Below are 110,960 nucleotides of genomic sequence, written 5' to 3' on the forward strand. Positions count from 1 at the left end.
AGCTCATCTGGGGGTAGAAGTTGAGCCGGGTCTCGTAGCGCCCGTCGGCCCCCCAGCCGTCCCGGCTGATCGAGCGCACCTCGATGGGGGCCAAAGCGGCGAAGCGATTGGCCTCCTCGCGGGCGGTGAGGGAGAGGAGGCGGATCTCAAGCCCCCGGGTCTGCCAGGCCTCGCCCACCTGCAGGGTCTTCTGCTCGGTGTAGCGGTAGGTTTGGCTGAAGGCAATGGCCAGGGCAGCCAGGGCCACCCCGAGGTGCACGATGTGCGAGCCAAAGCGGCGCCGCTGGGTGGCGGCGAGCTCAAAGAAGGCCCGGCTGGGCGGCAGGCCGAGGGCCCTGGCCCGCTCCCGCACCCCCTGGGCCACCATGAGCCCCACCGCGGTCAGGTTGTAGGCGAAGAGCCCTATCGCCAGCGACACCCCCAAGGACAGCCCCAGCCCCAGCCCGATCAGGAAGCCGGTGGCCAGGGCGATGAGCATGGCCGCGAGGTTCCGCACGACCTCCCCTCGGGTGTGCCGCCAGGGGAGCACCGGACCTATGCCCATCAGAAGCAGCATGAAGACACCCAGGGGCACCGAGACCTGGTTGAAGAAGGGAGCCCCCACCGAGACCTTGGCCCCGCTGGCGAGCTCTACCACCAAAGGCCACAGCGTGCCCACCACCACCACAAAGGCGAAGGTGCCGAAGAAAAGCGCCCCGGCCAGCAGCGCCCCCTCCCGGCTTTGCCAGCGCACCTCGCCGGCCTCGCGGATCTCGCGCGAGACCCGGGCCAGCAGGCCCAGCCCCAGCGCCATCACCCCCAGCAAAAAGGCCAGGAACCAGGCCCCCACCGGGCCGCTGGCGAAGGCGTGGACCGACTGGATTACCCCCGAGCGGGTCAGGAAGGTGCCGAAGACCGTGGCGGCGAAGGCCAGGGTGATGAAGGCAAAGTTCCAGCCCTTGAAAAGCCCCTTGCGCTCCTGTACCTGGGCGGTGTGGAGGAAGGCCGTGGCCAAAAGCCAGGGGATGAGGGAGGCGTTTTCCACCGGGTCCCAGGCCCAGTAGCCGCCCCAGCCCAGGATCTCGTAGCTCCACCACTTGCCGGTGAAGATGGCCGCGGTCAGGAAGCCCCAGGCCACCAGGGTCCACCAGCGGGTCTCGAAGATCCAGCTCTGGTAGCGCCGGGCCAGCATGGCCGCCACCGCATAGGCGAAGGGCACCGAGAGGCCCACAAAGCCCAGGTACATCAGCACCGGGTGCACCGCCATCATCCAGTGGTTCTGGAGCAAGGGGTTGGTGCCAAGCCCTTCGGGCGGGGGATTGGGCACGGCGTCGAAGGGGTGGGCCACGAAGACCATCACCGCGAAGAAGAAGACCTGGACCGCAAAAAGGGTGCCCAGGGCAAAGGGAGCCCGCCACACGTCAAGGCTGCGGCCCACCCGCAGGCTCACCAGCCAGGTGTAGAGGGTTTGCAGCAGAGCCCAGAGCAAGATGGAGCCCTCGAGGGCCGCCCAGGGCGTGACCAGCTTGACCCAAAGGGGGTTGACCGAGGCGCTGTGGTTGGCCACGTAGGAGACGCTGAAGTCGTTGGTGAGGATGGCCCACTCCAGCGCAGCAAAGCTCAGGGCCGCCGCCAGCAGGCTGAGGAGGGAGGTGCGCTGGGCTGCGCGCAGGTAGCGCCCGTCCTGCAAGAAGTGGGCCAGCGCCGATAGGCCAAGCCCCAGCAGGGAGAAAAGCAAGGCGGCGACCAGCGCGATTCCACCAAGGAAGCCTGGGGTCATCGGGTCTCCTCAATCAGCTTGCGCACCTGCTCCGGGGTCCAGCCCTCCTTGGGGGGCTGGTAGGACTCAGAGTGCTTTACCAACAGGTTCTGGCTGACGAAAACGCCCTCCTGGAAGCGGCCCTCCACCACCACCCCGCGGTTCTCACCGAAGAGGGCCGGGGGGGTAGCCCCCGAGGAGCGCACCGGGATGTCCTTCACCCCGTCCGTGACCACAAAGCGCAGCTCCAGGGTCTGGGGGTTGTAGTCGAGCGAACCTTCCTTGACCAAACCCCCAAGCCGCAAGGAGCGGTTCTGGTAGCGCTCGGCCTGCTGGAAGTACTCGCTGGGGGTGATGAAGTAGACCAGGTTCTGCCCCAACCCCCCGAAGACCAGGTAGGCCAGGGCCCCCACGATGACCCCTAGACCGACGATGTATTTGGCCTTCATCCTCACCTCTTGTTCTGGTAGCGCCAGATGAGATAGCCCAGGTAGCCGAAAACCGCGATGTAGACCGCCGCGTAGGTCCAGACCACAAAGGGGTTGGCGGGATTCCACAAGGGGTTTTCCACTGCTAGACCTCCTCCCGGGCAGCTTCGCGCGCTGCGATGATGCTGCGGAAGCGTACCAGGCCCACAAAAAGCAGGGTCAGGGCCGCCAGGTTGACCAGCATGGGCACCAGGATGCTGGCGTCCACCATAATCTTGCCGGTGGTGAGGTCGATGGACTGAGTCTGGTGGAGGCTGCGCCACCACTTTACCGACATGTAGCTGATGGGCACGTTGATGGAGCCCAGGATGGCCACCCCCGCGGCGGCCTTGGCGCGAAGCTCAGGGTCCTCGATGGCCCCCCGCACCACCACGTAGCCCACGTAGATGGCGAAGAGGATGGCGGTGGTGGTGAGCCGGGGCTCCCAGTCCCAGTACACCCCCCAGGTGGGTTTGGCCCAGAGCATCCCGGAGAGCAGGGCCAGGGCCATGAAGATGAGGCCCACCTCCACGGTGGCGGCGGCCACCCGGTCGAAGTGGGCCCTGCGCCGTACCAGATAGGCCACCGAGTAGAAAAGCGCAGCGAAGCTGGCCAGGTAGGCCATCCAGGCGGTGGGCACGTGCATGTGGAAGATACGGGCCACATACCCCTGGCTTTGGTCGGGCGGGGAGGACATGGCCATGAAAAAGCCCACCACCACCCCCAGCGTTCCCAGGGCCAGGATGGCCAGGGTCAGGCTATCCAGGCGGCTACTTAGGTTCGCGCTAAGCTGCATCTTGTTTCCCCCTTACGCTATTCTGACCGAAGCGGCGCCATCTGCCGTATATCAGATTACATCCAGCCTACTCCCAGCTTGGGGTTACCCCGGGTGGGTAATCCAGTATAGCCAAGAGTTATATGGGTCGTCGCCCTCGCTAGCCCTCGAGGACATGCGGGAATAGCATGGCAGCAGCCGTCACGTAGATGGCGTCGAAAACCAGAAGCAGCCTCAGCCAGTCCAAGACCTCGCCTACCGGGACGCCTTCTGCCAGGCTCTGGGTAAAGCGCATCGCGGCGAGCACCACGGGAATCACCAAAGGAAATACCAAAAGGGGCAGCAGCACCTCCCGCCCCCGCAGGCGGGCCAGCATGGCGGCGTAAAAAGTGGTGATGGCGGCGTAGCCAAGGGAGCCCAGCAGCAAAACCAGGACATACCAGCCCCACGGTTGAAGCGGCAGGTGGAAAAGCCCTCCGGCCAGCACGAGCAGGACCAGGCCTACCCCCAGCAGCAGGACGAGCTGGAAGAGGAGCTTGCCGAAGTAGATCCACTCCCGGCTGCCCGGCAGCAAAAGGAGGTCGTCGAGGGTGCTGTCCTCGACCTCGAGGCCGAAAGCCCGCCCGGCCAGGAGACTGCCGGCAAAGGCCAGCGCCACCCAAAGCACCCCCGGGGCGGCCTTGCGCAGCTCCTGCGGCGCTGGGCCGAAGGCCAGGGCCAGCACGAAGAGCATTACCACCAGGAAAAAGACCACGGAGAAGAGGCCGGTGCGCCCCCTGAACTCCAGGACCAGATCGCGCCAGGCCAGCCACAGGATTCGCTGCACAGGGAAAGCCTAGCGGCTGGCGGGTCAAAAATAAAGGCACTACAGCGCCACCACCCGGTCGGCCCGGTCCAGCCAGGCGGGGTCGTGGGTGGCGAGGACCACCCCGCCCCGGGCCCGGGCCGAGGCCACCAGCCCTTCCAGCAGGGCCTGCCCCTCGGCGTCCAGGGCGGTCTCGGGTTCGTCCAGCAGCCATATATCGGGGTTTTGCAGCCAAAGCCGGGCCAGGGCCAGCCGCTTGCGCATGCCGCTGCTGTAGCTGTGCACCGGTTTATGGGGGGGGAGGCCGACCTGCTGCAGGGCCGCTTGCACCTCGGCCAGGTTCACCCGCTGTCCGGCCAGCCGGAGGGCGTAGACCAGGTTTTCCTGGCCACTGAAGTGCCGGTAGAAGGCCGGGGGATGGCTCAGGAACCCCACCCGTCCCCGCACTTCAATCTCGCCCTGGGTGGGGCGCACCAGCCCAGCCAGCAGCCGCAGAAGGGTGGTCTTGCCTGCCCCATTGGGCCCGGTCAGGGCCACCACCTCGCGAGGGGCCAGGTGGAAGTCCAGCCGGCGCAGGACCCAGTCCCGCCCGTAGCGCTTGGAGACCCCCTGTGCCTCGATGAGCATCCGCTTCATCATAGAGGGGCTTCGCAACTTCTGCACAGGGTCTGGCTATGATTAGCCCGAGCATGTCGCAGAGCCCTCTGGAGCAGCGAGACTGGCATCTGCGCTCCATTCTTGAGGCCATACCCGACGACCTGATGCTGGTGGACCAGGAGGGCCATATCCGCGAGTACAAGGCTGGGAAGAGCCCCCACCACCTGCCGATGGACCGCTTCTTGGGCTCCACTTTGGCGGAGCTTCTGGCTGAGCAGGCAGAAGCGCTGATGGAGGTGGTGCGCCGGCGGTTGCCGCCCGAGCAGGCTCCGGTGGTACAGGTGGCCCTGGAGGAGCGCGAGTTTGAGGTTCGGGTGGTGCCGATGAACGAGGGCATGGCTTTGCTGCTTTTTCGCGATATCACCGCCGAGCGCCAGGCCGAGCGGCTCAAGGCCGAGTTCCTGGCAGCGGTCTCGCACGAGCTCAAAACCCCTCTGGCCACCATTTTGGGCTTCAGCGAACTTTTGCTGTACCACCGCCACACCCCCGAGGAGGCCCGGGAGTTTCTGGAGAACATCCACCACAGCAGCCTGCGGCTTCGCGATATGGTCAACAACCTTCTGGACACCTCCCGGCTGGAAGCGGGCCACTTCAGCCTGAGCTGCCAGCCCACCGATCTTCACGTGGTTCTGCTCCAGACCGCCCGCAGCTTCTCTGGGGTGGCCCGGCTGGGGCAGATCGATTTCCGCTGGGAGCTGGAGCCGCTGCCCATCCTCGAGGTCGACCCTGAGCGGGTGGCCCAGGTGGTGGGCAACCTGCTATCCAACGCCTTCAAGTTTTGCCCCAGGGGAGGAACCATCTGGCTGCGGGCCCGGGCCCATAGCGGCGTGCTGATTGAGGTCGAGGACACGGGCCCGGGGATTCCCCTGGAGGAGCAAGGCCAGCTATTTCGCCGCTTTGGCCGCACCCCCAGCGCTGTTGCCCGGGGGGTTGCGGGCACGGGGCTCGGCCTTTACATCTCCAGGGCCATCGTGGAGGCCCACCACGGGCGTATCTGGCTGGAGTCGGAGGAGGGCCGGGGGGCTAAGTTCAGCGTGTGGCTGCCGCTTTGAGAGTGGTGTAGGCTTGGGGCATGCTCCGGCTGGAGGGTCTTCGCAAGACCTACCCTGGCTTCTCCCTTCTGGTTTGGCTCGAGGTAGGTGCCGAAGAGACCCTGGCTCTTCTGGGCCCCTCAGGCAGCGGGAAGACCACCCTTTTGCGCTTGGTGGCCGGGCTGGAGACCCCAGAGGCGGGGGAGATCTGGCTGGGGGATACCCCCCTGGGCCCGCTACCCCCCGAGGCCCGGCGGGTGGGGCTCGTGTTCCAAGACTACGCGCTGTTTCCCCACCTGAGCGTCTACGAGAACATCGCCTTTGGCCTGCGCGAGGCCCGCTGGCCTGCCCAGCGCATCCGGGAGCGGGTGGCCGAGCTCTTAGAGTGGGTGCGGCTGGAGGCCCACGCCCAAAAGCGCCCCCACCAGCTCTCCGGGGGCGAGCGCCAGCGGGTGGCCCTGGCCCGGGCGCTGGCGGCCGAGCCTCGGGTCTTGCTGTTGGACGAACCGCTAGGGGCGTTGGATTTGAAGCTCAGGCAGGAGCTTCTTTGGGAGTTGAGGGCCCTTTTGCGCCGGGTGCGGGTGCCGGCGCTGGTGGTCACCCACGACCAGGCCGAGGCCTTCGCCCTGGCCGACCGGGTGGCGATTCTGCGGGAGGGGCGCCTGGTGCAGCAGGGCACCCCGGAGGCCCTGTACCGCCGCCCCAAAGACGCCTGGGTGGCCCGCTTCCTGGGGCAGCGGAACCTGCTCTCGCCCGAGGCCAGCCGGCAGGTGGGGCTGCCAGAGCGGTTTCACCTGGTGCCCCCAGAGGCCATCGTGTTGGGCCGTGGGGAAGAGGCACGGGTGCAGGAACGGCTCTTCAAGGGGCCTACGGTGGCCCTGGAGTTCCTGTGGCGTGGCCAGCGGCTCTACTGGGAGGGGCCGGAGCAGGGGCTTTACCCGGGGGACCGGGTTTTGCTCTGGGTGGACTGGTCGCGGGTGGTGGGGCTGGAGGAGGGCCCCGGTTTGCCGGTCTCAACGGAGTGAGGATGCGCTCATTTGTAGTTCTGCTCGGCGGGGTGCTGACCCCCACCCCCAGGGTTTGGGCCCAGGTAGCCGCCAGCCGGGTGATTGCCGCCGATGGGGGGATGGCCCATGCCCAGACGTTAGGGCTGGAGCCAGAGCTTTGGGTAGGGGATTTCGACTCGGCCAGCCCGGCCTTGCAGCAGGCCTTTGCCCACGTGCCCCGCGAGGTGCACCCGGTGGACAAGGACCAGACCGATGGTGAGCTGGCGGTGCAGGCGGCGCTGGCCCGGGGGGCCGAGCGGCTGGTGCTGGTGGGGGCCTTGGGGGGTCAGACCGACCAGGCCCTGGCCCATCTCTTGCTCGGCATTCGGCTGGCGCAGGAGGGGGTGTCCGTGCTGCTCACCTCGGGTTTGGAGGAGGCCCACCCCCTGGTGCCGGGCAGGCTGCGCCTCCACCTGCCGCCTGGCAGCCGGTTGAGTTTACTGCCGCTCGGGGGGCTGGGCGGCCTTTCCATCCGGGGGGTGCGCTGGCCCCTGGAAGCGGCGCAGGTGCCCCTGGGCAGCACCCGCACCCTCTCCAACCTGGCCACCGGTTCGGTGGAGCTCGAGCTCGCCTCGGGCTATGGGGTGCTGCTGGCCTACCCTACGGTTGGCGGGTGAGGCTTTGGTATATTCAGGTATGGACGCCCGGGGATGGGTGCTCAAGGCGGTGGAGGCCCTTCGCTTTGCCAGCGAGAAGGAAATTGCCCGCTGGCTGGATGAGGAGGGGGAGAGCTTTTCCCGGCACGAGCTACAGCGCACCCTGCAGCAGCTGCTGCAGGAGGGAGTGCTCGAGCTCAAAAACGACCTCTTTCGCCTCAAGCGCAAGGATGGGGGGGGCCAGGCCTTTGAGCGCCTCTTCCGCGACTAGTTATCTGACCTTCTCATGAAAAAAGCGGGATAAGTTCGAGTGGTGCGCATCCTGGTGCTTTGTACCCACAACTCGGCCCGCAGCCAGATGGCCGAGGGGTGGCTGCGCCACTGGGCCCGGGCCCAGGGTTTGGAGGCAGAGGTTTTTTCGGCAGGGACCGAGAAAACCTTTGTGAAGCCGGAGGCCGTCGAGGTGATGGCCGAGGTGGGCATCGACCTGCGCGGCCATACCTCCAAAACCCTCTACGAGCTGCCCGACCCTTGGAACTTCGACATAGTCCTCACGGTCTGCGACACGGCCGCAGAGCAGTGCCCATCGTACCCGGCCAAAACGCGAAGGCTTCACGTTGCCTTCCCCGACCCCACGGGCAAGGGGCTGGCCGAGTGGCGCCGGGTGCGGGACGCTTTGGGGCAGGTAAGCGCTCATCTGGTGCGGGCCCTGCGGGAAGGGCGGGTGCCCAGCGAGGAGGAGCTGGCGGGCGCGCTAGGCAGGGTGGGCTAGAGGGGCCCTATGGGGCGTAAGCTTTCGGTTCTCTTCCTGTGCAGCCACAACTCGGCCCGCAGCCAGATGGCTGAGGCTCTTCTGCGCCGAATCGGCGGCGATCGCTTCGATGTCTACAGCGCCGGTTTGCACCCCAGCGAGATCCACCCTCTCACCCGCCGGGTGCTGGCCGAGGTGGGCCTGGATATGGAGAGGCAGCACGCCAAGAGCCTCATGACCTACTGGGGGGAAAGTACAACTTCACCTACCTGATCGTCGTCTGCGACCGGGCAGAGCAGGAGTGCCCCTTGTTTCCCTTCAGCACCTACCGGCTCTACTGGCCCTTCCCTGACCCCAGCCGGGCGGAGGGCAGCGAGAGCGACCGGCTGGAGGTCTTCCGCCAGGTGCGTGACCAGATTGCCGAGCGGCTACAAGGCTAGGTCCGCGAGCTGGAGGCCAAGGGCCTTATTCCCCGGAGCACAAGCACCTGAGGTGGCATACTGGGGGCATGCGTATCTGGCTGGTGGGCATTTTGCTCCTGGGGGCTCCTGTCTGGGCCTCGAGCCTCCTCCTTACGGGGGCGCGCCACGAATACCAGCGCTTCAATAACTGCGGACCTGCCACCCTGGCCATGGCCCTGAGCTACTGGGGCTCTTCGCTGACCCAGCAGCAGATTGCCCCGGTGCTCAAGCCCAACAAAAGCGACAAAAACGTGAGCCCTGAGGAGATGGCGCGCTACGCCCGGGGGCTGGGCTTCGGGGTGCACCTTGGGGTGGGGGGAGACCTGGCGCTGCTGCGGCAGCTTTTGCGCGGTGGTTTTCCCGTCATCGTCGAGACCTGGTTCGTGACCGAGCATGGGGGGATGGGCCATTACCGGCTTTTGGTGGGGTATGACGATGCCCAGGGGTTCTTCCATGCTCTGGACAGCTACCTAGGCCCTAGGGTAAGGCTGCCTTACGCCGAGCTGGACCGGCTTTGGCAGGTCTTCAACCGCACCTATCTGGTGGTCTATCCAAAACACCGGCGGCTCGAGCTGGGTCCCAGGGCTTCGGCAGAGGCCGAGCTGGGGTTGGCCCTGCGGCGGGCCCGCCAGGAGATAGCCCAGAACCCCCTCGACCCCTTCGCCTGGTTCAACCTGGGCAGCAGCCTGCTGCAGCGGGGCGAGCCCTGGGCGGCAGCCCAGGCTTTCGATCGTTCGCGGCAGCTTCCGTTCGACCAAAGCCTTGACCCCCGCCGTCCCTCCGGCGTGCCCCATGGTTGGCCCTGGCGGATGCTCTGGTACCAGTTTGGCCCTTACGCGGCTTACTACCAGACCGGACGCTACCCGGAGGTGATCAAACTGGCCAGCGATGTGCTGGCCAGGGCCCCTGACCACGAGGAGAGCTACTACTGGCGTGCCATGGCGCGGAAGGCCCTGGGCGACGGGGCTGGGGCCCGGGCCGACCTGCAGGCCGCGCTGCGCTTCAGGCCCGGCTACCCCGAGGCCCTGCGGGCCCTGCAGGCTTTTTAGCTGGAAGCTTGCGCAGATGCGAACGGTTACCATTCTCAAAAACTATATATTCCGACTGGAATACTTGACATTAGGGCCGCAGCCCCATAGACTCCACCCTGGAGTCGGCAACGACTTTGGAGGTGTGAAGCATGGGATTGCAGAGACTTCTGGTTGCGGCGGTGGTGCTCGCTGTTGGTCTGGTGGCGGCTCAACAACAAACCCTAACCGTCTACAGCGGCCGGGGCCAGGGGCTGGTGGAGCCCTTGGTCCGGCAGTTTGAGGCCGAGACCGGCATCAAGGTCAACGTGCGCTACGGCCGCGATGCCGAGATTCTGGCTGCTTTGCAAGAAGAAGGCAGCCGCAGCCCGGCCGATGTCTTCTGGGCCAACACCGCTGGGGCCCTGGGGGCTGCTTCTGAGCGGGGGCTTTTCATTCCGCTGGCCAGCTCGCTTACCCAGCGGGCCACTGCCTTTGTTCCGGCCAGCCGGCAGTGGGTGCCCCTGACGGTGCGGCTCAGGGTGCTGGCCTACAACCCGGCCCGGGTCAAGCCAGAGGACCTACCCAAAAGCATCCTGGACCTGCCCAAGCTCACCCAGTACAGGGGCCGCATCGGCTGGACCCCTACCTACAGCAGCTTCCAGGACATGGTTGCGGCCATGGTGGTGCAGTTCGGCGAGGCCCGCACCCGCCAGTGGCTGGCCGAGATGAAGGCCCTGGAGCCCAAGGCCTACCCCTCCAACCCGGCCATGATGGAGGCTATTCGTGCGGGGGAGATCGACCTGGGTTCCACCAACCACTACTACATCCAGCGCTTTGTGCGGGCGGGCCAGCAGATAGGCACCTACTACTTTGCCGACGGGGACGCGGGCAACCTGGCGCTGGTCACGGGGGCCGGCATCCTCAGGACCAGCAGGAACGTCTCCACCGCCAACCGCTTTTTGCTCTGGCTGCTTTCGCCCAAGGCCCAGCAGTTCTTTGCCAGCGAGATCATCGAGTACCCCGTGGCGCGGGGGGTGGTATTGAGCAGCAGCCTGCTGCCTTTGAACCAGGCAGTGGCCAAGAGCCCCAGGGTGGATTTTGAAAAGCTTCCCTTGGAGACGGCGCTGCGGCTTTTGCGCGAGGCAGGCCTGCTGTAGGGCCGCTTCCCTTCCCGGCGCACCTGGGTGCGCCGGTTTTTCATGTGCCCCCATGCCAGCCCACAGCACAGGTGGCCCCAGCCAGGAAGGCTAGACTGTATAAGGCATGGATGCCGCAACTTTCACCCGCCAGTTTGCCGAGCAGACCATGAAGCAGTTTGGCCTCAGGGAGGAGGACGTCAAGCTCTTTACTTTTGTGCCGGAGCCCGACTAGGACCAGGACGAGATCGAGCAGGTCAAAGAGCAGGTGCGCCAGCACCTCGGCCTCGGGGGTGTGCTGGCTCTGGAGGACGCCATGCGGAAGCCCAAGAGGCACCCGAAGGCCTCGCAGGGCATCTTCTTCCTCAAGAACGGGGAAAGCCTTATCGCAGAGCAGAATCTCCCTATGTGGGCATAGAAGGCGGGGCGGGCAACCTGTCGGGGTGCTCCCTCATCCCCATTTCAGCCTGCTGGGCCTGGTGAATCCTATGGTGCTGGGGGTAGGGAGTGCCGTCTTCTGCCAGGGGCGCCTGGTGCTGCCATCGGGCCGGCCCTAGAGCTAGCCGATCAGTCCTCGAGCAGCCCCACGAAGCTCTGGGGGTCGGGGTCTATGCGCAGCCGCGCCCCGCGCACAGGGGGCAGGTTCTCCATCAGGGCCTGGATGCGGGCTTCCGAGCTTTTGAGCAAGAGGTGAAACACGTACTGGCCCCGCAGGCGGGCCACGGGGGCTGGGGCCGGGCCCAGGAGCTCGCCCGGCTCGGCTTTAGGTTTGAGCGCTGCAGCAAGCTGGAGGATGGCGTCGCGGGCCACGGGCTCCTTGGGGTGGGCCACCTCGAGCTTCACCATCCGGCAGGCTGGGGGGTAGCCCAAACTTTGGCGCAGGGCCAGCTCGCGGGCCATGAAGCTCTGCGGGTCGGCTTGCTCGAGGGCCTGGTGGGCGGGGTGCGCAGGCTCGAAGGTCTGCAGGGCCAGCAAAGGGCGGCGCCTGGGGTGCAGGTCGGCAAGCTGCCACAAGAGCCGGTGGTAGCGCTCGGCGGCGCGAAAGTCGGACTCGAGGATGAACCCGTCGGCATAGGGCAGGAGCACCAGGGCCAGCTCAGGCAAAACCGGCCCCCGCAAAATCGCTGTGGTGCCCACCAGCACGCCCGGCTCGCCCGCCAGAAGCTTGGTCAGGTCGTCCCTGGCCTCGGCGGTGTAGCGGTAGCGGGGCAGGGCGGGGAGCTGCTGGGCCAGGGCTTCCAGGAGCCACTCCACCCCGGGCCCTTTGTGCTCGAATAGGTCCGAGCGGCAGCGGGGGCATAGCTGGGGGGCCGGTTCTTCATGGCCGCACTGGTGGCAACGCAGGACGCCAACCCGCCCGCCCTTGTGGTAGCGCAAGGGCAGGGCGCAGTTGGGGCACATGGCCTTCCAGTCGCAGTCTTTGCAGCGCAGCACCGCGCTGTAGCCCCGCCTGGCCGAGAGCACGATGGCCTGGCGCTTTTTCTCCTCCACCTGCCGCAGAAGGGCTACTGCCGCCCCCGTAAAGGGCCAGCCCCGCTCCCGGCGCAGGTCCAGCAGGTGCGGGCGGGGCCGGGGAGGAGGCAGGCTTATGGCTGGGGCGCCCCAGACCTCGGTGCTGTTCACGCCTGAGCAGTAGTGCAGGGGTATGCCCAGGCCCTCGGCCCGCAGCCGGGCCAGCCTTGGCACGAAGGCCCTCGAGCCCCCCGGCAGCTTGTAGGCCTCCGAGGCCTCCTCCACCACCACCATGCGGGTGAATCCGCCCGGCAGCAAAAGGCCCTGGTAGGTGGCCAGCACCAGCCTGGGCGACCCCTGGCCAAGGGCCGCCCAGAGGCTGCGGCGTTCTTCCGGCTTCATCTCGCCATGGAAGACCCAGGCCCCAGGGAAGTGCTCCTGGAAGCGCCTGAGCAAGGCCACCTCAGGGAAGAGCACCAGGGCCTTTTCCCCCTGCACCAGCCAGGCCAGGGCCCGGATGCGCTCCCCAAGCCGCCCGCCCTCGAGCCGGACCGGCCGGTGCGGCAGGGGGAGGGGGTCTGGCGGCGGGCCGGGGGTGGGCTTGGGGGCGGGGCTGGCCTCCACCCAGCCGATGCATCCCTCTTCTAAGAGCCTGCGCACCACTGCTAGCCCCACCCCTGCGGCGCGGGCCAGTGCGGTCAGGCTTTCCGCCTGGCCCAGCTCGCAAAGGGCCTGCCAGGCGGCCTGGGCCCGCTTGCCAAGGGCTTCGGTTGGGGCTCGCAGCGCCTTCAGCACGCGCCGCCGCCGCGCCTCGCCCACCTCCTCCTGCAGCACCCCCCCCTCGCGCAGGAAGTCCAGCAGCCTGGGGTCGAAGCCGCGGGCCTCCTGCCAGCCTTCGGCCAGGGCCTCCAGACCTCTGGGCAGCACCGCGGGATCGGCTTCTGGGTGAAGGCGCACCCGGTGGTGGAGGGGGGGCTCGAGGAAGGGCAGCAGGTCGGCGAGCAGGGTGCCAATAGGGCAGAAGCTGTCGCGGGCTGCGGCCTCCAGGAAGTCCACCTCGGCCTGGCCCAGCCAGGGGGCTTCGTCCAGGTAGGCCACCGCCTCCCTCAGGGCGAAGCTTTTGCCCTGGGCTTCCTCGCTGCCCACCACCAGTCCTACCCGCAGCGCCCCCCGCCAGGGCACCACCACCCGCCGCCCCAGCCCCTCCGCTTCCCGGGCTCCGTGGGGGGGCAGGTAGGACATGGGCGCCAGGGGCAGGGGCAGGGCCACCCGGAGAACCCGCATCTTAGTCAGCGGCCACCTTCAAGCGCTGGCCAATCTCGGGGATGCGGGCCAGGAAGACGCCGGTGGGGCTGTTCGTGCGGGCCACCTCCTCCGGGGTGCCCTCGGCCACAATCTCACCGCCCCGCGCCCCCCCCTCCGGGCCCAGGTCGATGACCCAGTCGGCGGTCTTGACCACGTCCATGTTGTGCTCAATCACCACCACGGTGTTGCCCCCCTCCACCAGCCGGTGCAGCACGGCCAGGAGCTTGGCCACGTCATCGAAGTGGAGGCCGGTGGTGGGCTCGTCCAGGATGTAGAGGGTGCGCCCGGTGGAGCGGCGGCCCAGCTCGGTAGCCAGCTTGATGCGCTGGGCCTCCCCGCCCGAGAGGGTGGGGGAGGGCTGGCCCAGCTTCATGTAGCCTAGGCCCACGTCCAGCATGAGCTGGAGCTTGCGGGCGATGCTGGGAATGTTTTGGAAGAATTCCAGCGCTTCTTCTACTGTCATGTCCAGCACGTCGGCAATGTTCCTGCCCCTGAGCTTGACCTCCAGCGTCTCCTTGTTGTAACGCTTCCCCTTGCAGACCTCGCACTGCACGTAGATGTCGGGCAGGAAGAGCATTTCTATCTTCTTGGTGCCATCCCCGCCGCAGGCCTCGCACCGCCCCCCCTTTACGTTGAAGCTGAAGCGACCGGCCTCGTAGCCGCGCTTGCGGGCTTCGGGGGTCTTGGCGAAGAGCTCGCGGATCTCGTCGAAGATACCGGTGTAGGTGGCGGGGTTGGAGCGAGGGGTGCGGCCGATGGGCGACTGGTCGATTTCAATCACCTTGTCTAGGTGCTCCAGGCCCTCCAGGCCGTCGAAACGGCCGGGAATGGTCTTGGCCCGCATCAGCTCGCGGGCCAGCGCAGCATAGAGCACATCGTGCACCAGGGTGCTCTTGCCCGAGCCCGAGGGCCCGGTGATGGCCACGAACTTGCCCAGGGGGATGCGCAGGGTGACCCCCTTCAGGTTGTGCTCCCGCGCGCCCTTGAGCACCAGCCACTTGCCGTTGCCCTTGCGGCGGGCCTGGGGCACCGGGATGCGCATGCTGCCCCGCAGGTAGGCCCCGGTAAGGCTTTGGGGATGGGCCATTATCGCCTCCAGAGGGCCCTGGGCCACCACCTCTCCTCCGTGCACCCCGGCCCCAGGCCCCATGTCCACGATCCAGTCGGCCTCGCGCATGGTCTCCTCGTCGTGCTCCACCACTATGAGGGTGTTCCCCAGGTCGCGCAGCTTTTTGAGGGTGGCCAGGAGGCGCTGGTTGTCGCGGGGGTGAAGGCCGATGGAGGGTTCGTCCAGCACGTAGAGCACCCCGGTGAGGCCCGAGCCCACCTGGGTGGCCAGCCGGATGCGCTGCGCCTCGCCCCCGGAGAGGGTGTTGGCCGCCCGGTCGAGGGTCAGGTAGTCCAGGCCCACGTCCTCCAGAAAGCCCAGCCGGCTTAAAATCTCGCGCCAGATGGGGGCCGCCACCTGCATCTGGAAGGCGCTCAGGCTGCGGCGCTCCACGGGCTCGGCCAGCCCCTCCAGGCGGATGCGGTAGCCTCCCAGCTCCGCCTCCACCTCGCCCAGGCGGTTCTCGGCCAGGGCCAGGAAGAAGCGCTTGGCCTCCCGCACCGGCATGGCCGAGACCTCGGCGATGTTGAAGGCCCCCACCCGCACCGAGAGCACCTCGCGCTTGTAGCGGGTTCCCCCGCAGCTCGGGCAGGCCTTGAGGGTCATGTAGGCCTCCAGCGCCTCGCGCAGGCCCTCGGACTCGGTCTCGCGGTAGCGCTGCTCGAGCCAGGGGATGACCCCCTCGTAGCTGGTGGTGAAGCGCAGGGTCTCGCGCCCGCCCCGCCGAAAGACCACCTCGAAGGGCTCGGGCAGGCCGTAGAGCACCGCCCGTTGGGCCTCTGGGGAAAGGGTTTTGAAGGGGGCCCGCATGTCGAAGCCCAGGTGCTCTGAGAGGGCCCTGAGCCGGTCCCACAGGTAGCCCTTGCCGTTCTCGCGGCCCTTGCTCCAGGGAAGGATGGCCCCCTCGGCCAGCGAGAGCTCGGGGTTCACGACGAGCTCAGGGTCAAAGACCTGGTTGTAGCCCAGGCCCGAGCAGTCCGGGCAGGCCCCGTAGGGGGCGTTGAAGGAGAAGAGGCGGGGCTCCAGCTCCTCCAGCACGCTCCCGTGCTCGGGGCAGGCGAACTTCTCGGAGAAAAGCTCTTCCTCCCCTGTATCGGGGTACAGCACGCGCATCAGCCCCTCGCCCCGAAGCAGCGCCAGCTCCACCGACTCGGCGATGCGGGGGCGTTCCTCCGGCCTCAGGACCACCCGGTCTACCACCAGGTCGATGTCGTGCTTCTCGTACTTTTCCAGCCTGAGGCCCAGGGCCTCTTCCAGGGTGTAGATCACCCCGTCCACCCGCACCCGGGCGTAGCCCTCCTTTTGGAGCTGCTGGAACTCCTTGCGGTACTCCCCCTTGCGCCCCCGCACCAGCGGGGCCATCAGGATGGCCCGGGTGCCCTCGGGCCGGCGGAAGAGCCGGTCGGTGATTTCCGAGGCCGACTGGCGTTCGATGGGCCTTCCGCAGTGGGGGCAGTAGGCGGTGCCCACGCGGGCGAAGAGGAGCCGCAAGTAGTCGTGGACCTCGGTCACGGTGCCCACGGTGGACCGGGGGTTGTGGCTGGTGGTTTTCTGGTCGATGGAGATGGCCGGGGAGAGCCCTTCGATGCTCTCCACCTCGGGTTTTTCCATCACCCCCAGGAACTGGCGGGCATAGGAGGAGAGCGACTCCACATACCGCCGCTGCCCCTCGGCGTAGATGGTATCGAAGGCCAGCGTGCTCTTGCCCGAGCCCGAGACCCCGGTGATCACGATGAACTTCCCCCGGGGCAGCTCGAGCGAGATGTTCTTCAGGTTGTGCTCCCTAGCCCCCCGAACGACGATGCGGTCCATCGGCGCACTATAACACCTGGTTGCAGCTTATGTAAATAACATACACCATGAGGCGGGAAAGGTGTAGAATACTCACTTTGCCCTGCAGGGCCCGCGCCGGCTTCTATATGTCATCCTTGGCCAGGTCGTTGAAGCGCACGTGGTGGGGGTGGAACTGGAGCTCCACCGTGCCGGTGGGGCCGTTGCGCTGTTTGCCCACGATAATTTCGGCAATCCCGGCTTTTTCGGAGTGGGGGTTGTAGTAGTCGTCGCGGTAGATGAACATCACCAGGTCCGCATCCTGCTCGATCGAACCGCTTTCCCTGAGGTCTGAAAGCATGGGCCTTTTGTTGGGGCGCGACTCCACCGCGCGGGAAAGCTGCGAGAGGGCGATGACCGGGATGTTCAGCTCACGGGCCAGCCCCTTCAGGCCCCGGGAGATCTGGGCGATCTCCTGCTGGCGGTTTTCCCCCCCGTTTTTTTGGGCGGGGCCCGACATGAGCTGCAGGTAGTCGATGACCACCAGGCCCAGCCGCTGCTGGGCGTGTAGGCGGCGGGCCCGGGCCCTGAGCTCCATCAGGGTGAGCTCGGAGGAGTCATCGATCAGGATGGGGGCCTCGGCGATGCGGCCGGCCACGTCCACCAGGCGGGAGAAGTCGCGGTCGGTGAGCTGGCCCTGGCGCAGGCGGTTCATGTCGATGCGGGCCTCGGAGCAGAGCATCCGGGTCACGAGCTGCACGGCGGGCATCTCCAGGGAGAAGATAGCCACCCCGGTTTTCTCCCGCAGGGCCACGTGTTGGGCAATGGTCAGGGCGAAGGCGGTCTTGCCCATGCTGGGCCGCGCGGCGATGATGTTGAGCGAGCCGGGGGCAAGGCTGCCTATGAGGGCGTCGAGGTCGCGAAAGCCGCTTTTGACCCCATCGGGCTGGCCCTTGTTGTCGTGAATCTGCTGGATACGCTCGAAGGTCTCGTGGACCAGCTCCCGCATGGTGCGAAACTCGACGTGGGCCCCCTGTTGGGAGACCTCGAGCACCTTGCGCCCGGCCGCATCGAGGATTTCTTCCAGGCTCCCTTCCTCCTCGTATGCGAGCCGCATGGCCTCCCCAGCCGCGGCAATCAGCCGGCGCAGGGTCCACTTCTCGGCCACGATGCGCCCGTAGTAGTCGGCGTAGGCCGCCGTGGGGGTGTTTTCAGAGAGGCCGATTAGGTAGGACACCCCGCCCACGCTCTCCAGCTCCCCCGCCTGGCGCAGGGCCTCGGCGACCGTGACCAGGTCAACCGGCTGCCCCCGGGTCCGCAGGTCCACCATGGCCGCCCAAATTTTGCGGTGGCCCTCCTTGTAGAAGGCCTCAGCAGTGACGTAGCCTTCGAGTCGGTCCAGCACCTCGCTGTCGAGCAGGACCGAGCCCAGGAGGCTGGCCTCGGCGTCCAGGTTGTGGGGGGGCACCCGGCCCTCGAGGGAGGTGGTCATAGCAAGCACCCACTTTAGACAAAGGGGGGGGCTTTGGGAAGCCGCCTAACCGGCACAGGCGCGGAGGGCCTGGTAGACCCGGCGATGCTGGGTGGCCACAAACAGGAACTCGTGGTTTTCGGTGTGGCTTACCCGCCCCACCTTCTCCCCCCGAGGGTTGTAGATGCCGATGCGGGCCCCCACGTAGCGCCTGTAGGGCCTCGAGAGCCGGACCACGAAGCCCCAATCGGCCAGCATGGCCTCGATCTCTTGGGCCTGGAAGAAACCCTCGTCGTTGAAGGAAAGCAGGAGATGAGGGGCTTTGATGGAGGCGAGCAGGCGCTCTAGGGCTCCCCGGGCCTCTTTTCTGGAGTTGAAGGGGCTTTTGCGGCTCTGGACGTCGCTGCGTTTTCTGGCCACACCGTAGGTCCTCGGCCGGTCGAAGCGCACCAGGGTTTCCCAAACGTGGTAGTTGCCCAAATAGGCGTGCTGGTTGTAGGGCGGGTCCAGGTAGAAGAGGTCGGCCGAGAGCCCCTCGGCCAGCGCCAGCGCGTCGGCCTGGTGGGCCTCCCCCGCGCCGGGAAGCAGAGGGGGGTAGGCCAGGCAGAGGTCGCGGTGGGCCCGGGGGGCCCAGCGCTTCAGGTAGGCCATCTGAATCCCGGTGGTGGAGTCCACCCTGTCGGCGGCCAGCAAGAGGCTGGTGAGCAGGATGGCCCTGAGCCTGGGGTCTTCGTAGGCCTCGATGGCCGTTCGGATGGCCTCTATGCGGGCCCCGTTCTTGGGGTGGAAGTACCGGGCCTCGTGGCAGTAGACCTGGGTGAACCAGCCAGGCTGGGGTTTCAGGGCCATCAGCCGGGCCAGGATGGGGGCCAGGGCCTGGGGGGGGTAGGCCCGGGCGTCGGCCTCTATCAGGGCCTGGGCCAGCACGTAGGCGTAGGTGGCGTGATCGTTGGCGATGACGTAGAAGCCCCGGGCCTTGAGGGCATGGCCCACCCGGGCGCTGCCGGAAAAGAGGTCGACGGCGCGCCGTAGGGGGGTGATGGCGTGGATTTTTTCGATGGTCCCAAGAATCCAGGGCAGAAGGGCCCGCTTAGAGCCGATGTACTTAATCATGGGCGCGTGGGCCTCGAGGCCCATTTTCCAGGTTTCGGGGGGAAAAGCAATCCCTTTGTACCCCCGCTTACCCGTTGGGCTGGCCTTCCGGGCTAGCTTGAAAGCATGTTCGGCGCTTTTTTCAAGCCCAAGAACCCGCGGGTACCCCCAGGCCAGATTCTCACCGAGAAGTTCCCGGTCCTCACCTACGGCCCCGTTCCCGACCTCAAGCCTGAGGAGGTGAGGCTCGAGCTCACCGGGTTGGTGGAAGAGTCCAGGGTCCTGGGCTGGTCCGACCTCATGGCCCTGCCCCAGACCGAGCAGGTGGCCGATTTTCACTGCGTGACCCGCTGGAGCAGGCTGGATGTCCGCTGGGGCGGGGTGCGGGTTCTAGACCTGATGCCGTTGGTGCGCCTTTCCCCTGAGGTGCAGCACGTGTTGGTCTACTGCTACGGCGGCTATACCACCAACCTGCCGCTGGAGGATTTCCTGCGCCCGGAGAACCTGCTGGCCCACACCCTCTTCGACCGGCCCCTGCCGCGCGAGCACGGGGGGCCCTTGCGGCTGGTGGTGCCCCATCTTTACGCCTGGAAGAGCGCCAAATGGGTGCGGGGCTTCCGCTTTCTAGCCCAGGAAGAGCTGGGCTTTTGGGAGCAGAACGGCTACCACCGCCGGGGCGACCCCTGGAAGGAGGAGCGCTTCAGCGAGGCAGGCTGAGGGCTTGTGGAGTATACAATGCCTGCGTGGAATGGTTGGCCTTGCTGCTGGCTTATCTGTTTGGCGCCATCCCGGCAGGGGCCTGGGTGGCCCGCCACCGCGGGGTGGATATACAGAAGGTGGGCTCGGGCAACATCGGGGCCACCAACGTGCTGCGCACCCTGGGCGCGGGCCCAGCGCTGCTGGTAGCGGCCTTTGACGTTCTTAAGGGGGGGATTGCGGTCTGGGTGGCCCGGGGGCTGGGCCTGGAAGGGCCCTGGCTGGGGGGGGTAGCTGTGGCCGCGGTGCTGGGCCACAACTACTCGGTCTTCCTGCGCTTTACGGGGGGTAAGGGGGTGGCCACCAGCTTTGGCACCCTGCTTTTTCTGGACCTCATGGTCGCCCTTCTCACCCTGCCGGTGGGGATGCTGACCATGCTGCTTACCCGCTTCGTTTCGGCCGGCAGCATGGTGGGGGGCCTGACCGCGGTGGTGGTGAGCGTTGCCCTGGGCCGCCCCCTTTGGCTCGTGCTGACCCTGGCAGGGCTGGCCGCGCTTATCTTTTGGACCCACCGCGAGAACATCCGGCGTCTTCAGCAGGGGCAGGAGCGCCGGCTGGGGGAAAAGGGTTAGGGGGTTTTTCCCACCTCACTGGCAGGCGGGCCCACCAGATAGACCGCCCGCCAGGGGCGAAAGTTGGAGTGCAGCTCGTGGGTTTCCACCTGGCCATCGGGGCGGGTGATGGTGCGGGTGATGCGGGTGCGGAAGCCGTCCACCGCCCAGTCCACCTGCTTGACCTCCCCCGGGGATAGGCTCTGGTCCACGATGTACTGCGGCGGGGGGTGAGGGGTGCGCTCTAGGATGGTGGGAGGGGAGACCACCACCACCCGGCCGTCGGGAACGCCGTAGAGCTGCACGGTGAGGCTCGAGCGGGTGTAGCGGGTACGCACCACCAGCGGGCCTGGGGTGTCGTTCCGAGCCCGCAGGTTGAGGTAGGGCTGGTAGACCGCCGCGTCGTAGCCCACGATGGGGTCGTACCAGCGCACCCGGTAGGCGTGGTGGTGGCGTTCCAGGATGGGCAGCCCGGCCTGGTAGAGGGCGCGGAAGGCGGTGGTGGAGACCTGGCAGACCCCGCCCCCCACCCCCTTGACCGTGCGCCCCCCAGAGATGACCAGGGCCTCCTTGAAGCCGTTTTCCAGGCTGATGGACCCCACCGCCCGGTTGAAGTCGAAGACCTCCCCGGGCAGCACGATGTAACCGTCGAGGTTGCGCGCTGCCGCGTGGATGTTGGCGATGCGCTCAGGGCTCGAGCCAGCATAGGTGGTGGTGGCCTCGGCCAGCAGGGTGAGGGCTTCGGGCCGGGGCAGGTCGGCGGCCCGCACCTGCGCCCGTTTGGGCACCGCCTTGAGCCGCAGCTCGGTAAGGTCGGGGCGCAGGAGCAGCGCCTCGAGCCGCCGCAGGCTTTCCGGCTGGTTGAGCTTGAAGCCGTTCTGTTCGGGTTGAATCCTCAGCTCCCCCTTGGGCCCCGCCACATAGCGCGCGTCAATCGGGAGACGGTCGTGGCGGGCGGCGAACTGGGCTATCAGCTCGGCCAGCTTTTTTCGGTCGGGTCGAAGCTCCTCGCCCACCTGGAGCAGCGCGGCCACCTCGGCTGGGGAAAGAAGGCGGCGGTAGGATTCCCCCCCTGGGGTTTCGTAGACCAGGGCGACCGGCCGCAAAAGCTCGTTGGCCCGGGCCGCCACCCCTTCCAGCATCCCTGCGGTCAGGCGGGGGGGGAGGGGTTGGGGAAAGAACTCGAGGACTTGCACCTCGGGGTGGCGCAGGTAGGTTTCCAGCGCGGCCTGGATATCGAGCCTGACCCCTACCACCTCCCGCTCCACCTCGAAGCGCCCGTTTCTGTAGACCACCCGCGCGTCGCGGGGCGGGCGCTCGAGGCGGCGGGCAATGGACCTGAGCTGCTGTTCCACGGCGGCGGCCTCCAGATGGGCCACCAGGGGAATCTGGACCTGTCCCCGCAGCGCGGCGATGCGCTCGGCCAGGCGGCTGCGCCCCACCGCAAAGGCCCGCTCAGCGGTGGCCCGGGGGTCGGGCCGCCAGCCCAGGGTGTCGGCGGAGACCTCGAGCTGCGCTGCACCGGCCTTCAGGGTGAGGCGGGGTGGGGGCTGGTTTGCGCTCGCCGCGGCGATGCGCGCTGTGGCCTCCTCCAGGGTCAGGCCGCCTACCGGCACCCCTGCGGCCACCACCCCGGGGTAGATGCGCTCCAGGTGGTAGCGCTCAAAGGCTGCCCACCCCAGCACCAGCCCGGTGAACACGGCAGAGCCTACCAGCGCTGCGCGCCTCATCAGGGCTTGAGTATAGCCGCTGGGGTTGGGGGCCGCGTGAAAGTTTGCTCATAACTTCATAAGCGGTGCTCTCGACCGTGCTGCCCGAAGCGGGCCCGCAGCGCCTGGAGCCGCTCGCGCACCCGCGCCTCCCAGCCTTCCCCAGCGGCTTCGTAGAGGACCAGCTCCAGCCCTTCGGGTAGGTAGCGCTGGGCAAAGCTGCCCTCGGGGTCCTCGTGGTAGTAGGCGTAGCCCAGGCGGCGCAGGAGGGGGGTGGGGGCGTTGCGCAGGTGAGGAGGTACGGGGGCCTCGGGGTGCTCCAAGGCGGCCTGCTCGGCCTTTTGCCAGGCTACGTAGACGCTATTGGACTTGGGGGCCAGGGCCAGATAGACCACCAGTTCAGCCAAGACCAGTTCCCCTTCAGGACTTCCTAAAAGCTCATAAGCCTCCTTGGCAGCCACCGCCAGCCGCAGCGCCAGGGGGTCGGCCAGGCCGATGTCCTCCGCCGCCATCCGCACCAGCCGACGGGCCAGGTAAAGGGGGTCGGCCCCTCCCTTCAGCATCCGGGCCAGATAGTACAGGGCCGCGTCCACATGGCTGCCTCGCACCGACTTGTGCAGGGCCGAGATGAGGTCGTAGAAGGCCTGGCCCCCCTTGTCGAAGGCCAGGGTACCGCGGCCTATGGCCTCCTTCGCGCTTTGCCAATCTACCTGCCCCCTGCCCAGGCTGGCGGCCAGCTCGAGGGTCGAAAGCGCCCGCCGGGCATCGCCCTGGGCAGCCTCGGCGATGAGATGGAGGGCCTCCGGTTCGGCCTGGGCCCGCAGGCCCTCGGGGTGGGCCAGGGCCCTCTCCAGGAGTTGATAGATGGCCGTTTGGTCCAGGGGATTCAGCGTGTACACCCGGGCCCTGGAGCGCAAAGCAGGGGTCAGCTCGAAGGAGGGGTTTTCGGTGGTGGCGCCGATTAGGGTCAAAAGCCCCGACTCCAGATGAGGTAAAAGCGCGTCCTGCTGGGCTTTGTTGAAGCGGTGAATCTCGTCTAGGAAAAGCACCAGCCCTCCCTGGGCCTCGGCCTGGGCCACCGCTTCCCGGACCTCCCTGACCCCCGCGTTCACCGCCGAGAGGGCCCGCACGGGTTTTCCGACCCCTTCGGTCAGCAGGCGGGCCAGGGTGGTTTTGCCGCTTCCCGGCGGCCCCCATAGGATGAGGGAAGCCAACCGGCGCTCTTCCAGCATCCGGCGCAGGGGCCGGCCTGGGCCGGTCAGGTGCTCCTGGCCCACCACTTCCTCCAACTTTCGTGGCCGCATCCGCTCGGCCAAAGGGGATACGCTCACAACATAATGGTACCACGGCCCCGGGGTTCATTCTTGACCCGGCGAAGGGAGGTTGGCCTTTATGCTGGTACCCATGGGGTTGTCCCTTTTGCCCTGGGTGCTGGTTTTGCTGGGGTTATCGCCTCTTTGGCTTTTTCCGCGCCAAGGTAGCCTCTACCCTGGGGTGCTCTTCCTGCTGGCTGCTCTGCTGCTGGCGGCCACGGCCAGCCTTTACGCCCGGACCTCCTTGGGCCCCAGGCTGCGCCTGCTTTGGGTGCTGGGGCTTTCCAGCATGGGCACCCTGATGGCCCTTCTGGCGGCCCAGGACCTGGCCCAGGCCCCCGAGGGGGTGGCGGTGGCGGCCGCAGGGGTGGGCCTGCTGGGGACCAGTTTGTTTTTGCTGGGCCTCTTCTTCCTGGGGCAAGAAGCGCTGCTCCTGCTTCCCAGGCCGGCCTCCTCAGGGGTTCTGCCTGGGGGGGCCTTGCAGGGTTTGGCGCCGAGCCTGGAGGCGCTGGCGGCGGTGCGGCCGGTCACCCTCCTTTTGCTTCACACCTCGCCCGAGCAGCCAGGGGACGAGCTGCTGCGGCTTCTGCGCCAACCGGACATGGTCTTCGAGCTAAAACCAGGCCAGTTTTTACTGGTTCTCCAGGGCAGCGGCCCGGAGGGGGCCCAGTCGGCTTTTCGTCGCATCCGGCAGAGCCTGGCCATCCGGGCCTATGCGGTGCTTCCCCTAAAGGGCGTGAGCCTCCAGCAGGCCCTGCGGCAGCTCGAGGGGGAGCTGCAGCACTACTACCTAACCCAGCATTAGGCCATCGCCAGGCCCAGCCGCTCCTCAAAGGCCCGCTCGAGGCCCCCCACCCCCAGCACCTCCCCCAGGGCCCGGAAGAAGGCCCTGTAGGGCTCAGGCCGCGCGCCCTCGCCCATCAGGCCCAGCCGGAGCACCTGGCCTGCGGTGGGGCCGATGCCCCCGGCCACCGAGACCCCCCGGGTGTAGAGCCCCTTGCGGATCTCTGCCTCGCTCCAGCCCTGGGGCGGGCGCACCACCAGCACCGTCGGCAGCCGGGCTTCCGGGGCGGCGTAGGCGCTGAAGCCCAGCTCCTGAAGCAGGGAGAGCACCACCCGGTGCATCCGCGCTGCGCGTTGCTGCCGCTGCTCGAGCCCTTCCTCTAAAGCCAGCCGCAGGGCCTCTTCCAAAGCGTAGTGCAAAAGCACCGGTGAGGTGCAGAAATACCCCTCCTGTTCCCAGTAGACGGCTACCCGGGAGAGGTCAGAGTACCAGCCCCGCACCTGCCCCAAGCACTCCCGGCCCCGCTGGGAAAGGGCAAAGGGGGCCAGGCCGGGCGGGGCCGAGAGGCACTTCTGGCTGCCGGTAAAGGCATAGTCTACCCCCAGCCTTTGCATGGAGAGAGGCACCATGCCGGCGGTGGTCACCGCGTCCAGCATGAACAAGGCCCCGTGGGCATGTACCAAAGGCGCAATCGCCTCCACCGGGTTCAGGACCCCGGTGCTGGTCTCGCCGTGCACCAGGGCCACCAGCTTGTAGGCTCGGGCCTTCAGAGCCTGCTCCACCGCTGCGGGGTCGATGGGCTGCCCCGGCTCGGCCCGTAGCACCCGGTAGTCCAGCCGGTAGGCGTGGGCGATTTCCACCATCCGCTCGCCAAAGGTGCCGTTGACCAGGAGCAGCACCGGGTCGCCCTCGTCGGCCAGGTTGGTGAGGCCTGCTTCCATCGCCAGGCTGCCCGAGCCCGGGAGGGCCGCGAGCAGGGCGCCCTCACCTGGGTCAAAGAGACGGTCCAGGTGGGCGCGGATGCGTCGGTTGGTGGCCAGGACCTCGGGGTCCAGGTGGCCGCGCATCTCCTTGCCGAGCGCCGCCTGGACCCGGGGGTGGATGGGGGTGGGGCCGGGGGTTAGAAGCACCATGGGTTCCTCCAAAAAAACAACGCCCGCCGAGCAAACCCTCGCGGCCTCTTCCCAAGGGAAGAGCGCCGTCAGAGGGTAGCTCGAGCGGGTTGCATCTGGCCTAGACTATACCTGGCCCGGCGGGGTTTGTCAAAGCGGAGGGCGTGTCTAGCAACACACGAATAATACTTAAGCCTGCTAGACTAAACTTCGATGAACGACTACTACGCCGTCCTAGGGGTGAGCCGGGAGGCCAGTGCCGAGGAGATCAAGCGGGCCTACCGCAAGCTGGCCCTCAAGTACCATCCGGATAGGAACCCGGGCGATAAGGAGGCCGAGGAACGCTTCAAGCAGATTAACGAGGCCTATGCGGTTCTCTCTGACCCCGAGAAGCGGGCCCACTACGACCGCTACGGCACCGCTGGGCCTGGGGGGGGTGGGACCAACCTGGGCGACCTCTTCGACCTGTTCGAGCAGGTCTTTGGCTTCCGTACCCCGTCCGGGCGTGCCCCAAGGGGGGAGGACCTCGAGGTAAGCCTGGAGCTGGAGCTCGCCGACCTGCTGGAGGACTGCGAGAAGGAGCTTCAGTACGAGCGGTTGGTGCCCTGCGAGGCTTGCCGGGGCCAGGGAGGGCGGCGCCAGGCCTGTCGAAGCTGCGGGGGGCGGGGGGTACTGGAGCAGGTCCAGCGCACTTTTTTCGGCAGCATGGTGGCCCAGGTACCCTGCGGAACCTGCCGTGGGCAGGGCTATGTGCTGGCCGAGAGCTGCGCGACCTGCCGGGGCCGGGGCCGGGTGCGGCGCAAAGAGCGCATCTCGGTTGCCGTTCCCGCCGGCATCGAGGAAAACCAGCTTCTGCGGGTACCGGGGTATGGCAACCTGGGGCCTGGGGGGCCGGGGGACCTATTCGTTCGGCCAAAGGTTCGCCCCCACCCCCAGCTCAGGCGCCAGGGGGCCGACCTGATCTACGAGCTCCGGCTGGGGCTGGCCCAGGCTGCCCTGGGGGTCCGGGTGCAGGTGCCGGGCCTGAGGGGAGAGGTGCCGCTGGAGGTACCCCCGGGCACTGGTGAGGGCGAGGTCTTCGAGCTGGAAGGCGAGGGGTTGCCCCGCCCGGGGAGCCGCCAGCGGGGTAGGCTGCGGGTGGTCACCCGGTTAGAGGTGCCCCGGAATCTCTCCAAAAAAGCCCGCGACCTGCTGCGGCAGTACGCCCAGGAGGTGGGGGAGGAGGTGGCCCCGGAGGGCTGGTGGGAGCGGGTCAAGCGAGTGTTCAGGGGCTAGTTCAGCCCTTGCTCAGGAAAACCCACTAGACTCTGCTCGTGAAAAGCGTGCTGCGAGTTTTTTGGCTGGGCCTCTTTGTGGGCGGGGCTTTCGCGCAAAGGCCGGTGGATATCGTCTTCTGGCACACCCTGGACCCGCCTGGACGGGAGGTGCTGGAAAGGGTTGTGGCCGATTTTAACCGCAGCCAGCGCGACTACCGGGTGGTGGCCCAGTATGTGGGCGACCTGCGCGAAGGAGGGGTGAAGCTCATCTCGGCCTTGCGGGCAGGGAATGCGCCCCAGCTTTACTACGGTGAGGTTTCCTTTGTGGGCCGGGCGGTGCAGGAGAACCTGGCCCTGCCGCTGGACGAGTACTTAGGGGGATTGCCGGCCGACTTCTATGCGAGCCTCATGGAGACCGGGCGCTTCCGGGGCCGCACCTATGCCCTGCCGGTGGAGCTGCATCTGCCGGTGCTCTTTTACAACGCCGACCAGCTCGCAGCCCGCCGCCTGGCCCCCCCCGAGACCTGGGAGGCCCTGGCCCGGGTGGCCCAGCAGCTCACCACCCGCTCGGCCAGGGGGTTCGTGGTGGTCAGCGACGTCTACAGTTTCAGCACGGTGGTGATGGCCCGGGGAGGGCAGTTGGTGCGCGAGGGCCGGCCCAACTTCACCGACCCAAAGGTGGTGGAGAGCCTGGAGTACCTGCAGGGCCTGGTGCGGGGAGGGGCCGCGGTGAGCCGCAACATCGCCGAGGCCCAGTTCGCCATGGTGGACTTCGTGCGCACCCGGGTTTTCATGGGCATCGCCCCCATCACCCTCTGGCCCGTGCTGGAAAGCCGCACCCCCATTCCCTTTCGCCTTGGGGTGGCGCCGGTGCCCCAAAGCCCTGGAGGCCGGCTGCCCCTGGCTGGGGGCAACCTGATGGTGCTCCGGGGGGCCAGCGAGGCCCAGGCCCGGGGGGCGGTGGCCTTCTGGCGCTACTGGATGGAGCCGGCGATTCTGGCCGACTGGGTCCGGACTACCTACGCCCTGCCCCTGCGGCGGGCGGTGGAGCCCCTGCTGGGGGACTTCTACCGCCAAGACCCGCGCCGGCGGGTGGTGCTGGCGGGCCTCGAGCAGGCCCAGACCTGGACCCAGGACCCCGAGATGACCCTTTGGTACGCTCCGCTGGAGGAGGCGCTGGAGCGGGTGCTCAAGGGAAACGCCGCGCCCCGGCTGGCGCTGGAGGAGGCCCAGCGCAAGGCCCTGGCGCTGGAGCGGCGCTAGGACTCGTGCTGCCGGTACCAGCGGGCAATGGCCGAGGCAGCGGCCCAGGTCAGGAGGGCGGCGGTCAGCACGTACCCCATCTGTTCGCCCGAAAGGGGGACCAGGCCCAGCAGCAGCCGGCCCTGGGGCAGCGCGAAGGCCAGGCCCACCAGGGCCACCCCCGCGGCGATGCTCAGGTCCAGCCAGCGGTTGGGTAGCGGCAGGAGGTGCAGGCTCCTCGCGGGGTAGGCGAAGATGAGCTGGGCGAGGGACTCGTACAGGAAAACCGCGCTGCGCACGGCCTCCGGGCCCAGGCCTCGCAGGTGCAGAAGGACCAGCAGGCCTGCGCCTAGAAGCGCCTTGATCGCCCCACTAATCAAAATGAAGGTCAGCGAGGGGCGGTCCAGCAGGGGGGCCTTGGGGTCGCGGGGCCGCTGGCGCATTACCCCAGGGTTGCGGTCGACCCCCAGGGCCAGGGCGGGGGGGCCGTCGGCTAGGATGTTGATCCACAAAAGCTGCACCGCGGTAAGGGGGAGGAAGAAGGCCCCTGTCGTCTCGCGCAGGCCTAAACCCACTGCGGCCAGAAGGCCTAGGAGCACCAGCAGCACCAGGGCCACGTTGGTGGAGAAGAGGAAGCGGATGAACTTCTGGATGTTCTCGTATATGCTGCGGCCCTCCTCGATGGCCGTCACAATGGTGGCGAAGTTATCGTCCAGCAGCACCAGATCGGCCACCTCGCGGCTTACCTCCGAGCCCCGCTGGCCCATGGCCACCCCCACATCGGCTCGTTTGAGGGCGGGCGCATCGTTCACCCCATCCCCGGTCATGGCCACCACCTCACCCTGGGCCTTCAAAGCTTCCACCAGGCGCAGCTTGTGCTCCGGGCGCACCCGGGCGAAGACGCTGACCTCGCGCAAGACCTTGGCCAGCGCCTCCGCTCCGAGGGGCTCCAGCTCCTCGCCGGTGAGCACCCGTTCGCTTGGGATGCCTACCTGGCGAGCGATGGCCTGGGCGGTGGCGGGGTGGTCGCCCGTTACCATCAAGACCCGGATGCCTGCGGCCTGGGCTGCCTGGATGGCCCCGGGTACCTCGGGCCGCGGAGGGTCCCAGAACAGGGCCAGCCCGGCGAATTGGAGGCCCTCCTCCCGCTCCCCCTCGCCCCAGGCCAGCCCCAGCACCCGGTAGCCCTCGGCGGCGTAGGCCAGGGCCTTTTCCTGCCACAGTTGGCGCTCCGTTGGGCTCAGGCTGGCGCGCTCCAGCAGCACCTCGGGTGCCCCCTTGAGGTAGCTCACCAGGCCCCTCTCCTCCCGCACGGTTATCCGGAGGAAGCGATGGCGGCTGTCGAAGGGCCGTTCGCTGTGGCGGGGCACGGCGCGCAGGGCTTCGGGGTTCACCCCCTGGCTGCGCAGGTAGGCCAGCAGGGCCAGATCCATGGGGTCGCCGGCTTGGTGGTCGGCCTCGTTGGCCAAGGCGCAGACCCGATAGGCGGCCTGGAGGTTGGGGCTATCGATGGCCCGCACTTCCATGCGGTTTTCCGTGAGGGTACCGGTCTTGTCGGTGGCGATGACCGTGACCGAGCCCAGCGCCTCCACCGCAGCGAGCCGGCGCACCACCGCCTTGCGCCGGGCCATCCGCTCTACCCCAAGCGATAGGGTGAGGGTAAGGACCGCGGGCAGGCCCTCGGGGACGGCGGCCACCGCCAGGGCCACCGCGAACAGGAGCACCTCACCCAGCCGGTGCCAGCCCTCAAAGACCACGCCCCCCAGCGCCACCAGAAAGGCCACCCCCAGCACTGCCCGGGCCACCTGGTGCCCGAACTGCCGCAGGCGGCGCTCCAGGGGGGTGGGGTCGGCCCGTACCGTGCCCAGCATCACCGCCAACCGGCCCAAGGCGCTGTGTGCGCCAGTGCGCACCACCTGGGCCAGGGCTTTGCCCCGCGTCAGCAGGGTGCCGGCGTAAAGCTCGTGGCCCACTTCCTTTTCCACGGGCAAGCTTTCCCCGGTGAGGACCGATTCGTCTACCGCCGGGTGTCCTTCCAAAAGCTCGGCATCGGCGGGGATGCGGTCGCCGGCCTCGAGCCGGATGACATCCCCAGGCACCAGCCGGTCGCTGGCCACCTGCTGCCAGCGTCCTTCCCGCCGCACCCAGATGCGCGGCACGGCCAGGGCCTCGAGCCGGCGCAGGGCGGCCTCTGACCGGCTCTCCTGCCAAAGGCCAAGCCCCGCGTTGAAAAGCAGGATAAGGCCGATGGCGATGGACTCGAAGGGCAGGCCATGGCCGCCTTCCAGGCCCCAAAGCGCCAGGTCCACCCCTAAAGCGAAGAGCAGGATGTAGATGAGGGGGCTCTTGAACTGCCGCAAAAATCGGTGCAGAAAGCTTTCGGGCGACTTCTCGGGCAGCCGGTTGGGGCCGTGGATTTCCAGCCGTCGCTTGGCTTCTGCCTCGCTCAGGCCCGGCGGTAGGGTTCGCACGGGCCCAGGGTAGCGGCCTAGCCAAGGGACAGGTGCCCCTGTGGTATGCTCGGGCCGGGCTGCCATGAAAGGCCTGGTCTGGCTTTTGCTGCTTGGCTTTACCTGGGCTTGGGCCCAAGGCCCAGAAGGGCTCGAGGCCCGCGTGCTGTCCCTCATCAACCAAGCCCGGGCCAAGGGGGTGGCCTGCCGGGGGGGCGGGGGCGGGTACAGCCTGCCCCCCCTGCGCCCCAACTCCACCCTGGCCCAGGTGGCCCGGGGCCATGCCCGAGACATGGCCCGCCACGGCTTTGTGTCCCACTATTTTCAGGGGGTGGGCCCCCGGCTGCGGGTGGCCCGGGCCGGGTACCGCTACCTGCGGATGTCCGAGATCATATTCAAAGGCCGCAGCGGCGACCCTGCGAGGGCGGTGCGCTGGTGGCTGCGCTCGCCCACGCATTGCCGCGCGATTATGAACCCCTACTACACCGAGGCCGGCGCGGGGTTTCGTGGCAACGCCTGGGTGGTGGTGCTGGCCCAGCCCCGCTAGGGTTTTTGGGCCAGCCGCAGGATGAGGAGCATGCCCAGGCTTTGGAGCAGGGGGAACGACATCAGGGTAAGGGCCCCGGGCCACAGGGCGAAAAGCCCGATGGGCACCACTGTGGCCACGGTGCTGATCCACATGAGCTCGGTGCGCTGGCGTTCCCGTAGCAGCCGGTAGACGATGTAGTTGTTGAGAAAGGCAAAGGCCAAAAGCAAGATCCAGGCCAGCACCAGGGTGTTCATGCCCTGCATTCTACGATGCTGGCCTTGACAGGCCCCGCTGGCTTTTCTACCATGCGTTGGGCTGAAGCCCCCCTGAAGGAGGTGAACGACCATGGAAGAGCCTGGTAGTTCTTACCCGTTCCCGGTGGGGGGCTCGCGGCTTCGTTCGTCCTGAGCACCCCAAAAAACGGCGGTAGACATTGGGCACGGCCTATTCGACCCCCCAGGCTTTTCACGGGGGGCGCTGGAGGTGTGTTGTGGAACACGAGTTCAAGACCCTAATTGCTCAGAAGGACCTAGGCCGGCTTAAGGCCCTCCTAGCTGCCCAGCCCGACGAGCGGGTTGTGGAGGAGCTGCGCAGCCTCGACCCCCCGGCGCGGGTGGTGGTCTTTCGCCTTCTAGACAAGGAGAAGGCCCTGCGGGTCTTCGAGGAGCTGGACCGCCCCGAGCAGTCCGAGCTGGTGCGGGCTATGGAGGACCCCGAAATCCTGGGCCTTCTTACCGAGCTCGACCCCGAGGAGCAGACCCAGCTTTTGGAGGAGCTGCCGGCCAAGGTGGTCAAGCGCCTTCTGCAGGAGCTCTCTCCCGAGGCCCGCGCGCAGGTGAGCTTTTTGCTGGGTTTTCCCGAAGGCAGCGCGGCCCGGCTGATGGACCCTTACTACCTGGCCCTGCCCCAGGAGACTCCCGCCGAGGCAGCGCTGGAGCGGGCCCGGACCTCCGACCTCGAGCCCGACGACCTGGAGGTTATCTTCGTACTGGGGCCAGGGCGGGTGTACGAGGGGTACGTCCCGATTGCCCGCCTGCTCAAGGCCCCCCCGGGGACCCCCTTGGGCCAGCTCGCCGAGGGAAAGGGGGTCTGGGTCTCGGCCTATGCCCCGGAGGCCCAGGCAGCTGAGCTGTTTTTGAGCGAGGGGCTCAAACTGCTGCCGGTGCTGGACCGGGAGGACCGGATGCTGGGGGTCATCCATGCCGGGCGTGCCTTCGAGCTTTTGCAGGAGCAGGAGGCCAAGCGGGTGGTGCGCTTCGGAGGGACTTTGGCCCTGCCACCCCAGGGGGCCGATATCGACATCGTCAAGGACCCTTTCCGCCGGCTCTTCCTGGGGCGCTTTGTCTGGCTGGCGCTGCTTACGGTGTTCGGCGTTTTCACCTCCACCTTCGTGGCTGCCCAGGAGGAGATGCTCTCGGCGGCCATCATCCTGGCGGCCTTTGTGGCCCCTATCATCGATATGGGGGGCAACACCGGCAGCCAGACCGCCACTTTGGTCATCCGCTCCATGGCCCTGGGCCAGGTGCGTCTGCGCTGGCGGGACTTCCTGTTCGTGCTAAAGCGCGACGTGCCCGTGGCCCTGGCCTTGGGTCTCGCCATTGCCCTGCTCGAGGCCCTCCTGGCCTTTTTCTCCAAGGGGGTGGGGGCGGAGATCCTTTGGGTGGTGGGGCTGGCCATGCTGACCGTGACCATGCTGGGGAGCCTGGTGGGCATCGTGCTGCCCTTCTTGGCCAAGCGCTTGGGGGCCGATCCGGCCACCCTGAGCGCGCCCGTAATCACCTCGGTGATGGACCTTCTGGGGGTGGCGGTCTACTTCGGCTACGCCTACATCTTCCTGGGGCATCTGTTGCGCTAGGAGGTGGTCATGGACCTGGGAGAGTTCATGCTGCGGGTTCTCGTTGCCTTGCTGCTGGGGGCCTTTATTGGGGTAGAGCGCCAGCGGCGGCAAAGCCTGGCGGGCATGCGCACCAACGCCCTGGTCTCGGTGGGGGCGGCGCTTTTCGTGAGCATCTCGGCCATGGTGGAGGTGAACGGCGTTCTTGATCCCACCCGGATTGCCGCCCAGGTGGTCTCGGGCATTGGGTTTTTAGGGGCCGGGGTGATTTTGCGGGAGGGCCTGAACGTGCGGGGTCTGAACACCGCGGCCACGCTTTGGGGGGCGGCCGCGGTGGGGTCGCTGGCGGGCTCGGGCTTCCTGCCCCAGGCCGCGCTCGGCGCCTTAGCGGTGCTTTTCATCAACCTGGTGGTGCGGGGCCTGGCCCGCTATTTCGAGGCAAAGGAACGCAATGGGGGGGGCGAGACCGAGGTGACCTACAGCCTACAGGCGGTTTGCCGCTCGGAGGACGAGACCCGGGTGCGGCTTCTTCTGCTGCAAAACCTGGTTGGAAGCCCCCTGCGCCTCAGATTGCTGGAGACCAGCGACCTCGACACGCCGGGGCGGCTGCAGCTCCGGGCCGAGCTGGTGAGCCTGGGGCGGCAGGAGCGCAGCCTGGAGGAGGTGGTGGGACGCCTCAGCCTCGAGCCCGGCGTGAGCGCGGTACGCTGGAGGGTGCTGGGCGAGGTTGAAACCTAGTCTGCGAGGGCCTGGAGCATGGCCTCCACGCTGGTCAGCTTGACCCTGGGGCGGCCCTGGGCCTGGCCCTGGGCGCACTCGAGCGCGTCCAGCCTGAGCCATTCGGCCAGGGTCACAAACCGTACTCCCCGCTCTTTCAGCAGCCGGGGGATGGCCCCGGGGTCGGGCTCGAGGGCCCGCGGCAGGCCGGGCGCGTCCTCCAGCAGGCGCTTTATCGTCTCGGCGGCGTCGGCCTTGTTGGTGCCGATTACCCCGGTGGGCCCCCGCTTAATCCAGCCCGCGGTGTACTCACCCGGGGCCACCTGGCCCTCCCGCAGCACCCGCCCCCCCTGGTTGGGGATGATGCCCCTGCGTTCGTCGAAGGGCACCCCGGGCAGGGGCACCCCCCTGTAGCCCACCGAGCGCAGGACCATGCCCACCTCCAGCTCCTCGTAGACCCCGGTGCCCACCGCGTTCAGGTTCTCGTCCAGCCGGTTGCGCTCCAGCCGCACCCGCTCGACCCGGCCGTTGCCCAGGATGGCCACCGGCGAGACCCAGAAGCGGATGTGTACCCGCCGGGGCTTGCCGGTTAGGGGCCTAGAGGCGAACTCCCGCAGCACCTCTATGTTTTTGAGCAAGCCTGGGTCACCTGCAATCGCAGCAGCGCTTTTTTCGTCGAGCTCGAGCTCCTCGGGACGAACCACCACATCGGCGTTCAGAAGCTCGCCCAGCTCGCGCAATTCCTTGGTGGTGAACTTGGCCTGGGCCGGGCCCCGGCGGCCCAGCATGTAGATATCGGTCACCTGGCTTTGGGCCAGCACCGGCAGGGCGTGGTCGGCGATGTCGGTGAGCCGCAGCTCCTCGGCCGACTTGGCCAGGATGCGGCTCACGTCCACCGCCACGTTGCCCACCCCCACCACAGCCACCCCCCGCACGTCCAGCCGGATGGGGAGGTCCTTGTAGTCGGGGTGGCCGTTGTACCAGGCCACGAACTCGGTGGCCGAGAGGCTGCCTGCCAGGTCCTCGCCCGGGATGTTGAGATGGCGGTCGCTCGAGGCCCCTACGGTGTAGACAGCCGCGTCGTAGTAGCGGCGCAGGTCGGCCCGGGTCAGGTCGCGTCCGAAGGCCACGTGCCCGAAGAAGCGCACCTTTGGGTCCTGCAGGACCTTTTGCATCACTTTGGTGACCGATTTGATGGTCTGGTGGTCGGGGGCCACCCCATAGCGCACCAGGCCAAACGGGGTGGGTAGCCGGTCAAAGACGTCCACCAAGACCGGCACCTCGCTCTGCTTGATCAGCGCCTCGGCCGCGTAAATCCCCGAGGGGCCTGCGCCGATCACGGCAACCCGCAGGGGACGGTTTGTATCGAACTGGTCTGCCATTTTTCCTCCCACCGCTAGACTGGTGGTATACCAGCTTACTAGCTGCCCATCATAGCGCAAGACCCGTAGACTGGCCCTATGCTTATCTACGGACGAAACCCGGTTTTGGAGGCCTTGCGGGAGGGCCTGGTGGGGCGGGTCTGGGTGGCCCGGGGCGTGGAACGCTGGCTTTTGGAGGAGCTGGAGAGGCTGGGTGTGGCCTACCAGCTGGTGCCCCGCATCGAACTCGACCAGATGGTGAAGACCACCCATCACCAGGGCCTGGTGGCCGAGATGGAAGACCTGGGCTACGCCGACCCTGAAGCGCCCTTTGCTCTGGCCAAGCGGCGAGGGGAGGCCCCCTTGCTGGTGGTGTTGGACGGCATCACCGACCCCCGCAACTACGGGGCCCTCATCCGCAGCGCCTTTGCCCTGGGCGCCCACGGGGTGGTCACAGAGGAACGGCGCAGCGCGCCCCTTTCGGCCCTGGTGCTCAAGGCCTCGGCTGGTGCGGCCCGCAGGATTCCCCTGCTTCAGGTCAAAAACCTCCCCCGCTACCTGGAGGCTCTCAAGAAGCGCAACCTGTGGGTCTACGGCACCAGCGGCCGGGCCTCCAGGACCATCGCGGAGCTGGACTACCAGCGCCCGCTGGCGGTGGTGATTGGCTCGGAAGGGGAGGGAATGCGTCGGTTGGTGGCCGAACACTGCGACGAGCTGGTCCGGATTCCCCTGGTAGAGGGGGCCGAGAGCCTCAACGCAGCGGTGGCCCTGGGGGTGGTGCTGTACCAGGCCCGGCTGGCGCGGGGGGCTCACACATCCCAGTAGTCGTCGGGGTAGGGCAGCCCCACCGCTTGGGCGAAGGCCTCCAGGCCCAGCCGGTCGGGAAGCTCCAGGTGGTAGCGAAAGTTCCACAGGTAGTGCTGCATCAGCTGCTTGGGCACCCCCAGGCGCTGGGCCTCGTGGCTGGCCACCGCGGCCAGATTGCCCAGCCCCAAAGAGCGGGCCTGGCGCAGCCGGCGCACCACCTCAGGGGGTGGGGGGGCGTTTTTCCGGGTGGTCCAGAGGGCGAACACGAAGGGCAGCCGGGTGCGCTCAAACCACTTCATGGAGAGGTCGGTGATGCGGAGGCCCCCGATTTCCCGGGGGACCTGGTGCACCGATTCGGGCAGGATGGAGAGCAGGCCGCAGTAGGTGGTGATGGCCTGGTCGCCGATCAGGAGCACCGCGTCGTAGCGCTCCAAAAGCTCGAGCCCTCCCTGCTCGGGGCTGTAGTCTGCAAGGATGCCGTCGGTCTCGAGCAAGTGCTGCAGCAGCCGGACCGAGGTGGCGCTTTCGGTGGTGAGGGCAATGCGCCGCAGCTCGCACCAGGGTTTGCGGTGGAACAGGTTGACCGAGTAGACCGGCCCCAGGTCGGCGATGCTAAAGTCGGGCAGGGGCCGGAGCTTGTCGGCGTGTTGCAGGTAGAAGTAGGAGGAGACCAGGCTCAGGTCCACCGAGCCTTCCAGCAGCCAGCGGTTGAGCTCGGTGGGCACCCCGTAACGAAAGGCGATGCCGTCGCCTTCTTCCAGGAAGTGGTAAAGGGGGGCCACATTGGCGTAGCGGGGAACGCCCAGAACGTAGCTCATAGCGGGTGGCCGGCTGCGGTCTGCGCTTCCTCGGTGTAGACCCTGAGCTCGTTGTACAAAGCGTCCCGCTCCACCGGTACCCGCCCGGCAGCCCTGATGAGCTCGACCATCTTCTGGCGGGAGAGCCCTAAAGGCGAGGTGGCCCCGGCAGCGTGGGCGATGTGCTCCTCGATGATGGTGCCGTCGATGTCCGAGACCCCCCAGTCCAGCGAGACCTGCACCAGCTCAGAGGAGATCATCACCCAGTAGCCCTTGATGTGGTCGAAGTTGTCCAGGTATAGCCTTGCCACCGCCAGGTTCCGGAGGTCATCCAGGCCGGTGGTGAACTCGGTCTTGCCCAGGTTATAGGCCAACGCGTTGGCGTCGGGCTGGAAGGCCAGGGGGATGAAGCTGTAGAAGCCCCCGGTCTCGTCTTGCAGCCTGCGCAGCCGGTCCATGTGGTCGAGGCGCTCCTCCAGGGTCTCGATGTGGCCGTAGAGCATGGTGGCGTTGGTGCGGATGCCCAGGCTGTGGGCCTCGCGGTGAATCTGCAGCCACTTCTCGGCCTTGACCTTGTTCTTGGCAATCTGGCGGCGCACCCGCTCGGCGAAGATCTCTGCCCCACCCCCCGGCAGCGCGGCCAGACCGGCCTCCTTGAGCTCGCGCAGGACTTCCAGGGTGGGCTTTTTGGCTATTTTGGAGAGGTGCTCGATCTCCGCTGCGGTGAAGGCCTTGACCTGGAGCCCGGGGAAGTTCTCGTTCAAGGCCCGCACCAGCTCGGGGTAGTAGCGCCAGGGCCGGGTGGGGTGGTGGCCGCTCGACATGTGCAGCTCGGTCAGGCCGGGCTCCCACTTCTCCCGCACCTTGGCCACCACCTCCTCTACGTCGTAGTCCCAGGCCCTGGGGTCGCCCTTGCGGGCGGCGAAGGCGCAGAAGGTGCACCCCACGTAGCAGATGTTGGTGAACTCGAGCCTGAGGGAGTGCACAAAATAGGTCTTGTGCCCGTGCTTGCGCTCGCGCACCCGGTTGGCCAGCCACATCAGGGTGTGGTAGTCGGGGGTGTTGTAGAGAAGCAGCCCCTCCTCAAAGGTAAGGCGTCGGCCAGCCTCGACCTTATCCACGATGGGGCCCAGCCTCGGGTCGCGCAGGGGTGGGACGTAGCGGTCGTTCATTGAAGCCAATCCTAACACCCTTCTCCAGGCCAGATTGTGCCGCCCGAGGGCTCGGCTTCAGGCCTCGACCAGCTCCTTGGGGGGCAGGGGAGGGAGGCCCAGGCTGGCCCAGCGCTGGTTTACCCGCTGCACCACCTCCGGGGCCATTACGATCTTAGGCGGCCAGCCCCGGGTAAAGCCCTCCTCGGGCAGCTTGCGGGTGCCGTCCAGCACCAGCACCGGCCCCTCCGCCCCCGGCATGACCCAGGCATCGCGCTCGGGGTCGATGTTGTTGAGCACCGCCCACATCACCTCGTCGAATTCCAGGGCGGTGTCGGCATCGGTGAGGAGAAGAAGCCGGATGCCCGCGCTCTCAGGGGCGGCCAGAAGCCTTTCGGCCACCTCCCGGGCCTGGTGGGGCCGGGTCTTCTCCAGGGTGACCATCCAGAGGCCGGGGAGTTGCCGCTGCCGCACCCCGGGTAGGGCAGGCAGGCTGGAGTGGGCGCGGGGGGTGAAGGGCACCGGGCCGCCCTCTTCGGGCAGCTTGCGGGTGCCGTCGATGATCAGCTTGCCGCCGTAGCCCATCGCCCGGCTGCTGTGGTCCAGCACGTCGATGGGGCCCCGGGTAAGCAGGGTGTCCCGCCCCGGCAGGGCCTGGGCCAGCGCAGCCTCGAGCGCAGCCGCGCCCTTGAGGGGGGCCCCGGCGTCCAGCACCACCAGCACCTTGGCGAACATCATCTGGCCCAGGCCCAGCATCCCCTGGGCCACCTTGTAGGCCTGGCCAGGGTAGCTTTTGTGGATGGCCACGTTGACCCAGTTGTGGGCCACCCCGGCGGGGGGCATGTGGTAGTCCTGAATCTCGGGCAGGATGAGGCGGGCTGCGGGGAGGAAGAGGCGCTCCGAGGCCTCGATCAAATAGGCGTCCTCCATGGGGGGTCGGCCCACGATGGTGGCCGGGTAGACCGCGCGCCGGCGGTGGGTGATGGCGGTGATGTGGAAGCGCGGATAGAAGTCTTCCAGGGTGTAGAAGCCGGTGTGGTCGCCAAAAGGCCCCTCCACCACCAGGTCTTCAGCCGGGTCTACATAGCCCTCCAGCACGAACTCGGCCTCTGCCGGCACCGGCAGGTCGACCGTCACCCCCCGGGTCAGCTCCACTGGGGCACCCCGCAGGAAGCCGGCCAGGTTGAACTCGCTCACCCCGGGGATGGGCGGCAGGGGGGCGGTGGCGGCGTAGGTCAGGATGGGGTCGCCCCCTAGGGCCACCGCCACCTCGAGCCGCCGCCCCAGCTTTTTGGCCTTGTCGTAGTGGCGCCGCCCCACCTTGTGAAGCTGCCAGTGCATGGCGGTGCTTCGCCGGTCCAGCACCTGCATGCGGTACATGCCCAGGTTGAGTTCACCGTTCTCGGGGTCCTTGGTGATGACCAAAGGCAGGGTGATGTAGGGCCCCCCGTCCAGGGGCCAGCACTTGAGGATGGGCAGGCGGAAGAGGTCCACCTCCTCGCCCCGCCAGACCACCTCCTGGACCGGTCCGCCCCGCACCCTCTTGGGAAAGAAGCCCCGGAGCTCCCGCAGCTTGGGCAGAAGGCCCAGGGCAGCCTTGAGCCCCCCCCGGCCGGGCTCGAGCTGCAGAAGGCGCTCGACCCGCTGGGCCAGCTCGTCCAGACTTTTCACTCCCAAGGCCCGCGCAGCCCGCTCGGCGGTGCCGAAGCCGCCGATAAAAACCGGGAATTCGCGCCCCTCCACCCGCTCAAAAAGGAGGGCCGGCCCCCCGGCCTTGACCAGGCGGTCGGCGATCTCGGTGATCTCCAGCTCGCAGGAGACCGGCTGGCGCACCCGCACCAGCTCCCCCGCGCGCTCTAGGTCGGCGATAAAGGCCTGCAGGTTCCTGTACATCTTCATAAGATTAACGGTGGCGGGGATAAGCGAGTGTGGGGTGGGATAAAAGCCCCGGTTCCGTGTACACTGAAGCTGGTGGCCCGCTGTAGGGGCATTTGCAGGTAAAGCATAGGTTATGCGCTATTCAGTCGGAACACATCGCCGCCGACCTAAGCGGGGTATGCGCCAGGGTAGCCCGCCTCCGGCCAAACCGCAGGCCCGCCGCCGGGTAACCTCGGCGGGGGGGGTGGTGTTGCGGGAGCGGGCCGGTGGAAGCGGGTTGGAGGTGCTGCTCATCGCGGTCAAGGATGGGCGGGTTTGGAGCCTGCCCAAGGGCCAGGTGGAGCCCGGGGAGCGGTATCCGCAGACGGCGGTGCGGGAGGTTTGGGAGGAGACCGGCATTCGGGCCCGGGTGCTGGCCCCTCTGGGCAGCATCCGCTACCACTTCACCGTGCGGGACGACGGCGTTCCCACCACCGTGACCAAGGAGGTCCACCACTTCCTTATGGGCTACGTGGCCGGGCGGCCGAGGCCGCAGAAGGAAGAGGTGGACGGGGTGGACTGGGTGCCGGTGCGGGAGGCCTTGCGCCGGCTTTCGCACCAGAACGAGCGGGACGCTGTGTTGCGGGCCCTGGCCCGCTGGGAGGCGATGGCCCCTGCTCTGCAGAAGCCGCAGGGCTAGCCGCCGAGGGCTGCTTTGAGATGGGGCATCTGCTTGAGCACCAGGTAGCGGATCACCCCGGTGCCGCCGGTGCCCCGCAGGACCAGCACCAGGGTGGTCTTCTCACCAAGGCGGCTTAGAAGCAGGGTTTTTCCGGGGTACTCGAGGCTCAAGTGCTGTACCGCGGCCAGGTGGTAGCGCTCGCCCATCACCCCCGCAATGGACAGCAGGGTGTGCAGGTAGGTGGCCAGGGTCTCGGTCTCCTCGATGGGCTGGCCGCTTTGGGCCAGGACCTGCCCTCCGTGGCCGAGGATTAGGACCGATTCCACCTCGGGCTTTTCCAAAAAGGGCCCGAGCGCTTCCTGCAGGGGGCTAGGGGACGGGGTGCTCGGGGGGGTGGAGGGACGGAGGGCGGCCTGGCTGGCCCGGAGGGCGCGCTCGATTTTGGGGAAGAGCTCGTCTGGGGTAAAGGGTTTGGAGACCACGTCGAAGGCCCCGGCCTGCTGGGCCTGGGCCACCACCCCATCGTTGATGATGCCGGAGATCAGGATGACCGGCAGGTTCTGGGTGGCCTGGTTGTGCTTGAGCGTCTGGCACAGCTCAAATCCGCTCATTCCGGGCATGACCACATCGGCGATGACCAGATGTGGGGTGTTGCGTTGGATTATCTCCAGGCCCTGCTCGGCGGTTTCGCTGGTGGTGACCTGGAGGCCGCGGGTGGACAACAGGCGTTCCAGCACCTTGCGTACGCTGGTGCTGTCGTCCACGACTAGAACCTTGGCTCCTTGCATACCTCCCCCATCGTAGGGAAAAACCGCCCTGGAGGCGGTGACGTGTGAACACTAGTGAAGGCCCTGCCGCCGGTGGTCCATCTCCACCGCCAAGGAGAGCAAAAGCTGGTCGGTGGTTTTGCGGATGGTGATGGGCTCGAGGAAGAAGTCGGCCTCGCCTAAAGGCTCGAAGTGAAACCTGCCCTGCCGGATACGCTCGGCCTGCAGCAAAAGGTGCAGCACGGCATCCTCACCGGTTTTTTCTCCGTACTCGGCGTGGATGAGCTGGCCCTTGCTGAATAGCCAGCCTGCCCGCTCGCCGCCGATTTCCACGTGCAATCGGCCGGTCTTGGCCGACTTGGCCAGCCACTGGGCCAGGTCGAAGAGGCTCACGTCCCCCAGGTAGCCCTGCAGGCTGGGGCTCATCTCGGGCGCGTGGGTCTTGCGGGTGAGATCCAGGATCAGCCGGTAGGCGCTGCGCACCACCTCGGCAGCCGGGGTGGCTGAGGGAAGCACCAGGTCGAATTCGCCGGTCTTTGCCGGGGGGGTGTCGGCCAGCAGGACGAAGGGGATGTGGGCGAGCTGGGGATCGGCGCGCACCAGCTCGAAGAACTCGAGGCCGCTCAGGTCGCCCAGCGTGGCGCCGCTTACGATAAGGTCGGGGCGGTTGCGCTCTAAAAGGGTCATGGCGTAAAGGGCGCTGTCCTCAACCCTCACCTCAAACCCCGACAAGGCGAAGCTCTCTTTGAGCAGGCTGCCCTGGCTGGGCTGGCTGGTTAGGATCAAGGCCTTCATCACAGACTCCTTCCTAAGTAGCCCGCAGGAAGCGCTCCAATTCTACTGCGTCGGCGGGCTTGGTCAGATAGGCGTTTGCCCCCAGCTCCAGCGCCAGGTCGCGGTGCTTGGCCGAGGCCCGGGTGGTGAGCACCGCCACCGGTAGGTGGGCCAGGTGGGGCCGGCGGCGCAGCTCCTCGAGAAGCTCGAAGCCCGACATGCGGGGCATCTCCAGGTCGGTGACCACCGCGCGGAAGGTCTGTTGCTCTAGGATTTCCAGGGCTTCCTGCCCGTCGGCTGCTGTGATGACCGAGTAGCCCGCCTTGCGCAGCATCTGGCCCACCACCCGCCGCACCGAGAGGGAGTCGTCCACCAGCAGCACCGGGAGGCGCTTTTCGGCGGGGGTTTCGCTCCTGGGGGTGGGCGCAGCGCTGGAGAAAGCGAGGAGCCCGCTGGGGCTCAGCACCAGGATGACCTCCCCGGTGGGCGAGATGGTGGCCCCTAGCAGGTGGGGCAGCTCGGCCAGGGGGGGCTGAAGGGGCTTGACCAGGCTTTGCTCCAGTCCCAAAAAGCGGTCGGCCCCCAGCGCCACCCACTGCCCACCGCGCCCTTCCACCAGCGCTAGAGCATACTCGTCCTGCTCGCCCTCGGGCAGGCCCAGCAGCCGGTGGAGGGGCTGGATGGGCACAGGCTGCCCCTGGTGAAGCACTTCTGGCTGGTTTTTGGGGGCTATGAGCAGGGTAAGGAGGTTCTCCCGGGGCAGGGCCAGCACCTGGCCGCCGACCTCGAGCAAAAGCAGGTCCGAGACCACCAGGTTTTGGGGCAGGCGCAGGCGGAAGGTGGTGCCCAGCCCGGCCTGGGTTTCCACGCTCAGCTCCCCCCGCAGGCGGCGCACGGCGTTGGCCACCGCCTCCATGCCCACCCCTCGCCCGGCCACGTCGCTGACCTCGGAGGCGGTGGAAAGCCCCGGGAGAAAGATCAGCTCTATAGCCTCCTCGGGGCCCATGGCCCGGACCTCCTCGGGGGTGCAAAAGCCCTTTTCCACCGCCTTTTGCTTGAGGGCCTCGAGGTCTATGCCCCGCCCGTCGTCGCTGACCTCCAGCACCAGGGCATTGCGCTGGGTGTAGCTGCGAAGCTTCAGGGTGCCCTTGGCGGGTTTGCCCCGGGCCAGGCGCTCCTCGGGGCTTTCGATGCCGTGGGCAAGGGCGTTGTTGACCAGATGAATCAGGGCCTCGCTCAGGCCCTCCAGCACCACCGAGTCCAGCTCGACCTGCTCGCCCTGGAAGCGGATTTCCACGGCCTTCCCTTTGGCGAGCTGCTGCACTTGGCGGGATAGGCGTTGATAAAGGCGCCCGATGGGCACCAGCCGGGCCCGGCCCACCTCGCTGCGCAGGGCCTGGGCCAGTTTGCCGAACTGTTCGGTCTCCTGCTGGAAGGCCTTGATCTGCTCGCTCAGGCTGTTGCGAATCTCGGTGATGTCGCTGGTCATCTCCTGGATGGAGCGGGCCAGGATGTTGAGGTCGTCGTAGCGGTCGAACTCGAGCTCGGTGAAGAGCTCCTGAACGGTTTTGCCCAGGGTGGTCTGGGCCGGGCTCGAGGCTTCCTGGGACAGGGATAGGCGTGGGTTCAGGTAGCGGGCCTCGAAGTCGGTGGTGGTGCGCAACAGCCGTTCGCGGGCGGCTTCCAGCAGGTTTTCCAGCTCCTCGAAGCGCTGGGCCATGAGCGCCAGGCGCGAGCGGGTCACCAGAACCTCCCCGGCGATGTTGAGCAGCGCATCTAGGCGTTCTAGGCTTACCCGCACCGAGGCCGCTCGGCTGGGCTCGCGCTGGGGGAGGGGGGCGGAGGGGTCGGGCGCGGGGGCGGCCCGACCCAGAAGCTGGGCCAGGCGGTTTTGGGCCTGGGTTAGGTAGACCGCGTTTTCCTTTCCCTCGGCCACCCTGAGCATCTGCCCTATGACCTGGGTACCCTCCAGCACGGCCTGGGCGATGGCAGGGCCCCAGGCCAGGCGCCCCTCACGCACCTCCGTCAGCAGGTCCTCGAGCTGGTGGGCAAAGGCCCCGATGGGCTGGCAGCCTACCGAGTAGGCCGCTCCCTTGATGGTGTGCATGGCCCGAAACAGAGCCCGGAGGTGTTCTCCTTCCGGGTCGCCCGTCTCCATCTGCAAAAGGGCCTGCTGGGCCAGCTCCAGGTTTTCCAGGGTTTCCGGGGCGAAGAACTCCCAGAATTCTTGGTTTTGCTGGTGGAAGCGCCTGAGCGCCTCCACCACCCCACCCTCTTCAGGGGCTGGAGGCGGGGCGGTTTCCTCGGGGGGGGCGAGGGCCTCGGGGTTGAGCTCGGCCAGCTCCTGGACAACCCGAGCAGCCCCCAAACGGGCCAGCTCGAGGCCCACCGGCCCTTCCTTCCCACTTATGGCGATGTTCTCCAGCGCCGTGCTTAGCACCGCGGTGAGCTGCTCCATGAACAGGGCCACCCTCTCGCGCTGGGCCTCGTTGTAGCGCGCCGCCCCTTCCAGGATGCGCTCGGCCAGTGCGGCTAGCTGGGCGGTTTGGGGAAACCCGTAAAGCCCCGCCGAGCCCTTGAGCCGGTGGGCCATCACCACCAAAGGCTCATGCCGGCCGATGGCCAGGAACTCGGGGGTTTGCTCGAAGACCACCACGGTCTCCCAGGCCTCGTCCAAAAAGCTTTGCAAGAGATCGGGCGTCGTGGTGGACATAGGGGCTCCTCAGGGTAGGCGGAAGCGGGCCAGCCCGCGCAAGAGCTGGGCCGACAGGGCGCGCAGGCGCTGGGCCAGCTGCTGCCCGGCCTGGCTTTTTTCCCCGGTGCGCTGGGCGGTCTGGGCAATCCTGTGCACCGCCTGGTCGACCCGCTCCACCGCTTCGGCCTGGCTTTGGGCCAGGTGCGAGATGGCCTGGGCCAGGTGGGCCGATTGGGTGGCAAGCCGGCCGATCTCCTCGAGGCGGCGGCCGGCGCTTTGGGCCAGGGTGTGGCCGGTTTCCACCTCGCGCGCCCCCTCCTGCACCCGCTCGACCACCCGGGCGATTTCGCTTTGCACCTGCTGCACCATCAGGTTGACCCGGCTGGTCTCGCGGGCCGACTCCTCCGCCAGCTTGCGGATTTCCTCAGCCACCACAGCGAAGCGCCGGCCCGCGGCCCCCGCCCCGGCAGCCTCGAAGGCCGCGTTCAGGGCCAGCAGGTTGGTCTGGGAGGCGAATTCCTCCAGCAGCCGGGTGATCTGCTCGATCTCGCTAGAGCGCTGGGCCAGGCCCTCCACGCTTTGGGCCATGGACTGCATCTGGGCCCGAATCTCGTCCATGCCCAAAAGGGTCTGGGCCACCACCCGCTGGCCTTCCTGGGCGGCCTCGAGGGTCTTCTGAGCCGCCTCGGCGGCCTGGCCTGAGCTGCTGGCCATCTGGCGGATGCCCTGGGTCACCTGCTGGGTCTGTAGCTGCACCTGGCCGACCTCCTGGGCCTGCTCGAGGGCCCCGCTGGCGATGGAGATGGAGAGCTGCTCCATCTCGCTGGCGTTCTGGTTGACCGTCTCGGCTACCGCCCTCACCTCTTTGAGCAGGAGGCCGATCTCCTCCACCGTCAGGTTGACCGCGTCGACCACGCTGCCCAGGATGTCGCCGCTCACCTCGCCCCGGCGGGTCAGGTCGCCCTTGGCGATTTCGGTGGCCACGTCCAAAAAGCGGCGCACATTTTCCTGCAGCAAAAGCCCCCGCTGGCGCTCCTCTTCCTGCCGCTCCATGAGGCTGCGCAGGGTCAGAATGGACTGGTTGAGGGTTTTGCCCACCAGCCCGAGCTCGTCGTTCGAGCGCAGCCGCACCAGTGAATCGAGGCTGCCCTGGCCTAGCTGGGTGGCGGTTTTGGTCAGCTCGCGCACCGGGGCCAGGATGGAGTTCAGCACCCCCAGGATCAGCCACAAGGACAAAACCAGGGCGGCCAGCACGATGAACAGGCTGAGCACCTGGTTGTTGACCAGGCGGCCCAGGCGCTGTTCTAGCAGGGCGTTGAGCTGGTACAGGCCCACAGTCTGCACGGCGAAGTAGGCCTCGATGGGCCGGCTGAGCTGCTCGTGAAACTGGGCAGCCTCCAAACCAAAGCGCCGGCTGAGCACCTCCCGGCGGGCCAGCTCGGCAGCACCCTCGGTGATGGCCCGGGCCGAGGAGACCTGCTCGGCTAGGGTGCTGCCCAGCTCGGGGTTAGCGTTCAGGGCGTTCTGGATGGAGCGCTCGAGCGAGGCGGTGACCGAGGGAATTTCCCAGGGCTGGGGGGTGCGGCTGGCCAGGGCAGCAAGCAGACCGCCCAGGCGCCTCTCCTGCTCGGGGCTTAGGCTTTTGGACCGGAGGGCGCTGCTGCCCAGCACCTGGGTCAGGCCTAGCACCTCTAGAACCTGGGGCAGGCGGTAGACCACGCTGTCCGCCAGCCAGTAGACCTGGACCGTGGGGTCGAGCAGCAGGTTGGAGCGGAAGGCGATTTGCTCGCTTAGGCGGTTGAGCTCCTGGATGAGCTGGGCGTGCTCGCGGGGGTCGCTGCCGGGATTCAAAAGAGCGTTCCACCGGGCCCGGAGGGCCTCCAGCGGCTGAATGAGATCGAAGGGGTCGGCTTCGTTGCGGGCAAGCTGCTCGAGCGAGGCAAAAGCCCGGTCGACCTCCTCAGCTTTCTGCTGCTGTAGCGGGGTCGAACCGCCCAGGGCCACCAGGCTCCGGTGTTCAGAAATGGCCTTCGCCAGGCTACCGGTGTGCTGGAGAAACGCCACCCCCTGCTTCTCAGCCCGGACGAAGTTGATCTCAGCCTGCTGCTTTAGCACCAGCGAAACAAGCAGGTAGAAGAGGGGAAAAAGGAGGGGCAGGACCAGTAGGGCCAGCTTGTAGGGGATGCGCAGGTTGCCAAAGAACCCCGTGTTGGGGGCCTCCAAAATGCCAGCGTCAACCCGCACCTTGCGGGGCTGGGCCCCCAGAAGTCCTACCTCCCTGACCTCGACTTCGCGCAGTTCACGTTGCAAGGCCATAGGGCTCCTTACGCGGGCAGACGGAAGCGGGCCAGGCCCTGGGTGAGCTGATGCGCCAGGCTCTGCAGCTCCTCGGCGGTTTGGCGGCTTTTGCGGCTTTCCTCGTCGGTTTGCAGAGCGGTGTCGTAGATGCTCTGCACCAGATGGGTCACTTCCTCCACCCGTTCCACTTGCTTTTCCGCGTTTTCGGTCAGGAGGCGGGCGGCCTCAGCGGTTCGCTGGGCCAGGGCAGCGATCTGCTCGAGCTTCTGCCCGGCTTCGGTGGCGATGCGGTAGCCCTGCTCCACCTCGCGGGTTCCCCCCTCCACCGAGATCACCACGCTTTGGATCTCGCTTTGGATGCCCTTGACCAGCAGGGCCACCCGCTGGGCGGCCCGGGCTGCGTCCTCAGCCAGCTTGCGCACCTGGTCGGCCACCACCGCGAAACGGGCCCCGGCCTCCCCGGCCCCAGCGGCCTCGATGGCCGCGTTCAGGGCTAGCAGGTTGGTCTGCTTGGCGATGCGGGAGATGGTCTCGACCACCTCGGAAATCTCCAGCGAGCGGTCGGAGAGCCCCTTGATGCTCTTGGAGATGCTTTGCACCTCGCGGCGGATGTTCTGCATGCCGCCCAGGGTGTTCTGCACCGCCCCCTGGCCCTCCAGCGCGGCCTCCTTGGCCTGCATCACCAAAGCGGTGCCCTCCAGGATTTGTGCGGCCATCCGGCGGATCTCGTCGGTGGTGTCCAGAGCCTCGATGCGGGCCCGGGCCGAGAGCTCGGCCTGGGACTCGGCCTTCTCCTGCACGCTTCTGGAGCTTTCGGCCATCCTTGCTGCCCTCTGGTTCACCATCTCGGCGGCCTCGCGCACCTGCTTGAGCAGGTAGGCGATCTCCTCCACAGTCAGGTTAACCGCGTCCACCACGTTGCCCAGCACGTCCTCGGTTACCCGGCCCCGCTTGGTCAGGTCGCCCTGGGCAATTTCCATGGCCACGTTCAGGAAGGCCGCGATGTTCTCCTGCAGGATTCGGCTTTGCCGCAACTGCTCGGCGTCGGCCTCGGCCTTGGCCCTGAGCTGGACCACGGTCTCGTTGAAGGTGCGGGCCAGCGAGCCCAGCTCGTCGGAGGACTGGATGGGCACCTGCACGCTCAGGTCTCCCCTGCGCAGCCGGGTAGAAGCGGTGAAGAGCTGGTTCACCGGGCGGGTGATGGAGCGGACCACCGTACCGGCCAGGGCAAAGGTGAGGGCCAGGGCCAGCGCGATACCGATGAAGATCAGAAGCTGCTCCCGCAGGATACCGGCGATGCGCTGGCTCAGCAGCCCCTCTAGCCGGGCCATGAGGGCTTGGTTGTAGGTCTCCAGGCTGCCCAGCGCCTTGTCGAAGGTCTCGGCGTAGATGCGGGGGTCCAGGTCCAGCCGGGGCGGCAGGGCAACCTCGCGAACAGCCAGGGCGTAGGCGTCCCGCACCAGGGGGTCGGTGCGGGCAAAGTCTTCTAGCAGGGCCTCGAGCCGCGGGTTTTGACGGTAGGCGGTCTCGAGCTCCCGCGCCAGGTCGTTGAGGCTCTGGCTCATCCGGCGGGCCATGGCGTTGAGCTCAATCCGCTCGCTCACGCTAATCGAGCCCCGGCTCAGCGCGTACTGCCCCAGGTTGCGCACCCGGCTGAGCTCCAGGTAGAACTTGGGAAGGGTGTCAGCGATGGATTGGTCTAGATAGTGGATGTCGCTGGCAGGCAGCATAGTCAGCCCCGAAGAGTGGCTCACCTCTTCCATCAGCTCGCGCAGAGTCTGGAGGAGAAGCTGGTTGGCCTCGAAGCTGTTCAGGACGCTGATGGTGGGGCCCTGGGTCTTGATACGCTCCCAGTCGTAGCGCACCTGGGCAATTTTCTCGGTCAGCCCCCAGCCCCAGCGCTCACCTAAGTTGGTGTTGAGCTCCTGCAGTTGCGCCAGTGCCTCGTCGGCTCGGGCGGCGATGGCCTCGAGCCGGGGGTCTTTCCGCTCGAGGGCCCGCTGGTGCTGGTCGATGGCAAAGAAGAGCTGCTGGGCCAGGCGCAGGTAGCCGAGGGCGGTGTAGGCGTTGTAGCTGGCGTCGAAGCGCTGCTGGTTTTCGCGGTAGAGGGCCAGGGTAATGAGCCCGATGGGAGCGAGGAAGGCCAGGCTGATTAGAAGGAGCTTTTGCCAGATTTTAAGCGAGCCCAGGAGGCCGCCGCTGCGGAAGATTACGGTCTCCGCTGGGAAGGGGCGTAGGGTGGGTTTGGGTCTTGACCGGATCACGTCTCGACCTCCGGGCCGCGCTCGGCTGCGGCCTCCAGCATGGCGCTGGCGAAGAGCGGCAGGGCGGTGAGGGTTACGGCCAGCAGAATGAACAGGTTGAGCGAGAAAAGTCCGTGGACCGCGGCCATGCTATGGCTTTGCTCCACCGGGGTGAATCGGGCGGCCAGCATGGCGGTGTAGTGCATGAAGGGGATGGCCAGGCCGGTCAGGGTGGTGGTGAGGAGGTAGCGGAAGCGGAAGCGGCTGAAGAGGGCGCTGGTCAGGGTCCACATCCCGAAGGCGCCCAGGACTACCGCCACCAGCACCGATAGCACCGCCAGCAGGGGGTCGAAGCTGAGACGGGCCTCGAGGCGCATGGCCAGCATGCCGGTATAGTGCATGGCCCCGATGCCCGTTCCCAGAAAGAACCCCGCCCCCAGCACCTGCAGGGGGCCCACCCTGGGGGTGCGCACCAAGTGGAAAGCCGCCGCAGCGCCTAAAATGGCCCAGACGACCGAGAGCAGGGTGAGCAGGGGGTCATAAGCAGCGACCAGGCTCTCCAGCCGCAGGGCGGTCATGGCGGTGAAGTGCATGGCCCAGACCCCCATTCCGTAGGTGCTGGCGCCCATCCAGAGCCAGGCAGGGTGCTTGCTGCCCTGGCGCAGGCGTTCGATGATGACCAGCGCCGCATACGAGGCGAAGATGGCGATGACGAATGAGGCGCCCACCAAGAGGGGGTCGTGCTCGATGGGAAGATGATTGGCTTGCATCTTGCTCCTTTCCTAATTTGCTATGGCCGTTCTGGGGGCCATGGCCTGGGCGAGGTGGGCGAAGAGGGCGGGGATGTCGAGGAGCAGTATCGTTCGGCCCCCTTCTTCCAGCACGTGGCTGAAAAAGGGGGGCTCGGCCTGCCCCGGTCGGACCGCTGGGTTGCTCACCAGCCCCACCACCTCGTCAATGGAGAAGGCCAGAACCTGCCCCTCGAAGGCCACCAGGGCGGCCAGGTTGGCCGCGGCGGGCGCTGTTTTTAGGAAGGAAGCCAGGTCGAAGACTGGCACCACCTGTCCTTGGTGGGCCATCAGCCCCCGCAGGAAGGGGGGGGTCAGGGGCACAGGGGTCAGGCGGGCGATATCCAACACCTCCTTGAGGCCCTTGGGCTCAAGGCCCAGCAGGATGGGGCCCAAGCGCAGCACCCAGACCTGGGAGAAAGCCATACTAGACGAGCAGTTCTTGCACGGCCTGGCGCAGGGCTTCGGGGGTGTAGGGCTTGGTCAGGTAGCCGTTGGCCCCCTGGCGCTTGCCCCACTCAATGTCGGTGGGCTCACCTTTAGAGCTGATGATGAGCACGGGAATGTGCCTGGTGGCCTCGTTGCGCCGCAAGGAGCGCAGAATTTCGTAGCCGTTACGTCCGGGCATCACCACATCCAGGAGAACCGCATCGGGTTTTTCAGCCTCGATGTGGCGCTCCACGTTCTCGCCGCCCTGGTAGAGCACCACCTGGTGCAGGGGCGAAAGGATGCTCTCGATGAGCTTTAGATCGGCCATTGAGTCGTCCACCGCGATGAGTTTGGCCATCTTGTCCTCCAGTTTCGCGGGGCTGTAAGGTGGCGTGCCCCCGTAAGGCAGATGCTACACCGGACGTTACTTGGGGTCGGTGATGGATGAACCGCCTGTTTTACTGGGGGCGTTACGTGGGTTTAAAATTCGGTGTGTTCCAGTTGATTTTGCTGGCCTTCGACGGTTCAACGCATGCCCAAAAAGCGGCCACCCTAGCGGCCGATCTGGCCCGCCGCTACGGGGCTCGCCTCCTGGTTTTGCACGCCTTCGATCCGGTTCCCGACTACTTAGGGGAGCCCTTCTTGCAACAAGCCATCGCCCGCCGCACCGAGGCGGCAGAGCGGGTGGCGGCGGAAGCGCGGGTTCTGTTGGAGGGGCTGTCGGACCTGGAGATAGAAATACTGGAAGGCCCCCCAGCGGAGGCCATTTTGAGGGCGGCCGAGGTGCGCCAGCCCGACCTGATTGTGATGGGCACTCGAGGTCTAGGGCAGCTCAAGGGGCTGCTTCTGGGCAGCCAGAGCCAAAAAGTGCTGGCCCACGCCCCCTGCCCGGTGCTCCTGGTGCGCTAGCGCTGCAGGCGTTCCTGTAGGGCCCGGGCCAGCTCCTCGGCCTTGGCTTTGGCCTGCTCGGCGGCCCGCTGGGCCTGCTCGCTCAGATGCTTGAGCTTGTCGGGGATGCCGTCGCCGTCCTGGTCCAGGCTGGCCTTGAACTCCTCGAAGCGGGCCTTGGCCTCCTCAGTGGCCTGACGGGCCTGCTGAAGGATGCTCTCCAGGGCGTCGGGCACCCCGTCTTGGTCCTTGTCCAGATGGGCCTTAACCTCGTTTAGCTTGCTTTCGGCTTGCTTCAGGGCGTTTTCCGCTGCCTCCCGGGCTTTTTGCGCCAGTTCCCTCAGGTCCATAGTTCCCCCCAGGCCCCATCCTAGCACCGGATTATGGTGTGGGTGTGAAGCTCAGGCCTCGGCCCATCCCCGTGCTCGCTCCACGGCCCGCCTCCACCCCTGGTAGAGCCGTTCGCGCTCTTTTTCGTCCAGGCGGGGGCTGAAGCGCTCTTCAACCTGCCAGCGCTGGGCAATCTCCTCCTGGGTGAGCAGCCCGGCCCCTACCGCGGCCAGGTAGGCGGCCCCTAAGGCGGTGGTCTCGGTTACCCTGGGCCGCACCACCGGGGTGCCTAGGATATCGGCCTGGAACTGCATCAGAAGATTGTTCGCGCTGGCGCCTCCGTCCACTCTGAGCTCGGAGAGGCCAAGGCCGGCGTCGGCCTCCATCGCCAGCAGCACATCCCGGCTTTGGTAGGCGATGGCCTCGAGGGCTGCCCGGGCGATGTGGGCGGCGGTGCTGCCCCGGGTCAGCCCCACCAGGGTGCCGCGGGCGTAGGGGTCCCAGTAGGGGGCCCCAAGCCCCACGAAGGCCGGCACAAGGTAGACCCCCTCGGGGCTTTCCACCTGCCGGGCTAGGGCCTCGACCTCGCTCGAGCGCCGTATGATCCCCAGCCCATCCCTGAGCCACTGCACCACGGCCCCCGCAATGAACACCGAACCTTCCAGGGCGTACTCGGCTGATTTTCCCGCTAGCTGCCAGGCCACTGTGGTGAGCAGACCGTTTTGAGAGACCACCGGTTTAGAGCCGGTGTGCATCAAAAGAAAACAGCCGGTGCCGTAGGTGTTCTTGGCCATCCCCGGGGTGAAGCAGGCCTGGCCGAAAAGGGCGGCCTGCTGGTCGCCGGCCACCCCGGTGATGGGGATGGCCGCCCCCAAGAGCTCGGAAATGCTTTGCCCCAAGCTGCCCGCCGAGGGGCGCACCTCGGGCAGGAGGGCTTTGGGGATGCCCAGGATGTCCAGCAGATGCTCGTCCCAGGATAGGGTGTGCAGGTTGAACAGCAAGGTGCGCGAGGCGTTGCTCACATCGGTAGCGTGCGTCTGGCCCCCGGTCAGGTTGTAGATAAGCCAGCTATCTACGGTGCCAAAGCAGAGTTCTCCTCGCAAGGCTCGTTCCCTCAGCCCGGGCACGTTTTCCAGGAGCCATGCTAGCTTGGTGCCGGAGAAGTAGGGGTCGAGCACCAGCCCGGTTCTCTCGCGAAAGAGCTTTTCGTGTCCCCCTTTCCTGAGCTCCTCGCACATGGCAGCGGTGCGCCGGTCCTGCCAGACGATGGCCCGGTAGACGGGCTTGCCGGTGTTCCGTTCCCACACCACCGTGGTTTCCCGCTGGTTGGTGATGCCCATGGCCAGGATATCTCTCGGCTCGACGCCAGCGCGCCGGATGGCCTCCCGGGCCACCTGGAGCTGGGTCTGCCATATCTCCAAAGGGTCGTGCTCGACCCAGCCGGGCTGGGGGAAGTGCTGGGTGAACTCCTGCTGGGCCATGGCGACGGGGTGCCCCTGCAGGTCGAAGACAATGGCGCGGCTGCTGGTGGTTCCCTGGTCGAGGGCTAGGATGTGGGCCATACTCCCTCCGCCTGGGATTCTACACCGCCCGCCTTCTTTCAGATTTTAGATTTATAATCTAAACATGAAGCGCAACAAGGAGTTTGCCAACCGCCTCCATGCTCTCTCCCCCCGCTTTGCCTACATCCCTCCAGAGGACCGCTTTTTGATGCATCCAGGGCCCCTCAAATACCGCTTCAACGTCATCGGTGCTGGGGTCAACGGCCAGGAGCACATCGCCGTGACCCAGCTCGAGGGCCGCTGCACGGTCCACGGAGTCTACGACCCCAACCCCTCGAGCGTGGAGGGAGCCCGCCGGGTCAAGGCCCGGTTTACCGATGAGCCCCTGGTGGTCTACGAGAGCCTCGAGGCGGCCTGTTTCGACCCTGCGGTGGACGCCCTCATCATCTCCACCCCCAACCACACCCATCTGGAGGTGTTGCGGGTGGCGGTAGAGTCGGGCAAGCACATTCTGCTGGAAAAGCCCATGGCCACCAACATCCCCGACGCCTACCAGGTCTGGCAGATGGCCCAGAACTACCCCAAGGTGCTGCAGATTGGCCTTCAGTACCGCTACAAGCCCATCTACGTTGAGGCCCTCCACGAGGTCAAGGTGCGCCGGAGCATCGGCGAGGTCAAGACCCTGAGCATTGTGGAGCACCGCGAGCCCTTCTTGGATAAGGTGGGGCAGTGGAACAAGTTTTCCTGCTACTCGGGCGGCACCCTGGTGGAGAAGTGCTGCCACTACTTCGACCTGCTAAACCTCTTTGCAGGGGCGCGGCCGGTGAGCGTCTATGCGGTGGGCAGCCAGGCGGTGAATTTCAAAGATTTCGAGTACAGGGGAAAAAAGTCCGATATCCTCGACAACGCCTTCGTGATCCTGGAATACCCCAATGGGGTGCGGGCCAGCTTTAACCTCTGCATGTTCGTCCCCATGTTCTACGAGGAGATCGTGGTTTGCGGGGACGAGGGGCGGCTTAGGGCCTGGGAAGGGGTCAACGGCCAGGCCTACTCCCGCTGGGCCCACTACCTCGAGGTCATCTGCCTGCCCGACCGCACCTCCCGTACCACCACCCCCAGCTATCCGGCCTTCATAGAGGAGACCGGGCACAGCGGGGCCACCTACTACGAGCACCTGCGCTTCATCGAGGCCTTGGATGGCAAGCCCTCCGGCGCGGCCAGCGCCGAGGAGGGCTTTTGGAGCGTGGTGGTGGGGGTGGCCGCAGAGGAGTCGATCCGGCGGGGAGAGAAGGTCTCCATCGCCGCCTTGTTGGCCGAGCACGGCTTGGGCCACCTGGCCTAGCCGAAGCGCCCGGTGATGTAGGCCTCGGTGCGCTTGTCCTTGGGGGTGGTGAAGAGCAGGCTGGTGGGGCCGAACTCCACCAGGTCGCCGTTCAGGAAGAAGCCGGTGTAGTCCGAAACCCGGCCGGCCTGCTGCATGTTGTGGGTCACAATCACGATGGTCACGTGGTTTTTGAGGTCGGTAAGCAGGTCTTCGATGGACTGGGTGGAGATGGGGTCTAAAGCGCTGGTGGGCTCGTCCATGAGGAGGACCTCGGGCTCAACCGCCAGGGCCCGGGCAATGCAGAGCCGCTGTTGCTGCCCCCCGGAGAGGCTCATGCTGGGGGCGTGCAGGCGGTCTTTTACCTCATCCCAGAGCGCAGCCTGGGTCAGGGCCCGCTCCACGGCTTCGTCCAGGAGCGACTTCTTGCGAATCCCTACCAGCCTGAGCCCTGCCACCACGTTGCCGTAGATGGAAAGGGTGGGGAAGGGGTTGGGTTTTTGGAAGACCATCCCTATTTTGCGCCGCACCTCCACCGGGTCTACACCAGGGTCGTAGACGTTGACCCCATCCAGCAGCACCTCGCCGGTTACCCGGGCGTAGGGGGTCAGGTCGTGCATGCGGTTGAGGGCCCGCAGGAAGGTGGTCTTCCCGCAGCCCGAAGGGCCGATCAGGGCGGTGATCTTGTTGGCGTAGATGGGCATGTTCACCTCGCGCACGCCGGCTTTCTGCCCATACCACACCGTTATTCCTCGAACCTCGATGCGGGTTCGTGGGGGGGGTTCAGAAACCTCGTGGGGGTGGAATTCCGAGCGGGTGGGGGGACCAAAATCGTTCATCGCTTGAACCTCACATCCGTCCGCGGGTAAACCAGCGGGCCAGCAGACTGGTGATCACCACCAGCGCCAGCAGCACCACCGCTGCGGCCCAAGCCTGACGGTGCCAGTCCTCGTAGGGGCTAATCGCGTAGGCGTAGAGGCGAAGCGGGAGGGCGTCCATCGGTTTGGAGAGATCCAGGGTGAGCAGGGTATTGCCAAAGGCGGTGAAGAGCAAAGGGGCGGCCTCACCCGCGGCCCGGGCCGTGGCTAGCAGAAGCCCTGTGACCACCCCGCCCCGAGCGGCGGGCAGCACCAGCGAGAGGATAACCCGCCAGCGGGGCAGGCCCAGAGCAAGTCCAGCCTCGCGGATGTTCCAGGGCACCAGCTTGAGCATGCTCTCGGTGCTTTTGGCGATGATGGGAACCATGATGAAAGCCAAGGCCACCGCACCGGCGAAGCCCGAGAAGGAGCCCTGGGTCTTGACCACGAGCACGTAGGCCAGCACCCCCTTCAGGATGGCGGGCATCCCGTTCAGGGTATCCGAAAGCAGGTGCAGGGTGGGGTTGAGCCGGTTGTCGGGGTACTCGGCCATCAGGATACCCGCCCCGATGCCGAAGGGAATGGCAAGGAGCAGGCCAGTCCCGGTGATGACCAGGGTGCCCACAATGGCCGGGGCCATCCCCCCGCCCAGCTCGCCCGGGGGCCTAGGGCCTTTGGTAAAGAAGTCCCAGTTAAGGGCGGAGAAGCCGTTGATCAGGGCGAAGCCCAGCACCAGGGTAAGGGGCAAGGCGGCCAGGATGGTGCCCAGAATAACCAGCAGCAGCACCAGCCGGTCGCGGGTGTAGCGGGCTTGTAGGCTGCGCATGTTTTCTCCTCCTAGACTCGCTGCTCGCTCACCTTGAGCTTGTTGAGTATGTAGCTGGCGGTCGCGTTGACCAGGAAGGCGATCAAGAAGAGGTAGAACCCAACCCCGATGAGGGCCGAGTAGTGCAGGTCCTCTACCGCTTCCTTAAGCTCCAGGGCGATGACCGCCGGCATGGTGGAAGCAGGGCCAAAAAGCGTGTAGGGGAGGAGGTTGCCATTCCCGATTACCATAGCGATGGCCATGGTCTCGCCCAGGGCCCGCCCCAGGGCCAGCATGGCCCCTGCGAAAATCCCCCCTCGGGCATAGGGCAGGATCACCATCCGCATCACCTCCCAGCGGGTGGCCCCCAGGGCGTAGGCACCCTCCCGTTGAGCGGTGGGGACGAGCTGGATGGCGTCGCGGGAGAGGGCTGCGGTGAAGGGGATGACCATGCTCGAGAGCACCACAATCCCGGTGAAAAGCCCGTAGCCCGCGGGGTTTCCCAGGTAGCGGGTAAGCCAGGGGGCGTTCTCAGCAGCCCACAAAAAAACGGGCAGATAGAAAACATCTCTCAGAAAAGGGGCCAGCACGAAAATGCCCCAGATGCCGTAGACCACGCTTGGGACCGCGGCCATTAGGTCCACCAGGTAGTTGATAACTCCAGCCAACCAGCGCGGGGCGTACTCGGCGGTGAAGATGGCAGCAGCTAGGGCTACGGGCACCGACAGGACCAGCGCGGCAAAGCTGGTGATGAGGGTGCCCACCACGTAGGGCCAGATGCCGAACTCGAGCCTGAGCGCCGGGTCCCAGGTGGTGCCGGTTAGGAAACCCCAGAAGCCCTCTTTGGCAATGGCCTTGGATCCCCCCATGTATAGGTAGTACCCCAGCCCCAGGGTGAGGGCAATGATGCTGAGGGCCAGGAGGAGGATGATGACCAAAAAAATTCGGTCGCCCAGCACCCGGTAGATGGCCGGGGTTCTTCGTTTGATAAGCGGGGTTTGTGTAGCCTGTTGCATGCGCACGCCTTCAGTTTAAATGGGGTAGGGGCTTCTGAGCCCCTACCCTAAGCGCCCTCTACTGCCCGACGATCTCCTTGCCAATGGGCTTGCCCTGATAAGTGATGCGGGAAATCAGGGCCAGCGCGCGGGCCTGGGCCACATCGGTGAGGCGGGCATAGGTCAGGGGCTCGTTGAACTTCTGCCCCTCGGTTACGATCCACTTGAGGAGCTGCACGAAGGCCCGGGCCTCGGCCTCGCTCCTGAAGGCTTTATTCTTATCGAGCTGCTCGTAGACCAGGATGTAGGCGAAGCTGGAGATAGGGTAGCCGTCGGGGGCGTTGGTGTTGGTGAGGGAGATGCGGGCATCCCCGGGCAGCACCACGTTGGCCGCAGCGGTGATGGAAGCCAGATCGGCCATTATGAAGCGGCCCGCCTTGTTCTGCACGGCCCCGTACTGGATGCGGTTCTGGATGGCGTAGGTCACCTCGTTGTAGCCGATGGCCCCGGGGGTGTTGCGCACCACCCCTGCCACCCCTTCGTTGCCGCGACCGCCCACCTTGTTGGGGGCTAGCCAGTTCACGCTGTTGCCCCGGCCCACCTTCTGGGCCCACTCGGGGGAGACCTTGGTGAGGAAGTCTGTGAAGACGAAGGTGGTGCCCGAGCCGTCGGAGCGGTGGACCACGGTGATGGGCAGGGCAGGCAGGTTGACCCCGGGGTTCAGGCGGGCGATGGCCGGGTCGTTCCAGGTTCTAATGTTGCCCAGGAAGATGTCGGCCAGCAGCTCACCGGTGAAGTTCAGGCGCTGGGTGACGCCGGGCAGGTTGTAGGTGGGTACCACCGCGCCCAGCACGAAGGGGATGTTGAGGGCCGGAGAACCGGTGTTCCTGCGGATATCGGCCATCTGCTGGTCGTTGAGGGGGTTGTCGGAGACGCCGAAGTGCACGGTTTGCTCGATGAACTGGCGCTGTCCACCCCCTGAGCCGATGGCCTGGTAGTTGACCCTGACCTGGTTGTTGGTGACCTTCAGGTACTCATCGAAGTACTTGGAGAGCACCGGGAAGGGGAAGGTGGCCCCGGCCCCGGTGAGGCTCACTTGGGCCAGGCCGGTGCTGGCCAGACCCAGCAGGGCTGCGGTGGCAATCAGTAGGTGCTTCATCTTGTGCCTCCTGTGATGCGGGGTGCTTGAACACCGCCGACGCACCTAGCTTGTCAGCCTAGTGTCATGCAGATGTCAGGAAGGCGGAGAAAAGCCCATGAAAAAAGACTTTTTGCTCCCTTTGGGCTAGGATGGTCTGGATGCGCTGGAGCGGGGCCATTCTGGCAGGAGGTTGGTCGCGTCGCTTTGGTCGGGACAAGGCCCTCTACCCCTATCGGGGCCAGCCCTTGCTGGCCTGGGTCTGGGAGGGGATGGCCGAGGCCAGCGAGCGCTTTGTGGTGGCCAACCGCCCCTACCCGGGCTACCGGGTCTGTCCAGACCTGCAGGGGGGAGGGGGGGCGCTCTCGGGGCTGCACGCGGCCTTGGTCCACGCTCGCTACGACTGGGTGGCGGTGGCGGGCTGCGATCAGCCGTTCCTTTCGGTGGCCTACTGGCGTTTCATGCGGGACCAGGTGGCCCCAGGGATTCAAGCCGTGGTGGCGGGCTCGGCGGAGGGCTTGGAGCCGCTTGGAGCTCTGTACCACCGCTCGCTAGAGGAGGAGGCAGGCCGGTGCCTGGAGCTGGGATATCTCGGCCTGCGGGCCCTGCTGCGGAGGGTCTCCTGCCTGGTGGTGGACAGAGGAGTGCTCGAGGCCCGCTTTGGCCCCCACCTTTTCCTGAACGCCAACCGCCCTGAGGACCTGCCCTAGCCCCTACCTATGTGCCTCACCCGCAAACCGGTAGAATAAAGCGCTATGGCAGGCTGGTTTTCGTTCCGCGGGGAGGACGTGGGTATTGACCTGGGCACCGCTTCGGTGCTCATCTACATGCGGGGCAAGGGTATTGTGCTGCGCGAACCCTCGGTGATCGCCATGGTGAGCGATACCAAAGAGGTCAAGGCGGTGGGGGCCGAGGCCTATCGGATGCTGGGGCGTACCCCGGGCAACATCGTGGCGGCCCGCCCGCTCAAGGACGGGGTGATTGCCGACTACACCCTGACCGAGCGGATGCTCACCCTTTTTATCAAGAAGGTGTTGCCGCCCCTGCGCTTCTTCAGGCCCCAGGTGATGGTGGGGGTGCCCTCGGGGGTGACCGAGGTGGAGCGGCGGGCGGTGGTGCAGGCCATCGTGGAGGCTGGGGCCAAGCGGGCCTACCTGATCGACGAGCCCCTGGCCGCGGCCATCGGGGCGGGCATCAAGATTGCCGAGCCCACCGGCAGCATGGTGGTGGACATAGGGGGGGGCTCGAGCGACATCGCGGTCATCTCGCTGGGGGGCATCGTGCGCTCTACCAGCCTGCGCATTGCCGGCAACGAGTTCGACGAGTCCATCATCCGCTACATCCGCAGCAAGTACAACCTCCTCATCGGAGAGCGCACCGCGGAGGACCTCAAGATCAGGATTGGCGCGGCCAAGCTGGCCCCGGGCGAGGCAGGCATGACGGCTGAGGTGCGGGGGCGCGACCTGCTTACCGGGTTGCCCAAGAGCATCGAGGTGAGGACCGAGGATGTGGTGGAGGCCCTCAGGGAGCCTCTGGAGAAGATCGTCCAGGGGGTCAAAGGGGTTCTGGAAAACACCCCACCCGAGCTGGTGGCCGATATCATCGACCGGGGAATTCTGCTGACCGGTGGGGGGGCTTTGCTGCGCAACCTGGACCTGCTGCTGCAGGAGGCCACCGGGGTGCCGGTGGTGGTGGCCGAGAACGCGGTGGAGGCGGTGGCCCTGGGCACGGGCAAGGCCCTGGACATGCTGCACGTGCTGCGGGACGCCCTGGTTACCTCGGACAACGTCCTGCGGCGGTAACCTTGGCCCCCTATGTGGCTTTCCGAGATAGCCGAGCGTCTGGGGGGGCGGCTCGAGGGCCCGAATCAATGGGTGACCCGCCTGGCTTCCCCTGAGGAGGCCCAGCCCGGTGAGCTGGTGGTGGTGCGGGAGGGCCGCTACCTGGAAGCGGCCCTGGCCAGCGGGGCGGCCTTGCTCCTGGAGGAGGGCGTCCCCTGCTCTGGCTCCACCAGCCGCGTTCGGGTCCCCTCGGTGGCCCGAGCCTGGCCCCGGGTGCTGGCGCTTTTCGACGCGCCTGAGCGTTGGGCTTCGCCCGGGGTGCACCCCACGGCCTGGGTGGAGGAGGGGGCCAGGGTGGACCCCACCGCCGCCGTGGGGGCCTACGCCTTCGTGGCCCGAGGGGCCCGGGTGGGGCCGGGGGTGGTGGTGGGCCCCTACGGCTACGTGGGGGAAGGGGCCGAGGTGGGCCCCCAGAGCGTGCTCGAGCCCCGCGTAACCCTCTACCCAGGCACGCGGGTGGGGGCCGGGTGCCGCATCGGGGCGGGCAGCGTGCTGGGCATCATAGGGTTTGGCTTCCAGGACGGGCAGCGCCTGCCCCACACCGGTCGGGTGGTGCTGGAGGATGGGGTGGAGCTGGGGGCCCACTGCGTGGTGCAGCGCAGCGTGGTGGGGGAGACCCGCATCGGGGCAGGAAGCAAGATCGGCGACCTCACTGACATCGGTCACAACGTGCGGATTGGCCGTGGGGTGGTCATGGTGGGCAACAGCGCAGTAGGGGGCAGCGTGGTGATTGAAGACGGGGTGCGGATGGGGGGAGGGGTGGTCATCAGCGACCATGTCCGCCTGGGGAGAGGGGCAACCCTGGCCGGGGGCAGTGCGGTGAGCAAATCGGTGCCGCCGGGTGAGACCTGGGCCAGCGGGGTGCCGGCTTTGCCCATCCGTCGCCACTGGCGCCGGCTGGCCCTTCTGGAGTGGCTGTTGGCCCGGGAGCGGGCCCTGCGCGGGCTTTTGCGGGAGCGGGGTGGGGACAGGGAACCATGACCATAAGCGGCATCGGCCTGCACACCGGGGAGCCGGCCACGCTCCGCTTTCATCCGGCAGAGGGGCCGGTGCGCTTCTGGCTTCGGGGGGTGGAGGTGCGCCCGCTGGCCTCGGCGGTGGTGGATACCAGCCGCTGCACGGTGCTCGGGTGGGGAGGGCACCGGCTCATGACGGTGGAGCACTTGCTGGCCGCGCTTTACATCCGGGGCATCTGGGAGGGGCTTGTCATCGAGGTCTCAGGTCCCGAGGTGCCCATCCTCGACGGCAGCGCCCAGGAGTGGCTGGCCGCCTTGCAGGATTTCCCCGCCCTGGGGCCGGCGCCGCTGCCCCTGCCGGGGGCCTTCAGGGTGGAGCAAGGGCGCAGCAGCGCCATGGCCCAGCCCAGCCCCTCCTTCTCCCTGCTGGTCACCATTCTCTTCCCCCATCCCAAGATAGGCTACCAGCAGGTGGCCTGCCCCCCGGTGGGCTTGCCGGAGCTGGCCAAGGCCCGCACCTTCGGGTTTCTCCACGAGGTGGAGGCCCTGAGGGCTCAGGGGCTGATCAGGGGGGCCTCCCTGGAGAACGCGCTGGTCTTCAGCCAGCAAGGGTATGTCAACGTGCCGAGGATGCTCGGCGAGCCGGTCTACCACAAGGCCCTGGACTTCTTGGGCGACCTTTACCTGGCGGGCCGCCCCTACCAGGGGCGCTTCGTGGCGCACCGGGGCTCTCACCGGCTGCACGTGGAGCTGGCCCGGTTGTTGGAGTAGGGGGGAGGGTTTTGGATGTATTATCCTGCTTGGAAACGCGGGGTCGTGCGTTTTGTAGTGGGGATTCTATGGAGCTGAAGGTGGGCGTTGTGGGTGTGGGCGTGATGGGCACGTATCACGCCCAGGTGTATGCAGGGCTGCCTGGGGTGCGACTGGTAGGGGTGGCCGACCCCGATCCTTTCCGCCAGGCCGCGATTGAACAGGACTTGGAGGTACCGGCCTATGCGGACCCGGAGGACCTACTGGGCAAGGTTCAGGCGGTTTCCATCGCCTCGCCCACCTCGTTCCACTACCAGCAGGCCCGGATGTTTCTAGAGGCCGGGGTGCACGTGCTCTTGGAAAAACCCATGACCCGCACCCTGGAGGAGGCCCGGGAGCTGGTGCGCCTGGCGGAGCGGCAGGGGGTGGTTCTGCAGGTAGGGCATATCGTGCGCTTCTACCGCGCGGTGGGCGACCTGATGGGGATGGTAAGGAACCCTTGGGTGCTCGAGGCCCGCCGCATGGGCAACAACCGCCGCATCCGGGACATTGGGGTGGTGCTGGACCTGATGATCCACGACCTGGACCTGGTGCTTCTGCTCCTCAAGGAGAAGCCCCTGCGCTACAGCGTGGTGGGGCGGCAGGTGGACGGGCTGGACGAGTTCGCCCAGGCGGTGGTGGACTTCCCCTCTGGGGCCCGGGCCCTCTTCACCGCCAGCCGCATCTCGCCCCAGGCCGAGCGCTCGCTCACCATCACCCAGCCCGGCGAGGTGATCCGGCTCGACTTCAACAGCGAGTACACCGAGCTTTTGCTGCACCGCACCCCCCCTGTGCAGCCCGACCCCGACCGGACCATACCCAACGGGCGCACCCAGGTGCAGACCGAGCGCATCGCCATTCACAACGACAACCCCCTACGCCGCCAGCTCAAACACTTCGTGGACCGCATTCTGAAGGGCGAGCCCTCCATCGTGACCCTGGAGGACGACCTGCTGGCTTTGGAGCTGGCCCTGGAGCTCTCCCACGCCCTGCGGCCGGTGGCCCCGGTGCCCTGAGCACCGGCTATAGTATGGGCTTTGTGGACATCTACGAGCTCCTCAGGTTCCTACCCCACCGCTACCCCTTCTTGCTGATTGACCGGATTCTAGAGGCTGATGAAAAGCGCTTTCGCGCGCTGAAGAACGTGACCTTCAACGAACCGCAGTTCCAGGGGCACTTTCCCGGCTACCCCATCATGCCGGGGGTGCTGCTCCTCGAGGCCATGGCCCAGGCCTCGGTGGCGGTGGTGGTGCGCCGGCCCGAGTTCAAGCCGGGCATGCTGGTCTTCCTGGCGGGTGTGGAAGGGGCCCGCTTCAGGAAGCCGGTGGTGCCCGGGGACACCCTCCTTTTGGAGGGGGAGCTGTTGGGCTACCGGCAGGGGGTGGGCAAGGTCAGGGTCGGGGCCTGGGTCGAGGGAGAGCTGAAGGCCGAGGCTGTTCTGAGCTTTGTGCTCCGGGCAGGGCAGGAGGGGGGGGCGGCATGAGCCATCTGCTCATCCATCCCACAGCGGTGGTCTCGCCCAAAGCCCAGCTTGCGGCGGACGTGAGGATTGGCCCGTATGCGGTGGTGGAGGGGCCTTGCGAGATTGGCTCCGGCGTGGAGATCGGGCCCCATGCGGTAATCCACCCCTTCGTGCGGCTTTCGGCCGGGGTGAGGGTGGGGCCCCACGCGGTGCTGGGCGGGCTTCCGCAGGACCTCAGCTTCAAGGGGCAGGAGACCTGGCTCGAGGTGGGCCCCCAGACCGTTTTGCGGGAGGGGGTGGTGGTGCACCGCGCCACCCGGGAGGACCGGCCCACCCGAATTGGGGCGGGCTGCTACCTGATGGGCTACGTGCACGTGGGCCACGATAGCTGGGTGGGGGACGGGGTCATCCTGACCCAGGGGGTGGGGTTGGCCGGGCACGTGGAGGTGGGGGACCACGCGGTGATAGGGGGGATGGCCGGGGTGCACCAGTTCGTGCGGATCGGTCCCCGGGCCATGGTGGGGGCCATGGCCAAGGTGACCCGGGATGTGCTGCCCTACAGCCTGGCGGAGGGCAGCCCGGCCTTGCACTACCGCCTGAACACGGTGGGCCTGCGTCGGGCCGGCATCACCGGGGAGCGCTACCGGGCTTTGGAGCAGGCTTTCCGCGCTCTGCGGGAGGGCCGGGGGTTGGAGGGGCTGCCCGATACTGAGGAGATTCAGGTTCTTAGAGCTTTTCTGCGCGCTCCCTCCAAGCGCAACCTCTCCGGCTTTGTGCGGGGTCAACAAACAGACTGATGCTGGACGAGATTCTGCTCCTTACCAATGGGCCGGGGGAGCTTTCTACCTGGGTGCCGCCGGTTCTGTCGCGCCTGCGGCAGAGGGTGCCCCAGGCTCGTGTCGAGCTCTTTCTAATCCGCGACCAGTTTGCCGCCGGCACCGAGGCCCTCAAGGCCCGGGAGCTTCCTCTGGAGGCCCTCTCGGGCCGCCGGGCGTTTTTGCGGCGGCTGGTGGCGGGGCGGGCCCGGGGGCGAGGTCTGGTGCTGATGCTGGGCGGGGCCCCGCGCGATGCGGTTTGGCTGGGCCGGGCCACGGGCTACCCAGCCTTTGCCTACACCTTCGACCCCAAGGCCTTTCACCCGGGCCTCAGGGCGGTGCTGGTGGACTCGGAGCGCACCCGGAGGGCTATGATGGCTCAAGGGGCGGACCCCTCGCGGGTGGCGGTGGTGGGAAACCTGGTGGTGGACGCCCTCTGCGAGGCCCAGCCGTACCCTTCCCTCGAGGTGGATGTGCTGCTCTTTGCGGGCAGCCGCCCCTTTGCGGCCCGGTACATGCTGGGCTTTCTGCTGGCTGCGGCCGAGCGGATGGCCCTCGAGCGCCCTCAGCTCCGCTTTGCCTGGGTGCGAAGCCGCCTGCTGCCAGAGGCGGTGGTGGCGGAGGCGCTGGAGGCCCGGGAGGTGCGCGCGCTGGGAGGGGTGGGGGCTCGCTGGGAGGGGGATCGGCTCCGCACCGAGGGGGGGCTCGAGGTGCAGGTGCTGGACGAGAATTTGCGCTACTCGGCCATGCGCCAGGCCCATCTGGCCCTCACCCTTCCGGGCACCAACACCCTCGAGCTGGCCCTGGCCCGCCTGCCCTCGCTGGTGCTGCTACCGCTGCACAAGCCTGAGCTCTTGCCCTTGGAGGGGGTCTTGCACTGGCTTTTGCGCCTGCCCGGCACCGGGCCCCTAAAGCGCCATTTGGTTTGGCGCCTGGCCAGCCAGATTCCCTTCCTGGCCCTGCCCAACCAGTGGCTGGGCGAGGCGGTCTTTCCCGAACTGCGGGGGGCTTTTACCCCGGATGAGGTGGCCCGGGCGGGGCTTGGGCTGCTTTCGCGCGGCCCGGAGGTGCGGGCCCGCCTGGAGCGCCTCCAGGCCGAGCCGGGGGCCGACAACCTGGTGGCGCACCTGCTCCTTTGTGAGGTACGGTGAACCTCCTCCGCCTCCTGCACCCTTTCTGGCCCTATCTCATCCTGGCGGCGGCCCTCTCCGTTTTGCCCGCGTTGGCCCAGGCCCTCCTGCCTGCGCAGGTGGTCAAGCCGCTCTTCGACCGGATCGCGGCGGGGGCTTTTGACCAGGTGGGTCCGGTGCTGCTGGTAGGGGCTGGGCTGCTTGGGGTCTTGGTGGTGAGCGGGTACCTGCTGGAGGCCTTCATCGGCTACCTTTCGGTGAAGATACCCGCTGTTTGGCGGGAGCGGGTCTTCGACCGGCTGCTTTCTGCCGACCTGCGGGCCCTCAGCTTTTCAGCGGGCGGGCTCACCGGCCGGCTGGTGTCCGATTTGAAGGAACTGGAGGGCTTCCTCTTCTACAACCTCGGGGGGCTTCTGGCCCAGGGTATGTTGCTGCTGGCCCTCATATGGCAGCTTCTGCACCACTACGCCGAGCTTACCCTTTACCTGCTCCTGGCGTTGCCTTTGTGGGGGTTATTGCTGGGCTGGGTGGGGGGCTGGGTAACCCGCTACACCCGGCGCACCCAGGCTGCCTTAGAGCGGCTTTCGAGCCGGCTGGCCGAGGGGCTTGGGCGCCTCGAGCTCATCCGGGCCTTGAGCCTGGAGGACTTTGCCCGCGCCCGCTTCCGCCAAAGCAGCCGGCAGCAGTACCGGCTGGGCCGCACCCGGGGGCTGATTGCGGCTTTGAACCTGCCCTTGGGCCAGCTTGCCACCACCTCGCTTCTGGGCCTCCTCCTTTACCTGGGGGTGCGCTCGGTTGAGCAGGGCCGGCTGACGGTGGGCGACCTGACCGCTTTTCTGAGCCTGCTGGCCTTGGCAATCACCCCGCTGCAGCTCCTGAGCCGGATTGGAACCGGTTTTGCCCAGGCCGAAGGCGCAGCAGCGCGGGTGGTCGAGCTGCTTGCCCTTCCCCTGATGGACCCGCCGGGGAACTACGCGCCCGAGCGGCTGGAGGGGCGGCTCGAGCTGCGCGGCCTGGGCTTTGCCTATCCGGGGGGGGAGAGGGTGCTGAAGGACTTGGACTTGTGTATTCCTGCAGGCTCTTTCACGGCTTTGGTGGGGCCCTCGGGTGCAGGGAAGAGCACCCTTTTGCGCCTGTTGCTGGGGCTATACCCGCCGAGCGAAGGAAGGCTTCTTCTGGACGGGCAGGACCTGGGAAGCTATGACCCGCGCTGGCTGCGGACCCACGTGGCCTGGGTGCCCCAGGAGCCGCTTTTGTTCGCGGGCAGCGTGGCAGAGAACCTGGCGGCCCTGGGCGCAGCTTCCCCTGAGGCCATGCAAAGGGCCCTGGAGGTGGTGGGCCTGGCCCGCGAGATCGGCCTGGATACCCGGCTGGAGGAGGGCGGTGGGGGGCTTTCGGTGGGGCAGCGGCAGCGCCTGGCCCTGGCCGCAGCCCTGCTGCGCGATGCCCGAATCATCCTGCTGGACGAGGTGACCAGCGCCCTCGACCGCGCCAGCGAGGCCAAGGTGATGGCGGCGCTGGAGGCCGTTCGCCCGGGGCGCACTTTGGTGGTGGTGGCCCACCGCCTCTCTACCGTGCAGCATGCCGACCAGATCGTGGTGATGGAGCAAGGGCGCATCGTGGAGGTGGGCCGGCACGCCGAGCTGCTGGCCCGCGGAGGGGTGTACGCTCGGCTTTGGAGGGGCTAGGTGGTACAGGTTTACTTGAAGAAGGCCCGAGGGGGGCGGGTGGTGCAGACCCCCTTTCTGGAGGCGGAGGAGCTGGAGGAGCTGCGCCGGTTGGCCCTAGCCGAGGGGCTGAGGCTCGAGGCTTTCGGCGGGCTGCCGATGGCCTCCCGGCGGGTGGCGGTGCTCTACCCCCCCCACATCCCCGCCGTCTCCGACCCCACCCTGGTGCTATTCGTGCCTTTCGAGGGCGAACTCGAGACCGTGGAGGACCGCCTGCGCGGCCTGCTAGAGCCGGGCCTGCTGGGCGACTTGGAGGAGGTGGCGGGGGGGGCCTTGCTGGTCACCCTGCCCAAAGGGCTCAAGGCCCTGGAAGCCGCTGGGCTGGGGGTTCGGCCCGCGGCCCCGGAGGAGCTTCCCAAAACGCACGAGCGTGTTCGCAGCGTGGTGGTGCCCAGCCTGCGGGTGGACGTGGTGGGGGCCCGGGGCTTCGGGGTCTCGCGCGCCTACTTCGCCCAGGGGGTCAAGGCCGGCAAGGTGCGCCTGCGCGGCCGGATGGCCACCGGCAGCGATGAGCTCGCCGAGGGCGACCGGCTGCTGGCCGAAGGCCTGGGGGTGCTGGTGGTGCGGCGGGTGCTGGGGCAGACCAGGCGGGGCAACCTGAAGGTGGAGCTCGAGGTGGAAAGGGGTTCCTGAGCCTAGCCTGGCGCCAGCAACGGCTGCAGCCAGGCCGCGATGTCCTGGGCGATCTGGCCGGCCAGGGGGTCGAGCAGCATGTCGTGCCGGCTGGGGTAGACCCGGTAGGTTTTGCGCGGGTCCCCGATGAGGTCGAAGTAGCGGCGCACCGCGCGGCTGGGCACCGTGTCGTCGTGGGCGGCCTCGAGGACCAAAGCCGGGGCTTTGACCCGGGGCAGCAGCTCGGGCAGGCGCCTTTGCAGGGCGATGAGCTGGGTCAGGGCCACGGTGGGGAAGTTGGGGTAGTTGGGGCTTTGGGCCTGCCTTCGGGCCACCTCGGCGGGGTCGGTGCTGTAGGCCCAGGGCTTGAAGGGGTGGAGCAGGGGGGCCAGATAGGCCAGGCGGTTTTTGAATCCGAGCGCCGGGGCCAGGGCCACCAGGGCGGCGGTTTTGTGCTCAGCGGCCAGCCAGCCGGCCAGCAGCCCGCCCATCGAGAGCCCCACCACGGCCCGCGGCTCCTCCAGGGCCAGATAAGCCTCGCGCGCGGTCTGCAGCCAGTCCTGCCAGCGCACCTTGCGCAGGTCTTCGGGCTGGGTGCCGTGGCCGGGCAAGGTGGGCTGGGCCACCCGGAAGCCTGCCTGGCGCAGGGTCTCGGCCAGGGGCCCCATGGTCAGAATGGGGTGGGAGGTGAAGCCGTGCAGCACCAGAACGCCGGGCATGGCTGTCAGCTTAGCATATGGGTGCTTCCCTTGGGGTTGGGAAGACGTGCCGATGGTGCATGATTCGCACGGCGAAGTCGTAGGTAAAGTAGCTGTAGGCCCAGTTGGACAGCACCATCATCCGGTTGCGGAAGCCGATCAGGTAGTACAGGTGGACCGCCAACCAGGCCCCCCAGGCCAAAGAGCCCCGCAGCTTCAGGGGGCCCATCTCGGCGATGGCCTGGCTGCGCCCAAGGGTGGCCATGCTGCCCTTGTCCTTGTAGCGAAAGGCAACCGGAGGCTCGCCCCGCAGGCTTCGCAGAATGTTCTTTGCGGCCAGGGCACCCTGCTGCATGGCGGTGGGGGCCACCTGAGGGTAGGGGCGGCCCCCGGGGCCCTCCAGGTAGTTGAGGTCGCCCACCACGTAGATGGAGGGGTGGTCGGGGAGGTGAAGCCCGGGGGCGGTGGCGACCCGCTGGCCGCGGGTGGTGGGCAGGCCGGGCAGGGCCTGCCCGGTAATACCCGCGCTCCAGATGACGGTGAAGCTCGGTATGCTCCGGCCGCTGTGGAGCCGCACCAGCCCTGGGGTCAGCTCCACCACCCGCTCGTTCAGGTATAGCTCCACCCCAAGGCTTTGCAGGAAGCCCTGGGCGTAGGCCCTCGAGCCGGGCGAGAAGGCGCTTAGGAGGTGGGGTGCTGCCTCTATCAGCACGATTCGCACTTCCTTTGGACTCAGGTCGGGGTAATCGCGGGCAATCACATGGCGGCGCAGCTCGCCCAGGGCACCGGCCAGCTCCACCCCGGTGGGCCCTCCCCCTGCCACCACGAAGGTCAGCAGGGCCCGGCGGCGTTCGGGATCGGATGTGCGCACCGCTTCCTCACAGGCCGATAGAATCCGGTCGCGGATTTTCATGGCGTCGTCCAGGCTTTTGAGGCCCAGGCCATACTCCGCCACCCCCGGTAGGCCGAAGTCGTGGGTGCGGCTCCCGGTCCCCACGACGAGGTAGTCGTAGGGGACCGGCTGCCCTTCTACCCAGAGCACCCGTTCCCGCGGCTCCACACCCTCGGCGTTGCCCATCAGGAAGCGGACGTTGTTTCGCCTGCGCAAAAAGGCCCGTATGGGGAAGGCAATCTGGGGGGCCTCGAGGCCAGCGGTTGCCACCTGGTACAGCAGGGGCTGGAAGAGATGATGGTTGTTCCGGTCTACCAGCACCACCTCTACGCCGGGTTTTCCCGATAGAGCCCGGACCGCATGTAAACCGGCAAACCCTGCGCCCAAGACCACCACGCGTTTCGTTTCCATTTTTGCTCTCCGGTTGCCCTGGGAAGCTCCAGGACTTTTGTCCCGGAGATTGTACCTCTTTTCACAAGAAAAGAAAAGCGAAGGCCCCCCATCGGGGGGCCCTCCGGGGTAGTCTAGACCGCGCTAATCGCGATTCGCCGTACCCGGGCCTCCTCTGCCTTGGGCAGGGTCAGGCGCAGAAGACCGTCGCTGAGGGTGGCCTGGATTTTTTCGCTCTCGACCGAGGCGGGTAGGGTGATGCTCTGGGCAAAGCTGCCCCGGGGCAGCCCCCGCGCCCAGTAGCGCCGCTCTCCTTCGGACACCTCGGGGTAGGTGCCGCGCACAGTGAGCTGGTTGCCCTCCAGCCTCACTTCCAGGTCCTCCTTGCGCAGCCCCGGCACGGCCAGCTCAAGCACCAGGCTGTCGTCGGTCTCGTAGAGGTCGAAGGGATAGGCGCGGGTGTGGAGGGAGCCGCCCAGAGAAGCCGTAACCTCTCTCCAAAGCCGGTCGAACTCGCTCCAGAAGTCGCTTACGGTCGAGAGATTCCAGTTCCGCCCGGGTACCGTTTGGACAGGCACATTCCGAACGATATCCAGCATACCGAAACCTCCTTTCCGTAGGGTTCGTCCGACCTTGTCCCTACACCGTAGGATTATAAAACCTGAGTCTATGTTTGTCAACTATCATTATTTTTCTAATAAAGATTTCATCTTCCTCGCCTAGAGTCTCACTTGGAAAACAACGGCTGGAGGTGCGCAATGCCACGCTTGGTTGCCCTTTTGCTGCTCGTGACCGGTCTGGGCCTGGCCCAAGGCTTCCGCGGCCTGGCCCTGTATACCCCCTACCCTTCGCAGAGCGTGCGGGTGGGGGAGACCATCAGCCTACCCATCTCCATCAAGAGCTTCGGCCTGCCGCCCCAGAGCGTGCAGGTGCGGGTGGTGGAGGTGGCCCCCGGTTGGAAGGCCAGCTTGCTGGGAGGGGGCCGGGTGGTGGGCGCGGTCTACGTGTTGCCCGATGCCGAACAGAGCCTCTCGCTGCGCCTGGAGCCGCCCCAGCGGGTCCAGCCCGGCACCTACCGCTTCCGGCTGGAGGCTTTGGGCAGTGGCGGCGCTCGGGCTGAGCTGCCCATCGCGCTGACCCTGGGCCAGGTCCTGCCCAAGCGGCTTTCCCTGGAGACCGAGCTCCCGGTGCTCAAGGGCACCCCCACCGCCAGCTTTCGCTACCGGGTGACCCTGAGAAACGAGAGCGACCAGGACCTGCTGGTGAACCTCGAGGCCGACGCGCCGCAGAACTTCCGCGTGAGCTTCAGCACTGCCTTCGGCGGTCAGGAGGTCAACAGCCTGCCCCTGAAGGCCGGGGAGAGCCGGGACCTGGATGTGCAGGTGACCCCGCCCCGCCAGGTGGAGGCCAAGCCCTATGCGGTCACCCTGCGGGCCCTGGCGGGGGACACCCGGGCCGAGCTGGTGGTGAACCTGGACATCACCGGCCAGGTCGAGCTGAGCCTCACCACCCCCGAGGAGCGGCTTTCGGGGCGGGCTTACGCCGGGCGGGAGAATCCCATCAAGCTGGTGGTCAAGAACACCGGCAGCGCCCCGGCCGAGAACGTAGAGCTTTCCGCCAGCGAGCCCTCGGGCTGGGAGGTCAAGTTTGAGCCGGATAAAATCGAGCGCATTGCCCCTGGTGCAGAGTCGGAGGTCACCGCCCGGGTCAAGCCCTCGCCTCGCGCGGTGGCGGGCGACTACATGCTCACCTTCCGGGCCTCTGCGGATGGGGCTTCCACCTCGGCCGACTACCGCGTCACGGTCCAGACCTCTACCCTTTGGGGGCTGGTGGGGGTGGCCCTGATCGCGGTGGCGGTGGGGGCGGTGGGCTTTGCCGTCTCGCGCTTTGGCCGGCGGTAGGAGGGCCCATGGTCATCGAGACCCAAGGCCTGACCAAGCGCTACGGCAAGGTGGTGGCGGTGGAGGACCTGAACCTCGCCATTGAGGCCGGCGAGGTCTACGGCCTTCTGGGCCCCAACGGCTCCGGTAAGACCACCACCATCCTGATGCTTTTAGGCCTCACCGAGCCCAGCGGGGGCATGGTGCGGGTGCTGGGGCTGGATCCGGTGCGCGAGCCGCTTTCGCTCAAAAAGCAGGTGGGCTACCTGCCCGACTCGGTGGGCTTTTACGGCGAGATGACCGCCTGGGAGAACCTCTCCTACATCGCCCGGCTCAACGGCCTGCCCCGCGCTGTGGCCGAGGAGCGCATCGAGCGGGTGCTGGGGCGGATGGGACTCGGCGAGGTGGCCCACCGGCCGGTGAGCACCTTCTCCAGGGGTATGCGCCAGCGGCTGGGGCTGGCCGAGGTGCTTCTCAAGGAGCCCAAGGTGGTGATCCTGGACGAGCCCACCTTGGGGCTGGACCCGGAGGCCGCCCAGGAGTTCTTGCGGATGATCCAGGGGCTGAAGGCTGAGGGCATCACGGTGCTCCTGTCCTCCCACCTTTTGCACCAGGTGCAGGCCATCTGCGACCGGGTGGGGCTTTTCCACAAGGGGCGGCTGGTGCTGGAGGGTCGGGTGGAGGAGCTGGCCCAGCGGGTGCTGGGGGGGGGCTACCGGATCCGGGTGGGGGCCAGCCCCCTGGAAGGCCTGGCCGAGCGGCTGGGGGCCTTGCCGGAGGTGAGCCGGGTGAGCGTGGAGGACGGGGAGATTCGGCTCGAGGCGCGCCGGGACATAAGGCCCCAGGTGGCCCAGGCGGTGCTGGAGGCGGGGGCGGCCCTCACGGGCCTGGCCCTGGAGCAGCCCAGCCTAGACGAGGTGTACGCCCGCTACTTCCAGGAGGTGCGCCATGCGGCTTAGCTCGAGGGCCCGCGAAGGCTCGCCCTGGACGGGGCTCTGGGCTGTGTTTTTCAAGGAGATGGCCGACCACCTCTCGAGCACCCGGATGCGCATCCTGGAGGTGCTGATCCTGCTCTCGGCGGTGGGGGCGGTCTACTCGGGGGCCCAGGTGCTGCGCCAGACGGTGGGCGAAGACCCCTTCCTGCTTTTGCGGGTGTTCACCGCGGCGCAAGACCCCTTGCCCTCCTTCGTGGCTTTCCTGAGCTTTTTCTTACCCCTGGCGGCCATCGCCCTGGGCTTTGACGCCATCAACAGCGAGTACAACCGCAACACCCTCTCGCGGGTCCTGGCCCAGCCCATTTACCGCGACGCCCTGCTTTGGGGCAAGTTCCTAGCCGCTTTGGCCACCCTGGCGGTCATCCTGCTGGCCCTCTTTTTGCTGGTGGTGGGCCTGAGCCTCATCTTCCTGGGGGTACCCCCCGGGGGGGAGGAGGTGGCGCGGGCTCTGCTCTTCCTTCTGGCTACCCTGGCCTACGCCGGGGTCTGGCTGGGGATTGCCCTGGTGGCCTCGGTGCTCTTCCGCAGCGCAGCCACCTCGGCCCTGGCGGCCATCGCGGTCTGGCTTTTCTTCGCGCTGTTTTGGGGAATCATCGCCCAGCTTCTGGCCCAGGCCGTGGCCCCCTACGACCCCTTCAACCCGGAAAGCGAGCTGCGCCAGGCCGAGGCCCTGCTGGCTTTCTCCCGGGTTTCGCCCAACACCCTCTACGCCGAGGCCATTCAGGCCCTTCTGAACCCTGGGGTGCGGAGCCTGGGACCGGTGCTCATCACCCAGCTCCAGGGGGCCCTCCTGGGCTCGCCCCTTCCCCTGGGGCAGAGCCTCCTCCTGGCCTGGCCCCAGCTCACTGGGCTCATCGCCCTTACCCTGCTCCTCTTCGCCTTGACCTATGTGCTCTTCCAGCGGCGGGAGGTTCGGGCCTGAGCCCCAGCAAAAGCGCCATGCAGAGGAGCATCAGCAACAGGGCCAGCACGCTGGCCTCGTGGAAGGGCTGGGCCCCCGGCCGGCCCAGCCGCTCGTAGATGGCCAGCGAAAGGGTGGTCCACTCAGGGCGCTGGAGGGTGAGGGTGGCCCCGAACTCGCCCACCCCGGCGGCCAGGGCCAGGGCCAGGCCCGAGAGGGCCGAGGGGCGGACCAGGGGCCATTCCACCCGCACAAAGCGGCGCCAGGGGGGAGCACCGAGCACGCGGGCAGCCTCGAGCACCCGCGGCGGCAAGCTTTGCAGCGCGGGCAGAAGGGCCCGGGCCAGCAGGGGGTAGCTCAAAAGCGCGTAGGCTCCCAACAGCAGCAGCAAGGAGCCCCGCAGCCCCGGGTAGACCAGCAGGTAGCCCAGCCCCACCGCCACCGGTGAGACCATCAGGGGTATAAGCCCCAGCAGGTCAAGCCCGCGGGCCCCCCGCCAGACCGCGTAGGCGTAGAGGAAACCCAGGGGAATCACCGCCAGCATCGCCAGCGCGGCGAAGAGCAGGGTATTCTGCAGGGCCAGGAGGCCTGGGGTGAAGCTGGGGCTTTGCCAGACCGAGACCCAGGCCGAAGGCCGCTCTAGCGCCCGCCAGATGAGGGCCAGGAGGGGGCTGTAGAGCGCGGTGAAAAAGGCCCCCACCCCCAGGCCTAGGCCCAGGGCGCTCCCCCGTGGCAATACAAGCGGCGCCTCGCTGCCCTCCAGGCCCACCCCGAGCCGGCCTTGAAGCCGCAGGTAGCCCAGCAGCACCAGGGCGCTGACCCCGATCTGCATCAGCACCAGGGCGCTGGCCTCGGGAAAGGCCAGGCGCTGTGCCAGGGCCTGGTAGGTAGCCACCTCGAGCGTGGCCCATCCCGGCCCTCCCAAAAGAAGCGGGACCCCGAAGCTGGTGAAGCTGTAGAGGAAGACCAGGCTGCCGCTGGAAAGAAGGGCCGGAGCCAGCAGGGGCACCCCCACCCGCAGGTAGGCCCGCAGGGGGCTGGCCCCCAGGGTGCGGGCCGCGGCCAGGGGAGGGGCCAGCAAGGGCAGCAGGGCCACCAGCGGCCGCAGCACCAGGCCCAGGTTGTAGAGCGCGCTGGCCCAGAAGAGAACCCAGGGGGTGCCGTAGAGGTTTACCCCCAGCGCCCCCCGCGGCCCCACCAGGGCCAAGAAGCCCATGGCTACCACCAGAGGGGGCAGGACGAAGGGCACCACGGAGAAGGCCAGCCAGAACCCCCGCCCCCAAAACCGGTAGCGAAAGGCATAGGCCAGCGGCAGGGCCAGCAGCAGGCAGAGCAGCGAGGAGCCCAGCCCGTAGGCCAGGCTCCAGCCCAGCCGGGCCAGATAATAGGGGTCGGCCAGGGCCTGCCCGAAGCCTTCCCCCAGCCCCAGGGCCACAATCCGCCCCAGAGGGTAGAAAAGCGCCAGCGCCAGGAAGAGAAGCACCGGCAGGGCCAGCCAGCGCATCTACCGCCGGGCCTTCACCGCCTGGGCGCTTTGCCCCTGCAGCACCACCTGGGTCCACTCCCTGATCCAGCGTTCGCGGTTTTGCCGGATCTGTTGGGGGCTGAGCCGGGCCGGTTGGGGGGGTACCTCGGCAAAGCGGAAGACCTCGGGCAGCCTGGCGTCGCGCCGGGCCGGGTAGACCCACATCTCGGTGGGGATGTTTTCCTGCACCGGGCGCGAGATGAGCCAGTCCACGAAGCGCTGGGCCGCCCGCAGGTTGCGGGTCCCCTTCAGGATGCCCACGTACTCGATTTGGAAAAAGGCGCTGCCGGGCAGGAACAGGTTGGCCGTGGGCGGCTCGCTGGGTTTGGGCCTGGCCTCGCTGTAGTAGAGCTCGGCGGCAGGGCTGGTGCTGTAGGAGACCACCAGGGGTCGGTCCCCCCCTGCACGGGTGAAGTGGGTGTAGTAGGCCTCGCTCCACCCGCTCACCACCCGCACCCCGTTCTTGCGCAGCTCCTCCCAGAACTCCAGGTAGCCCTCCTCGCCGAACGAAGCCACCGTGGCCAGCAAGAAGGCCAGCCCCGGCGAGCTGGTGGCGGGGTTCTGCACCACCAGCAGCCTGGCGAAGGCCGGAGCGGCCAGGTCGCCGAAGCGCTGGGGCAGGGGGCGGTCTTTGAAGTAGGCCCGGTCGTAGTTGAGGGCCACGTAGCCGAAGTCCACCGGGGTGGCCCGGAAGGTCTGGTCGAGCAGGAGTTCAGGGCGCAGGCTGGCCAGCTCGGGCGAGCGGTAGGGCTGCAGGATATCGGCCTCCAGGGCGCGCGAGAGCAGGGTATTGTCGAAGCCGTAGATCACATCGGCAATGGGGGCGCTTCTGCTCAGGATGGCCTTGTTGAGCATCTCCCCTGCGTCGCCCCCTTTCAGAAAGCGCAGCCGGAGGCCCGCTTCCCGCTCGAAGCGGGCGACCAGGTTCTTGTCCAGGCTGAAGCTGTCGTGGGTGAGGATGGTCAGGGTGGGCGGCTGGGCTAGGGCAGGGGCCAGGGCGGCGAGCGCCAGACCGAGCCAGAAGGCCCATCGGTTGGGGTACATAAAAACTCCCTCCTTGTCATCGGGAGGGGTGTCATGCTCCCTACGGCGGTACGAACCGCATCAGGTTCAAAGGGTCTCTCTCAGCCCGGGCTCCGGGCACCCCCGATGACACCCGGATGATACGCTTCGGGGAAGAGACCGTACAGGCCCTAGCTTACGGTCTGGGTGGCCACAATCCAGAAGCCAGGGTACTTTTCGCGAAGCCGCTGGGCGAGGAAGCGGGCCTGGTCCTCGTCCTCGGCCAGGCCGAAGAGGGTGGCGCCCGAGCCCGAGAGGAGCACCCCCCTGAGGCCGATGCGGTAGAGCTCGAGCTTGAGCTGCTCCAAGTAGGGGTGGAGGCCAAATACGGGCCTTTCCAGGGTATTCCAGTAGGGGGGCTCGGCCCCGGCCCGAAGGGCTTCCAGGATGCCCGGCAGGTCCAGCTCGGGCTGCCACATCGCGGGGGTCAGCCCCCGATAGGCCTCGGCCGACGAGACCGCCAGCCCCGGGTTGACCAGCACCAGGTGGATGGCCTGGAAGGGCAGGGGCGTAAGCCTTTCCCCAATCCCCCTACCCTCGGCCAGGCCCCCCAGGAGAAAGAAGGGCACGTCGGCCCCGAGCTGCCGGGCCAGGGCGAATAGGTCAAGGTCCGCAGGGTAGAGCCGGGCCAGGGCCTTGAGCGTGGCCGCGGCGTTGGAGGAGCCCCCACCAAGCCCTGAGGCCAGCGGCAGCCTTTTCTCCAGCACCGCCCGCACCCCCCCAGGCCGGCCCGCGGCCTCCAGGTAGGCCGCTGCAGCCCGGTAGACCAGGTTGTCCTGGGTGGAGGGGAGGGAAGCGCCCCTGACCTCGAGGCTTATCCCCTCGGGGGCGGCTTCAATCCAGAGCCGATCGGTCACTGCCAGCGCGGCAAAGAGGGTGTGCAGCTCGTGGTAGCCATCGCTGCGGCGCCCCAGGACCGAGAGCCCTAGGTTGACCTTGGCGGGGGCTAGGACCTCCACAACCGCGCCACCCCCTCGGCCAGCAGCAGGTCTTCGGGATAGGTCACCTTGAACATCCGCCGGTCGCCCTCCACCAGGGCCACCGGATGGCCCATGGCCCGCACCAGCTGGGCGTCATCGGTGTAGACCCGGTTTTCCAGGCGGGCCCGCTGGTGGGCTTCCCACAAGAGCGACCGCCAGAAACCCTGGGGGGTCTGGACCAACCGGTGGTGTTCGCGGGGCACCACCACGCCGTACCGGCCCTCCTCCTCCTGCACCAGCGTGTCGGGCACCGGCACCACCAGGGTGGCCGCCCCGGTTTGCTCCACCGCTGCCAGCAGCCGCCTCACCGCCTCCTGCACCACGAAGGGCCGGGCCACGTCGTGCACCAGCACCACGTCCCCTGTGGCAGCTTCCAGCAGGTGGTAGACGCTTTCCTGCCGGGTGCGCCCCCCAGGCACCACCCTGGCCGGTAGGCCCTCCACCATCCTCCCAGGCGGCAGGGCCACCACCCGCTCCTCCGCCCAGGCGAAGGCCTCCAGGGCCCAGGCCAGCAGGGTCTTGCCCCCCACCTCCAAAAAGGCCTTGGGTCCCCGCCCGATTCGCTCGCCCGCGCCCGCCGCCGGCAACAACACCGAGACCCTCACGTCTGCATGCTACCGCACCGGTCAGGTCTCCATCTGGACATGGTATCCTCGGCCCGTGACGGTTTTCGAGGCGCTCATCCTGGGGATTCTGGAGGGGGTCACCGAGTTTTTGCCCATCTCCTCCACCGGCCACCTGACCCTGGCGGCCCATCTTTTGGGGCTGGACATAGCCCACGACCCCTTTTTGAAGAGCTTCGTCGTGGTGATTCAACTGGGGGCCATCCTGGCCGTATTGACGCTCTATTTCAGGCGCTTTTTGCGCGATGCTGAGGTCTGGAAGCGCATCATTCTGGCCTTTATTCCCACCGGGGTGCTGGGTTTTTTGCTGGCCGATGTGATAGAAAACGTGTTTTTGGGCAACGACCTGGTGGTGGTGGTGAACCTGGTAGGGGTGGGGGTGCTCCTGCTTTTTGTGGACCGCTGGCTCGAGCGGCACAAGCGCTACGATGATGTGAACCAGGTGCCCCCTTTACAGGCCATGCTCATCGGCTTCTTCCAGGCCCTGGCCATGATGCCGGGGGTCTCGCGCAGCGGGGCCACCATCGTGGGGGGGATGGCCCTGGGCATGGCCCGCCGGGCTGCCGCGGAGTTCTCCTTTATTTTGGCGGTGCCCACCATGCTCTCGGCTACCGGGTTTTCCCTGGTGCGCCATCTGGATGAGTTCCGCGCCGATAGTTGGCTGCTGTTGGCGGTGGGCTTCTTTTCGGCCTTCCTGGCGGCTTTGCTCACCGTGCGCTGGTTGCTGGAATTCGTGAGCCGGAGCAGCTTCGTGCCCTTCGCCGTATACCGCATCGTGGTCGGGGTGGTCTACGGGGTTTTCTTCCTGCGCTAGAGCTCGAGTTCCTCCACCTCTCCCCAGCGCGGGGCCCGCTCGTACTCCAGGCCGAAGAGGTCCAGCACGCGCTGGGTCAGGAAGGCCAGCAGGTCCTCGATGCGCCTGGGCTTGTGGTAGAAGCCCGGCGCAGCCGGGAGAATGGTGGCCCCAGCCTGGGCGGCCTTGACCATGGCCTCCAGACTGGGCAGGGGTAGGGGGGCCTCGCGCGGCACCAGGACCAGCGGCCGGCGCTCCTTGAGGGTCACGTAGGCCGCGCGGGTGAGCAGGTTGTCGGCCAGGCCATGGGCGATCTTGGCCAGGGTGGTGGCGCTGCAGGGCACCACCACCATGCCCAGGGTGCGAAAACTGCCCGAGGCGATGGCCGCACCCAGGTCGCTGCTACGGTGCACCACGTGGGCCAGGGCCTCCACCGCCTCCACGCTCTGCCCCGCCTCTTCCACCAGCACCCGCTTGGCCCCTGGGGTCATGACCAGGTGCACCTCTACCTCCGGCACCCGCTGCAGGGTCTGGAGCAGGTCTATGGCGTAGGGCATCCCCGAGGCGCCCGAGAGGCCCACCACGAGCCGCTTGCGTTTCATAAGCCGAGTTTAGCGGGAAGTCCGGCGGGCGAATGCAGCCCAGGCCTATTCTTCGTCGGGCGGTTGCCAGGGGAGGCCCTGGAAGAACTCCTGCACCAGCCTGCCCAAAAGCCCCCCCAGGAGCAAAAGGCCGATCAGGTTGGGGATGGCCATGAGGCCGTTGAGGGTGTCGGCCACGCTGGTGAGGGCAGCCAGCCCGCCTAAAGGCCCCACGAAGGCGAAGGCCACGAAGGTGAGCCGGTAGGGCCAGCGGATGCCCTCGCCGAAGAGATAGGCCGCAGCCTCCTCGCCGTAGAAGCCCCAGGCCACCATGGTGCCCAGGGCGAAGACCGCCAGCATCAGGGCCAGCATGGCCACCCCCAGGGGGTGCTCGGCGAAGAGAAAGCGGGCCGCTTCCACCCGGTCCCCACCCAAAAAGCGCTCCCAGAGCCCGCTGGCCAGGAAGGTGAGGGCAGTGAGGGTGGTTACGAGGAGGCTCACCAGCATCTCTGTGAGCCCCCAAAAGCCCTGGCGCACCGGATGGTCTACCTGGGCCTGGGCGTGGGCAATGGCCGCCGAGCCCAGGCCGGCCTCATTGGCGAAGATGCCGCGCCCCACCCCGGCCTTCAGGATCTCAGCAAGCCCCAGCGAGATGGCCGTACCGGCTGCGCCCCCCGCTACGGCCTCGAAGCTCAGGGCAGAGCTGAAGACCAGGGCCAGGGCCCGGGGTATGTCGGCCAGGTGCAGGACCAGGAGGGGCAGCACCCCCAGCAGGAAGAGGGCCAGCTTGACGGGCACCACGAACTGGGCGAAGCGGGCCACCCGGCGGATGCCCCCCCCCAGAAGCACCCCCACCAGCACCGCCAGCAATAGCCCGGTGATGGCCGGGGGTACCCGGAACTCCTGGGCCAGCGCGTTGCCCACGGCTCCGGCCTGGGTAAGGTTCCCGATGCCAAAGGCGGCCAGGGCGGTGAAGAGGGCGAAGAGGGCCGCAAGCCAGGCCATCCTCTTACCCAGTCCGTAGCGGATGTAGACCATGGGCCCCCCCATGACCGAGCCGTCGGTGTACTGGCGGCGAAAGTGAACCGCCAGCACGGCTTCGGCGAACTTGGTGGCCATTCCCACCAGGTAGGCCAACCACATCCAGAGCACCGCCCCAGGCCCCCCCACCAGAACCGCCCCCACCATGCCCACCAGGTGTCCGGTGCCCACCGTGGCGGACATCGCTACCATGGCGGCCTGGAAGGGGGTGATCTGGCCCCCGAAGCTATAGGAGCGCTCCCGGATGGCCCCCAGGGTCTCGCGCAGCGCCACCCCCAGGCGGGTTAGCTGGGGAAAGCCGGCGCGGACCGATAGGTATAGGCCCACCAGGATGAAGACCAGCATCATGCCCGGACCGTAGACGGCTTGGTTGACCAGGTCGTTGAGGGCGAGGAAGTCCATGGGTTAAGTGTAAGGTTCGGGCCAGGCCTCCACGGTTATTCCCCGGCTGAGGCGTAGCCGGCGCAGATCGGCCTCGAACAGGCCCAGCCGCCCCTGCAGGTGGGGGCGGGGTGTGGGGTGCAGGCGGGCCTCGAGCGCCCGGATGCGCTGGTCCGCGCTGCTCCGCCCCCGGGCAGCGGCCAGGGGTTCCGCCTTTCGCAGGCATACCCAGAATTCCCCGCCGAGCTGCTCCCTCCACCGAAGGAAGAGTTCCTCGTCGATGACGGCCGCCCCCTGCTCCTTTCCGTAGAGCGGGAGGACCACCAGCGCCTCGGGGGCCACCAAAAGCGGGGGGCGCGCTCTCATGAGACCCTGCCGAAGCAGCTTGGAGAGGACCTGGGCCAGCTCGAGGGGCGAGCGGAGACCGCTTAGCAGCACCTGGGCGATGGACTGCCCTTCGGCCTGGGCCATGACCTGGAGTTCCAGCGGGCTGAGTTCGGCCGGCTGCACGCTGTGGCCGAGGAGCACCAGGCCCCAGTCCTCGGGCAGCTCGATGGCGCGCCAGGCCTCGAGCTGGTGCAGGAGGATTTGGTGGGTCTGGAGGCTCGGCTCAATGCTCTGGGCCGGGGCGGCCAGGCCGGCCTCGAAGCGGAAGGGGGCCTTGCGCACCCCGGCCAGCAGCTCCAGGGCTTCCAGACCGCGCAGGGGCCCTGCCTCGGCGTGAATCGGCTGGCCGTCTTGCAGGTAGAGGGCGCCGGTGAACTGGGGGGGCTGGATGAAGAGGGCACCCCCTCGCCTGATGCCCATCAGGGTTTCCAGCAGCCGTGGGAGCGGAAACTCGGCCAGGTTTCCACTAAGCATCCAACCCCCCTCCCTCACTGCGGGACCTGCTCGAGCCAGGCCTGGTAGCAGTCCCTTAGCAGCTCTTCGGGCACCGGTTGTACCCGGAGCTCCCCTGGGGCCAGCGGGACGACCCAGTGGAGCGTGTGGCTCTGCTTCTTTTTGTCGCGGGTCAGGAAAGGAAGCAGCGCCTCCCAGGGAAGGGTGGGGGGCGGAGGGGGCTTGAGCCAGTGCAGCAGCCGCTCCACCAGGGGCACCAGGTCGTCCCCCCCCAGGGCCCGGCCCAGCAAGGCCGCGTACAGAAGGCCGTAGGCCACCGCCACCCCGTGCGAGAGCGCCCCCCCAGTGGCCCCCTCCAGCGCGTGGGCCAGGGTGTGCCCCAGGTTGAGCTTGCGCCGTTCTCCCTGCTCGGTGGGGTCGGCCTCCACCACCCTCACCTTGACCGCCACCGCCCGGGCCAGGTAGGCCTCCAGGCCGGGCGCTTCCGGGGCCAGGGCCTCGACCGCCAGCAGCGCGGTATCCCCGGCGATGAGGCCGTGCTTGAAGGCCTCCACCAGCCCCTCTTTGAAGAGGGGCTGGGGCAGGCTGGCGAGGGCCTCCAGGTCGGCGTAGACCCCTCTGGGGGGGTGGAAGGCCCCCACCAGGTTCTTGCCCTCGGGCAGGTTAAGCCCGGTTTTGTTGCCCACCGAGGCGTCCACCACGGCCAGAGTGGTGGTGGGCAGGCTCAGGTAGGCCACCCCCCGCAGGTAGGTGGCGGCCACAAAGCCCCCCAGGTCGGTGAGGCTGCCCCCGCCCACCACGTAGAGGGTGGTGTCGCGGGGCAGGGCGGCCTGGGCCAGCCAGGAGAGCACCCGGCCGTAGACCGACAGGCTCTTGGCTCCTTCACCACCTGGAATGCCCAGCCGGATTGGAATCTCCAGCCTCTGGGCGATGCCCAGGGCGTAGGCCTCCACCGCCTGGTCGTAAAGCATAGCCCGGGGGCCCGGGGCCTGGGGCACCTCCAGGCCGCGGCCAATCCAGATGGGGTAGGGGGTGGGATGCCTAACGGCCAGCTGCTGCATAGTCCCAAAGCCGCTCGATGATTTCCTCCACCACCTCGGGGATGCGCCGACCCTCGGTGGAGACGTGCAGGTGGGCCTGGCGGTAGATGGGCTCGCGCTCGCGCATGAGCTGCTGTATGCGAGCGAAGGGGTCGGGGCTTTTGAGCATGGGGCGTTCGCCCGGCCGGCGGCTCACGCGCTCAAGGATGGTTCCAGGGCTGGCCCAGAGCGCCACCACCGGTCCCCGGGCCAGAAGGCGGGCGCGGTTTTGCGGGTTCACGAAGGTGCCTCCGCCCAAGGAGAGCACCAGGTAGTCCTTCCGGCTGAGCTCCTCCACTGCTTCGGCCTCGAGCTGGCGGAAGGTGGCCTCGCCCAGGTGGTGGAAGATGTCGGCGACTGAAAGGCCCATCTGCCGTTCAATGTACCGGTCCAGGTCTATGAAGTGAAGCGTCAGGGCCCGCGCCAGCTCCCGGCCGATCCGGCTCTTGCCCACCCCCATGAACCCGGTAAGGGCCACCCAGGTGACAGGGCGTTGGATCTCGATCATGCTGCTCCTACTGCCAGCGGGGCCCTTTCTGCCTCAGTAGGCCCGAACCCGTGCTTTGTAGCCCTCGACCCGCTCCACCACCTCCTCCAGGGTGTCGCCGCCAAACTTCTCCAGGTAGGCCTGGGCCAGCACGATGGCCACCAGCGCCTCCACGATTACGCTGGCCGCGGGCACGGCGGTCACATCCGAGCGCTCGCGGGCGGCGTCGGCGGGCTGGTGGTTGACCACGTCCACGGTGGGCAGGGGCTTCATCAGGGTGGCGATGGGTTTGAGGGCGGCCCGCACCACCAGCTCCTCTCCGGTGGTCATGCCGGCCTCGGTACCGCCCGCGCGGTTGGTCTTGCGGTAGTAGCCCCGGCCCTCCTCCCAGTAGATGGGGTCGTGCACCTCGGAGCCGGGCTTCATGGCGTTGGCAAAGGCGGGCCCGATCTCCACCCCCTTGATGGCGGGGATGCTCATGACCATCTGGGCGATGCGGCCGTCGAGCTTGCGCTCCCAGTGCGCGTGCGAGCCGAGCCCCATCACCAGCCCGCGGAAGCGCACCTCCACGATGCCCCCCAGGGTGTCGCCCGCGGCCTTGGCCGCGTCAATTCGCCGGATGACCTCGGCCTCGGCCTCGGGGTCGGTCATCCGCACCGGGCTTTGCTCGACCCGCTCCCTTAGGCTCCAGTCGAAGGGCACCCGGCTCCACACCCCGGCCATCCCGTCCACGAAGGAGGCGCTTTCCACCCCAAAGAAGGAGAGCAGTTTGTGCGCAATGGCCCCGATGGCCACCCGCATGGCGGTCTCGCGGGCCGAGGCCCGCTCGAGCACATCCCGCAGGTCCTTGTGCCCGTACTTGACCCCGCCCGCCAGGTCGGCATGACCGGGCCGGGCTGCGGTGAGGGCCTTTTTGCGCGGTTCGTTGCCCGGGGCCGGGTCCATGATCTCCACCCAGTTGCGGTGGTCCTGGTTCCTGATCACCAGGGTTACCGGGGCCCCGGTGGTGCGCCCGGCCCGCACCCCGCTCAAGAACTCCACCGTATCGCTCTCGATTACCATGCGCCGCCCGCGCCCATACCCCCCCTGCCGCTTCTTGAGCCAGGGGTTGATGTCCTCCACCGTGAGGGGGAGGTGGCTGGGCAGCCCCTCCACGATGCCGGTGAGCTGCGGTCCGTGGGACTCTCCAGCAGTCAGAAAACGCATGCCCCGAATCTAGCACATCCCGGGCCCCCTCAGGCCTAGGCGTACTGGATTTTGAGCCGCCGGGCCTGCTCGGATAGGTGGGGGAGCTGGTCCAGCGCCACCCCCACCGGGTGCCCCCGGGCGGCCAAATAGGGCAGCACCTGTTCGGTGGCCAGGTTGCCCACCCGCTCGTCGCCCGCAAAAGGACAGCCGCCAATGCCGCCCAGGGCGCCCTCGAGCCACCGCACCCCCGCTTCCAGGGCCACCGCGACCTTCTCCAGCGTCTCCTCCGGGCGGCTATGGAGGTGCAGCCCGAGCCCCTCCAGGCTCCCTACGGCCCGCTGCACCGCCTCCAGGGTCTGGGCGAGGGTGGTGGCCGAGGCCACCCCGTAGGTGTCGGCCAGGGCCAGGCCGGCGATGCCCTCGAGGCTGCGCATCCGCTCCACGAACTCCGCGGTGGTAGCGGGGCTCCAGGGGTCGCCGTAGGGGTTGCCAAAGGCCATCGAGAGGTAGACCACGAACCGCTTGCCCTGGGCCTGGGCCACCATCCCGCGCAAAGCAGCCCATGACTCCTCCAGCCCCATGTTGAGGTTTCGGCGCTGGAAGGTTTCGGAGAGGGAAAAGGGATAGCCCACCGTGGTCAGGTGGTGGGCCTGCAGCGCCCGCTCGAGGCCCTTGGGGTTCCCCACAACCGCCAGGTACTCCCGCCCCTCTGGGGGGGGCAGCGCCGCCAGCACCGCCTCGGCATCGGCGTGCTGGGGCACCCACCTGGGCGAGACAAAGCTGGTGAGGTCGAGGTGGCGGAAGCCGGCCTGCAAAAGCCCCCGCAGGTAGGCCACCTTCTCCTGGGTTGGGATGAACCGGCTGTAGCCCTGCCAGGAGTCCCGCGGACACTCCACCCACTTCACGCTTCCTCACTATACCGGGCGATGCCCTCTGGCTGTACCACGTAAATCTCCCCCCAGCCAGGGGTCCAGCGCCTGACGACCTCGGCCAGGAGCTCGCGGATGAGTTCGGCATCCAGCACCCCAGGCCGCAGCACGATGCGGGGGGTGCGGGGGGGAAGGCGGAGGGGGTCGGAGAAGTCTAGGTCCAGGGTGACCAGGATGTAGCCGTGTTGCTCGGCGTAGGCGTAAAGCAGGGTGTCGGCGCGCCCCGAGAGGCCCACCTCCCGCACGCTTAGCGCCTCGTAGCCCTGCCCGATGAGCCACCAGAGCACCCCTTGAGGGATGTTCTCGTCCAGCAAAAAGCGCATTACCCCTCGCCCAGGCTAATCCACTCGTAGTTGGTGGCCCTGGCCCCGTAGAGCAGCGCGGCTTGAATGTCCTCCCGCGAGAGCTCGGGCCACTGCAAGAGCACTTCCTCGACCGAAAGCCCAGCCGCCAGGGCCTCCAGCACCATGTGGACCGCGATCCGGGTGCCCTTTATGCGGGGCCGACCCCGCAGGACCTCGGGGTTGGAGCCGATGCGGGCGAGGAGCTCGGCGCGGCTTCTGGGGGTGAGTTTCATGGTCCTGACCCGATTCTACTATGCGTTCATGCCGTAGAGTTGTGGGGATGGACGCTTTCGAACGCGAACTCGACCTGCTGGCCAGGGTAGCGGTAGAGGTGGGGCTGGGCCTACAGGAGGGCCAGGAGCTGGTGATAACGGCCCCCCTCGAGGCCGCCCCTCTAGCCCGCCGCATCGCCGAGCACGCCTATAGGGCAGGCAGCCCGCTGGTCACGGTGCTCTATGAGGATGAGGTGCTGGCTTTGCTGCGCTTTTTGCACGCCCCTGAGGCCTCGTTCGACCGGGCCCCGGCCTGGCTTCTGAGCGGCATGGCCGAGGCCTTTCAGCAGGGTGCCGCCCGGCTTAGCATCGCCGGGGGCGACCCCCACCTGCTCAGGGGCCAGGACCCCAGCCGGGTGGCCCGGGCCAGCCGGGCCCGCTCGGTGGCCTACCAGCGGGCGCTGGAGCTCATCACCACCCACCACATCAACTGGACGATTGTGGCCTACCCCCACCCGGCCTGGGCCCGGGCGGTCTTCCCCCAAGAACCCCCGGAAAAGGCGGTGGAGAAGCTCTGGCGGGCCATTTTCAAGGCCACCCGGCTGGATGCCCCCGACCCGGTGGCGGCCTGGGCCGAGCACAACCGAGGGTTGCAGGAGCGGGTGTCCTATCTCAACCAAAAGCGCTACCAGGCCCTGCGCTTCAAGGGTCCCGGCACCGACCTGTGGGTGGGCCTGGCCGACGACCACCTCTGGGCGGGGGGACCGGTGCGGGCCAAGAACGGGGCGGTGTGCAACCCCAACCTGCCCACCGAGGAGGTCTTCACCGCGCCGCACAAGGACCGCGTCGAGGGGTACGTGCGCAGCACCAAGCCTCTTTCCTACCAGGGCAGCCTGATCACCGATATCGAGGTGCGCTTCGAGCGCGGGCAAATCGTGGAGGCGCGGGCAGCCCAGGGCGAGGCGGTGCTCCAGCGCATCCTCGAGACCGATGAGGGGGCCCGAAGGCTGGGCGAGGTGGCGCTGGTGCCCCATTCCTCGCCCATCGCCCAAAGCGGCCTTCTTTTCTACAACACCCTCTTCGACGAGAACGCGGCCAGCCACATCGCCCTGGGGCAGGCCTACAGCGAGTGCATCCAGGGGGGGAGCGCTCTGGGCCCGGAGGAGCTTGCGGCCCGGGGTGCCAACCGGAGCCTTATCCACATCGACTGGATGATTGGTTCAGACCAGGTGGATGTGGACGGCATCACCGCTTCGGGCCAGGCCGAGCCCCTGATGCGAGGGGGGGAGTGGGTTTGGGTGTGATATAACTAGCCCCGATGCGCCTCCGTGCCACCCTGAACGCTCTGGCCCTGCGGCTTGACGGCAACGAGACGCCGGAGATGCTGCAGAAGGCCCTGGCCGAGCTGCCTCCCCTGCCGCTGCAGGTCGAGGTGGCGGGGGAGGTGAGCCAGGCGGTGCTGGAGGTGCTGCTGGCCCTTGGGCGGGAGCGGGGTTTGCAGCTTCGGCCAAAGCGGGGGGAGAGGTATATCCCCTACACCGAGGTAATCGACCAGACCCTGCGCGCGGGGACCCGGGTGGAGTCGCCCGGCACGGTGGTGGTGCTGGGCGATGTGAACGCCGGGGCCGAGGTGGTGGCCGCGGGGGACATCATCGTGGTGGGAAAGCTGCGCGGCCTGGCCCACGCCGGGGCCGGCGGCCAGGAGGAGGCAACCATCTGGGCCTTGCGCCTGGAGGCCAAGCAGATCCGCATCGCCCACCACGTGGCCCAGGCCCCCGAGGGCCAGACAGGCCCCCGGGGGCCCGAGCGGGCCCGGGTGGTGGAGGGGCGGATCGTGCTCGAGGCCTGGGGCCGGAGGCAGGCCCCCTGACTAGCGGTTGGCGATGTGGATGGCCTGCTTGTGCAGGTGTTCGGCGGCCTCCATGATGCCCTCGGCCAGGGTGGGGTGGGGGTGGACGGTGAGGGCCACGTCGGTCACGGTAGCCCCCATCTCCAGGGCCAGGGCCAGCTCGGCGATGAGGTCGGAGGCCCCGGGCCCCACGATATGCCCCCCGAGCAGCAGGTCGGTTTCGGCGTCGCCCACCAGCTTGATGAGCCCCTCGCTGGCCCCTAAAGTCAGGGCCCGGCCCGAGGCCGAGAGGGGGAATTTGCCCACCTTCACCCTGTAGCCGGCCCGGGCGGCCTCCTCCTCGGTCAGGCCCACCGCGGCCCACTCGGGGCTGGTGTAGACCACGTTGGGAATCTGGTAGTCCATCGCCGCGTTGCCCCCGGCGGCGTTTTCAGCCGCCACCAGGCCCTCCTTCATGGCCTTGTGGGCCAGCAGGGGGGGGCGGGCTACGTCGCCGATGGCGTAGATGCCGGGCACGTTGGTCTCCATTCTCTCATTGGTAGGTACGAAGCCGCGCTCGTCTATCCTCACCCCCACCGCCTCGAGCCCTATTCCCCGGCTCCTGGGCCGCCGTCCGGTGGCCACCAGGATTTTGTCCACCACCAAGGTGTCCCGCGCGCCGCTCTCCACGTTTTCCAGCGTGACGTGGAGGCCGTCCTTCTTTCGCTCCACCCCCACCCCTTTGGTGCGGGTGCGGATGGCGATGCCCTGCTTGCCCAGGGCTTTGGCCAGCAGCCCGGCGGTCTCGGGGTCGGCGGCGGGCAGGATCTGGCCCATGAACTCGATGACCGTGACCTCGGCGCCCAGCCGCCGGTAGACCTGGGCGAACTCGAGCCCAATCGCCCCGCCCCCAATGCAGAGCAGCCGCTTGGGGAAGTCCTCCTCCACCCGGAGGGCTCCGGTGGAGTCCACGATTTCCTTCTGGTCCACCTCAAAGCCGGGCAGGGGGTTGGGCTCGGAGCCGGTCGCCACGATGATGGCCTGGCCCTGGATGCGCTCCCCCCCAACCTCGATGGTGTTTTTATCGATGAAGCGCGCAAAGCCGGTTTTGAGCTCCACCTTGTTGCCCTTGAAGAGCTGGGCCACCCCGCCGGTGAGCTTCTTCACGATGCCCTCGCGCCACTCGGCCAGCTTGTTCAGGTCTATGCGGGGGTCTTTGGCCTCGAGGCCGAACGCGCTGCCGTGCCGTACCCCTTCCAGCGCCTCGGCTGCGTGCAGGAGGGCCTTGGTGGGGATGCAGCCCACGTTCAGACAGACCCCGCCCACCCGCTCGGCCTCCACCGCTAGCACCCTCTTGCCCAGCTGGGCTGCGCGGATGGCTGCGTGGTAGCCGCCCGGGCCGGTGCCAATCACGATCACATCGTAGTTTTGAAACATAGCGACTCCATTCTAGGGAGGGTTTGGCTGAAAAACTAAACCCGCTGTGCGAAAAACCTCGGCCCTCACAGGGCTTCCAGGAAGAGCCGTTCGGGCTTCTCCAAAAGCCGGATGAGCTCCTTGCAGAACCGGGCCGCCTCGGCCCCGTCCACCAGGCGGTGGTCGAAGGAGAGCGAGAGGTACATCATCTGCCGCACCACCACCTGGTCCTGCTCGTTGACCACGGGTCGTTTCTGGATGGAGTGTACCCCCAGAATGGCCGCATCGGGCACGTTGATGATGGGGAAGCTGAAAAGGGCCCCAATCGAGCCGATGTTGGTGACGCTGAAGGTGGAACCGCTCACCTCCTCCGGCGCGAGCTTGCCGCTGCGGGCCTTTTCGGCCAGCTCGTTGGCCTCCTTGGCTAGCTGGAGCAGGCTTTTGCGCTCCACGTCCTTGATAACCGGCACCACCAGGCCGTTCTCGGTGGCCACCGCCATGCCGATGTTGACGTAGTTTTTGACGACGATCTCCTGCTTGGCCTCGTCGAGGGAGCTGTTGAGGGCGGGGAACTTGCGCAGGGCCACCCCCAGGGCTTTGAAGATGAAGGGCAGGTAGCTGAGCCGCACCCCCTGGGCCTCAGCCTCGGGTTTGAGCCGCTCACGCAGGGCCACCAGCTCGGTCATGTCCACCTCGTCCACCGAGAGGGTGCGCACGGTGTAGAGGTGGGAGGCCACCATCTGCTGGGCGATGGCCCGCCGCATGCCGCGCAGGGGTAGACGGGTCTCGCGCTCCTCGTAGCCCTTGGGGGTCCGGTAGGCCACGGGTGGGGGAAAGCCAGGGGCTGCCGGGGTGGAGGGGGGCTTCGAACGCAGGGTCTCTGCATAGGCCCGCACGTCCTCCACCCGCACCCGCCCGTTGGGCCCCGAGCCCGGGACCTGGGCGATGTCGAGCCCCAGCTCGCGGGCCAGCTTGCGCGCTGCCGGCACCGCCGGCACCCGGCCCCGGGCGAGGGTGAAGGGGTTCTTGATGGGCTCGGGCCGGTCGTCCGGCTTGAACAGGGAAAGCCGGGCCCCCTCGTCCTCTTCCACCGCCCCTGGTTCCACGATGGAGCGCTCCTCCTGGGCCTGCAGGCTGGGGGCGGTCTTTTCTACCTCGCTGGGCTCGGCGATGAGGGCGATGGGGGTGTGCACCGGCACCACGTCCCCCTCTTTGGCCAGCTTCCGCAGAAGCACCCCCTCGTAGGGGCTGGGTAGCTCGACCGTCACCTTGTCGGTCATGACCTCCACGAAGGGCTGGTCCTTCTTCAAAGTCTCCCCCTCGTTCACCAGCCAGCGGAGGATTTCGCCTTCTACCACGGATTCTGCGAGTTCGGGCAAGACCACTTCTTTGGGCATGGTGGCTCCTAGTAGTCGATAAGGCGTTTGGCCGCGTTCAGGATGCGCGTCACGGTGGGCATGTAGAGCTTGTCCTGGGCCAGCGGGTAAGGGGTGTCGAAGCCGGTGACCCGCAGGGGAGGGGCCAGCATCTGGTCGAAGAGCTCTTCCGCAACGGTGGCAGCGATTTCCGAGGCCACGCTGGCGGTGCGGGGAGCCTCGGCGACCACGAGGAGCCGCCCGGTCTTGGCCACCGAGGCGAGCACGGTTGGTTTGTCCCAGGGCAGCACGCTGCGCAGGTCGATTACCTCGGCCTCGAGCCCCACCGCGGCCATCTCCTCCGCGGCCTTCAGCACCTCGACCATGGACCCCCCATACGAGACTATGGTCAGGTCGCGGCCCTCCCGGCGGATGGCCGCCTGACCGATGGGCAGCAGGTACTCCTCGGCGGGCACCTCCTCCTTGACCGCCCGGTAAAGCCGCTTGGGCTCCATGAAGACCACCGGGTCATCGTCGCGGATGGCGGCCTTGAGGAGCCCCTTGGCATCGTAGGGGGTGGAGACCACCACCACCTTGAGCCCCGGGGTGTGGGCGAAGTGGGCCTCGGGGCTTTGGGAGTGGTGGTGGCCGCCCTTGACCCCTCCGCCGGTGGGCATGCGCACCACCATGGGGGCAGTGAACTGTCCTCCCGAGCGGTAGCGCAGTTTGGCGGCCTGGGAGAAGAGCTGGTCAATGCCGGGGAAAACGTAGTCGGCGAACTGGATCTCGGCCACCGGTCGCAGGCCGTGGGCGGCCATCCCCACCGCTGCGCCGATGATGGCGGCCTCGGCCAGGGGGGTGTCCATCACCCGGTCGGGGCCGTACTTGGCCTGCAGCCCCTCGGTGGCCAGGAAGACCCCGCCGCGCCGGCCCACGTCCTCACCCAGAATCACCACCCGCTCGTCGCGGCGCATCTCCTCGTCTAGGGCCAGGTTGATGGCCTGGATAAGGTTCAGGGTAGGCATGGGGCCTCCTAGGGCTTGAGCTCCTCGGCCAGCAGCCTGCGCTGCTCTTCTAAGTGCCAGGGGCGGGTGGCGTAGACGTCGTCGAACATCTGCAGCGGTTCAGGTTCCCCAGCGGCCAGGGCCGTCTGCAGGGCGGCCTCGAGCTCGCCCAATAGCTCTGCCCTGAGGCTGCTGGCCCACCGGGCATCCCAAAGGCCTTCCCGCTCCAAAAAGCGCTGGTAGCGCAGCAGGGGGTCTTGTTGGCGCTCTGCTTCCCGCTCCTCCTGGCTTTTATAGCGGCTGTCGTCGTCGGCGGAGGAGTGGGGGCCAAAGCGGTGCACCACGAGCTCCACCAGGCTGGGCCCAGCCCCAGCCCGGGCCTGTTCCACCGCGTGGCGCACCACGAAGTAGCTGGCCAGCACGTCCAGCCCGTCCACGTAGTAGCCCGGCATGCCGTAGGCCTGGGCCTTGATGGCGATGTTGGGCGAGGCGGTTTGCAGGGCGATGTTAACGCTGATGGCGTAGCGGTTGTTCTCGCAGACGAAGACCACCGGGGCTTTCTGCACCGCGGCGAAGTTGACCCCGGCGTGCCAGTCGCCCTCGCTGGTGGCCCCATCGCCGAAGGTGCAGACCGCTACCTGGCCGGTGCGGCACAGCTTCATGCTCAAAGCAGCCCCGGTGGCCGGGGGGATGTGCGAGGCGATGGCCGAGCAGACGGTGAAGACGTTGAGCGGCCGGCTGCCCGGGTGGGAGGGCATCTGCCGCCCCTTGGCCGGGTCTTTGGCGTTGCCCAGGGTCTGGCCGAAGATCTCAACCAGTGGCACGCCCAAGGCCAGGACCAGGCCCAGGTCGCGGTAGTAGGGAAAGAGCCAGTCGTGGCCCCGCCGCAAGGCGTGGGCAACGCCCACCTGGGCCGCCTCATGGCCGGCGTGGGGGGCGATGAAGCTGGTCTTGCCGGTGCGCAGGAGGATGACCAGCTTCTCGTCCAGAAGCCGCGCGGCCAGCATGTCGCGGTAGAACTGGCGCAGGGTTTGCTCCGGAAGCCCATGGGGAAAGGGGGCTATCCATCGGCCCTCCGGGTCTATGAGCCGGATGGGCTCGAGGCTGAAGGGTTCGAAGGCTAGTTTTTCTTGAACCATGTTTCCTCCCGGCTTGCTGGGGTGGCCAGCTAGTCCAGCCTGCAGGGCCCTGGGTAAGGGCCCGCGCATCCGCCCTGCCCTGGGTAAGGGTGGGCGTGAGGCCTTCCCTGTGGCGTTCGCGGAGGGGTTGTTGGGCGGCCTCTTGGTACAGATTATAGCCGGCAGGCGGTATCCTTTGCCCCGTGAGGCTCAGGGTATGCGCGATCGGGCGGCCCCGGCTGGCCTACGCCAGGGCCGGCATCGAGGAGTACCAGCGGCGCCTGGCCCGCTACAGCACCCTGGAGGTCCTGTATCTCAAGGAGGGTCCTAAGGAGCAGGAGGGGGCCCGGCTGCTCAAGGCCTCGGAGGGCTACCGCCGGGTGGTGCTGGATGAGCGGGGGGAGCTGCTGGACACCCTGGGCTTTCGGGCCCGGCTCGAGGCCTGGGCCGCGGGGGGGGTCCGGGGGGTGGCCTTCCTCCTGGGTGGGGCCGAGGGCCACGCCGAGGGGGTGCGCAGGGCCGCCGACTGCCTCCTGGCCCTATCCCGACTCACCCTGCAGCACGAGCTGGCCCTGCTGGTGCTCCTGGAGCAGCTTTACCGGGTGGAGACCCTCAGGCGGGGCGAGCCCTACCACCGCTAGGGGGATGGGTAGCCCATCTGCTGCAGCCATTTTTCCCGGGTGAGGGTGGTGGAAAGGACCGGCTCCAGGGTTATCTCCAGCCCGCTGCGGTCCGGCATAACGGTGGCAATCGCCCCGTTGACCCGGTACCAGCCGAACAGGTCCCCCTCGTCCTGCCGGTTGTTGTTGTTCACGTCCTTCCAGGCCGAGATGCGGTAGCCCACCAGGCCGGTGGTGGCGAGCCCGGTGCGAACGAAGGGGGCCTGGAGGCCGCTTTGGGTAATCAACAAGGGGTTGGTATCGGGCTGAAGGCTCAGGGTGGGCTGCTCGCGCAGCACCGCGTCGAAGTAGATGCGGGTGCCCTGGACATCTGGGCTGGGGGTGGGCTGCACCACGAGGACAATCCGGGTCTCCCCCTCCACGCTCTGCCCGCTCACGCTGGCCCTCCCCCGCACCGCCAGGGTGTAACTGCCAGGGGTGCTGCCGGCTGGGAGGGTGAGGATGGTCTGGTTGCCTGCCACGGGGCTTGGGGGGTTGAAGCTCGGGGTGGTGCCGCTGGGGTGGCCGCTTATGCTCAGGCTCACCGGGCCGCTAAAGCCGCTTCGCTCCAGGGCTATGGTCACCTGGGCGCTGGTGTTGGGCCTCAGGAAGAGGGCGTTGGGGCTGGCCGAAAGCACCAGCGAGTAGGCTGGGGGGGTGCTCAGGCGCTCGAGGGCGGCCCGCGCGTCGATGAGGCCGGCCCCGCACTCGGAGGCGCTCGGCCTTCCGCACTGGGCCGGGCTTAGGGGCCGGGCGGTTTCTCTCAGGATGGCGAGCCCCTCGGCGGCGCTCAGGCTCGGCTTCCTGCTCTTCATCAACGCCAGCACCCCAGCCACGTGGGGGGCGGCCATCGAGGTGCCGGCCATGGCCCCGTACTGCTCGTTGCCGGTGGTGCTGTAGACCCCCTGGTTCTCCCCTCCAGGGGCCATCAGGTCGATGCGGGGGCCGTGGTTGGAGTACGAGGCCCGGTTGCCCTGCTCGTTGGTTGCGCCCACCGTGATCACCCCGCTGCATCCGGCCGGGCTGAAGGTGCTGGCGTCTGTGTTGGCGTTGCCCGCAGCCACCACGATGATGGCGCCCCGGGCCTTGGCCTCGTCGATGGCCTGCTGGAGGGCGGGAACGTTGGCGCAGGCCACGGGCCCGCCCAGCGACAGGTTGATGATTTGGGCGGGGTTGGGGTTGCTGGGCACCCCGCTCACCTCGAGGCCCGCCGCCCAGCGCAGCGCGTCGATCAGGTCGGCCAGGGTGCCGCTGCTGCCGCTTATGGCCCGGACCGGCAGGATTCGGGCCCCCCACGAGACCCCCGCCACCCCCCGGTTGTTGTTGGTCGCGGCCCCCACAATCCCGGTAACGTGGTTGCCGTGGAAGGTGCTGCCCGGAGCGGTGTCCTCGGGGTCGGGGTCGCGCCCGTCGCCATCGCCGGAGTCGGCATTGGAGTAAAAGTCGTAGCCGGGCAGCAGCCTTCCAGCCAGGTCGGGGTGCCCCCTGACCACGCCCCCGTCGATCACCGCCACCGTGACCGGGTTGGAAGCACCGGTTTCGATGTCCCAGGCAGCCGGCAGGTTGATGGCCCCGTAGTGCCAGCTTTGCGAGGGGTACAGGGGGTCGTTGGGGGTGGCCTGGGTGGAGAGGATGTAGTTGGGGTGGGCATACTCGATATCGCCCCGGGCCTGGAGGGTTTGCAGGGCGGCCAGGGTTTCGCCTGGGGCAAGCCGGGCCCGGTAGAGGAAGGTGCGCTCGAGGCCCAAAGGCCGGACCAGCTCCAGCACGGCTCCTCCAGCGGAAAGGGGTTCTGCTGACTGCAGCCCGACCCGGGGCCTGAAGCGCACGATGAACTCCCCCTCCACAAACGGGGCCGGCTCGACGCTTGCTGGGTGCGTTTGGCCCTGCGGGGCGATGCGCACCGTTCCGCTGATGACCCCATTTGGGGAGAATTGGGGGCTGGTGCAGGCAGCGAGAAGAAGGAGTCCAAGCCAGTATCGGCGCATGGCCTAAGCCTACAGGCCTGCGCGGGCGAGGCGGTGAAAGCCGGCTAAAGGGATTTTGTTCTGAGGGGCCTGTAGCCCAGGATGGCCAGGGCCAGCAGGGCCGTCCAGAGTCCAAGGGCTGCGCCGTAACCGAAAAGGCCCAGCACCACCCCCATGCCCCACTGCAGCAGGAACACCCCTATGAAGCCCATGAAGTTGATGGCCGTGACCGCCCGGCCGGTGAGGGCGGTGGGAAAGGCCAGGCGGGCTTGCGCGAGGCAAAGGATGTTGAAGGCCCCCAGAAAGCCCATCAGCGCGTAGGCCCCGTAGAGCAGGGGAAGGGGCATGGCGGGCCAGAGGGCCAGCAGCAAAACCCCCAGAAGGAAGCCCCAGGCCGCCCCCCACAGGACCCGGGGCAGGCCCAGCCGGTCGGCCAGGGTTCCCGAGAGCAGGTAGCCCAGCACCGCGGCGAGCGAGAAGGCGAAGAGCAAGGCCCCCACCTCGAGCCCCCCCATTCCCCGGGTTTTGTAAAGATAGTCGCCGGCCCACAGGGTCTGCCAGGCCAGAAACCCGCCCCCCAGCACGAAGTTCAACGCACCGATGCGCCAGAAAACCTGGCTTTGCCAGATGACCCCGGCCCCTCCGCCCCGTTCGGGGCGCGGCAGGGACAGGCCCCGAGGGGCGTTTTCCACCCCCAGGGCCACCGCCAGGGCCACCAGCACGATGACCAGCGCCCCCCACTCGAAGACCCCCCGCCAGCCAATCTGCTCCTTGAGCCAGGCTAAAGGCGAGGAGGCGGCGATGGCCCCCGAGGCCCCCAGGGCCACGTAAAGGCTGCTGACGCTGGCGTAGCGGGTGGAGGGAAACCAGAGCGAAAAGGCCTTCAGCGCCCCCATCAGCGCGGCGGCGAAGCCTATACCCAAAAGGGCCCGGCCCAAAGAGAGGACGGTGAAGTTCTCTGCCGAGGCGAATATCAGGGCGCCAAGGGCCCCCACGAGCATCAGAGCGGGGTGGACGAAGCGGGGCCCATATCGGTCCAGGAGGCTGCCCAGGGGGAGCTGCACCAGGGCGAAGGTGAGGTAGAAGAGGCTGGTCATGAGGCCCAGCTCGGCCGGGGAGAGGCCCAGGTCTTGCCGCAGGTCGGGGGCGATGACCGCGTTGGTGGCGCGGAAAAAGTAGGAGAGAAAGTAGGCCAACAGGAGCACCAGGAAGACTCGTGCAGCAATGGGCATCCCCTGTATCCTACCCCCATGAGGCCCCAACCCGTCTCGGTGCTGTGGCTTGAGCTTCTGGGGGGGCTGCTGGTGGTGCTGGGGGCCCTGCTGGCCTGGCTGGCCCTTGCCCTGGCCCAGCAGACCCTGGACCCTAGTCTGGAGAAAAACCTGCTGCGCGTCCGCGTGGACCTGGCCGGTTTTCTGGAAGGGCTGGCCCACCGGGTCGCACAGCTCGGAGCCTGGATGGCCGGGGTGGGGGCGGTGCTTTTCTTCGGCGCGGGCTACCTGGCGGCGCTGCTTCGCTGGCTGCTGGGGCTGGCCGCGCTTTTCGCCCTAGGGGTCTGGCTCTGGCTGGCCCTGCGCTAGGCCCTGCAGCACCTCACCAACCCCCCGCAGCCGGGTCTGGAGCAGGGTGCGGGCCTTGGTGCTGTCCAGGGTGCAGTTTTTGGGCCGGGGCTCGGGGAACTCGTCCAGGCTCAAAGCCGGCAGGCGCGCCGGGTCGCGGCCGAAGAGGGGGGCAATCCGCCGGCCGAACTCGAGCCGGCTCAGTGCCTCGGCCCCGCCCAGGTGAAGCAGCCCTGAACAGGGCCGCTCCGCCAGCTCCCACAGGGCCCTGGCCAGGTCGTCCACGAATACGAAGGAGCGAACCTCATCGTGGAAGAGCCCCCCGAAGCGCCGCCCGTCGGCCAGCTCGAGGACCATCTGGCTGGTGGGGTCCAGGGGGTCCAGCCCCCAGATGAGGGAGGTGCGCACTATGGTGGCCTCGGGGAGGATGGCACCCACCCGTCGTTCGGCCTCCAGCTTGGCCTGCCCGTAGGGGGTAAGGGGGTTGGGGGGGGCTGTCTCGGCGTAGGGGGGCTTTTTCCCGTCGAAGACCTGGTCGGTGGAGAGGTGGAGGAGCCGGGCCCCTACCCTGCGGCAGGCCTGGGCCACGTGGGCGCTGCCCTCCACGATGGCCCCTGCCAGGTCGGCCTTGCTGTAGGCGGTGTGGATCACCACCTGGGGGGCCAGCCGGCGCAGCGCTGCCTCCACCCCAGCCCCGTCGCGGATGTCCAGGGCAACCCACTCGGCTGGGTAGGGGCCGGGGGGCTGGCGGTGGTAGCTGGCCCCGATTGCCTGAACCCAGGAGGGGGCCAGCCTGAGCAGGGCCTGGCCTAAATACCCGGTGCCTCCGGTGATGAAGACCCGCATGGAGCCAGCATACGCTTGCTAAGCTAGAGGCGTGCAAACCCTGGCCCTCAGGGGAGTTTCGCTACGGGTGCGGGACCTCGAGCGGCAGCTTGCCTTCTACCAGGGGCTTTTGGGCCTCGAGGTGTTGCGGCAGGCAAAAAGCCGGGTGGTGCTGGCCCCGGGGCAGAGGGGATTCTTCCTCGAGCTCGTCCACGTGCCCACCGCGCCCTTGCGCCCCCGCCCCACCCTGGGCCTCTACCACTTCGCCCTTCTCCTGCCCTCCCGCCGGGCTCTGGCCGAGGTGGTGCAGCACCTGTTGGACGCCCGCTACCCCACCTTCGAGGGGGCCTCCGACCACGGGGTCTCGGAGGCGGTCTACCTCTCCGATCCGGAGGGCAACGGGGTCGAGCTCTACCGCGACCGGCCCCGGGCGGAGTGGCCCCGGCGGGAAGGCGAGCTGGCGATGGGCAACCGGCCCCTCGACTTCTTCGGCCTGCTCTCCCAGGTCGAAACGCCCGGCCCCCTCCACCCGGCCACCACCCTCGGCCACATTCACCTGCACGTGCCTGATCTGGACCAGGCCGAAACTTTCTTCACGGGGCTCGGCCTGCAGGTCACCCAGCGCGACCTTCCCGGGGCCCGCTTCTTTGCCGCCGACGGCTACCACCACCACGTGGGGGTGAACCTCTGGGCCCAGAACCGGCTGGCCCCGGCCAGCGCCACCGGTCTCCTGGCCTACCGCATCGCCCTGAGGGGACAGAAGCCGGGGGTTCTACGCGACCCCAACGGCGCCTTGGTGGAGCTGGAGCCCCTCGGGTAGATTGGGGGTGTGGTCAAACGGGAAGCATTTGGCCCGGAGTTTCGCTGGGGCGTGGCCACCTCGGCCTACCAGATCGAGGGCGCCGTGCGGGAGGATGGCCGGGGGCCCTCCATATGGGATACCTTTGCCCACGCCCCAGGCCGGATCAAGACAGGCGAGAACGGCGATGTGGCCTGCGACTTCTACCACCGATATGCCGAAGACATCGCCCTCATCCGCTCCTTGAACTTCCAGGCCCACCGCTTTTCTTTAGCCTGGCCCCGCATCCTGCCCGAGGGGCGGGGGCGGGTGAACCCGAAGGGTCTGGACTTCTACCACCGGGTTATCGACCGCACCCTGGAGCTGGGCCTGGAGCCCTGGGTCACCCTCTACCACTGGGACCTGCCCCAGGCCCTGGAGGACCAGGGGGGCTGGACCAACCGGGCAATTGTGGATTGGTTCGCCGCTTATGTGGAGGTCTGCGCCCGGGCCTTCGGCGATAGGGTCAGGCACTGGATGGTGCTCAACGAGCCCACCGTTTTCACCGTGCTGGGCTATCTGCAGGGCAAGCACGCCCCAGGGCGCAGGGGGCTGGCGAACTTCCTTCCCGCGGTGCACCACGCCGCTCTGGCCCAGGCCGAAGGGGGGCGGGCGCTGCGGGCCTGTGTGCCGGGCGCGGTGGTGGGGACCACCTTCTCGGCCTCTTACGTGCAGGCCGCCGGCCCCACCTGGCTGAGCCGGATGGCCGCAGCCCACTACGACGCGGTGGCCAACCGGCTTTTCCTCGAGCCCGCCCTGGGCCTGGGCTACCCCTGGAACAGCGCCCCCTTCCTCCACCTCCTTCGCCGCTACATCCGGCCCGGCGACCTGGAGCGGCTGGCCTTTGACTTCGACTTCATCGGTTTGCAGACCTATTTCCGCCAACTGGTGCGCTTCGATCCGCTGCAGCTAGGCACCTGGGCCCAGGAGGTGCCCCACGAGGCGCGGGGGGGTGAGCTGACCGCCATGGGCTGGGAGGTCTGGCCCGAGAACCTCTACCTTTTGCTCAAGCAGTTTGCGGCCTACCCGAAGGTGCGGCGCATCGTGGTCACCGAGAACGGCATGGCCCTGCTGGACACCCCGGAGGGCGACCGGGTCCACGACCCTCGGCGCATCGCCTTTATCGAGGCCCACCTGGCCCAGCTTTTGCGGGCCAAGCAGGAAGGGGTGCCGGTGGAGGGCTATTTTTACTGGAGCTTCCTGGACAACTTCGAGTGGGCCGAGGGCTACCGCCCCCGCTTCGGCCTGGTCTACGTGGACTACCCCACCCAGCGCCGCATCGTGAAGGACTCGGGGCGCTGGTTCCAGGCCTTCCTCGGGTGACCCCCGGGTCAGTTGGGGGTAGAATGGGCGGGTGCGTCCTTTGCCCAAGCGTTCCGAGTTGCCCAAGGAGCAGACCTGGAACCTGGAAGCCCTCTTTCCCTCCGAGGCCGCCTGGCGCCAGGCCCTGGAGGAGGCCAAAGGCTACCCTGAGGCGCTGGCCCCTTTTGCCGGGCGGCTCGATTCGCCCCAGCAGGTCCTGAGGGCCCTGGAGACCTACCACGAGCGGATGCTCGCGGCCATGAAGGTCTTCCAGTATGCCTCCCTAAGCCTCGCCACCGACGGCACCAACCCCCAGTACAGCCGCATGGTAGGGGAGGCCCGGGCGGTTCTGGCCCGGCTGGCGGCGGCAGGGGCCTACCTCGAGCCCGAGCTTTTGGCTTTGGGGAAGGAGAGGCTGGCGGCCTTTATCGAGCAAGAACCTGCCCTCGCCGTCTACCGCCACTACTTCGAGGCGCTGGAGGCCCGCCGGCCCCACATCCGAAGCCAGGAGGTAGAAGCGGTGCTGGCCGCGGCGGCCGACCCCCTGGCGGGGCACAGCGCCACCGCCTATGCCGCCACCAACGCCGATATGCGCTTTCGGCCGGTGGAGCACCAGGGCGAGCGCTACCCGGTGGCCCACAGCTCTGTAGGCGAGCTCTTGCTGCACGAAAGCGAGGCGGTGCGTCGGGCGGCCTGGGAGTCTTATGCCGACGGGCACCTGGCCTTCCAGAACACCCTGGCCTCCGCCCTGCAGGGCAGCGTCAAAAGCTACGCCTTCCTGGCCCGCACCCGGGGCTACCCCAGCAGCCTCGAGATGGCCCTGGCCAAGGACCATATTCCTCGCTCGGTCTACGAGAACCTGCTGGCTATATTCCAGGAAAACCTCCCCACCTGGCACCGCTTCTTCCGCATCCGCCAAAAGGCCAGGGGTGGGCGGCTTTATGCCCACGACGTGCCCATCTACGACGCACCAGCCCCCCTGGTGCCGAGCCCCCGGCTGACCTTCTGGCAGGCGGCCGAGCTCATCTGCCGGGGCATGGCCCCTTTGGGCCCGGCCTACGTGGAGCCCATGCGGCGGGGGCTTTTTGAGGAGCGCTGGGTGGACTGGGGGCAGAACCAGGGCAAGCGGGCCGGGGCCTTCTCCTCGGGCCTAAAGGGCACCTACCCCTACATCCTCATGAGCTGGTCCGACGACCTCTTCTCCCTGAGCACCCTGGCCCACGAGCTGGGCCACTCCATGCACAGCTACTTTACCCGGGCGGCCCAGCCCATCGTCTACGCCCGCTACAGCCTGTTTCTGGCCGAGGTGGCCTCCAACTTCAACCAGGCCATGGTGCGCGCTCTGCTGCTGCGCGAGGCCAGGACCCGCGAGGAGCGGCTGGCGGTGCTGGAGGAGGCCTTCGCCAACTTCCACCGCTACCTCTTCGTGATGCCCACCCTGGCCCGCCTCGAGCGGGAGCTATACGAGCGGGTTGAGGCGGGGGGGGCCCTGACCGCACCCTACCTGAGCGAGCGGCTGGTGGCGCTTTTGGCCGAGGGCTATGGGGGCGCGGTGGAGTTCGACGAAAAAAGGCTGGGTGCCGGCTGGATGCACTTCTCCCACCTCTACAATCCCTTCTACGTCTACCAATACGCCACCGGAATCGCTGCGGCCAATGCCCTGGTGCAGCGGGTGCTGCGGGAGGGGGAGGCCGCGGCCCAGCGCTACCTCGAGTTCCTCCGGCTGGGCGACTCGGTCTACCCCCTGGAGGCCCTGGAGGTGGCCAGCATCGACATGTCCCGCCCTGAGCCCATAGAGGAGGGGTTTGCGGTGCTCCGGCAGATGGTGGACGAGCTGGAGCGCCTGGTGGGGTAGGATAACCTCCGGAATGGCGCAAGGCCGCTTTCCCCTTCCCCCCACCTCCTACCGCCGGCTGGTGGTCAAGGTGGGCAGCGCGGTGCTGAGCGGGGCGGGGGGCCGGAGGCACCTGCTGGGGATTGCCGCCCAGGTCGCCGCCCTTCGGGCCGAGGGGCGGGAGGTGGTGCTGGTCTCCTCAGGGGCCCAGGCCATGGGCATGGAAAGGCTGGGCCTTGGGGAAAAGCCCCGCACCATGCCGGCCAAGCAGGCCCTAGCCGCGGTGGGCCAGCCCGCTTTGATGCAGCTTTGGGAACAGGCCTTTAGCTGGTATGGCCACAGGGTGGCGCAGGTGTTGCTGACGGCCGAGGACCTGGCCCATCGCCACCGCTATCTGAACGCCCGCCAGACCCTGGAGACCCTGCTTTCCTGGGGCATCCTGCCCGTCATCAACGAGAATGACACGGTGATGGTGGAGGAGATCAAGTTCGGCGACAACGACCAGCTCTCGGCCCTGATTGCCACCCTGGTGGGGGCAGACCTGCTGGTGCTTTTCTCGGACATCGAGGCCCTCTTCGAGGCCGACCCCCGCACCCACCCGGCGGCCCGTCCCGTCCCCTTCGTGGAGGAGGTGGACGAACGGGTGCTCGGGATGGCCGGGGAAGGACCCAACCGGGTGGGCACCGGGGGGATGCGGAGCAAGCTGCTGGCCGCTCGAAAGGCCCGGGCTGCGGGGATTCCCACCCTGCTTCTGCCCGGTACGAGGCCCGAGAGCCTCCCCCAGGCCCTCCAGGGCGAGCCGGTGGGCACCTTCTTCGCCGCGGGGCCGCGGCGCTACAGCGGGCGTAAGCTCTGGCTCTACCAGCTTCCCAAGCCCCAGGGCGAGGTGGTGGTGGACAGGGGGGCGGCCCGGGCCTTGCAGCAGGAGGGGGCCTCGCTTTTGCCGGCGGGCATCCTCGAGGTGCGCGGCAGCTTCGATGTGGGCGAGCCGGTGCGCTGTTTGGATGTGGAGGGTGGCCTGATCGGGGTGGGGCTGGTCAACTACAGCGCGGCCGAGCTGCGCCGCATCAAGGGCAGGAAGACCCAGGAGATCGAGGCCATCCTGGGCTACAAGAACACCGACGAGGCCATCCACCGCGACTACTTCGCGCTGGTCTCGGAGCTATCGGGAGGCCACTAGCCTGCTAGAATATCCGGATGACGCCTGTCTACAGCCTGAAAACCCTGGCCCAGCTCGCGCGGGAGGCCGCCCGGCAGATGGCCGCCGCCTCGCCTGCGGCCAAGAACCGGGCCCTCCTGGCCCTGGCCCGGAGGCTATCCGCCGAGGCGGAAGCCCTCTACGCCGCCAACCAGCAGGACCTGGCCGCCGCAGAGGCCGCGGGCCTTTCGCGGGCCAAGCTGGACCGGCTGCGCCTGGATGGGAAAACCCTGGGCGACCTGGTGGCGGGTTTGGAGCAGGTGGCCGGGATGCCCGACCCGGTGGGGGAGATTGAGGCCCTGCAGGTTCGCCCGAATGGCCTCCAGGTAGGCCGGATGCGGGTGCCTTTGGGGGTGATTGGCTTCATCTACGAGTCGCGCCCTGGGGCCACCGTGGAGGCCAGCGCCCTCTGTCTCAAAGCGGGGAACGCCATCCTGCTGCGGGGCGGCAAGGAGGCCTGGCACTCCAACCAGGCCCTGGTGCGCCTGATTCAGGCCTCTTTGGAAGAGGCGGGGCTGCCCAAAGAGGCCGTCCAGCTTGTGCCCACCACCGACCGCGCGGCCATCCTGGAGATGTGCCACCTGGCCGGGCTGGTCGACCTCATCATTCCCCGGGGGGGCAAGGAGCTCATCGAGCTGGTGCAGCGCGAGGCCCGGATGCCGGTGCTGGCCCACGCCGAAGGGGTCAACCACCTCTACGTGGACCGGGACGCTGACCTCGAGATGGCCCTGCGCCTGGCGGTGAATGGCAAGGTTCAGCGCCCCAGCACCTGCAACAGCCTGGAGAAGGTCCTGGTGCACAGCGCCATAGCCCCCGCCTTCCTGCCCCGGCTTCACCAGGCCATGGTGGAGGCCCGGGTGGAGCTCAGGGGGGACGAGCGCACCTGCGCCCTAATCCCAGCCAGGGCGGCCACGGCCGAGGACTGGCACACCGAGTACCTGGACCTGGTCCTCACGGTAAAGGTGGTGGACTCGCTCGAGGAGGCCCTGGCCCACATCGCCCGCTACGGCTCGCGCCACACCGAGGCCATCTGCACCAACAACCATGCGCATGCCATGCGCTTTTTGCGCGAGGTGGACGCCTCCTTGGTGCTCGTAAACGCCTCCACCCGGCTCAACGACGGCTTCCAGCTCGGCCTGGGGGCCGAGATTGGCATCTCTACGAGCAAGCTCCACGCCTACGGGCCTATGGGGGTGAGGGAGCTCACCACCACCAAGTTCGTGGCCCTGGGCCAGGGGCAGCTTCGGGAGTGAGCCCAACCCCCGGTGCTCTTTGCTGGCGTTCGGGAACCGGCGCCCGGATAGCCGGCCCGGGTTTATGCTAGGGCCATGGGCCAGGCCCCGGCAGCCCCACCGACCACCCCCGCCGCGCCGGCCATCCGTCTTTCGGGCATCACCGTGGCCTTCGAGGGCCGGGAGGTGCTCAAGGGGGTGGACCTGGAGGTGCGCAAGGGGGAGTTCGTGGCCATCATCGGGCCTTCAGGGGGGGGCAAGAGCACCCTTTTGCGGGTGGTGGCGGGCCTGCAGAAGGCCCAGGCGGGCACGGTCGAGGTCCTGGGCCGGCCGGCCATGGTCTTCCAGGACTACCGGCTTCTGCCCTGGCGCAATGTGGAGCAGAACATAAGGCTGCCCATCGAGCTCACCGGCCGGGGCCGGATCGAGACCCACCTGGGCATGAAGCCCTACCTGCGGCTCTACCCCCACCAGCTCTCCGGCGGCATGAAGGCCCGGGTGGCCATCGCCCGCGCGCTGGCCCAGGAGGCCGAGGTGCTCTTGATGGACGAGCCCTTTGCGGCCCTGGACGCTTTGGTGCGGGAGCGCTTCAACCTCGAGCTCAAGCGCCTGCACGAGCGCACCGGCAAGACCATCCTCTTCGTGACCCACAGCATCCGCGAGGCCGTGTATTTGGCCGACCGGGTGGTGGTGCTCACCGGCGGGCGGATCGACGCGGTGCTGGAGACCCGGGGCGAGGGCCGCCTGACCGCCTTTACCGACGGGGTGGAGGCCCTTCTGCGCGAGCGGCTGGGGGTGGCCGACTCCACCTTCATCGAACCGCCCCCCCCGCCCCTGCGCCCCCCCTGGGAGGTGGTCGGCGTCCTGGGGCTCACGGGGCTTTTCTTCCTGCTCTGGAGCCTGCTTTCAGCCCGCATCCCCCTCTTCATGCCCTCGCCCTTTCAGGTGTTCCGCGCCCTTCTCGACAACACCCCCTTGCTCCTGCAGGCCACTTTGGCCACCCTAGAGGCGGTGTTTTTGGGCATATTTTTCGCCCTCCTGCTCGGCCTGCCGCTGGGCTACTGGATGGGGCGGAGCCGGCCCCTGGAGCGCCTGCTCTCGCCCTTCATCGTGGCCCTGCAGGCGGTGCCCACGGTTATCATCGCTCCTTTGCTCATCATCTGGTTCGGTTACGGCCTGGTCCCCAAGGTGATTACCGTGGCCCTCGTCTCCGTTTTTCCGGTGCTGGTGAGCACCATGGTGGGGGTGCGGGAGGTGGACCGGGTCTACCGCGAGGTCTTCCAGACCATGGGGGCCACGGCCTGGGGGGTCTTCGCCAAGCTCGAGGTGCCCGGGGCCCTGCCGGTGGTGCTGGGGGGTCTCAGGCTCACCGTCTCGCTGGCCCTGATTGGGGCGGTGGTGGCCGAGTTCGTCTTCGGGGGGGCGGGGCTTGGCTACCTGGCCAACACCGAACGGCTCAACTTCCGCTACGCCAACGCTTTTGCGGCGGTGCTGGTCACGGTGGGGCTGGGCATCCTCCTCTACGCTTTGGTGGCCGGCCTGGAGGGGTACGTGCTGCGCTACCGCCGCCGCTAGCTCTTGACAAAACCAGGCTCAACTGTCTTGGGTCTTGTGTCCCATCCCTCTTGACAATCTCACCGGCAGGCCGGAATAATATAGCCTCGGGTTGACACTCAAAACCCAAGACTGTCAAACCCCTTCACAGGAGGAACCCAGATGGCGACAACGGCTGTGCTGAGACCCCTAGGCGATCGAGTGGTGGTCAAGCGCATTGAGGAGGAGCCCAAAACCAAAGGGGGCATCGTGCTGCCCGACACCGCCAAGGAGAAGCCCCAGAAGGGCAAGGTGATTGCGGTGGGCACGGGCCGCACCCTGGACAACGGCACCAAGGTGCCCCTGGAGGTCAAGGAAGGGGACGTGGTGGTCTTTGCCAAGTACGGCGGCACCGAGATTGAGATTGACGGCGAGGAGTACATCATCCTTTCCGAGCGCGATCTGCTGGCTGTTCTGTGAGGTGTAACCATGGCTAAGATGTTGGTTTTCGACGAAGCGGCACGCCGGAGCCTGGAGCGTGGGATGAACGCGGTGGCCAACGCCGTGAAGGTGACCCTGGGCCCCCGCGGGCGCAACGTGGTCCTGGAGAAGAAATTTGGCAGCCCCACCATCACCAAGGACGGGGTGAGCGTAGCCAAAGAAGTGGAGCTGGAGGACCACCTGGAGAACATCGGCGCTAAGCTGATGATCGAGATCGCCTCCAAGACCAACGACATCACCGGGGACGGCACCACCACCGCCACCGTGCTGGGGCAGGCCATCGTGCGCGAGGGCCTGCGCAACGTGGCGGCTGGGGCCAACCCCCTGGCCCTCAAGCGGGGCATTGAGAAGGCGGTGGAGGTGGCGGTCAAGAGCATCCAGGAGCTCGCGGTGCCCGTCAACGACCGCAAGGCCATCTTCGAGGTGGCCAGCGTCTCGGCCAACAACGACGCTGAGATCGGCAACCTGATCGCCGATGCCATGGAGAAGGTGGGCCGCGAGGGGGTCATCACGGTCGAGGAGTCCAAGAGCCTGGAGACCGAGCTGAACTTCGTGGAGGGGTACCAGTTCGACAAGGGCTACATCTCCCCCTACTTCGTCAACAACCCCGAGACCATGGAGGTGCAGCTCGACGACCCCTACATCCTGATCACCGAGAAGAAGGTCTCCAACGTGCGGGAGCTGCTGCCGGTGCTGGAGCAGGTGGCCCAGACCGGGAAGCCCATGCTGCTCATCGCCGAGGATGTGGAGGGCGAGGCTTTGGCCACCCTGGTGGTCAACAAGCTGCGCGGTACCCTCAACATCGCTGCGGTGAAGGCCCCGGGCTTCGGTGATCGGCGCAAGGAGATGCTCAAGGACATCGCCGCCATCACCGGGGGCACCGTGATCAGCGAGGAGCTGGGCTTCAAGCTGGAGAACGCCACCCTCTCCATGCTGGGCCGCGCTGAGCGGGTGCGCATCAGCAAGGATGAGACCACCATCGTAGGCGGTAAGGGCAAGAAGGAGGACATCGAGGCCCGCATCAACGGCATCAAGAAGGAGCTCGAGACCACCGACAGCGAGTACTCCAAGGAGAAGCTCCAGGAGCGCCTGGCCAAGCTCGCGGGTGGGGTGGCGGTAATCCGCGTGGGTGCGGCCACCGAGACCGAGCTCAAAGAGAAGAAGCACCGCTACGAGGACGCCCTCTCCACGGCCCGGGCTGCGGTGGAGGAAGGCATCGTGCCTGGGGGTGGGGTGGCCCTGCTGCGCGCGGTGCCGGCGGTGAAGAACCTGATCAAGGAGCTCGAGGGCGATGAGGCCACCGGGGCCAAGATCGTGCTGCGGGCCCTGGAGGAGCCGGCCCGCCAGATTGCCGCCAACGCCGGCTATGAGGGCAGCGTGGTGGTCAACAACATCCTGAACAAGAAGGAGAAGAACTACGGCTTCAACGCGGCCACCGGCGAGTACGGCGACATGATGGAGTTCGGCATCGTGGACCCCGCCAAGGTGACCCGCACCGCCCTGCAGAACGCCGCCTCCATTGGGGCCCTGATCCTCATGACCGAGGCGGTGGTGGCCGAGAAGCCCGAGGAGAAGAAGGCCAGCACCACCCCGGCAGGGGGAGCGGGCGGCGACATGGACTTCTAAGGAGCCTTCTGGCAACACCCAGCCCTAGGGCTGGGTGTTTTTTTGTGCCGGGTAGGCCTCCTCCAAAGCCTCCCAAAGCCGCAGGATGACCGGGTGCAAGGTGCTTAGGTTGGTGGCGCGGATGCGGCTGCCGGAGAGGGCCAGCCCCCCACCTTGGGCCAGCTCGGCCAGGGCCGGCCCCAACGGCGCCTGCAAGGCCAGCTTGGTGCGCGCCTCGAGCTCGGAGAGGTCCACCCCCTCGGCCAGCCGGAGGCCCAGCATGAGGGACTCCCGGACGTGCTCGAGGGGGGGGATGGGCTCTGGTGCGGGCGCCTCTTTGGCCAGCCAGCGAGGCAGGGGGGGGTGGGTGAGACGGAGGGCGTAGGGGGGGGCAGGGTACTGCCCCACCGCGCTGGGCCCCAGGGCGCCCCAGAAGGCGTTGCGCCAGTAGGCCAGGTTGTGCCGGCTTTCCTGGCCGGGCCGGGCGAAGTTGGAGACCTCGTAGCGCCGGAGCCCAGCCTGCCCCAGCACCTCCACCGCCCGCTCCAGCGCCAGGGCCTCGAGCTCGGGCTCGGGGCTGTAGCCCGACAGGGCCAGGGGGGTGCCGGGTTCTACCTGGAGGGTGTAGGCCGAGACGTGTCCCACCCCCAGGGCCGCGACCTCCTTCAGGTCGGCCTCCACGTCCTGCTGGGGAAGGCCCAGGATCAGGTCCACCGAGGTGCGAAAGCCCGCCTCCAGGCTCAGCTCCACCGCCCGCAGGGCTCCTTTGCGTCCGTGGGCCCGGCCCAGGGCCTTGAGCACCGCCTCCTGGAAGCTCTGCACCCCCAAGGAGAGCCGGTTGACCCCCAAAGCCCGCAGCAGGGCCAGCCGCTCGGGGTTTAGGGTGCCCGGGTTGGCCTCGAGGGTGACCTCGGCCTGGGAAAGGTCCCAGGGCAGGGCCTGGAAGAGGGCCTCGAGCTCCCCAGCGCGCAGAAAGCTGGGGGTGCCGCCGCCCAGGTAGAGCGTCTCCAGGGGACCTGGGAAGCGCGCGTACAACGCCTGGGCCTCCTCGGCCAGGCGCTTCAGGTAGGCCGCCACCACCCCCCCTTGCCGCCGGACCACATGGAAATCGCAGTAGGGGCAGAGGGTGGGGCAGAAGGGCACGTGGACGTAGAGGTGCATCTTCCCGGCCTTCAGTTTAGCGCGGCCCTGAAGAAGGCCACGGCCCGCTGCATAAGCAGGGTGCGGTGGGCCCCCTGGAAGGTGTGGCCGGCCCCCGGGTAGGCGAAGCACCGGTGGTCCACCCCGCTTTTTTGCAGGGCAGCGCAGATCTCCTGGGCCCAAACATAGGGGGTCTGGGGGTCCTGGGTGCCGTGGTGGACCTGCACCATGGCCCGCAGGCGGTGGTAGTGGTAGAGGGGGGAGACCTGGGCCAGGTTGGGGGGCGGGTTCCGGGCCTCCGCGCAACCCCTGGCCCCACCCGTGAAAACATGGCAGATGCGCTGAGCGTTTTTCAGGTCGTCGCCGTGCATGGTGCCATATAGGAGCACGGCGCGTATGCTGGGGTCCACCACCGCCACCCGCTGGGCGATACCGCCCCCCATACTGTGGCCCATCAAGCCGATGTGGGGTAGGGCCTTTTCCAACGCCCCCTGCCCGGCCTGGGTCCGCACGATGGCGGCCAGGTCGAGAATCTCCCGCGCGTAGGCGATGCGCCAGGGGCTTGGGTCTGGCTGGCCTTGCGATAGGCCGTGTCCGCGCAGGTTGGGGTGGAGGACCACGAAGCCAGCGCGGGCCAGCTCGTCGGCGTAGCGGGTGGTGTAGGCCAGGGTGCGGTAGGTGGCCGGGTTGACATAGCCGTGGATGACGATGACCACCGGGAAGCGCCCGGGCCGGTTGGGAACGTTCATAAAGCCGTACATCCAGAGCCCTTCCGAGGGGTAGCGCACCAGGTAGCGGGTGAAACTGGGGGTGCGCTCCAGCACCCGCTCTACATAGAGGCTGCCCCCGCCGCGGGGCTCTCGAGCGAGCTGGGCTATGGTGGGGGGCTGGGCCGAAGCCCAGGGGAAGAGCCCGAGGATTGTTGCCAGCGCCAGACCGCGCGTCATGCCCCAAAACCTAGCAGCAATCCTCCTAGGCTTGCGCTACCCAGTCCACATTGCTGGGTTTCGCCATCCGCTCGTAAACGCAAGGGGACCCCCTCTGCCCCGGCCAAGGCAGAGGGAGTGAAGGACCTTGCGAGCCTCTAGCGCTCAGGGTTGCTCTGGAAGAGGCGCTGGGCTTCGGGTTCGGGGGGCACCTCGATTGGGCCTAGGGACTGGGAGGAAGTACCCGTGTTGCAGCGAATGCTGTATAGCCACGCCGTGTCTCGGTCTGGTCCAACCACGGTTACTCGGAAGGCATTCTGTCCCGGCAGCTTGCGGAAGATGTTGTTGAACTGCCCCTGGCCCGGCCCGGAGATGCCGCCGGGGTACATGGGGTTCCCATTGTAGGAGCTGCTACCCCGCCAGCCCGTATCCAGCACCTGGGTGCCTACGGGGTATTCCACAAAGATGCGGTCGGGTATGGAGTAGGTATCGAAGGAGATATTAAAGGTGGCCCCATCGGGGATAGCGCTGATGTCCCAGTTGTCCCGGGTGACCCCGTAGCCTCCACTGTTGGCAGCCTTCCAAACGTTGCAGATGTTCAGGCTGTAGTCATTGCTCTGCTCAGGGATCTCAATGTAGACGGGGACCACCTGACTGGACCTGTTGGTTCCAGCGGTGAGCTGGATGGTTGCCCCGTAGGCCCCCGGGCTACTGTAGGCGTGGGAGATACTCTCCTGATGGAGGCTGCGGGAAGCGCTGACGTTGCGGCTGCCCGTGGCACCGTCGCCAAAGTTCCAGGCCAGGGTGAAGTTGGCGGTCTGTTGGGTCAGGTGGAGGACCTTGATGTTGAACGTGTAGCTTTCGTTCCTCCTGCCGTTGGAGATCTGCGCGGGTGTGACCTGCATGTTGGGCCCCAGGGTGTACCGGATCCCCTGGGTGCCCACCTGCACCTCGTAGCAGGCGTAGACGTCCTTGTAGGCTACCGTGTCGTAGACCATGCCTAGAGCATCGGCGACGACGGGCACCACCAGGAATTTCCCGTAGAAGTCGATGCCCCTAAGCCTTCCCAGCCTGCGCTCTACCTCCGCAGCCGCCCTTTGCTCCCTGGAGAGTTGATGCTGCAGGTGTGCTCTCTCCTGCTTCAGCACGTAGAGGCCTATCTGGTTGGTGTACCTCTGGTCGACCCTTCCGTCGGCGGTGAAGTAGTCCTTTCCTCGCTTCCTCCCTACAATAGCGATGTCGTTCTTGTACTTCTTCTCGGCTAGCAGCTTCCACCTGGCGGTGGGGCTTTGTCTAAGGTTGGGATCGCTGATCTCCTGGTCCAGGGGGGTTATGCGGTCCTGCAGGATGGCAATCTTGAGTCTGTGAAGATTCCTTTCGTACTCGGCCTGTCGGATCCGGTTTTCGACGTTGTTGAAGTAGAGGTCTATTGCCCCTTGGTTGACTTCAACTAGGGCTGAGATCAGGTCTTCATCCAGGGCTGCGTCCACCAGTCCTGCGGTGAGACCCCCTATGCCGGGCAGGAACCCCGAAGCAGTGAGCCCAAACTCTACCCACCCTCTTCGGGTAGCGATTCGGTTCAGGGTGCTCAGCAGGTCCTGAAGAGGGAAGGCCCCGCCGGTCTGCGACCAGCCCCCCGGCGCAGAGGGCACCAAGCAGACCAGGTAGCGCCCATTCGAAGAGCCGGAAAGGCTCAGGGTTTTGGTAGAGGGGCCGGTGAGGTAGCGGAAAGAGAGATCTGCCTCGGGAATCACCACCCCTGTGGAGAGAATGCGCTCGCTCTCGTACTCCATCCAACCCGCAGCCCAGGTGATGGAGGTGTTGTTGGTCACCTCCAAGCCGCTCCCCGAGAAGCTGAGGGTGGGGATGTTCGTGACACCCTGGGGCTCTATTGTGTTAGGAAGATTGGCTATGCGCTCGGCGACCAGGTCGCCTGCGATCTCGGCGCTGAGGTAGACGATTTCATCGTCTTCGTACGGGCTTTGGTTGCGCTGCAGGGAATCCCTTATCCTGCCCACCAGCTCGCCGTAGCGGGGGTGTTGCCGCACTAGGGGTTCGACCGCTTCGAGGGACGAAATGCCCAGCCTCACCCAGTCCACCCAGTCCCAGTAGGCCACCATGTGAAAGGCGGTGCTCTCCACATCAACCGTTACCTGGGTCTGTCCCGGTTTGATCAAGGCCGCCCCCATGAGGAGTACGGGGTCCTCATCGTTGGTTGGGATGTGGTAGGCCCTGGCGACGGAGTAGAAGCCCCCGGGATTTCCTACACTGGAACCCTGGCTTAGGGTCTGAACAGAAGCTGAAGGAGCCTCAAGACCGTTGGTTACCACGAGCCCTAGAGTGGTGGGTAGCTGAGTCTCTACCCTTACAACATCCACGGGGATGCCAGCTTGCTGGAAAAGCCTGTTAAGGTATGAGGTGCTCGAAGGGGGGGATGGGTCCGAGACCTGCCTAGAACAACCCGCCAGAAGGAGACCTGCTGCGAAGAGCGTAAGAAGGAGTCGAAGCATAAGCGTTTAACCTCCGACCGTTTTATAGCAGGCCTACCATTACAAAAG

105 protein-coding genes and 1 riboswitch (1 of these 106 only partly in view) are annotated in these 110,960 nt (G+C 67.5%); of the genes, 47 read left to right on the forward strand and 58 right to left on the reverse strand.

The window, feature by feature from the left end:
• The 5 genes from DV704_RS03575 to ccmA all read right to left on the reverse strand — a co-directional run.
• Nucleotides 1–1,759: the 5' portion of a heme lyase CcmF/NrfE family subunit gene (locus DV704_RS03575; RefSeq protein ID WP_114798196.1), read on the reverse strand. 230 nt of this gene lie to the left of the window's left edge; the window shows 1,759 of its 1,989 coding nt (coding positions 1–1,759); the start codon lies at nt 1,757–1,759; the stop codon falls past the left edge of the window.
• Nucleotides 1,756–2,187 carry a cytochrome c maturation protein CcmE gene (ccmE, locus tag DV704_RS03580; RefSeq protein WP_114798197.1) on the reverse strand — a complete coding sequence of 144 codons (432 nt, stop codon included), beginning with the start codon at nt 2,185–2,187 and terminating at the stop codon, nt 1,756–1,758. The genes DV704_RS03575 and ccmE overlap by 4 nt, the downstream gene beginning before the upstream one ends.
• A gap of 124 nt (nt 2,188–2,311) precedes the next feature.
• On the reverse strand, nt 2,312–3,001 hold the full coding sequence (ccsA, locus tag DV704_RS03585; RefSeq protein ID WP_114798198.1) for a cytochrome c biogenesis protein CcsA: 690 nt from the start codon (nt 2,999–3,001) through the stop codon (nt 2,312–2,314).
• Nucleotides 3,002–3,140: 139 nt separating this feature from the next.
• Nucleotides 3,141–3,806 carry a heme exporter protein CcmB gene (locus DV704_RS03590; protein WP_114798199.1) on the reverse strand — a complete coding sequence of 222 codons (666 nt, stop codon included), beginning with the start codon at nt 3,804–3,806 and terminating at the stop codon, nt 3,141–3,143.
• A 39-nt stretch (nt 3,807–3,845) separates the two neighbouring features.
• Nucleotides 3,846–4,412: a heme ABC exporter ATP-binding protein CcmA gene (gene ccmA, locus DV704_RS03595; RefSeq protein WP_114798200.1), complete on the reverse strand. Its 567-nt coding sequence runs from the start codon at nt 4,410–4,412 to the stop codon at nt 3,846–3,848.
• A gap of 62 nt (nt 4,413–4,474) precedes the next feature.
• Here ccmA and DV704_RS03600 point away from each other — a divergent pair, with 62 nt between their 5' ends.
• From DV704_RS03600 to DV704_RS03635, 9 genes are all read left to right on the forward strand, one after another.
• Entirely contained in the window at nt 4,475–5,494 is a 1,020-nt protein-coding gene (locus DV704_RS03600; RefSeq protein ID WP_233498226.1) for a PAS domain-containing sensor histidine kinase, read from the forward strand.
• A 20-nt stretch (nt 5,495–5,514) separates the two neighbouring features.
• Nucleotides 5,515–6,498, forward strand: a complete 984-nt coding sequence (locus DV704_RS03605; protein WP_114798202.1) for an ABC transporter ATP-binding protein — start codon at nt 5,515–5,517, stop codon at nt 6,496–6,498.
• Nucleotides 6,499–6,500: 2 nt separating this feature from the next.
• Complete coding sequence (locus DV704_RS03610; protein ID WP_114798203.1) at nt 6,501–7,136, forward strand: thiamine diphosphokinase; 636 nt, start codon at nt 6,501–6,503, stop codon at nt 7,134–7,136.
• Nucleotides 7,137–7,155: 19 nt separating this feature from the next.
• Entirely contained in the window at nt 7,156–7,386 is a 231-nt protein-coding gene (locus DV704_RS03615; protein ID WP_114798204.1) for a hypothetical protein, read from the forward strand.
• 42 nt (nt 7,387–7,428) lie between these two features.
• Nucleotides 7,429–7,887, forward strand: a complete 459-nt coding sequence (locus DV704_RS03620; RefSeq protein WP_114798205.1) for an arsenate reductase ArsC — start codon at nt 7,429–7,431, stop codon at nt 7,885–7,887.
• 9 nt (nt 7,888–7,896) lie between these two features.
• Complete coding sequence (locus DV704_RS12270) at nt 7,897–8,139, forward strand: arsenate reductase ArsC (protein ID WP_233498227.1); 243 nt, start codon at nt 7,897–7,899, stop codon at nt 8,137–8,139.
• 35 nt (nt 8,140–8,174) lie between these two features.
• A complete protein-coding gene (locus DV704_RS12400; protein WP_255419440.1) occupies nt 8,175–8,306 on the forward strand; it encodes a hypothetical protein in 132 nt (43 codons plus the stop codon).
• A 68-nt stretch (nt 8,307–8,374) separates the two neighbouring features.
• Nucleotides 8,375–9,376: a C39 family peptidase gene (locus tag DV704_RS03630; RefSeq protein ID WP_114798206.1), complete on the forward strand. Its 1,002-nt coding sequence runs from the start codon at nt 8,375–8,377 to the stop codon at nt 9,374–9,376.
• A gap of 131 nt (nt 9,377–9,507) precedes the next feature.
• The gene (locus tag DV704_RS03635; RefSeq protein ID WP_114798207.1) at nt 9,508–10,494 is read left to right on the forward strand and encodes an iron ABC transporter substrate-binding protein; all 987 of its coding nucleotides are present in this window, start codon (nt 9,508–9,510) and stop codon (nt 10,492–10,494) included.
• Between the two features lie 546 nt (nt 10,495–11,040).
• Here DV704_RS03635 and DV704_RS03640 read toward each other — a convergent pair.
• From DV704_RS03640 to DV704_RS03655, 4 genes are all read right to left on the reverse strand, one after another.
• Entirely contained in the window at nt 11,041–13,209 is a 2,169-nt protein-coding gene (locus DV704_RS03640; protein ID WP_114798208.1) for a primosomal protein N', read from the reverse strand.
• A 1-nt stretch (nt 13,210) separates the two neighbouring features.
• Nucleotides 13,211–16,150: an excinuclease ABC subunit UvrA gene (uvrA, locus tag DV704_RS03645; protein ID WP_114798209.1), complete on the reverse strand. Its 2,940-nt coding sequence runs from the start codon at nt 16,148–16,150 to the stop codon at nt 13,211–13,213.
• A gap of 103 nt (nt 16,151–16,253) precedes the next feature.
• A complete protein-coding gene (gene dnaB, locus DV704_RS03650) occupies nt 16,254–17,600 on the reverse strand; it encodes a replicative DNA helicase (RefSeq protein WP_114798210.1) in 1,347 nt (448 codons plus the stop codon).
• A gap of 45 nt (nt 17,601–17,645) precedes the next feature.
• Nucleotides 17,646–18,716: a DNA adenine methylase gene (locus tag DV704_RS03655; RefSeq protein WP_233498228.1), complete on the reverse strand. Its 1,071-nt coding sequence runs from the start codon at nt 18,714–18,716 to the stop codon at nt 17,646–17,648.
• A gap of 81 nt (nt 18,717–18,797) precedes the next feature.
• Between DV704_RS03655 and DV704_RS03660 the strand changes: the two genes are divergently transcribed.
• A complete protein-coding gene (locus DV704_RS03660) occupies nt 18,798–19,388 on the forward strand; it encodes a sulfite oxidase-like oxidoreductase (RefSeq protein WP_114798211.1) in 591 nt (196 codons plus the stop codon).
• 26 nt (nt 19,389–19,414) lie between these two features.
• Nucleotides 19,415–19,999 (forward strand): glycerol-3-phosphate 1-O-acyltransferase PlsY, encoded by a 585-nt coding sequence (gene plsY / locus DV704_RS03665; protein ID WP_233498229.1) that lies wholly within the window; start codon nt 19,415–19,417, stop codon nt 19,997–19,999.
• Here plsY and DV704_RS03670 read toward each other — a convergent pair.
• Both DV704_RS03670 and DV704_RS03675 read right to left on the reverse strand, forming a co-directional pair.
• Nucleotides 19,996–21,708 carry a VanW family protein gene (locus DV704_RS03670; RefSeq protein ID WP_114798213.1) on the reverse strand — a complete coding sequence of 571 codons (1,713 nt, stop codon included), beginning with the start codon at nt 21,706–21,708 and terminating at the stop codon, nt 19,996–19,998. The genes plsY and DV704_RS03670 overlap by 4 nt on opposite strands.
• 56 nt (nt 21,709–21,764) lie before the next feature.
• Nucleotides 21,765–22,991 carry a replication-associated recombination protein A gene (locus tag DV704_RS03675; RefSeq protein ID WP_114798422.1) on the reverse strand — a complete coding sequence of 409 codons (1,227 nt, stop codon included), beginning with the start codon at nt 22,989–22,991 and terminating at the stop codon, nt 21,765–21,767.
• Between the two features lie 88 nt (nt 22,992–23,079).
• Here DV704_RS03675 and DV704_RS03680 point away from each other — a divergent pair, with 88 nt between their 5' ends.
• Nucleotides 23,080–23,805, forward strand: coding sequence for a diguanylate cyclase (locus tag DV704_RS03680; RefSeq protein WP_114798214.1), 726 nt, complete (start codon nt 23,080–23,082; stop codon nt 23,803–23,805).
• On the opposite strand, the gene DV704_RS03685 is transcribed toward DV704_RS03680, so the two are convergent.
• On the reverse strand, nt 23,802–24,917 hold the full coding sequence (locus DV704_RS03685; protein ID WP_114798423.1) for an alanine--glyoxylate aminotransferase family protein: 1,116 nt from the start codon (nt 24,915–24,917) through the stop codon (nt 23,802–23,804). The genes DV704_RS03680 and DV704_RS03685 overlap by 4 nt on opposite strands.
• A 192-nt stretch (nt 24,918–25,109) precedes the next feature.
• Between DV704_RS03685 and DV704_RS03690 the strand changes: the two genes are divergently transcribed.
• Together DV704_RS03690 and DV704_RS03695 are read left to right on the forward strand one after the other, a co-directional pair.
• A complete protein-coding gene (locus tag DV704_RS03690; RefSeq protein ID WP_114798215.1) occupies nt 25,110–26,171 on the forward strand; it encodes a DnaJ C-terminal domain-containing protein in 1,062 nt (353 codons plus the stop codon).
• Nucleotides 26,172–26,221: 50 nt separating this feature from the next.
• Nucleotides 26,222–27,415 (forward strand): extracellular solute-binding protein, encoded by a 1,194-nt coding sequence (locus DV704_RS03695; protein WP_369910938.1) that lies wholly within the window; start codon nt 26,222–26,224, stop codon nt 27,413–27,415.
• Here the strand turns inward: DV704_RS03695 and DV704_RS03700 are convergent.
• Nucleotides 27,412–29,865 carry a cation-transporting P-type ATPase gene (locus DV704_RS03700; RefSeq protein WP_233498230.1) on the reverse strand — a complete coding sequence of 818 codons (2,454 nt, stop codon included), beginning with the start codon at nt 29,863–29,865 and terminating at the stop codon, nt 27,412–27,414. The two genes, DV704_RS03695 and DV704_RS03700, sit on opposite strands and share 4 nt — an antisense overlap.
• Before the next feature lie 64 nt (nt 29,866–29,929).
• Between DV704_RS03700 and DV704_RS03705 the strand changes: the two genes are divergently transcribed.
• On the forward strand, nt 29,930–30,391 hold the full coding sequence (locus DV704_RS03705; RefSeq protein WP_114798218.1) for a CAP domain-containing protein: 462 nt from the start codon (nt 29,930–29,932) through the stop codon (nt 30,389–30,391).
• On the opposite strand, the gene DV704_RS03710 is transcribed toward DV704_RS03705, so the two are convergent.
• The gene (locus DV704_RS03710; RefSeq protein WP_114798219.1) at nt 30,388–30,627 is read right to left on the reverse strand and encodes a hypothetical protein; all 240 of its coding nucleotides are present in this window, start codon (nt 30,625–30,627) and stop codon (nt 30,388–30,390) included. The two genes, DV704_RS03705 and DV704_RS03710, sit on opposite strands and share 4 nt — an antisense overlap.
• Before the next feature lie 236 nt (nt 30,628–30,863).
• Between DV704_RS03710 and mgtE the strand changes: the two genes are divergently transcribed.
• Both mgtE and DV704_RS03720 read left to right on the forward strand, forming a co-directional pair.
• A complete protein-coding gene (mgtE, locus tag DV704_RS03715) occupies nt 30,864–32,228 on the forward strand; it encodes a magnesium transporter (RefSeq protein ID WP_158539595.1) in 1,365 nt (454 codons plus the stop codon).
• A gap of 9 nt (nt 32,229–32,237) precedes the next feature.
• A complete protein-coding gene (locus DV704_RS03720) occupies nt 32,238–32,945 on the forward strand; it encodes an MgtC/SapB family protein (RefSeq protein WP_114798221.1) in 708 nt (235 codons plus the stop codon).
• Here the strand turns inward: DV704_RS03720 and DV704_RS03725 are convergent.
• Nucleotides 32,942–34,306 (reverse strand): FAD-dependent oxidoreductase, encoded by a 1,365-nt coding sequence (locus DV704_RS03725; RefSeq protein ID WP_114798222.1) that lies wholly within the window; start codon nt 34,304–34,306, stop codon nt 32,942–32,944. The genes DV704_RS03720 and DV704_RS03725 overlap by 4 nt on opposite strands.
• Before the next feature lie 78 nt (nt 34,307–34,384).
• Here DV704_RS03725 and rlmB point away from each other — a divergent pair, with 78 nt between their 5' ends.
• On the forward strand, nt 34,385–35,110 hold the full coding sequence (gene rlmB, locus DV704_RS03730; protein WP_114798223.1) for a 23S rRNA (guanosine(2251)-2'-O)-methyltransferase RlmB: 726 nt from the start codon (nt 34,385–34,387) through the stop codon (nt 35,108–35,110).
• On the opposite strand, the gene DV704_RS03735 is transcribed toward rlmB, so the two are convergent.
• From DV704_RS03735 to DV704_RS03745, 3 genes are read right to left on the reverse strand one after another with little or no spacing between them, the layout of a single operon-like run.
• Nucleotides 35,095–35,910 carry a menaquinone biosynthetic enzyme MqnA/MqnD family protein gene (locus DV704_RS03735; RefSeq protein ID WP_114798224.1) on the reverse strand — a complete coding sequence of 272 codons (816 nt, stop codon included), beginning with the start codon at nt 35,908–35,910 and terminating at the stop codon, nt 35,095–35,097. The genes rlmB and DV704_RS03735 overlap by 16 nt on opposite strands.
• On the reverse strand, nt 35,907–37,061 hold the full coding sequence (mqnE, locus tag DV704_RS03740) for an aminofutalosine synthase MqnE (protein ID WP_114798225.1): 1,155 nt from the start codon (nt 37,059–37,061) through the stop codon (nt 35,907–35,909). Before mqnE ends, DV704_RS03735 begins: the two co-directional genes overlap by 4 nt.
• 57 nt (nt 37,062–37,118) lie before the next feature.
• Nucleotides 37,119–38,933: a menaquinone biosynthesis decarboxylase gene (locus tag DV704_RS03745; RefSeq protein ID WP_114798226.1), complete on the reverse strand. Its 1,815-nt coding sequence runs from the start codon at nt 38,931–38,933 to the stop codon at nt 37,119–37,121.
• 163 nt (nt 38,934–39,096) lie between these two features.
• Between DV704_RS03745 and DV704_RS03750 the strand changes: the two genes are divergently transcribed.
• Nucleotides 39,097–39,597, forward strand: a complete 501-nt coding sequence (locus DV704_RS03750) for an NUDIX hydrolase (protein ID WP_114798227.1) — start codon at nt 39,097–39,099, stop codon at nt 39,595–39,597.
• Here DV704_RS03750 and DV704_RS03755 read toward each other — a convergent pair.
• From DV704_RS03755 to DV704_RS03790, 8 genes are read right to left on the reverse strand one after another with little or no spacing between them, the layout of a single operon-like run.
• Entirely contained in the window at nt 39,594–40,367 is a 774-nt protein-coding gene (locus DV704_RS03755) for a response regulator (RefSeq protein WP_114798228.1), read from the reverse strand. The genes DV704_RS03750 and DV704_RS03755 overlap by 4 nt on opposite strands.
• 51 nt (nt 40,368–40,418) lie before the next feature.
• Entirely contained in the window at nt 40,419–41,141 is a 723-nt protein-coding gene (locus tag DV704_RS03760) for a DUF4388 domain-containing protein (RefSeq protein WP_114798229.1), read from the reverse strand.
• A 13-nt stretch (nt 41,142–41,154) separates the two neighbouring features.
• Complete coding sequence (locus tag DV704_RS03765; protein WP_114798230.1) at nt 41,155–43,833, reverse strand: response regulator; 2,679 nt, start codon at nt 43,831–43,833, stop codon at nt 41,155–41,157.
• A gap of 9 nt (nt 43,834–43,842) precedes the next feature.
• Nucleotides 43,843–46,131 carry a methyl-accepting chemotaxis protein gene (locus DV704_RS03770; RefSeq protein WP_114798231.1) on the reverse strand — a complete coding sequence of 763 codons (2,289 nt, stop codon included), beginning with the start codon at nt 46,129–46,131 and terminating at the stop codon, nt 43,843–43,845.
• Nucleotides 46,132–46,139: 8 nt separating this feature from the next.
• Nucleotides 46,140–48,377: a methyl-accepting chemotaxis protein gene (locus DV704_RS03775; protein ID WP_114798232.1), complete on the reverse strand. Its 2,238-nt coding sequence runs from the start codon at nt 48,375–48,377 to the stop codon at nt 46,140–46,142.
• On the reverse strand, nt 48,374–49,126 hold the full coding sequence (locus DV704_RS03780) for an MHYT domain-containing protein (protein ID WP_114798233.1): 753 nt from the start codon (nt 49,124–49,126) through the stop codon (nt 48,374–48,376). The genes DV704_RS03775 and DV704_RS03780 overlap by 4 nt, the downstream gene beginning before the upstream one ends.
• Nucleotides 49,127–49,138: 12 nt before the next feature.
• On the reverse strand, nt 49,139–49,570 hold the full coding sequence (locus DV704_RS03785; RefSeq protein WP_114798234.1) for a chemotaxis protein CheW: 432 nt from the start codon (nt 49,568–49,570) through the stop codon (nt 49,139–49,141).
• A gap of 1 nt (nt 49,571) precedes the next feature.
• Nucleotides 49,572–49,931: a response regulator gene (locus DV704_RS03790; protein ID WP_114798235.1), complete on the reverse strand. Its 360-nt coding sequence runs from the start codon at nt 49,929–49,931 to the stop codon at nt 49,572–49,574.
• A 134-nt stretch (nt 49,932–50,065) separates the two neighbouring features.
• Between DV704_RS03790 and DV704_RS03795 the strand changes: the two genes are divergently transcribed.
• Complete coding sequence (locus tag DV704_RS03795) at nt 50,066–50,482, forward strand: universal stress protein (protein ID WP_114798236.1); 417 nt, start codon at nt 50,066–50,068, stop codon at nt 50,480–50,482.
• On the opposite strand, the gene DV704_RS03800 is transcribed toward DV704_RS03795, so the two are convergent.
• Both DV704_RS03800 and glpK read right to left on the reverse strand, forming a co-directional pair.
• The gene (locus DV704_RS03800; RefSeq protein ID WP_114798237.1) at nt 50,479–50,811 is read right to left on the reverse strand and encodes a dolichyl-phosphate-mannose-protein mannosyltransferase; all 333 of its coding nucleotides are present in this window, start codon (nt 50,809–50,811) and stop codon (nt 50,479–50,481) included. The genes DV704_RS03795 and DV704_RS03800 overlap by 4 nt on opposite strands.
• A 51-nt stretch (nt 50,812–50,862) precedes the next feature.
• Complete coding sequence (gene glpK, locus DV704_RS03805) at nt 50,863–52,353, reverse strand: glycerol kinase GlpK (RefSeq protein ID WP_114798238.1); 1,491 nt, start codon at nt 52,351–52,353, stop codon at nt 50,863–50,865.
• A gap of 64 nt (nt 52,354–52,417) precedes the next feature.
• Here glpK and DV704_RS03810 point away from each other — a divergent pair, with 64 nt between their 5' ends.
• A complete protein-coding gene (locus DV704_RS03810) occupies nt 52,418–53,635 on the forward strand; it encodes a Gfo/Idh/MocA family protein (protein ID WP_114798239.1) in 1,218 nt (405 codons plus the stop codon).
• Here DV704_RS03810 and pstB read toward each other — a convergent pair.
• From pstB to pstS, 4 genes are read right to left on the reverse strand one after another with little or no spacing between them, the layout of a single operon-like run.
• Nucleotides 53,632–54,453 (reverse strand): phosphate ABC transporter ATP-binding protein PstB, encoded by an 822-nt coding sequence (pstB, locus tag DV704_RS03815; protein WP_199489930.1) that lies wholly within the window; start codon nt 54,451–54,453, stop codon nt 53,632–53,634. The two genes, DV704_RS03810 and pstB, sit on opposite strands and share 4 nt — an antisense overlap.
• 10 nt (nt 54,454–54,463) lie before the next feature.
• Nucleotides 54,464–55,297 (reverse strand): phosphate ABC transporter permease PstA, encoded by an 834-nt coding sequence (gene pstA / locus DV704_RS03820; protein WP_114798240.1) that lies wholly within the window; start codon nt 55,295–55,297, stop codon nt 54,464–54,466.
• Nucleotides 55,298–55,308: 11 nt separating this feature from the next.
• Nucleotides 55,309–56,292 (reverse strand): phosphate ABC transporter permease subunit PstC, encoded by a 984-nt coding sequence (pstC, locus tag DV704_RS03825; protein WP_114798425.1) that lies wholly within the window; start codon nt 56,290–56,292, stop codon nt 55,309–55,311.
• A 58-nt stretch (nt 56,293–56,350) separates the two neighbouring features.
• Nucleotides 56,351–57,430 (reverse strand): phosphate ABC transporter substrate-binding protein PstS, encoded by a 1,080-nt coding sequence (gene pstS, locus DV704_RS03830; RefSeq protein ID WP_114798241.1) that lies wholly within the window; start codon nt 57,428–57,430, stop codon nt 56,351–56,353.
• A 140-nt stretch (nt 57,431–57,570) separates the two neighbouring features.
• Here pstS and DV704_RS03835 point away from each other — a divergent pair, with 140 nt between their 5' ends.
• The 10 genes from DV704_RS03835 to DV704_RS03880 all read left to right on the forward strand — a co-directional run bounded on the left by DV704_RS03835 (nt 57,571) and on the right by DV704_RS03880 (nt 66,762).
• The gene (locus tag DV704_RS03835) at nt 57,571–58,119 is read left to right on the forward strand and encodes a molybdenum cofactor guanylyltransferase (RefSeq protein ID WP_114798242.1); all 549 of its coding nucleotides are present in this window, start codon (nt 57,571–57,573) and stop codon (nt 58,117–58,119) included.
• Nucleotides 58,120–58,164: 45 nt separating this feature from the next.
• Complete coding sequence (locus DV704_RS03840; protein WP_114798243.1) at nt 58,165–59,211, forward strand: rod shape-determining protein; 1,047 nt, start codon at nt 58,165–58,167, stop codon at nt 59,209–59,211.
• Nucleotides 59,212–59,223: 12 nt separating this feature from the next.
• Complete coding sequence (locus tag DV704_RS03845; RefSeq protein ID WP_114798244.1) at nt 59,224–60,231, forward strand: UDP-3-O-(3-hydroxymyristoyl)glucosamine N-acyltransferase; 1,008 nt, start codon at nt 59,224–59,226, stop codon at nt 60,229–60,231.
• A complete protein-coding gene (locus tag DV704_RS03850) occupies nt 60,228–60,977 on the forward strand; it encodes a UDP-3-O-acyl-N-acetylglucosamine deacetylase (RefSeq protein WP_114798245.1) in 750 nt (249 codons plus the stop codon). Before DV704_RS03845 ends, DV704_RS03850 begins: the two co-directional genes overlap by 4 nt.
• Nucleotides 60,978–61,057: 80 nt before the next feature.
• On the forward strand, nt 61,058–62,011 hold the full coding sequence (locus DV704_RS03855; protein ID WP_233498231.1) for a Gfo/Idh/MocA family protein: 954 nt from the start codon (nt 61,058–61,060) through the stop codon (nt 62,009–62,011).
• 23 nt (nt 62,012–62,034) lie between these two features.
• Complete coding sequence (gene fabZ, locus DV704_RS03860) at nt 62,035–62,478, forward strand: 3-hydroxyacyl-ACP dehydratase FabZ (RefSeq protein ID WP_114798426.1); 444 nt, start codon at nt 62,035–62,037, stop codon at nt 62,476–62,478.
• Nucleotides 62,475–63,254 carry an acyl-ACP--UDP-N-acetylglucosamine O-acyltransferase gene (gene lpxA / locus DV704_RS03865; protein ID WP_114798247.1) on the forward strand — a complete coding sequence of 260 codons (780 nt, stop codon included), beginning with the start codon at nt 62,475–62,477 and terminating at the stop codon, nt 63,252–63,254. The genes fabZ and lpxA overlap by 4 nt, the downstream gene beginning before the upstream one ends.
• Nucleotides 63,254–64,423: a sugar synthetase gene (locus DV704_RS03870; protein ID WP_114798248.1), complete on the forward strand. Its 1,170-nt coding sequence runs from the start codon at nt 63,254–63,256 to the stop codon at nt 64,421–64,423. Before lpxA ends, DV704_RS03870 begins: the two co-directional genes overlap by 1 nt.
• Nucleotides 64,420–66,090, forward strand: coding sequence for an ABC transporter ATP-binding protein (locus DV704_RS03875; protein WP_114798249.1), 1,671 nt, complete (start codon nt 64,420–64,422; stop codon nt 66,088–66,090). The genes DV704_RS03870 and DV704_RS03875 overlap by 4 nt, the downstream gene beginning before the upstream one ends.
• Nucleotides 66,091–66,762 (forward strand): RNA-binding protein, encoded by a 672-nt coding sequence (locus DV704_RS03880; RefSeq protein WP_114798250.1) that lies wholly within the window; start codon nt 66,091–66,093, stop codon nt 66,760–66,762.
• A gap of 2 nt (nt 66,763–66,764) precedes the next feature.
• Here the strand turns inward: DV704_RS03880 and DV704_RS03885 are convergent, their stop codons facing one another.
• From DV704_RS03885 to DV704_RS03895, 3 genes are all read right to left on the reverse strand, one after another.
• The gene (locus tag DV704_RS03885; RefSeq protein WP_114798251.1) at nt 66,765–67,460 is read right to left on the reverse strand and encodes a carboxylesterase; all 696 of its coding nucleotides are present in this window, start codon (nt 67,458–67,460) and stop codon (nt 66,765–66,767) included.
• Nucleotides 67,461–67,470: 10 nt separating this feature from the next.
• Nucleotides 67,471–68,742, reverse strand: a complete 1,272-nt coding sequence (locus DV704_RS03890) for an NAD(P)/FAD-dependent oxidoreductase (RefSeq protein ID WP_114798252.1) — start codon at nt 68,740–68,742, stop codon at nt 67,471–67,473.
• A 113-nt stretch (nt 68,743–68,855) separates the two neighbouring features.
• Nucleotides 68,856–69,320: an Hsp20/alpha crystallin family protein gene (locus DV704_RS03895; RefSeq protein ID WP_114798253.1), complete on the reverse strand. Its 465-nt coding sequence runs from the start codon at nt 69,318–69,320 to the stop codon at nt 68,856–68,858.
• Between the two features lie 159 nt (nt 69,321–69,479).
• Between DV704_RS03895 and DV704_RS03900 the strand changes: the two genes are divergently transcribed.
• The 3 genes from DV704_RS03900 to DV704_RS03910 are packed head-to-tail and all read left to right on the forward strand — an operon-like array spanning nt 69,480 to nt 72,518.
• A complete protein-coding gene (locus DV704_RS03900) occupies nt 69,480–70,622 on the forward strand; it encodes an NEW3 domain-containing protein (RefSeq protein ID WP_114798254.1) in 1,143 nt (380 codons plus the stop codon).
• Between the two features lie 8 nt (nt 70,623–70,630).
• On the forward strand, nt 70,631–71,560 hold the full coding sequence (locus tag DV704_RS03905) for an ABC transporter ATP-binding protein (protein ID WP_114798255.1): 930 nt from the start codon (nt 70,631–70,633) through the stop codon (nt 71,558–71,560).
• Entirely contained in the window at nt 71,550–72,518 is a 969-nt protein-coding gene (locus DV704_RS03910; protein WP_114798256.1) for an ABC transporter permease, read from the forward strand. The genes DV704_RS03905 and DV704_RS03910 overlap by 11 nt, the downstream gene beginning before the upstream one ends.
• Here the strand turns inward: DV704_RS03910 and DV704_RS03915 are convergent.
• From DV704_RS03915 to ispD, 4 genes are all read right to left on the reverse strand, one after another.
• Nucleotides 72,457–74,001: an iron ABC transporter permease gene (locus DV704_RS03915; protein ID WP_114798257.1), complete on the reverse strand. Its 1,545-nt coding sequence runs from the start codon at nt 73,999–74,001 to the stop codon at nt 72,457–72,459. The two genes, DV704_RS03910 and DV704_RS03915, sit on opposite strands and share 62 nt — an antisense overlap.
• A complete protein-coding gene (locus DV704_RS03920; RefSeq protein ID WP_114798258.1) occupies nt 74,002–75,066 on the reverse strand; it encodes a thiamine ABC transporter substrate binding subunit in 1,065 nt (354 codons plus the stop codon).
• Between the two features lie 19 nt (nt 75,067–75,085).
• A riboswitch (TPP riboswitch) is annotated at nt 75,086–75,180 on the reverse strand.
• 35 nt (nt 75,181–75,215) lie between these two features.
• The gene (gene ispE, locus DV704_RS03925) at nt 75,216–76,043 is read right to left on the reverse strand and encodes a 4-(cytidine 5'-diphospho)-2-C-methyl-D-erythritol kinase (RefSeq protein ID WP_114798259.1); all 828 of its coding nucleotides are present in this window, start codon (nt 76,041–76,043) and stop codon (nt 75,216–75,218) included.
• Complete coding sequence (ispD, locus tag DV704_RS03930; RefSeq protein WP_114798260.1) at nt 76,031–76,669, reverse strand: 2-C-methyl-D-erythritol 4-phosphate cytidylyltransferase; 639 nt, start codon at nt 76,667–76,669, stop codon at nt 76,031–76,033. Before ispD ends, ispE begins: the two co-directional genes overlap by 13 nt.
• A 55-nt stretch (nt 76,670–76,724) precedes the next feature.
• Here ispD and DV704_RS03935 point away from each other — a divergent pair, with 55 nt between their 5' ends.
• Nucleotides 76,725–77,501, forward strand: coding sequence for an undecaprenyl-diphosphate phosphatase (locus tag DV704_RS03935; protein ID WP_114798261.1), 777 nt, complete (start codon nt 76,725–76,727; stop codon nt 77,499–77,501).
• Here the strand turns inward: DV704_RS03935 and DV704_RS03940 are convergent.
• Genes DV704_RS03940 through DV704_RS03980 form a run of 9 tightly spaced genes read right to left on the reverse strand, consistent with a single transcriptional unit; the run spans nt 77,498 to nt 84,583 of the window.
• Nucleotides 77,498–78,082 (reverse strand): UbiX family flavin prenyltransferase, encoded by a 585-nt coding sequence (locus DV704_RS03940; RefSeq protein ID WP_114798262.1) that lies wholly within the window; start codon nt 78,080–78,082, stop codon nt 77,498–77,500. The genes DV704_RS03935 and DV704_RS03940 overlap by 4 nt on opposite strands.
• Before the next feature lie 45 nt (nt 78,083–78,127).
• Nucleotides 78,128–79,504, reverse strand: coding sequence for a sodium:alanine symporter family protein (locus DV704_RS03945; RefSeq protein WP_114798263.1), 1,377 nt, complete (start codon nt 79,502–79,504; stop codon nt 78,128–78,130).
• Nucleotides 79,505–79,507: 3 nt separating this feature from the next.
• A complete protein-coding gene (locus tag DV704_RS03950) occupies nt 79,508–80,344 on the reverse strand; it encodes a DUF4388 domain-containing protein (protein WP_114798264.1) in 837 nt (278 codons plus the stop codon).
• 14 nt (nt 80,345–80,358) lie between these two features.
• Nucleotides 80,359–81,384, reverse strand: a complete 1,026-nt coding sequence (locus DV704_RS03955) for a 3-dehydroquinate synthase family protein (RefSeq protein WP_114798265.1) — start codon at nt 81,382–81,384, stop codon at nt 80,359–80,361.
• Complete coding sequence (locus DV704_RS03960; RefSeq protein WP_114798266.1) at nt 81,365–81,910, reverse strand: shikimate kinase; 546 nt, start codon at nt 81,908–81,910, stop codon at nt 81,365–81,367. The genes DV704_RS03955 and DV704_RS03960 overlap by 20 nt, the downstream gene beginning before the upstream one ends.
• A gap of 33 nt (nt 81,911–81,943) precedes the next feature.
• On the reverse strand, nt 81,944–83,095 hold the full coding sequence (aroC, locus tag DV704_RS03965; protein WP_114798267.1) for a chorismate synthase: 1,152 nt from the start codon (nt 83,093–83,095) through the stop codon (nt 81,944–81,946).
• 35 nt (nt 83,096–83,130) lie between these two features.
• Complete coding sequence (locus DV704_RS03970) at nt 83,131–83,982, reverse strand: hydroxymethylglutaryl-CoA lyase (protein ID WP_114798268.1); 852 nt, start codon at nt 83,980–83,982, stop codon at nt 83,131–83,133.
• Nucleotides 83,979–84,329, reverse strand: a complete 351-nt coding sequence (locus DV704_RS03975; protein ID WP_114798269.1) for a DUF5615 family PIN-like protein — start codon at nt 84,327–84,329, stop codon at nt 83,979–83,981. The genes DV704_RS03970 and DV704_RS03975 overlap by 4 nt, the downstream gene beginning before the upstream one ends.
• Nucleotides 84,329–84,583: a DUF433 domain-containing protein gene (locus DV704_RS03980; RefSeq protein ID WP_114798270.1), complete on the reverse strand. Its 255-nt coding sequence runs from the start codon at nt 84,581–84,583 to the stop codon at nt 84,329–84,331. The genes DV704_RS03975 and DV704_RS03980 overlap by 1 nt, the downstream gene beginning before the upstream one ends.
• A 47-nt stretch (nt 84,584–84,630) precedes the next feature.
• On the opposite strand from DV704_RS03980, the gene DV704_RS03985 reads away from it, so the two are divergent.
• Both DV704_RS03985 and minC read left to right on the forward strand, forming a co-directional pair.
• Nucleotides 84,631–85,866, forward strand: coding sequence for an aminopeptidase (locus DV704_RS03985; RefSeq protein ID WP_114798271.1), 1,236 nt, complete (start codon nt 84,631–84,633; stop codon nt 85,864–85,866).
• 14 nt (nt 85,867–85,880) lie between these two features.
• Nucleotides 85,881–86,432 carry a septum site-determining protein MinC gene (minC, locus tag DV704_RS03990; protein ID WP_114798272.1) on the forward strand — a complete coding sequence of 184 codons (552 nt, stop codon included), beginning with the start codon at nt 85,881–85,883 and terminating at the stop codon, nt 86,430–86,432.
• Here minC and lpdA read toward each other — a convergent pair whose 3' ends face one another.
• The 4 genes from lpdA to DV704_RS04010 all read right to left on the reverse strand — a co-directional run bounded on the left by lpdA (nt 86,433) and on the right by DV704_RS04010 (nt 91,304).
• Nucleotides 86,433–87,827, reverse strand: a complete 1,395-nt coding sequence (lpdA, locus tag DV704_RS03995; RefSeq protein WP_114798273.1) for a dihydrolipoyl dehydrogenase — start codon at nt 87,825–87,827, stop codon at nt 86,433–86,435. It lies immediately after the preceding gene.
• A gap of 65 nt (nt 87,828–87,892) precedes the next feature.
• Complete coding sequence (locus DV704_RS04000) at nt 87,893–89,203, reverse strand: dihydrolipoamide acetyltransferase family protein (RefSeq protein WP_114798274.1); 1,311 nt, start codon at nt 89,201–89,203, stop codon at nt 87,893–87,895.
• Between the two features lie 8 nt (nt 89,204–89,211).
• Nucleotides 89,212–90,186 carry an alpha-ketoacid dehydrogenase subunit beta gene (locus tag DV704_RS04005; protein ID WP_114798275.1) on the reverse strand — a complete coding sequence of 325 codons (975 nt, stop codon included), beginning with the start codon at nt 90,184–90,186 and terminating at the stop codon, nt 89,212–89,214.
• 8 nt (nt 90,187–90,194) lie between these two features.
• Nucleotides 90,195–91,304: a thiamine pyrophosphate-dependent dehydrogenase E1 component subunit alpha gene (locus DV704_RS04010; protein WP_114798276.1), complete on the reverse strand. Its 1,110-nt coding sequence runs from the start codon at nt 91,302–91,304 to the stop codon at nt 90,195–90,197.
• A 182-nt stretch (nt 91,305–91,486) separates the two neighbouring features.
• Here DV704_RS04010 and DV704_RS04015 point away from each other — a divergent pair, with 182 nt between their 5' ends.
• On the forward strand, nt 91,487–91,924 hold the full coding sequence (locus DV704_RS04015; RefSeq protein WP_114798277.1) for a 23S rRNA (pseudouridine(1915)-N(3))-methyltransferase RlmH: 438 nt from the start codon (nt 91,487–91,489) through the stop codon (nt 91,922–91,924).
• Here DV704_RS04015 and DV704_RS04020 read toward each other — a convergent pair.
• Nucleotides 91,921–93,930: a S8 family peptidase gene (locus tag DV704_RS04020; RefSeq protein WP_233498232.1), complete on the reverse strand. Its 2,010-nt coding sequence runs from the start codon at nt 93,928–93,930 to the stop codon at nt 91,921–91,923. The two genes, DV704_RS04015 and DV704_RS04020, sit on opposite strands and share 4 nt — an antisense overlap.
• A 44-nt stretch (nt 93,931–93,974) precedes the next feature.
• Nucleotides 93,975–95,141, reverse strand: a complete 1,167-nt coding sequence (locus DV704_RS04025) for a nitrate/nitrite transporter (RefSeq protein ID WP_114798278.1) — start codon at nt 95,139–95,141, stop codon at nt 93,975–93,977.
• Between the two features lie 18 nt (nt 95,142–95,159).
• Here DV704_RS04025 and DV704_RS04030 point away from each other — a divergent pair, with 18 nt between their 5' ends.
• Nucleotides 95,160–95,489 carry a hypothetical protein gene (locus DV704_RS04030; protein ID WP_114798279.1) on the forward strand — a complete coding sequence of 110 codons (330 nt, stop codon included), beginning with the start codon at nt 95,160–95,162 and terminating at the stop codon, nt 95,487–95,489.
• On the opposite strand, the gene DV704_RS04035 is transcribed toward DV704_RS04030, so the two are convergent.
• Entirely contained in the window at nt 95,457–96,314 is an 858-nt protein-coding gene (locus DV704_RS04035; RefSeq protein WP_114798280.1) for an SDR family oxidoreductase, read from the reverse strand. The two genes, DV704_RS04030 and DV704_RS04035, sit on opposite strands and share 33 nt — an antisense overlap.
• Nucleotides 96,315–96,345: 31 nt before the next feature.
• On the opposite strand from DV704_RS04035, the gene DV704_RS04040 reads away from it, so the two are divergent.
• The 8 genes from DV704_RS04040 (at nt 96,346) to groL (ending at nt 106,357) form a co-directional block, all read left to right on the forward strand.
• Nucleotides 96,346–97,113 carry a VOC family protein gene (locus DV704_RS04040; protein WP_114798281.1) on the forward strand — a complete coding sequence of 256 codons (768 nt, stop codon included), beginning with the start codon at nt 96,346–96,348 and terminating at the stop codon, nt 97,111–97,113.
• A 9-nt stretch (nt 97,114–97,122) separates the two neighbouring features.
• Nucleotides 97,123–98,454, forward strand: a complete 1,332-nt coding sequence (locus tag DV704_RS04045; protein WP_114798282.1) for a GH1 family beta-glucosidase — start codon at nt 97,123–97,125, stop codon at nt 98,452–98,454.
• A 31-nt stretch (nt 98,455–98,485) separates the two neighbouring features.
• Nucleotides 98,486–100,288: an oligoendopeptidase F gene (pepF, locus tag DV704_RS04050; RefSeq protein WP_114798283.1), complete on the forward strand. Its 1,803-nt coding sequence runs from the start codon at nt 98,486–98,488 to the stop codon at nt 100,286–100,288.
• Between the two features lie 13 nt (nt 100,289–100,301).
• Nucleotides 100,302–101,447: a glutamate 5-kinase gene (gene proB, locus DV704_RS04055; protein WP_114798284.1), complete on the forward strand. Its 1,146-nt coding sequence runs from the start codon at nt 100,302–100,304 to the stop codon at nt 101,445–101,447.
• A gap of 17 nt (nt 101,448–101,464) precedes the next feature.
• Nucleotides 101,465–102,718 carry a glutamate-5-semialdehyde dehydrogenase gene (locus DV704_RS04060; RefSeq protein WP_114798285.1) on the forward strand — a complete coding sequence of 418 codons (1,254 nt, stop codon included), beginning with the start codon at nt 101,465–101,467 and terminating at the stop codon, nt 102,716–102,718.
• Nucleotides 102,719–102,793: 75 nt separating this feature from the next.
• Nucleotides 102,794–104,272 carry an ABC transporter permease subunit gene (locus tag DV704_RS04065; RefSeq protein ID WP_114798286.1) on the forward strand — a complete coding sequence of 493 codons (1,479 nt, stop codon included), beginning with the start codon at nt 102,794–102,796 and terminating at the stop codon, nt 104,270–104,272.
• A 141-nt stretch (nt 104,273–104,413) separates the two neighbouring features.
• Nucleotides 104,414–104,710 (forward strand): co-chaperone GroES, encoded by a 297-nt coding sequence (groES, locus tag DV704_RS04070; protein WP_114798287.1) that lies wholly within the window; start codon nt 104,414–104,416, stop codon nt 104,708–104,710.
• Nucleotides 104,711–104,719: 9 nt separating this feature from the next.
• Nucleotides 104,720–106,357: a chaperonin GroEL gene (gene groL / locus DV704_RS04075; protein ID WP_114798288.1), complete on the forward strand. Its 1,638-nt coding sequence runs from the start codon at nt 104,720–104,722 to the stop codon at nt 106,355–106,357.
• A gap of 24 nt (nt 106,358–106,381) precedes the next feature.
• Here the strand turns inward: groL and hemW are convergent, their stop codons facing one another.
• From hemW to DV704_RS04090, 3 genes are all read right to left on the reverse strand, one after another.
• Nucleotides 106,382–107,497 carry a radical SAM family heme chaperone HemW gene (hemW, locus tag DV704_RS04080; RefSeq protein ID WP_114798289.1) on the reverse strand — a complete coding sequence of 372 codons (1,116 nt, stop codon included), beginning with the start codon at nt 107,495–107,497 and terminating at the stop codon, nt 106,382–106,384.
• Nucleotides 107,498–107,508: 11 nt separating this feature from the next.
• Nucleotides 107,509–108,423 carry a S9 family peptidase gene (locus DV704_RS04085; RefSeq protein WP_114798290.1) on the reverse strand — a complete coding sequence of 305 codons (915 nt, stop codon included), beginning with the start codon at nt 108,421–108,423 and terminating at the stop codon, nt 107,509–107,511.
• A 137-nt stretch (nt 108,424–108,560) separates the two neighbouring features.
• Nucleotides 108,561–110,543, reverse strand: a complete 1,983-nt coding sequence (locus tag DV704_RS04090; RefSeq protein WP_158539596.1) for a PKD domain-containing protein — start codon at nt 110,541–110,543, stop codon at nt 108,561–108,563.
• Nucleotides 110,544–110,960 lie beyond the last annotated feature (417 nt).

Source organism: Meiothermus sp. QL-1 (assembly GCF_003351145.1).
Taxonomy (GTDB): Bacteria; Deinococcota; Deinococci; order Deinococcales; family Thermaceae; genus Meiothermus.

Coding starts and splice junctions, on each gene's coding strand:
- ccmE (WP_114798197.1), bottom strand. CDS start 2,187: ATGAAGGCCAAATACATCGTCGGTCTAGGGGTCATCGTGGGGGCCCTG.
- ccsA (WP_114798198.1), bottom strand. CDS start 3,001: ATGCAGCTTAGCGCGAACCTAAGTAGCCGCCTGGATAGCCTGACCCTG.
- ccmA (WP_114798200.1), bottom strand. CDS start 4,412: ATGCTCATCGAGGCACAGGGGGTCTCCAAGCGCTACGGGCGGGACTGG.
- DV704_RS03600 (WP_233498226.1), top strand. CDS start 4,475: ATGTCGCAGAGCCCTCTGGAGCAGCGAGACTGGCATCTGCGCTCCATT.
- DV704_RS03605 (WP_114798202.1), top strand. CDS start 5,515: ATGCTCCGGCTGGAGGGTCTTCGCAAGACCTACCCTGGCTTCTCCCTT.
- DV704_RS03610 (WP_114798203.1), top strand. CDS start 6,501: ATGCGCTCATTTGTAGTTCTGCTCGGCGGGGTGCTGACCCCCACCCCC.
- DV704_RS03615 (WP_114798204.1), top strand. CDS start 7,156: ATGGACGCCCGGGGATGGGTGCTCAAGGCGGTGGAGGCCCTTCGCTTT.
- DV704_RS12270 (WP_233498227.1), top strand. CDS start 7,897: ATGGGGCGTAAGCTTTCGGTTCTCTTCCTGTGCAGCCACAACTCGGCC.
- DV704_RS03630 (WP_114798206.1), top strand. CDS start 8,375: ATGCGTATCTGGCTGGTGGGCATTTTGCTCCTGGGGGCTCCTGTCTGG.
- DV704_RS03635 (WP_114798207.1), top strand. CDS start 9,508: ATGGGATTGCAGAGACTTCTGGTTGCGGCGGTGGTGCTCGCTGTTGGT.
- DV704_RS03640 (WP_114798208.1), bottom strand. CDS start 13,209: ATGCGGGTTCTCCGGGTGGCCCTGCCCCTGCCCCTGGCGCCCATGTCC.
- uvrA (WP_114798209.1), bottom strand. CDS start 16,150: ATGGACCGCATCGTCGTTCGGGGGGCTAGGGAGCACAACCTGAAGAAC.
- dnaB (WP_114798210.1), bottom strand. CDS start 17,600: ATGACCACCTCCCTCGAGGGCCGGGTGCCCCCCCACAACCTGGACGCC.
- DV704_RS03655 (WP_233498228.1), bottom strand. CDS start 18,716: ATGGGCCTCGAGGCCCACGCGCCCATGATTAAGTACATCGGCTCTAAG.
- DV704_RS03660 (WP_114798211.1), top strand. CDS start 18,798: ATGTTCGGCGCTTTTTTCAAGCCCAAGAACCCGCGGGTACCCCCAGGC.
- DV704_RS03670 (WP_114798213.1), bottom strand. CDS start 21,708: ATGAGGCGCGCAGCGCTGGTAGGCTCTGCCGTGTTCACCGGGCTGGTG.
- DV704_RS03675 (WP_114798422.1), bottom strand. CDS start 22,991: ATGCGGCCACGAAAGTTGGAGGAAGTGGTGGGCCAGGAGCACCTGACC.
- DV704_RS03680 (WP_114798214.1), top strand. CDS start 23,080: ATGCTGGTACCCATGGGGTTGTCCCTTTTGCCCTGGGTGCTGGTTTTG.
- DV704_RS03685 (WP_114798423.1), bottom strand. CDS start 24,917: ATGGTGCTTCTAACCCCCGGCCCCACCCCCATCCACCCCCGGGTCCAG.
- DV704_RS03690 (WP_114798215.1), top strand. CDS start 25,110: ATGAACGACTACTACGCCGTCCTAGGGGTGAGCCGGGAGGCCAGTGCC.
- DV704_RS03705 (WP_114798218.1), top strand. CDS start 29,930: ATGAAAGGCCTGGTCTGGCTTTTGCTGCTTGGCTTTACCTGGGCTTGG.
- DV704_RS03710 (WP_114798219.1), bottom strand. CDS start 30,627: ATGAACACCCTGGTGCTGGCCTGGATCTTGCTTTTGGCCTTTGCCTTT.
- DV704_RS03720 (WP_114798221.1), top strand. CDS start 32,238: ATGGACCTGGGAGAGTTCATGCTGCGGGTTCTCGTTGCCTTGCTGCTG.
- DV704_RS03725 (WP_114798222.1), bottom strand. CDS start 34,306: ATGGCAGACCAGTTCGATACAAACCGTCCCCTGCGGGTTGCCGTGATC.
- rlmB (WP_114798223.1), top strand. CDS start 34,385: ATGCTTATCTACGGACGAAACCCGGTTTTGGAGGCCTTGCGGGAGGGC.
- DV704_RS03735 (WP_114798224.1), bottom strand. CDS start 35,910: ATGAGCTACGTTCTGGGCGTTCCCCGCTACGCCAATGTGGCCCCCCTT.
- mqnE (WP_114798225.1), bottom strand. CDS start 37,061: ATGAACGACCGCTACGTCCCACCCCTGCGCGACCCGAGGCTGGGCCCC.
- DV704_RS03745 (WP_114798226.1), bottom strand. CDS start 38,933: ATGTACAGGAACCTGCAGGCCTTTATCGCCGACCTAGAGCGCGCGGGG.
- DV704_RS03750 (WP_114798227.1), top strand. CDS start 39,097: ATGCGCCAGGGTAGCCCGCCTCCGGCCAAACCGCAGGCCCGCCGCCGG.
- DV704_RS03755 (WP_114798228.1), bottom strand. CDS start 40,367: ATGCAAGGAGCCAAGGTTCTAGTCGTGGACGACAGCACCAGCGTACGC.
- DV704_RS03760 (WP_114798229.1), bottom strand. CDS start 41,141: ATGAAGGCCTTGATCCTAACCAGCCAGCCCAGCCAGGGCAGCCTGCTC.
- DV704_RS03765 (WP_114798230.1), bottom strand. CDS start 43,833: ATGTCCACCACGACGCCCGATCTCTTGCAAAGCTTTTTGGACGAGGCC.
- DV704_RS03770 (WP_114798231.1), bottom strand. CDS start 46,131: ATGGCCTTGCAACGTGAACTGCGCGAAGTCGAGGTCAGGGAGGTAGGA.
- DV704_RS03780 (WP_114798233.1), bottom strand. CDS start 49,126: ATGCAAGCCAATCATCTTCCCATCGAGCACGACCCCCTCTTGGTGGGC.
- DV704_RS03785 (WP_114798234.1), bottom strand. CDS start 49,570: ATGGCTTTCTCCCAGGTCTGGGTGCTGCGCTTGGGCCCCATCCTGCTG.
- DV704_RS03790 (WP_114798235.1), bottom strand. CDS start 49,931: ATGGCCAAACTCATCGCGGTGGACGACTCAATGGCCGATCTAAAGCTC.
- DV704_RS03800 (WP_114798237.1), bottom strand. CDS start 50,811: ATGGACCTGAGGGAACTGGCGCAAAAAGCCCGGGAGGCAGCGGAAAAC.
- glpK (WP_114798238.1), bottom strand. CDS start 52,353: ATGGCCCACATCCTAGCCCTCGACCAGGGAACCACCAGCAGCCGCGCC.
- DV704_RS03810 (WP_114798239.1), top strand. CDS start 52,418: ATGAAGCGCAACAAGGAGTTTGCCAACCGCCTCCATGCTCTCTCCCCC.
- pstB (WP_199489930.1), bottom strand. CDS start 54,453: ATGAACGATTTTGGTCCCCCCACCCGCTCGGAATTCCACCCCCACGAG.
- pstA (WP_114798240.1), bottom strand. CDS start 55,297: ATGCGCAGCCTACAAGCCCGCTACACCCGCGACCGGCTGGTGCTGCTG.
- pstC (WP_114798425.1), bottom strand. CDS start 56,292: ATGCAACAGGCTACACAAACCCCGCTTATCAAACGAAGAACCCCGGCC.
- pstS (WP_114798241.1), bottom strand. CDS start 57,430: ATGAAGCACCTACTGATTGCCACCGCAGCCCTGCTGGGTCTGGCCAGC.
- DV704_RS03835 (WP_114798242.1), top strand. CDS start 57,571: ATGCGCTGGAGCGGGGCCATTCTGGCAGGAGGTTGGTCGCGTCGCTTT.
- DV704_RS03840 (WP_114798243.1), top strand. CDS start 58,165: ATGGCAGGCTGGTTTTCGTTCCGCGGGGAGGACGTGGGTATTGACCTG.
- DV704_RS03845 (WP_114798244.1), top strand. CDS start 59,224: ATGTGGCTTTCCGAGATAGCCGAGCGTCTGGGGGGGCGGCTCGAGGGC.
- DV704_RS03850 (WP_114798245.1), top strand. CDS start 60,228: ATGACCATAAGCGGCATCGGCCTGCACACCGGGGAGCCGGCCACGCTC.
- lpxA (WP_114798247.1), top strand. CDS start 62,475: ATGAGCCATCTGCTCATCCATCCCACAGCGGTGGTCTCGCCCAAAGCC.
- DV704_RS03870 (WP_114798248.1), top strand. CDS start 63,254: ATGCTGGACGAGATTCTGCTCCTTACCAATGGGCCGGGGGAGCTTTCT.
- DV704_RS03885 (WP_114798251.1), bottom strand. CDS start 67,460: ATGCCCGGCGTTCTGGTGCTGCACGGCTTCACCTCCCACCCCATTCTG.
- DV704_RS03890 (WP_114798252.1), bottom strand. CDS start 68,742: ATGGAAACGAAACGCGTGGTGGTCTTGGGCGCAGGGTTTGCCGGTTTA.
- DV704_RS03895 (WP_114798253.1), bottom strand. CDS start 69,320: ATGCTGGATATCGTTCGGAATGTGCCTGTCCAAACGGTACCCGGGCGG.
- DV704_RS03900 (WP_114798254.1), top strand. CDS start 69,480: ATGCCACGCTTGGTTGCCCTTTTGCTGCTCGTGACCGGTCTGGGCCTG.
- DV704_RS03905 (WP_114798255.1), top strand. CDS start 70,631: ATGGTCATCGAGACCCAAGGCCTGACCAAGCGCTACGGCAAGGTGGTG.
- DV704_RS03910 (WP_114798256.1), top strand. CDS start 71,550: ATGCGGCTTAGCTCGAGGGCCCGCGAAGGCTCGCCCTGGACGGGGCTC.
- DV704_RS03915 (WP_114798257.1), bottom strand. CDS start 74,001: ATGCGCTGGCTGGCCCTGCCGGTGCTTCTCTTCCTGGCGCTGGCGCTT.
- DV704_RS03920 (WP_114798258.1), bottom strand. CDS start 75,066: ATGTACCCCAACCGATGGGCCTTCTGGCTCGGTCTGGCGCTCGCCGCC.
- DV704_RS03940 (WP_114798262.1), bottom strand. CDS start 78,082: ATGAAACGCAAGCGGCTCGTGGTGGGCCTCTCGGGCGCCTCGGGGATG.
- DV704_RS03945 (WP_114798263.1), bottom strand. CDS start 79,504: ATGGACTTCCTCGCCCTCAACGACCTGGTCAACCAAGCCGTCTACGGT.
- DV704_RS03950 (WP_114798264.1), bottom strand. CDS start 80,344: ATGCTTAGTGGAAACCTGGCCGAGTTTCCGCTCCCACGGCTGCTGGAA.
- DV704_RS03955 (WP_114798265.1), bottom strand. CDS start 81,384: ATGCAGCAGCTGGCCGTTAGGCATCCCACCCCCTACCCCATCTGGATT.
- DV704_RS03960 (WP_114798266.1), bottom strand. CDS start 81,910: ATGATCGAGATCCAACGCCCTGTCACCTGGGTGGCCCTTACCGGGTTC.
- aroC (WP_114798267.1), bottom strand. CDS start 83,095: ATGCGTTTTCTGACTGCTGGAGAGTCCCACGGACCGCAGCTCACCGGC.
- DV704_RS03975 (WP_114798269.1), bottom strand. CDS start 84,329: ATGCGCTTTTTGCTGGACGAGAACATCCCTCAAGGGGTGCTCTGGTGG.
- DV704_RS03980 (WP_114798270.1), bottom strand. CDS start 84,583: ATGAAACTCACCCCCAGAAGCCGCGCCGAGCTCCTCGCCCGCATCGGC.
- DV704_RS03985 (WP_114798271.1), top strand. CDS start 84,631: ATGGACGCTTTCGAACGCGAACTCGACCTGCTGGCCAGGGTAGCGGTA.
- minC (WP_114798272.1), top strand. CDS start 85,881: ATGCGCCTCCGTGCCACCCTGAACGCTCTGGCCCTGCGGCTTGACGGC.
- lpdA (WP_114798273.1), bottom strand. CDS start 87,827: ATGTTTCAAAACTACGATGTGATCGTGATTGGCACCGGCCCGGGCGGC.
- DV704_RS04000 (WP_114798274.1), bottom strand. CDS start 89,203: ATGCCCAAAGAAGTGGTCTTGCCCGAACTCGCAGAATCCGTGGTAGAA.
- DV704_RS04005 (WP_114798275.1), bottom strand. CDS start 90,186: ATGCCTACCCTGAACCTTATCCAGGCCATCAACCTGGCCCTAGACGAG.
- DV704_RS04010 (WP_114798276.1), bottom strand. CDS start 91,304: ATGGTTCAAGAAAAACTAGCCTTCGAACCCTTCAGCCTCGAGCCCATC.
- DV704_RS04020 (WP_233498232.1), bottom strand. CDS start 93,930: ATGCGCCGATACTGGCTTGGACTCCTTCTTCTCGCTGCCTGCACCAGC.
- DV704_RS04025 (WP_114798278.1), bottom strand. CDS start 95,141: ATGCCCATTGCTGCACGAGTCTTCCTGGTGCTCCTGTTGGCCTACTTT.
- DV704_RS04030 (WP_114798279.1), top strand. CDS start 95,160: ATGAGGCCCCAACCCGTCTCGGTGCTGTGGCTTGAGCTTCTGGGGGGG.
- DV704_RS04035 (WP_114798280.1), bottom strand. CDS start 96,314: ATGCGGGTCTTCATCACCGGAGGCACCGGGTATTTAGGCCAGGCCCTG.
- proB (WP_114798284.1), top strand. CDS start 100,302: ATGGCGCAAGGCCGCTTTCCCCTTCCCCCCACCTCCTACCGCCGGCTG.
- DV704_RS04060 (WP_114798285.1), top strand. CDS start 101,465: ATGACGCCTGTCTACAGCCTGAAAACCCTGGCCCAGCTCGCGCGGGAG.
- DV704_RS04065 (WP_114798286.1), top strand. CDS start 102,794: ATGGGCCAGGCCCCGGCAGCCCCACCGACCACCCCCGCCGCGCCGGCC.
- groES (WP_114798287.1), top strand. CDS start 104,414: ATGGCGACAACGGCTGTGCTGAGACCCCTAGGCGATCGAGTGGTGGTC.
- groL (WP_114798288.1), top strand. CDS start 104,720: ATGGCTAAGATGTTGGTTTTCGACGAAGCGGCACGCCGGAGCCTGGAG.
- hemW (WP_114798289.1), bottom strand. CDS start 107,497: ATGCACCTCTACGTCCACGTGCCCTTCTGCCCCACCCTCTGCCCCTAC.
- DV704_RS04085 (WP_114798290.1), bottom strand. CDS start 108,423: ATGACGCGCGGTCTGGCGCTGGCAACAATCCTCGGGCTCTTCCCCTGG.